The following is a 114,834-nucleotide window of genomic DNA, read 5'->3' as shown; positions in this document are numbered from 1 at the left end:
ATCGCCGTCGACGCGAACTTCGCCACCCCGGTCGAACACATCTACGCCGTCGGCGACCTCATCGGATTCCCGGCACTGGCGGCGACGTCGATGGAGCAGGGCCGGCTGGCCGCCTATCACGCGTTCGGCGAACCGACCAAGGGCATGATGGACCTCCAGCCGATCGGCATCTACTCGATCCCCGAGATCTCGTACGTCGGAGCGACGGAGAGCGAACTGACCCGCGACGCAGTGCCCTACGAGGTCGGCGTATCCCGCTACCGGGAGCTGGCCCGCGGCCAGATCGCCGGGGATTCCTACGGCATGCTCAAGCTACTGGTGTCGACCGACGACCTGCGTCTGCTCGGTGTGCACATCTTCGGTACCAACGCCACCGAGATGGTCCACATAGGGCAGGCCGTGATGGGGTGCGGCGGCACCGTCGAGTACCTGGTCGATGCGGTGTTCAACTATCCGACGTTCTCCGAGGCGTACAAAGTGGCCGCGCTGGACGTGATGAACAAGCTGCGCGCGCTGCACAATTTCGAGGTCGGAGGAATCTAACCCCGCGCCATGTTCTCGGCGACCTCCTGCCGCCAGAGTTCGTTGGCGTGCGAGGTGTCCACCTCCTGCTCGAACCGTTCGGTCATGTCCGGGCTCACGTCGGCGGCATCGACATAGAACTGCTGGTACCACCGCCGGTGTTGGTAGACCGGGCCGTCCTCCTCGGTCAGCAGCGGATTGTCGATGCGGGTCTTGTTCCGCCAGATCTCGACGTCCTCGAGGAATCCCTCGCCGAACGTCCGGTTCATTGCCGCGGCAAGCTTTTCCGCCTTGTCGGCCGGCAGTCCTGGCATCGACCGGACCGCCACACCCCACTGCAGCATGAACGAGTTGTGCGTCACCGGATAGTGGCAGTTGATCAGCGCCACCTCGACGGTGAAGCCCGGGCCGAGGTCGTTGTGCAACCAGTTGATCATGTAGGCGGGCCCGAAATATGTTGCCTCCGAACGCAAGTAAGTACCATCCCAGAGCTTGTCGGGATCGGCGGTGTAGTCGGGCCGGGGTTTGGACTCCATGAACTGGCTGGCGGTGTGGCCCTCGATGACGTTCTTGAAGTACGTCGGGTAGGCGTGGTGGATGTAGAAGAAATGTGCCATGTCGACGTTGTTGTCCACGATCTCACGGCAGTTGGAGCCCTCGATGAGGATCGAGCTCCACTGCCACGGCGACCAGACACCGTCGTCGAAGCCGTCGACGGTGGGCGGGGTGAGTTCCGGTGCCGGCGTGGAGCCTTCGGGGTCGTGCCACACCAGCAGCTGACCGTTGACCTGGGTGGTGTGCCAGGCACGGGTGCGGGCCAGCCGGGGGGTGCGTTTGGCGTAGGGCACCAGCTTGCACCTGCCGTCGCCGCCCCAGCGCCAGTCGTGGAACGGACAGGCGATCTCGTCGCCCTTGATGGTGCCCCGGGACAGATCGCCACCCATGTGCCGGCAGTAGCCGTCCAGCACCCGCAGTGCGCCGGACGAGTCGGTGAACACCACCAGCTTCGTGCCGAACGCCTCGATGCCGTGCGGCTGACCGTCGCGGAACTGCTCGGCCAGACCCAGGCAGTGCCAGCCGCGGGCGAACCGGGTGGTGGGGGTGCCGGTGTCGATCTCGCGGATGGTGCCGTCAGGACTCATCACTCAACGCTAACGCTCGAGCATGTTCTTGACAGCCAAGTGGGAGAACACCATCGATGTGCCGATCGGGTTCCCGCCGCCCGGGTAGGCGTAGCCGCTGGGCGCGGCCATGGTGTTGCCGGCCGCGTACAGGCCCGGAATCGCGTTGCCGGCCTTGTCCAGCACGCGGGCGGCCGAGTCGGTGCGCAGTCCGCCCTTGGTGCCCAGGTCGGACACCCCGAACGCGGCGGCGTGGAACGGGGCCGTCACGATGGGGTACAGCGGCGATGCTCCGCCGGAGAACGCGCGGTCGTACGCCTCGTCGCCACGGCCGAAGTCCTCGTCCACCCCGCGCTCGGCGAAATCGTTGAACCTGGCGACGGTGTCCACCAGGTTCTGCGGCGGCACCCCGATCAGCGTGGCCAATTCCTCGAGCGTGTCCGCGGTGCGCCACAGCCCGGCCTCGACGTACTTCTCCGGTTCGACCATCGACACGTTGGTCGCCTTGACGGGTGGCACTCTGGGGTCGGCGCCGTCGCCGCCGGAGTCGTAGACCATCCAGTACGGCAGCGTGACCGAACCGTCGGCCATCGCGTCGAGCACGGCGCGGCCCAGGCGGTCGTAGGCGGCCGACTCGTTGGTGAACCGCCGACCCTCGGCGTTGACGAAGATGCCGCCGGTGAACCACAGCGCGAACGCCGAACGCCCGTCGGGATGGGTCAGCCCCGGCGACCACCAGGCCTGGTCCATCAGATCGGTGTCGGCGCCCGCGGCGATGCCCGCCATATGTGCGCGGCCCTGATTTCCCCACGGCCCCATCGTGTCCCGCGATGATCCCGGCACGCCGAACCGGGCCCGCAGCTCGTCGTTCTGCTCGAATCCACCCGCAGCCAGCAGGACTCCGCGACGGGTCCCGACCGTGCGGGTGGTGCCGTTTGTCTCGAGCACGGCGCCCACGACGCGGCCGTCCTCGACCACCAGGTCCACCAGCGCGGTGTTCAGCCGGGTGGTGAAGTTCGGATACTGCCGGGCGGCCAGCAGGAAGCGGGCGATCAGTGCCCGGCCGCCGACGTAGTAGTCGCCGGGCCGGGGGGCGCCCAGCCGGTCGGAATCCAGCGGCCCCCGGATCAATTCGGTGAGATCGGGTGCGGCGGCGACCTTCAGGGGTTTGGCCGCCATGTGCCGCATCCCGTCGGTGCGTGCCTTCGGGGCGCTGCCGAAGTAGTCCGGCCATGGCATCGGCATGAACTTGATGTTCTCGTCCGCCTCGAGGTATTCGACCAGGGGTGCGCCGCCGCGCACATAGGTCTCCTGCAGTTCGCGCGGGGTCCGGTCACCGACGACGGCGGTGTAGTACTCGAGTGCGTCCGCCACGGTGTCGTCGGTTCCGGCACGCAGCAGAAAAGGATTGGCGGGGAACCACATTCCACCGCCGCCGGAATAGGCGGTGGTTCCGCCGAACATCTCGCTGGCCTCGACCAGCAGGACGTCCAGACCTTCTCTGGCGGCGGTGTAGGCGCCGGTCACGCCACCGGCGCCGGAGCCCGCTACCAGGACATCGCATTCTTCATCCCAGTCAGCCAAGGCGCTGCCTTCCGTATCGGGTGAACTCGGCGTCGAGTGCACGTTTGTCGTCATCGGTCATGCAGCGGTAGTCGGGGCGCCCCCGGCCCATCCACCGATACACCGGCTCGGCGGTGTGCCAGCGCTGCGCCTGCAGATCCCGCTTGAGCACCTTGTTGGATCCGGTGACCGGCAGTCCGTCGGATACCCGCAACAGTCGCGGTATTCCCTTGGCGCCCAGATCTTCCTGGCCCGTGAGGTAGCCGGCGAACTGTACGGTGTCGAAGCGCTGCGGATCGGCGACCTCGATCGCGGCCATCACCTGATCCCCCGAGCGTGGGTCGGGCACGCCATACACGCCGGCGGCAATCACCTCGGGGTGCCGGCGCAGCACCCGTTCGATGCCGAGTGCGGACACGTTCTCGCCGTCCACCCGGATCCAGTCACCGCGGCGGCCGGCGAAGTAGAGGAACCCGGCCTCGTCGAGGTAACCCAGATCCCCGGTCCAGTACCAGCCGTTCCGCACGCGATCGGCGTCGGCGCTGTCGTTGCGGTAGTAGCCCTCGAAATCGCGGACGCCGCGCTGATCGACGATCTCGCCCACCGCGGCATCTGCGTTGAGGACCCGGCCGTGGGGGTCCAGAACCGCTGCGGCACAGGGTTGCATCGTCTCCGGATCGACGATCACGACGCCGTCGTGTGCCGGCCGCCCCAGCGCGCCCGCGGGGGCGGCCGGGTCGGGGAGGGCGACGGCGCCGCCCTCGCTGGAGCCGTACCCCTCATGAAGCACCGCGCCGAAGCGGCGCCGGAACTCGGACTGATCCTCCGGGGAGGCCTCGGTGCCGAATCCGCGTTGCAGGGTGTTGTCGGCGTCGTCGGCGGCGGCAGGAGTGGCCAGCAGGTAGCCCAGGGCCTTGCCGACATAGGTGAAGAACGTGGCACCGAAGTAGCGCACGTCGGGCAGGAAACCCGACGCCGAGAACGATGGTGTCAGGCACACTGTGGCGCCCACCGACAGGGCCGGGGCCCACAACGCCATGATCGCGTTGCCGTGAAACAGTGGCATACAACAGTATTCGACGTCGTCGCGGACGTGGCCGAACTTCCCCGCCGCGGTGTGGGCGATCCGCGCCAGCCGGCCCTGGGTGCACCGGACTGCTTTGGAGGTCCCCGTGGTGCCCGAGGTGAACAGCAGCAACAACAGCTCCCGGGGCCCGACCCCGGGAGCCGCTGCGGGCTGCTCCCGGTGCCGATCGAGCGCGGCCGCGTACGCCGGATCGTCGATGCACAGGATGGCCGCGGGGTCCAATCCGTGGTCGAGGGCGAGCGCGAGGTCCAGCCGCGCGGCGTCGGTGACGATCAACTGGCAGTCGGCGTGCCGGATGTCGGCGGCCATATCGGCCGGTCCCCGGGTCGGGTTGATCCCGACGATCACGGCCCCGGCCAGCGCCGCACCACCGAGCCAGAAGACGAAATCCTCGACGTTGTCCAGCAGTACCCCGATGTGCGGTGGCTTGTCCGGAAAGTGTTTGCGGCGCAAGTCAATTGCCAAGGCACCCCGGGCGGCCGATTCACGGACCACCTGGTCCCAGGTCCAGTCCCGGGTCCGCGTGCGCAGACCGGGATGCTGATCGCCCAGGCGATCCAGCAGCAGCGTGGCGATGTCGTCAGGCATGGGTGCGCGGACGGCCTTCCGTCATGGCGAGGTACTTGTCGGGCAGATCGGCGTGCGAGAGCGCTGTCACGCTCACCGGTCCGCTGTGGTAGGCGTCCTCGCCCTGGATCAGACCATCGGCGTCGACCGGCCAGAGGATCAGCTGACGGAACACCACCAGGTAATCGCCGGCCGGATCGGGCACCGGGATGCCGATACCGGCCGCGGCGGCGCCCGGATAGAGCACCTTCAGCCAGCCCTCGGTCACCAGACAATCATCGTCGAGGACCAGCCGATCTATCTCGAACTCGAGCACATTCGCCCCGCTCTCGACGAACGCCGTGTAGTAGGCGCGCACCCCGTCGGTGCCGTTCGGTCCGGCGTTCTGACCGTCGATCCAGAAGTGGTAATCCGGTGCCGGGCCCAGGGTGGCCATCAGCCGGTCCATATCGGGTTCGGCCTCGGCCTTCATATGTTCGATCACCACGCTCAGGACGGCCCGGCGCCGCGCGTCAGTGGTGTCGGCCAGCAGGCGTTCCAGCGGTTGCCAGGTGCGTTCGGGGTCGATGACGGCCATGGGGTGTGCTCCTCGGGGCTGGGGGATGACGGACGACGCCATCGTCGCGCGCGGCGGTGCGCGCCGTCAGCCGCCGGGAGTCGCCCGTTCGCCGGTGTCGGCCCGACGAATGTCGGGCCGGTCACGGAGAATCGGCTTCCGCCAGCGCGGCCGCCGAGAGTGAGATGCGACGCACCATCAGCACCAGGGTGGCCATGAACCGGTCCATCGGATCGTCGAAGTCCCAGCCCATCTGCTCGGCCACGTGCGCCAGCCGGGCCGCCACCGTGCTGTGGTGGACATGAAGTTCCTCTGCGGTTCGGCGCAGCGACCCGAAGACGCAGAACGCCTCGACGGTGCCGACCTCGACGGCACCCGATGGGGTGGCGGCGATCTCGTTGATCCGTGCGATGTCGCGATTGGCCAGCACCTGCTCGGGCGCCAGGTCGGCCAGCAGCTCGAGCACGCTGAGCCGTTCGTAGGCGATGGCCCGGCGGCCGTATCCGGTGGACGATGCGAAGCGCAGCGCACGCAGCGCCTGCCGCCACGATTCCGACGCCGCGAACACCCCGACGGAACACCCGATGCCGATCCACGGCCCGCGGTCGGCGCCGGTCGCCATCGGGGCGGGATGAGCCGCCGCGATCGTCTGCTCCAGTACCTCGGTCAGGGCCCGGGTCTCGGCGACGCCCTGACACAGCACCGCGATGGTGTGGCCGATGGTCGCACTCGAGTAACGGCCCGGCAGAACCGATTCCACCAATCGCAGGGTCTCCCGTGGCATGTGAGTGGACACCGCGAGCACCACCAGATCGCGGGCCTCGTCCAAACCCAGCAGCCGGATCGCGCGGCCGCGGTCGGCGGGTTGTTCCTTGGCCGATATCACCACCTCGACCAGCGCCGGGTCGGCCAGATGCAGCGGGTCGACGGGGCGCAGTGCCCGGCGCAGCCGGTCGACGACAACCGCATCCAGCGGGTGGGCGGGACCGTCGCGGTTGATCGATACCGCGGGCTGGCCGTCGGTCCACTGCACATCCACCGGGCAGCCCGTCAGGTGCGTCGCGGCAGCGATGAGGCGCTCGGGGGCGCTGCCTTCGAGCCGATCGAAATGGTTCACGATCACCAGTACGGACGCCGGATCGTCGCCCAGCGCATCGAGTGTCGGCGGAGTGGACGTCATTTCCGGCTGATCGGGTACACCGGATCGGCGCAGTCGGTGGCCTCGGCGGACAGTTGACGCTTGAGGATCTTGAAGGTCTCGGTCCGCGGCAACGCCGAGCCGACCCGCACGAAGGCGGGCCACTGCTTGGGCCCGAGATCGTCCTGCTCGCAGAGGAATCGGTGGAAGTCGGCGGGATCGAACACGGCGTCCTCGGGGAGCACCAGCGCGGCCATCACCTGATCGCCGACGGCCGGATCGGGGATGGGGTACACCGCGGCCTCGGTCACCAGCGGATGCCGCATCAGGATGCGCTCGATGGGCGCGGTGCCCAGGTTCTCCCCGTCGACGCGCATCCAGTCGCCATGGCGCCCGGCGAAGTAGGCGAAGCCGTTCTCGTCGCGGTAGGCCAGATCGCCGGTGTGGTAGATGCCGTCCCGCATCCGGTCCGCTTCGGCCGCCGTGTCCTTGTAGTACCCGCGGAACTGTCCGCGCCCGGTCGAGTTGACCAGCTCGCCCACCACGCCCGGCGGGCATTCCGCACCGGTGTCGACGTCGAGGATCGTGACGCCGTCGACCAGTGGACCCAGGGCTCCCTCGGGGGTGTCCGGGGTGCGCGCGATGGCGACGCCGCCCTCGCTCGAGCCGAAGCCGTCGACGACCCGGACCCCGAACCGGGCGGCGAAGCGGCCCAGATCCCTTGGCGCACCCTCGTTCCCGTAGGCGACCCGGAGCGGGTTGTCGGCATCGTCGGGCGCCGGCGGGGTGGCCAGGATGTAGGTCAGCGGCTTGCCGACGTAGTTGGCGTAGGTGGCGCCGAACCGGCGGACGTCGGGGAAGAAGCCCGACGCGGAGAACTTGCGGCGCAGGGCGATCGACGATCCGCCCGCGACGGCCGGAGCCCAGCCGGCCATGATCGCGTTCGAATGGAACAGCGGCATCGACAGGTAACAGGTGTCCGCCGGGCCGAGGCCGAACCGCTGGGCCAGCATCAGACCCGGAAACGCGACCTTCTCGTGCGTGCAGCGGACGGCTTTCGGATCGCCACTGGTGCCGGAAGTGAAGATCAGCATGAAGAGGTCATCCGGGTCGGCCTCCGGGAAGTCGACCGGCGCATCGTGGTGGGCGGCGAGTTCACTTGCGAAATCGGCTGATTCGACATCGACGGCGCTGATCCCGTCCTGCGCTGTGTCGTGCGGGGCGGACCGGTCGGCAAGCACCAGCTGGCAGTCGGCGTGGTCGATGTCGCGCTGTAGTGCGGCACCCCGGCGAGTCGGATTCAGTCCCACCGGCACGATGCCCGACAGCGCGGCCGCCACCAGGACCGTGCAGAAGAACGGTGTGTTGCCGAGCAGCACGCCGACGTGCCGCGGCCGGCCGGGATCCAGACGTTCGTCCAGCAGCGCGGCCAGGGCCGCACCGTCCCGAATGTGGTTGCGCCAGCTGACGAATGACACCGTGTCACCGTCGGCCGAATACACGCCCCGATCGTCGACGTCGGTCAGGCCGGCCAGCAGCCCGGACACCGTCGAGTGATTTCGGTGCATTTCCCGTCGGTCGGCGACGGTTCCTGCACCGAAATCACTCATCGTCACACTCAGGCGGGGGTGTCGGCCAGTTCGCGGCCGATCACCAGGAGCTGCCCGGTGGCACTGCCGATGGCGAACTCGGTCTGCTTGGCGGCCAGGAAGTACCGGTGCACAGGGTGATCGGTGTCGATGCCGACCCCGCCGTGGACATGCACCGCGGTATGTGCGACCCGGTGTCCCGCCTCGGCGGCCCAGAACGCGGCGGTACGCACGTCGACGTCGGCCGGCAGATCCTCGGCGAGCCGCCAGGCGGCCTGTGTGAGGGTCAGGCGCAGGCCCTTGACGTCGATGTAGCCGTCGGCGAGCCGTTGCGCGACCGCCTGGAAGCTGCCGATCGGCCGGTCGAACTGTTCCCGCTCCCGGGCGTACTCGGCGGTCATCTGGAGCGCCCGGGCCACGACCCCGAGCTGGAATGCGCTCAGCCCCAGCGTCTGCCGGATGGTCAGCCATTCGACCACCTCGTCGCCGCCGACCAGTCGATCGGCGCCCAGCGCCACACCGGCGAGCTCGAGGTGCGCCACGCTACCGAAACCGGTGGTGCTCAGCGGGGTGACGGTGACGCCGGCGTCGGCGGCGGACACCAGGAAGACCGAGGTGCCCGAACCGGTGTCGGCCGGCACCAGGAACGCATCGGCCACCGGGCCGTAGGCGACCTGGGCGCGGGTGCCGGTGAGCCGGTACCCGGAGCCGCCGGCTTCGGAAGCCTGAGCCTGCACCGGACCGTCACCCATGTCGCCGGCGAGCGCGACCGTGAGGACCTTGCTGCCGGCGACTGCGGGCGCGGCCCAATCCTGTTGCAGCTCGGCCGATCCGAACTTCGCCAGGGCGCCGGCGGCCAGCACCGCCGACTCCAGATAGGGGACGGCTGCCAGCTGACGGCCCAGTGCCTCGAGCACGGCGACCTGCTCGAGCACCCCGTAGTCCCCGCCGCCCAGTGCCTCGGGTGCCGCGGCGGACAGGACGTCGGCGTCGATCAGCTTGGCCCACAGGTCGCGGTCGAAACGGGTATCCGCAGAGTCGAGTTCACGCTGGTGTTCGTTGGTGCACACCGATTCGGTGATGGTCCGCACCAGGCCGCCGAGGTCGTCGGAAGCTTCGGTTGTGGTGAAATCCATTGGGAATCCTCCTGATCAACGATTCGCGTGGGGCAGCCCGAGCGCCACCATGCCGATGATGTCGCGCTGGATCTCGTTCGTTCCGCCGCCGAACGTCAGGATCAGGCAGGACCGGTGCATCCGCTCGACGCGGCCGCGCAGCAGCGCGCCGGGCGAGCCGGGACGCAGCGTGGCCGCCGTGCCCAGCACCTCCATCAGCAGCCGGTAGGCCTCGGTGGACAGTTCGGTGCCGTAGACCTTGGCCGCCGAGGCGTCGGCCGGCGACGGCGCCGATTCGGTCGAGGCGAGTTCCCAGTTGATGAGCTTGAGCACCTCGGCCTTGGCGTGCACCCGGGCCAGGTTGAGCTGGACCCACTCGGAATCGATCAGGCGCTTACCGTGCACATCCTTGGTGTTCTGTGCCCATTCGCGAACACCCTTGAGCGCCAAGAAGATCGGTTGGGCAGAAGACAGTGCGACGCGCTCGTGATTGAGCTGATTGGTCACCAGCTTCCAGCCCGCGTTCTCCTCGCCGACCAGGTTGGTCACGGGAATGCGGACATCCTGGTAGTAGGTGGCGCTGGTGTCGACACCGGACATGGTGTGCACCGGTGTCCAGGAGAAGCCCTCGGCCGTGGTCGGCATGATCAGCATCGAGATGCCACGGTGCTTCTTGGCCTCGGGGTTGGTGCGCACCGCCAGCCACACGTAGTCGGCGTAGGCGATCAGCGACGTCCACATCTTCTGGCCGTTGACGACGTAGTCGTCGCCGTCGCGCACCGCGGTGGTGCGCAGCGACGCCAGGTCCGTGCCGGCGCCCGGTTCGGAGTAGCCGATCGAGAAGTGCAGATCACCCGCGGCGATCTTGGGCAGGAAGAACTTCTTCTGTTCCTCGGACCCGAAATGCATGATGGTCGGCGCGACGCTGTTGATGGTCAGGAACGGCACCGGCACATTGGCGATGGCGGCCTCGTCGTTGAAGATCAGGCCGTCCATCGGGGGCCGCTCCTGGCCGCCGAACTCCTTGGGCCACGACAGGGTCAACCAGCCGTCCTTGCCCATCTGCGCGACGGTTTCGCGGTAGACGTTCCCGCGGCCCATCTCGCCATCATTGGACGCCAGCGCCTCGGCGCGCTCCGGTGTCATGAGCTTGGTGAAGTACGCGCGCAGTTCGCGGCGCAACTCCTCCTGCTCGGGGGTGTAGCCGATCCGCATCGCGCTTCCTCACTCCTGGGGCGGCCTCGGGAATTCCGCCCGATTGCATTCCTGGTTGTAACACGTTCTAGTCTTGGGGTCCAGAACGGTGCAAGACTGATCCGGTGGAACCCACGGGTTGTGGACTCCACCGGGCCGGCGGGAGCCAGTGAGGAGATCATCATGCGGGTGGAGGTCGATCGCGATCGGTGCGAAGGCAACGCGATCTGTGTGGGAATTGCTCCGGACCTGTTCGAGCTCGACGACGACGATTACGCCGTCATGAAGGTCGACGTGATTCCCGCCGATCAGGAAGAACTGGCCAAGCAGGCGGTGGCCGAGTGCCCGCGCGCCGCACTGACCGAAAAAGACTAGAGGTATTCGTAAGTTGAGTGATATCGATCTGTCCGGGAAGGTCGCTGTCGTCACCGGTGCTGCCGCCGGGCTGGGCCGCGCCGAAGCGGTCGGGCTCGCGGCCGCCGGCGCCACGGTCGTCGTCAATGACATGGCCGCGGCGCTGGACAAGTCCGACGTCCTGGCCGAGATCTCGGCGCTGGGGGCCAAGGCCGTCGCCGTGTCCGGTGACGTCTGTGCCCGGTCCACCGCCGACGAGCTGGTCGCCACCGCTGACGGCCTCGGCGGTCTGCACATCGTGGTGAACAACGCGGGCATCACCCGGGACCGGATGCTGTTCAACATGACCGACGAGGACTTCGACGCGGTCATCGCGGTCCATCTGCGCGGGCACTTCCTGCTGACCCGCAATGCGGCCACCTACTGGCGGGACAAGGCCAAGGCCGGCGGGGACGACGGGCAGGGCACCGTGTACGGCCGGCTCGTGAACACCTCGTCGGAGGCCGGTCTGGGCGGCCCGCCGGGACAGGCCAATTACGGTGCGGCCAAGGCGGGCATCACGGCGCTGACGGTGTCGGCCGCCCGCGGGCTGGGCCGGTACGGCGTGCGCGCCAACGTGATCTGTCCGCGGGCCCGCACCCCGATGACGGCCGAGACGTTCGGCGACGCGCCCGAGCTGAGCACGGGCCAGGTCGATCCGTTGTCACCGGAGCACGTGGTGACCCTGGTCCGCTTCCTGGCCTCCCCGGCCGCATCCGAGGTGAACGGTCAGGTGTTCGTCGTCTACGGACCGTCGATCGGACTGGTCGCCGCGCCGGTCCTCGAGCAGCGATTCGACGCCGCGGGCGAGGCGTGGACGCCGGACGGTCTCGGCGATGCGATCGGCGGCTACTTTGCCGACCGCGATCCCCACCGCATGTTCTCGTCGATCGGGTTGCTCGACGCCTGACCGCGAGTGCACATAACGGGCGGCACCGCCGGTCGCCGACAGCGCCGCGTGGCGGCTAGAACGTGTTCTAGAATGATCTGCATCACAGTGGCTCTGACCTGCAAAAATAAGGACAATTGATGATTTTGTCCGTTCTTTGACACTGCGAACTTGTTCTAGTTTGGATTGCCGTCGCGCATAGGTCCATCGGTTTGTCCGGACGTTGCTCCGGACCGCGGAACGGAATCTATGCAGAATTCGCCACAGGGCAGCGGATCCGGTTCCCGGACCGTTCCCCGGGAGAAGGGAACCGAAGGTTGCTCGCACAGCTCGCGGTTCCAGCCCGGGCTGTGGGCGGCTTCATGGAGATGTCGATCGACACCTTCAGGGAGATGTTCCGGCGGCCGTTCCAGTTCCGTGAATTCCTCGATCAGACCTGGATGATCGCGCGGGTGTCGATGATCCCCACGCTGCTGGTCTCCATCCCGTTCACCGTTCTGGTCGCCTTCACCCTGAACATCCTGCTGCGCGAGATCGGCGCCGCCGACCTGTCCGGCGCGGGCACCGCATTCGGCACCATCACTCAGCTGGGCCCGGTCGTCACCGTGCTGGTGGTCGCCGGTGCCGGCGCGACGGCCATCTGCGCGGACCTCGGCGCCCGCACCATCCGCGAGGAGATCGACGCGATGCGGGTGCTGGGCATCGATCCCGTCCACCGACTGGTGGTGCCGCGCGTGCTGGCGTCGACGTTCGTCGCGCTGCTGCTCAACGGATTGGTCTGCGCCATCGGCATCGCCGGCGGCTATGTGTTCTCGGTGTTCCTGCAGGGCGTGAACCCGGGTGCGTTCATCAACGGCCTCACCGTGCTGACCGGGCTGCCCGAACTCGTCCTCGCCGAGATCAAGGCACTGCTGTTCGGCGTGGTCGCCGGGCTGGTCGGCTGCTATCGGGGGCTGACCGTGCAGGGCGGTCCCAAGGGCGTCGGCATCGCCGTGAACGAGACCGTCGTCTACGCATTCATCTGCCTGTTCGTCATCAACGTGATCATGACGGCCATCGGCGTGCGGGTGCTGGCCCGATGAGCGAGCGGCGCGTAGCGCGGGGAGCGAGTGGGCCGATGGATGTGGCCCGATGAGCTACGACGCCACCTACCGGTTCCGGCGGCTGTTCCGCGGCGTCCCCCAGGCGGTCGACGGCTTCGGCGAGCAGGCGCTGTTCTACGGCGAGTCGATGCGCTACATCCCCAATGCGCTGACCCGCTACCGCAAGGAGACGGTCCGGTTGATCGCCGAGATGACCATGGGCGTCGGCGCGCTCGCGATCATCGGCGGAACGGTCGGGGTCGCGACCTTCCTGACCCTGGCCTCCGGCGGCGTCATCGCCGTCCAGGGGTACTCGTCGCTCGGCAACATCGGCATTGAAGCGCTCACCGGGTTCCTGTCGGCCTTCCTCAACGTCCGCATCGTCGCGCCGGTGGTGGCCGGGATCGCGCTGGCGGCGACCATCGGTGCCGGCACCACCGCCCAGCTCGGGGCCATGCGGGTGGCCGAGGAGATCGACGCCGTCGAGTCGATGGCCGTGCACTCGGTGTCGTATCTGGTGTCCACCCGGATCGTCGCGGGCCTCATCGCGATCATCCCGCTGTACTCGCTGTCGGTGCTCGCGGCCTTCTTCGCGGCGCGGTTCACCACGGTGTTCATCAACGACCAGTCCTCGGGCCTGTACGACCACTACTTCAACACCTTCCTGATCCCGACCGATCTGCTGTGGTCGTTCCTGCAGGCCATCGTCATGTCCATCGCCGTGATGCTGGTGCACACCTATTACGGCTACAACGCGTCCGGCGGCCCCGTGGGTGTCGGTATCGCGGTGGGCAAGGCGGTTCGCACCTCGCTCGTCGTCGTCGTCGTGATCACCCTGCTCATCTCCCTGGCCGTCTACGGCGGCTCCGGCAACTTCAACCTGTCGGGTTAGCGGGGCACGATGTCGGACGTGACGGGCGGGGGGACCCGCGTGCGGGTGGCGGCGGCGATCCTCGCCGGCCTGATCCTGGCGGCCGTCGTTTTCACCGTGCTGGCGTACACGTCCGCGTTCACCGCGACCGACAAGGTGACGGTCATGGCGCCGCGGGCCGGTCTGGTCACCGAACGGGACGCGAAGGTCAAGTACCGCGGCATCCAGGTCGGAAAGGTCACCGACATCTCGTATGCCGGTGATCAGGCCCGGCTCACGCTGTCCATCGACCGCCGGCACATGCCGTACATCCCGTCGAACGCCGAGGTGCGTATCGCCGGCAACACGGTGTTCGGCGCGAAGTCGGTGGAGTTCCAGCCGCCCGCCACGCCGTCGGGCTCACCGTTGCGCGACGGCGCCACGGTGGCGGCGTCGTCGGTGCAGCTCGAGGTGAACACGTTGTTCCAGACGCTGACCGACGTACTGCACAAGATCGACCCCGTCGAGCTGAATGCGACACTGACCGCCCTGGGCGAAGGCCTGCGCAACAACGGCGACAACATCGGGGCCACCCTCGCGGGCCTGAATACCCTGCTGGCCCAGGTCAATCCGAAGCTGCCCACCCTGCGTAGCGACCTGGCGCAGACCGCGGCCGTGGCCGACATCTACGGCGACATCGGGCCGGATCTGGTGACCGTGCTCAACAACGCGCCGAAGATCTCCGACACCATCGTCGACCAGCAGGACAACCTCAACGCGACGCTGCTGGCCACCACCGGGCTGGCCAACAACGCCTACGAGGCGTTCGCGCCGGCGGCCGACGACTACGTCGCGGCGATCAACCGGGTCCGCGCTCCGCTGAAGGTGGTGGCTGACTACTCCCCGGAGTTCGGCTGCATCCTGCAGGGCACGGCCACCGCCGTCGACAAGTTCGCACCGGTCATCGGCGGTGTGCGGCCCGGGCTGTTCGTGTCCTCCAGCTTCATTCCCGGGGCGCCGGCCTACACGTATCCGGAAAGCCTGCCGATCGTCAACGCCTCCGGCGGACCGAATTGCCGTGGCCTGCCCAATGTTCCGGGCAAGCAACTCGGCGGCTCCTCGTACCACACCCCGTTCCTGGTGACCGACAACGCCTACGTGCCCTACGAGCCGAACACCGAATTGCAGTTCGACGCGCCGTCCACCCTGCAGTTCCTGTTCAACGGGGCCTTCGCGGAACGGGACCGGTACTGATGCAATCGAATTCCACGGCGATCAAGGTCGGCATCTTCACGCTGGCCATGCTGCTGGTGGCCGCCGGGCTGATCGTGGTGTTCGGCGAGTTCCGCTTCTCGTCGACCAACACCTACCACGCCAAGTTCAGCACCGCGTCACGACTCAAGACCGGTCAGGACGTCCGGATCGCGGGCGTGCCGGTCGGCACCGTGACCGACATCGCGCTGGCCCCGGACAACACCGTCGACGTCACGTTCGACGTGAACAAGCGCTACCAGCTCTACACGTCCACCCGTGCGCTGATCCGCTACGAGAACCTGGTGGGTGACCGCTTCCTCGAAATCACCTCGGGCCCGGGCGATCTGCGCAAGCTGGCGCCGGGTGCGACCATCGCCGAGACCAACACCCAGCCGGCGCTGGATCTCGACGCGCTGCTGGGCGGTCTGCGGCCGGTGCTCGAGGGCCTCGACGGGAACAAGGTCAACGAGGTCAGCAACGCGGTGATCGAACTGCTCCAGGGGCAGGGCGGGGCGCTGTCGCAGATGCTGTCCAGCACCAGCTCGTTCACCACCGACCTGGCGGCGCGTGATCAGCTGATCGGCGACGTGATCAACAACCTCAACACCGTGCTGAAGACCGTGGACGACAAGGGTGCCCAGTTCGACACCTCGGTGGACAAGCTGCAGCAACTGATCACCGGTCTGGCGCAGGGGTCCGACCCGATCGCCGGCGCGATCCCGCCGCTGGCGTCGGCGTCGGCGGATCTCACCGACATGCTGACCAAGGGCCGCCGCCCGGTGCAGGCCGTGATCGAGAACATGCGCCCGCTGTCCCAGGCGCTCAACGACCGGCAGGCCGACGTGAACGCGGTGATCGAGCCGCTGGCCGAGAACTACCTGCGGCTCAACGCCCTCGGCGCGTACGGCTCGTTCTTCAACATCTACTACTGCTCGATCCGGATGAAGATCAACGGACCCGCGGGCAGCGATGTGCTGATCCCGTTCGGTGGACCGCCGGACCCGTCCAAGGGGAGGTGCGCTCCTGCCAAGGACAGCTGACGACGGGCACAATCCCGTCCGAACCGGAATTCTGGGCATCTTCGTGGTGGCCAGCCTCGTGTTGATCTCGTTCGGCTACACCGGGCTGCCGTTCTGGCCGCAGGGCAAGACCTACGAGGCGTACTTCACCGACGCCGCCGGCATCTCGCCCGGCAGCGATGTCAACGTCTCGGGCATCAAGGTCGGTCACGTCGAGTCCGTCGGCCTGGCCGGCACCGCGGCCAAGGTGCGATTCACCGTCGACCGCAAGGTACGGGTGGGCGAGCAGTCGCTGGCGGCCATCAAGACCGAGACCGTGCTCGGTGAGAAGCTGCTGGAGATCACCCCGGCCGGCGGCGGGTCGGCCACTACGATCCCGCTGGGCCGCACCACAACTCCCTACACGCTGAGCACCGCGTTGCAGGATCTGGGCGAGAACACCGCGGCGCTGGACAAGCCGAAGTTCGAGCAGGCCCTGTCCGTGCTCACCGACACCCTGGCCGATGCCACACCGCAGCTGCGCGGTGCGCTCGACGGTGTGGCCGGCCTGTCGCGCACCCTGAACAAGCGGGACGAAGCGCTGGGCGACCTGCTGGGCCACGCCCGGTCGGTCACCAAGATGCTGGCGGACCGGGCCGGACAGGTCAACCAACTGGTGGTCGACGGCAATCAGCTGTTCGCCGCCCTGGACGAGCGGCGCCAGGCATTGTCGAACCTGATTGCCGGGATCGACGATGTCTCCCAACAGATTTCCGGTTTCACCGCCGATAATCAGAAGGAGTTCGGTCCCGCGCTGGTTCAGCTGAACAAGGTGATGGAGAACCTGAACTCCCGGCGCGACCACATCAGCGAGGCCCTCAAGCGGCTGCCCCCGTATGCCACCGCACTGGGCGAGGTCGTGGGTTCGGCCCCCGGATTCCAGATCAACCTCTACGGCCTGCCGCCGGCCACCATCTCGGAAGTGTTGCTGGACAGCTACTTCCAGCCGGGCAAGCTGCCCGACAGCCTGTCGGACTACCTGAAGGGCCTGATCGCCGAACGCCTGATCCTGAGGCCGAAGACGCCATGACCGAATCTCGTACCCGAAACTCCGGTGCCCGCAGCTGGCTCGTCGGGCTGACCGCCGTGCTGTTGGCCGTCGCGCTGGTCGGAATGCTGCTGTTGTGGCCGCACCGCAAGTCCCACACCGTGGTCGCGTTGTTCTCCTCCGCGGTGGGCCTCTATCCCGGTGACGACGTCCGCGTCGTCGGTGTGCCGGTGGGCAAGATCGAGTCGGTCGAGCCGCGTGCCGAGGACGTCAAGGTGACGATGTCGGTTCGCGACGAGGTCCAGGTGCCCGCGGATGCCCGGGCGATCATCATCTCGCCGAACCTGGTGGCGGCCAGGTTCGTTCAGCTGACACCCGCCTACGACGCCGCGAGCCACGCCCCAACGCTGGCCGACGGCGGGACCATCGGACTGGACCGCACCGGTGTGCCCGTCGAATGGGACGAGGTCAAGAAGGAACTGACCGACCTGTCGGCCCAACTCGGCCCCAAGGACGGTGGGCTGCAGGGCCCGTTGAGCACGTTCGTCGATCAGGCGGCCACCACGTTCGACGGCAACGGAGACTCGTTCCGCAACGCGCTGCACGAGCTGTCGCAGACCGCCGGGCGCCTCGGGGATTCCAGCGGAGACCTGTTCGGCACGGTCAAGAACCTGCAGATCCTGGTCAACGCCCTGTCGGCGAGCAACGAGCAGATCGTGCAGTTCTCCAACCACGTCGCCTCGGTGTCGCAGGTGCTCGCCGAGAGCACGACGGGCCTCGATGCCACCCTGGGCACCCTCGACAAGGCGCTGGGTGATGTCCGGAACCTGTTGAAGGACAACAACACCGCTTTGATCAATTCGGTCGATCAGCTGGCGTCGTTCACCAAGATCCTCTCGGACCAGCACGACGACATCGAGCAGGTCCTGCATGTCACGCCGAACGGCCTGGCCAACTTCTACAACATCTACAACCCGTCCGTCGGCACGGTGGCGGGCGTGCTGTCGCTGCCGAACTTCGCCAACCCGGTGCAGTTCATCTGCGGCGGCAACTTCGAGACCGGCGCCAATCCCGACAACTACAAGCGGGCCGAGATCTGCCGCGAGCGGATGGCCCCGGTGCTGCGCCGGCTGACCATGAACTTCCCGCCGGTGCTGTTCCACCCGATCAACAGCATCACCGCGTACAAGGGTCAGGTCATCTACGACACACCGGAGACGCAGGCCAAGGCCCAGACGCCGGTGCCGTACCTGCAGTGGCAGGCGGCGCCCGGGGTGGCCCCGCCGGTGATCCCGCCCGGTGCGACGCTGGGCGACCTGGTGCTCCCGCCGCCGGCGGTGCAGGGCCAGATCTCGCCCGGACCCGCGACCGTGCTGGGGTCCGGACCGCCCCCCGGACCGGCGCCCGGCGCACCGGCAACCGGAGGTGGCCGATGACCGGCACGTGCAAGGTAGTGCGCGCCAAGGCTTTCCGTATCGGGTACCGCGCGACGGCGGTCGGCTGCGGGGCGGTCCTGCTGGCCGGCTGCTCGTTCGGTGGCCTGAACTCCGTCGACATGCCGGGGACCAGTGGGCACGGCCGAGGCTCCTACACCGTCAACGTGGAACTCCCGGACGTGGCGACGCTGCCGCAGAACTCCCCGGTGATGGTCAACGACGTGACGGTCGGCAGTGTGTCCGGCATCGACGCGGTGCAGCGGCCCGACGGCACGTTCTATGCGTCGGTGAAGGTGTCGCTGGATCGCGACGTCAACCTGCCCGCGAACGCGATGGCCAAGGTGGCGCAGACGTCCCTGCTGGGCTCGCAACACATCGAATTGTCCGCGCCGACAACCGAAGCCGGAACCGGCAGGCTGGCCGAGGGTGCCACCATCCCGCTCTCCCGGACGGGCCGCTACCCAACCACCGAAGAGGTGCTGTCCTCGCTGGGCATGGTGGTGAACAAGGGCAATCTGGCGGCGTTGCAGGACATCACCGACGAGGCGTATGCCGCGGTGGCCGGCCGCGCCGGCAGCTTCACCGACCTGATCCCCAAGCTGGCGCAGCTGACCGACTCGCTGGCGCAGCAGACCAACGACATCATCGCCGCCGCCGACGGGCTCAACCGGTTCGCCGGGATCCTGGCGTCCAACAAGGACAGCCTGGGCCGCGCACTGGACACGCTGCCGGGTGCGCTGCAGGTCCTCAACGCCAACCGGGCCAACATCGTCGACGCCTTCGCGGCCCTGCGCCGGGTGGGCATCGTCGCGGCCGACGTGCTGGCCAAGACCAAGGACGACTTCGCCGCCGATTTCAAGGACCTCTTTCCGGCGGTCAAGGCGCTCAACGACTACTCGTACTACTTCATCAAGGACCTGTCATTCCTGCCGACGTTCCCGTTCCACTACAAGTACCTGCGGCAGGCGGTGCGGGGTGACTACCTCAACGTGTTCGTCACCTTCGACCTCACGCTGCGCCGCCTCGGCGAGACGGTGTTCACCACCAACCCGGCGCTCGACCCGAACATGAAGCGCCTCTCCGAGGTGGTCAACCCGCCCGACATGCTGCTGGGCGCCATGGCCAATCTGTCCGGTCAGGCGGCCGATCCGTTCAAGATTCCGCCGGGCACGGCCACCCAGACGTCGGAGCCGCACTGATGCTGACCCGTCTGACCCGAATCCAGCTGGCGATCTTCGCCCTCGTCACGGTGCTCGCGGTGGGCGCCATCTCGGTGTTCTTCCTGCACCTGCCCGCGAAGTTGGGACTGGGCACCTACAAGGTGAATGCCGAGTTCGCCACCGGTGGCGGCATCTACCCCAACGCGAACGTCACCTATCGCGGTGTCACGATCGGCCGTGTCGAGCAGCTGGGACTCAACCACGACGGCGTGGTGGCCAACATGCGGCTCAACAGCGGCACGCCGGTCCCCGAGAACGTCACCGCCACGGTCAAGAGCGTGTCCGCGGTCGGCGAGCAGTACATCGACCTGGTGCCCCCGAAGCAGGCGCAGGGGCAGGCCCCGGCGGCAATCCTGCGCGACGGCGACACCATCGGGCAGGACCGGACGTTCGTCGGACAGGACGTCGCCGACCTGCTCGCGCAGGCCGACCAACTCGTCAGCAGCATCGACAACGCCCGGCTCAAGGACCTGCTGTCGGAGACCTTCAAGGCGTTCAACGGATCCGGGCCCGAACTCGCCCGGCTGATCCAGTCGTCCCGCGTCATCATCGACACGGCCAACGCGCACGTGGACGAGACCACCAAACTCATCGACCAGGCGGGTCCGTTCCTGGACGCGCAACTGCGCAGCGGCGACGACATCCGCAGCCTGGCCGACGGGCTGGCCCGGCTGACCAACAACCTCAACGGCGCGGATCCGCAGTTCCGGTCGCTGCTGCAGACCGCACCGGGCGCCGCCCAAGAGGTCGACACCGCGTTCAGCGGCATCCGCCCCACGTTCCCGATGCTGGCGGCCAACCTGGCCAACCTGGGCCGGATCGGCGTGATCTACCACAAGTCGCTCGAGCAGGCGTTGGTGATCTTCCCGGCGCTGATGAGCGCCCTGCTCACGGTGGGCGAGGGCCTGCCACCCGACGAGGGCGGCAAGCTGGACTTCAAGATCGACCTCGGCGACCCGCCCACCTGCAACGTCGGTTTCCTGCCCGCCACCCAGATCCGTTCGCCGGCCGACGAGACCCTGCGCGATCTGCCCACCGACATGTACTGCAAAGCGGCCCAGAACGATCCGACGGTGGTGCGCGGTGCGCGCAACTACCCGTGCATGGAGTACCCGGGTAAGCGGGCGCCGACCGTGCAGCTGTGCCGTGACCCGGTCGGGTTCGTGCCGCTGGCCGCCAATCCGTGGCGCGGTGCCCCGATCCCCTACGGCACGCCGGTCCAGGACGGCCGGAATATCCTGCCGCCCAACAAGTTCCCGTTCATCCCGCCCGGTGCGGACTACGATCCGGGTCCGCCGTCGGTCCAGTTGCCGCCCGGTGCGGTGCCCGGGCCCGGGCCGGCGCCGAATGCGCCGTTCCCGCTCCCGGTGCCGCCGGTCGACGGTCCGCCGCCACCGCCGTGGCCGTTCTTCGCCCCCCAGGATCAGATCGTGCCGCCGTACGCGCGGCCGCCGCTGGAGGCGCCCGGGCCGCCGCCGGGACCGGTGCCGGATCCAGCGGCCCCGCCGCTGCCGGCCGAAGCCCCGCAGCCGCAGGCCAGCGGGCCCGGTTTCGGCACGTACGATCGGGACGGTAAGTTCATCGACCCGTCGGGCAACATCGGCGTCTTCACCGGAGGCGCCGCGAAGACATCGCCCGCGGAAAGCTGGGTGGATCTCATGAGCGACCCGAGGCAGGCCTGATGGCCGATACTCCGGACATCGCAACGGATTCCGGGGGCTCGGGGCATCTCGTCGAGCCCGGACGGCCGGTCCGCCGCCGCGCGTCGCGGGCCGCCGGCCCGGCATCGGCCGACGCCGCGGCCGCAACGCTGACCACCGCGCTGGATGCGCCGACGGCGAATCCGCGGGCCCCGAAGGTGTCGATGACCGTCGCGCCGCCGCCGCGCCGCCGCCCCAATCTGGCGGCCGCCGTGCTGGTGGGTTCGCTGTGCGCCCTGGTGTTGGCGGCCGGACTCGGTTGGGGCGTATGGGAATTGAACAATCAGCGGCACGCTGCTGCGGCGGCCGAGGCCCGGCAGCAGCGGTTCGTCGACACCGCGCAGCAGACCGTCGTCAACATGTTCAGCTATACCCAGGACGACATCGACAAGAGCGTCAACACCTTCGTCGACGGGACCAGCGGACCGCTGCGGGACATGCTGAGCCAGAACCAGAACGTCGACAATCTCAAGGCGATGTTCCGCGATACGCGCGCCAGCTCCGAGGCCGTCGTCAACGGTGCCGCGCTGGAGCGCATCGACGAGACGAGCGACAACGCATCCGTTCTGGTGGCTGTGCGGGTCACCGTCACCGACATCGACGGGGTCAACAAGCCGTCGCAGGCCTACCGGCTGCGGGTGATCGTGCACGAGGACGACAACGGCCGGATGACCGGCTACGACCTCAAGTATCCGGACGGTGGTAACTGATGGGCCGGTTGCGCAGCACGCTGTCGTTGCTGTTGGTGGTGGTCGCGACGGCCGGGATCGTGGCCCTGGGCGCCATCGGTGGCGCGCTGTACTGGGGTCGTGTGCTGGTGCGTGCGCAGCAGGCCACCCGGGACGCACTGATCCCGATGGCGGCCGATCAGATCCCGAAGGTGTTCGGCTACGACTACCAGACCGTCGAACGCAGTCTCGGCGACGCGGCCAACTACCTGACGCCGGAGTACCGCAGGGAATTCGAGGATCGGGTCAACAAGGACATCATCCCGCAGGCCCGCGACCGTCAGGTGGTCGCCCAGGCCAACGTCGTCGGCGTGGGTCTGCTTGATGCCCAACGGGATTCGGGTTCGGTGCTGGTGTACATGAATCGCACCATCACCGACAAGTCCCGGCAGCCGGCCTACGACGGCAGTCGGCTCCAGGTCGACTATCAGAAGGTCGACGGCCACTGGTTGATCAACTACATCCGGCCGATCTGACGCTGCTGCCGCATCGAGTAAGCGTTGCCTGCGACGCCTTCTCGAACAATGTCGCAGCGGGCGCTGGGTCGGTGCGGGCGGCGACTCAGTCGAGCCTGGACGCCCGGCCGGCCAGCGCGTCGAGGAACGAACGCGCCCAGCGGTCGACGTCATGGGCCAGCACCTGCCGGCGCATGGCGCGCATCCGCCGCCGGCCGTCCTCGGGTTGCTGGTTCAGGGCGGCCTCGATGCCGTCCTTCACCCCGTCCAGGTCGTGCGGGTTGACCAGGTAGGCCTGCCTGAGTTCGGCTGCGGCACCGGTGAATTCGCTGAGCACCAGCGCTCCGCCGAGGTCGCTGCGGCACGCCACGTACTCCTTGGCCACCAGATTCATACCGTCCCGCAGGGGTGTCACCAGCATCACGTCGGCCGCCGCGTAGAACGCGATGAGGTCGTTGCGCGGCACCGGCCGGTGCAGGTACTGCACCACCGGCCGGCCGACGTCGCCGTACTCGCCGTTGATCCGGCCGACCTGCCGTTCGATGTCGTCGCGCAGCAACCGGTAGCTCTCCACCCGCTCGCGGCTCGGGGTGGCCAGCTGGACCAGGACGGTGTCGGTGCGGTCGATCCGCTGGTCCTCGAGGAGTTCGTCGAAGGCCTGCAGACGGACGTCGATGCCCTTGGTGTAGTCGAGGCGGTCGACGCCCAGCAGGATCTTGCGCGGATTGCCCAGCTCGGTGCGGAGCTCGCGGGCCCGGCGCCGGATGTCGCGGTTGCGGGCCTTCTGGTCCAGGTCGGCCGAGTCGATCGAGATCGGGAAGGCACCCACCTTCACGGTTCGGAAGCCGACCTGGATGCTGCCGAACCGTGACCGCACACCGATGGTGGCGCGGGAGGTGTTGGCGCCGATCAGGCGGCGCGCCAGGACGAGGAAGTTCTGCGCGCCGCCGGCGAGGTGGAAGCCGACGAGGTCCGCGCCCAGGAGGCCCTCGATGATCTCGGTGCGCCACGGCATCTGCATGAACAGCTCGACCGGCGGGAACGGGATGTGCAGGAAGAAGCCGATGGTCAGATCCGGGCGCAGCATCCGCAGCATCTTGGGCACCAGCTGCAGCTGGTAGTCCTGCACCCACACGGTGGCGCCGGGCGCGGCCGTGCGTGCGGTGGTCTCGGCGAAGCGCCGGTTGACCTCGACGTAGCTGTCCCACCAGTGCCGGTGGTACTCGGGCCGGACGATGACATCGTGGTAGAGCGGCCACAGCGTCGCGTTGGAGAAGCCCTCGTAGTAGTCGGCGACCTCCTGCGTGCTCAGCCCGACCGGAACGAGCGTGAGGCCGTCCTGTTCGATCGGCTCGGGTTCGCCGTCGCCAGGGATCTCGTCGGCGATGCCGGGCCAGCCGATCCAGGCCCCGCGATGGCGGCGCAGGATCGGTTCGAGCGCGGTGACCAGCCCACCGGGGCTGCGCTTCCAGGTGGTGGAGCCGTCGGGTCGGCGCTCCATGTCCACCGGGAGCCGGTTGGCGACGACGACGAAGTCGGATTCTCCGGAGAGCCCTCCGGCCGCCACTAGACCTCGAGTTTCGACGGACCGATTCCGAGCATGGCGAGGAACACCCGACATTCGTCGGCGTCGGTGGCATAGGCGGCGACAACGCGGCGCGCCTGGCTCGCGGTGGTGTCGGCCAACGGCTCGACGTCGTCGATCTCGGCGGGGTCATTCTTTGCAGCCATTGTTCGATTTTACGGGACGTCGGCCAGGTCGCCCCCACCGCGTGACATTCCGGGGGTCAGTTGTAATGTGCAGGCATGGCCAGGCCTGACGAGTCCGTCGATACCGACGCTGCCGAGTTCATCGAGTACGAGACCCTCGACGAGGGTCGTATCGCCCGCATCTGGCTGAATCGGCCGGCCGAGGCCAACGCCCAGAACCGCAGCCTGCTGGTAGAGCTCGACAACGCCTTCCGGCGCGCCGAGGCCGATGACCAGGTGCGGGTCATCATCCTGGCCGGCCGCGGAAAGAACTTCTCGGCCGGACACGATCTCGGCTCGGACGCCCAGTTGCGGGACTACACGCCCGGGCCGAACCAGCACCCGAGCTTCCGCATCGACGGCGCCACCCGGGAGGGCCGCGTCGAATCGCTCTATCTGCAGGAGTGGCACTACTACTTCGAGAACACCGTCCGGTGGCGCGATTTGCGCAAGATCACCATCGCGCAGGTGCAGGGCAACGCGATCTCGGCCGGGCTGATGCTGATCTGGGCCTGCGACCTCATCGTGGCCGCCGACAACGCCAAGTTCAGCGACGTGGTGGCGTCCCGGCTCGGGATGCCCGGGGTCGAGTACTTCGCGCATCCGTGGGAGTTCGGCCCCCGCAAGGCCAAGGAACTGCTGCTGACCGGTGATTCGCTGGACGCCGACGAGGCCTACCGCCTCGGCATGGTGTCCAAGGTGTTCCCGGTCGCCGAACTCGAGGACAAGACCCTGGAGTTCGCCCGGCGGATCGCCGAGCGCCCGACGATGGCCACCCTGCTGATCAAGGATTCGGTGAACGCCGCCTCCGACGCGATGGGCTTCAGTGAGGCCCTGCGGCATGCGTTCCATATCCACGAGCTCGGGCACGCGCACTGGGCCGCCAAGAATGAGAACCGTTTCCCGGTGGCGCAGCCGCCCGATGTGCAGGATTGGCGGACCGCGCCGAAGACCCAGCCGTCGCGCAAGGACGTTCCCTGACGTACCGCAGTCCGGCTGTGGTTCCATACTGGAACGTGTTCCAGTTCTCTCTCTGAAGGGGTCGCTGTGCAGCTGTCCTTCGACAATCGGACGTATCTGATCACCGGTGGGGGCAGCGGGATCGGCAAGGGTGTCGCCGCGGCGCTGGTGGCCTCTGGCGCCAACGTCATGCTGATGGGCCGGACCGCGGATCGGCTGGCCGCCGCGGCCGACGAGATCCGGGCGGGCGGCAGCGGCCAGGTGAATTGCGAGGCCGCCGACATCACCAACGAGGACGACGTCGCGCGCGTCGTGGACGCCGTGGTGGCCTGGAAGGGCAAGCTCGACGGCGTGGTCAACAGCGCCGGCGGCAGCAACACCGTCGGTCCGATCACCCAGATCGATTCCGAATTGTGGCGCGGCGTCATCGATCTCAATGTCAACGGCATGATGTACGTCCTCAAGCACTCGGCGCGGGCGATGGTGCGCGGCGGCGGCGGATCCTTCATCGGGATCTCGTCGATCGCGGCCAGCAACACCCACCGCTGGTTCGGCGCCTACGGCCCCGCGAAGTCCGCCGTCGACCACATGGTCAAACTCGCCGCCGACGAACTCGGGACGTCCGGGGTCCGCGTGAACGGCATCCGGCCGGGCCTCATCCGGACCGAGCTGACCGAGGCCGTACTGATGTCGCCGGAGGTCAGCGCCGACTATCGGGATTGCACGCCGCTCGAGCGCATCGGCGAGGTCGAGGACATCGCCAACGTCTCGTTGTTCCTGCTGTCGGACGCGGCCAGCTACGTCACCGGGCAGATCATCAACGTCGACGGCGGCATGCAGGTGCGCCGCGGGCCGGACTACTCGGCGATGTTCGAGCCACTGTTCGGGGCCGACGCGCTACGCGGGGTCGTCTGACCGCGGATCGTCACAGCGAGGCCCGGATGGCCTCGACCACCCGCAGTGTGGCCAGCGTGCGGGCGTGATCCCGGGCGACCCCACCGTCGCCGTCGATCAGTTCGGCGAATCGCCGGATCTCGTGGACCATGTTGTTGCGCGGACCGTCGAAGGCATGCTCGGTCACCGTTCCGTCCAGCATCGTCACCCGGGCCGACCGGGGCTCCGCAACGCTGTCGAATGTCAGAGTGCCTCGCTCGGACTGGATTTCGCCGCCGCGCGCGGAGGCGGTGATCTTCGAGTACGACAGGTCCACGATGTACTCGCCGTTGTACGCCAGCGCCGCACCGCAGCCGTCGGCGCCACCGGGGATCGGTACGGCCCAACCGGACACCCGCTCGGGCTCGCCGAACATCGACACCATTGCGCTCACGCAGTACACGCCGAGGTCGTAGAGCGCACCGCCACCGAGTGCCGGATCGAAGATGTTCACCCGCTCCCCGGCGAGCACCTTGTCGTAGCGGGCCGAGCGCTGGCAGTACGCGAACGACGCTCGACGAACCGGGCCCAGCTGCGCGCTGAGATCCGCGATGGCCGCCAGGGCGGGGTCATACGCATTGCGCATCGCCTCCAGGACGATCACACCCGTCCGGGCGGCGGCGTCCGTCAGCGTCGCGAAATCCGCCGGGGTGAGCACCGCGGGCTTCTCCACCAGCACATGCTTGCCGGCTTCGACCGTGCGCAGCGCCTGCGCGAAGTGGATGGCGTTGGGCGAGGCGATGTACACCGCGTCGATATCGGCCGATGCCAGCAGCGCGTCCAGATCGGATGCGCTACCGGGGATGCCGGTCTCCGCGGCGAACCGGCGGGCGTGGTCGCCGTCGCGCGAATAGGCCGTGGTGACGGTGACCTCGGGCACCGCGGCGGCCGCGTCGAGGAAGGTCCGGGTGATGGTGCTGGTCCCGATGGTCGCTATCCGGATCATCGGTTCATCGTGCCAGTCAGTTGACGCAGGGAATACTGCCGCCCGCCCCGGCCGTCACCGCGTGCCCGACCTCCGGCGTCGGCATCGTGCTGGTCTCGTAGGCCAGCTGATCGACCGCCGCGGTGGTGGTCGGCAACGAGGTTGAACCGTAGTAGCTCGACGTGCTCTGGATGTCCGACGCGTCGAAGCTCTCGCCGAGGATGACGCGAATGTGGTTGGGCGCCAAGCTGTCGTCGCGGTAGGCGCCCGCCTCGATGCCGAGCATGGCGGCGACGCTGTGGGCGTCGGTGTCGGCGCCGGCCCCGTAGGCGACCGAGGTGTAGTGCGGTTCAGTGGACGTCGGGTCCCGCACCTCGCCGGTGGTGAAGCCGCGGCCGGTGAGGTCGGCCGACACCGTGGCCGCCAGGCCGACGGTGCGGCTGGCGTTGACGACGTCGACGACGGTGTCCGACCCGGGTGTGGCGAGTGTGCTGGTCGCCGGCGCACTCATCCCGAACGCGGTGGCCACCTCGGTCCGGATCTGTTCCGGGTCAACGATGTTCACGTCCTGACCGTTGACGTTCTCGTAGCGCACCACCGGCAGCGTGCGGAACTCGACATCGCTGCCGGCCAGCGCGGAGAGCCGACTGAACTGCTGCTCGCCCCAGCCCGAGGACAGCACCACGTCCTCATGCGCCATGTCGACCAGGCTGCGCAGTTTGCCGATGTCGCCGAATGTTCCGGCTTCCTGCAGTTGGTGCATCACCGAGATGAGGAACGCCTGCTGACGATGCGTGCGGTCCAGGTCGCCGTTCTGCAGGCCATGGCGCTGGCGGACGAAGGCCAATGCCTGCGACGCGTTCAGGGTCTGCATCCCGGCGGGGAAGTCGGCACCCGAATAGTCGTCGTGCACAGCCTGATTCAGGCACACCGTCACGCCACCGAGATTGTCGGTGAGGTGGTAGAACCCGGCCAGATTGACCTCGGCGAAGTAGTCGATCGGCGCTCCGGTCAGATTGCGGACCGCCTTGAGAGTGGCCGTGCGGCCCGCTTCGCGGCCCTTGGTCTCCAGCTCCTCGCGGTCGGTCACGCCCTCGTCGGCCAGCTGCTGTTCCGTGTGGGCCTTCGTCAGGCCGTAGGCCTCTTTGATCTTGATGTTCTGGTAGCCCGGGATGCCGTTGAACGGGACGTAGTCGTCGCGTGGGATCGAGAATGCGACCACCTTGTCGTCGGCGCCGACGTGAACGAGGATCAGGGTGTTGGTGTTGTAGCCGCCGGCCTCGGAGTCCCCGGCGTGCAACTGGTCGAGGATCTCCTGCGGCAGGTCGTCGCCGTGTTGATCCTTCCGGGAATCCAGACCGATCAGCAGCAGGTTCATCTCGCCGCCGGCGGAGCGCGGCGCGTCGGCGCCGAGGGCCTGCGAAACGTTGATCCCGCCGAGAAGTCCGTGCACCGAATACCAGCCCAGCGCGGTCGCCAGCAGGGCCACGGTGGAGGCCACCGCGGTGAAGCCGCGTACCGCACGCCGCCGCCATCCGGCGTGTGCCGGAGGCATGCGGTGGCGGCTGCTGGACATCGCGTCAGTATGCGGGTATTGGCTGAAGAACGCCTGAGCGAGGGTTCGACAGTGATCTGGGCCACACCCCTGGGTCGGATCACCTCCGGAGACGGCCATGCGCCGCCAACCGGACGAAATGGCGAAATCCGCCTCGATCTTTTCCGCCCTTCCGTACGTTTGGGGCAAGACAGGGCCCGGGGAGGGGCGCGCAACGTGAGTGATCGGATCTCGGTCGTCCTGGCGGAGGATTCTCTGCTGGTCCGCGACAGTGTGGTGCGCGCGCTGTCGACGGATCCCGACGTCACCGTCGTGGGCGTCGCCGAGGACTACGATGCCGCGGTCGCCCTGGTCGCCGAACACTCGCCGACGATCGTCCTGACCGACATCCGCATGCCGCCCACGTCGACCGATGAGGGCATCCGGTTGGCGCGCTGGATGCGCACCGCGCATCCGCACATCGGGGTGATCGTCCTGTCGAACTACGCCGATCCCGGCTACGCCGCAGGTCTGCTGGAGCGCGGTACGGCCGGCCGCGGCTACCTGCTGAAGGAACGGGTGGCCCGGTTCGAGGAACTGCACGACGCGGTTCGCCAGGTGGCAGACGGCGGTACGGTGCTCGACCCGTTGGTCGTCGAGGCATTGCTGGCCCAACCGCGGTCCGTCCAGATGCTGAGCCGGTTGACCGCGCGGGAGCGCGAAGTGCTCAGCGAACTGGCGACCGGGTTCAGCAACCGGACGGTCGCGCAGCGTCTGGTGCTGTCCCAGCGGGCCGTGGAGAAGCACATCAACTCGATCTTCGCCAAGCTCGAATTGACCGTTGACGACTCCGTTGACCGCCGCGTCAAGGCGGTGCTGATGTTCCTCGGCGACGACGGATCGCCATGACCGATCGACCCCCGATGGTGGTGTGTACACCCTCGCGCGGGGCAAACATGTCGGCCACGATGACACGGTGTCAGGAGAGTGTGTGCGGGTCTGGGTCATCGACGATCAGGCCACCTTCCGGCGGGCGACCGCCGCGACCCTGGCTGCGATGGACGGCTTTGTGATGGCCGGCGAATGCGAAACCGGTGAATCGGCCGTCGCCGCGCTCCGGGACGGCGCCGCCGACATCGTGCTCATGGACATCCACATGCCGGGCATGGGCGGCATCGAGGCCACCCGGCAGATCCGCGCCGCGAACCCCGACGTCGTCGTCGTTCTGATGTCGACCTACGACCTCGAAGATCTGCCGGCCGCGGCGTCGAGCTGCGGAGCGACCGCGTACCTGCACAAGGAACGGCTCGCACCGGACGTGTTGGGCCGGATATGGGCAACCGCGACCTGAAGGCCCCGCTGCCCGGTGAGCTGATGCCGCACTGGCGGGTGCCCAAGGTGCTGCTGACATTGGCGGTCCGGTCGTCCTCGGTCCTGGGCCACCAGCTGGTCAACCAGTTCACCGCCGCCCGATTCCAGCTGTTCATCCTGGCGCACATGGCCATGTGGGCCGGCGCCGGCGTCGCGCTCCCGGTCTGGGAGTACTTCTGGATCCTGCGCTCGATCTGGTATCTGGTGCTCGCCGCGATCTGCGCCGCGCACTGCGTCGTGCTCGCCGTGGCCCTGCGGCTGGCCCGCCGTGGCGACTATCAGCGTTCGATCACATTGGTCTGTATCGGAACCTGGATCGCCACCTCGATCGTCACCTTCGTCTTTCCGGGCCTCCTGCCGGTGATGGTGCTGGTCGCACTGGTGCCCGTTGTCTTCGCCGAGCCCTACATGCGCTGGCAGCAGGGCCTGGTCTTCACCGTCATCACCGGATTGTGCGTGCTCGCGATGGCCGTGATGTCCATCAGCGCGCGCTTCATGCCCGCCGCGGCCGCGGATGCGGCGGCACCGCGGTGGGTCGGCGTCGCGTTCATCGTCGGCGCCGTTCCGGTGCATGCGTTCCACCTGCTGGTGATCGTGTGGAACAACGCCGCGGCGCTGCGGACCTCCGAGGGACGGCTTGCCGAGCGCGCCGCCGAACTCACCGCGTCCCGGACGCGGTTGGCGACTGCCGCCGACGAAGAGCGGCGCCGGATCGAGCGGGATCTGCACGACGGTGCCCAGCAGCATCTCGTCGCGCTGTCGGTGCTGCTCGGACTCGCGCGCAACGCCGAACCGGACCAATCACGCGCGCTGCTGGCCGAGGCCTCCGAGCTCGTCGAGACCTCGATCGTCGAGATCCGCCGCCTGGCCCACGGCATCTATCCGGCACTGCTCATCAGCGGCGGTCTGCCCGAAGCGCTGCCCACCCTGGCCGCGCGGTCCGCGGTCCCGGCGCAGCTGGACCTGCATGGCGTCGGACGGTATCCGGCGCCGACCGAGGCGGCGCTGTACTACTGCTGCAGCGAGGCGCTGCAGAACGCCACCAAACACGGCGGCCCGGGTACCACGGTGACCATCACCGCGCGGGACGTCGACGGGACGTTGACCCTCGTGATCGCCGACACCGGGCGCGGATTCGATCCTGCGCTGCGTGGCCACGGTCTGGTCAACATGACCGACCGGTTGTCATCGATCGGCGGCACCCTGGCAGTCGACAGCGCCGCCGGGCGCGGGACCCGCATCGTCGCCGTCGTCACCGCCGCAGTCTGATCGCCGAGGGGTGCACACACCACCCCCGACTGTGTTGTGGGCATGATCGCGACAGCGGCTGTGACACAGCAGGATTGAGCTCGTAATCGAAACCAATCACCTCGCTGAGTTCTCGTGATCGGGGGATCGCATGTCACTCGTCGTCCGCTCGCTGGCCGGATCCTCGCCGTCGGAGCGCGTGATCTACTCGCCGCGAAAGACGCAGGTGTCCAACAACTCTGACGCAGTACTACCCACCGGAACCGTGACGCTGCTGCTGGCCGATGTGGTGGGCTCCACCCGGCTGTGGGAATCCCGGCCCGTGGTGATGGCGGCGGCGCTGGTTGCCATGGATCGTCTGCTCGGCCACCTGGTGCCGGCTCATCACGGCGTGTGCCCGGTCGAACAGGGCGAGGGTGACAGCTTCGTCATCGCCTTCGCGCACGCCGCGGACGCGGTGGCGTGTGCGCTCGCCCTACAGCAGGCACCGCTCACGCCATTGCGGCTGCGGGTCGGGGTGCACACCGGCACGGTGCAGCTGCGCGATGAGCACAAATACATGGGGCCCACGGTCAACCGGGCTGCGCGGGTGCGCGATCTGGGCCACGGAGGTCAGGTGCTGCTGTCCGGCGCCACCTGCGATCTGGTCGAGCAGGCCTTGCCCGATCGGGCTCGACTGCACGAGCTCGGGCACTTCCCGTTGCGTGGGATGACGCGTCCGGAGCGGGTGGTGCAGCTGAACCACCCGGACCTGTGCGACAGCTTCCCGCCGTTGCGCGCCGTCTCTGAGGGGTGACGGCGCACAACGGGGGCAGGCCGGGTTGTTCGTGGTCCCGTGGACAGAACGCCGGTGCGGTCCAGCACCATGCCGCTGTGATCAGCGTGACCGCGGGCGGTTGGTCGGAGTGGATAACGGGGACAAGGGGCATCGCTGATAATCTGCTGCAGACGTTGGTGAACGCCCCCGTAGCTCAGTGGTAGAGCGCCGCTCTTGTAAAGCGAAGGCCGTCGGTTCAATCCCGACCGGGGGCTCCATCTTGTCGGAGCTGATGGCTAACGTCTTCGCATGTCGATCACGTGTCTGGGGTGTGGACTCAATCTCCAAGGTCGGCGACGAAAGGTGTTCTGCACCAATGCATGCCAACAGTCACACCGCCGGCGGTTGCTCTTGGCTGCCTGGCTGGAAACCGGAGTCTGTGGTCGCACGTCGTATCAAGGTCACTACGTCCGGGACTACCTCTTCGAGCAACAGGACGGTCGATGCTCGATCTGCGGCATGGACAACAGCTGGAACGGTGCGTCCCTGGTCCTGATCGTCGATCACATCAACGGAGACCCAAACGATGATCATCGCGAGAACTTGCGGCTGATCTGTCCCAACTGCGACAGCCAGCTGCCGACGTACAAGGCGAGGAACCGCGGCAGCGGTCGCTACTACCGGCGACAACGGTACGCCGACGGCCAGTCCTACTGACGATGCAGCTGCCCAGCGTCTGACAGCCTGTCGGCCTATTCGTGGTGGTCGATCACGCGCGGCGAGGTGGTCGGCCGGGTGCTGTACCGGCGGCTGCGGCCGGGCCGGGGAATCAGGTCGGCAAAATTGCTCAGCGGATTCATCGCCGAGCCGAGGGTGATCACGGCGTCGCGCAACGCCTCGACCGTCGGCTCCATCGCCTGCAATCCCTGACCCATCCGGTTGATGGTGTCGGTCAGGTCGGCGAGCTGCTGCAACGGCCCGTTGGCGGCGGTCAGCTTGTCGATCACGCCCTCTTCGGCGAGCAGGCGGTCGGTCAGGCCGTCGTCGGCCAGCAGCCGCTCCAACAGGCCGTCCTCCGCCAGCAGGCGTTCCAGCACGCCACCCGGCTTCAGGGCCCGTTCGAGGGTGCCGCCCTCGGCGGTCAGCCGATCCGCCAGGCCGCCGGGTTCGCTCATGCGGTCGAGCAGGCCGCCGGGCCGCAACAGCCGGTCCAGCGAGCCGCCCGGGGCGATCGCCCGGCCCAGGGGCGCGTCGTCGTCGAGTAGTTCGTTGGCGACCCGGGCCACCTTGTTGACGCCGTCGACCGTGTCGCCGAGCCCCAGCGTCTGCAGCACCACGGGTGCGGCCTGCTTGCTGGCCTCGTCGGCGGTCCGGCGCGCCCGGCCGATGACGTTCTCGGCGATGCCCAGGCCGGCCTCCGCAACGGCCGCACCGGCACGTACCGGGGCGAATGCCAAGTTCACCAGGTTCTTGCCCAGGTCCATGGCAATCAGTCTAGGGAGTGGCCGGCGGGCCATTCACAGGAAACTGGCAGGAACCTGGAAGACGATGGGGAAGGAACTGGGAGGACATTGAAGGAATGGCTGCGCCCGTGAGCACTCAGACAACGCCCGAAGCCCGTGTGCTCGTCGTCGACGACGAGACCAACATCGTGGAATTGCTGTCGGTCAGCCTGAAATTCCAGGGTTTCGAGGTATACACGGCCGACAACGGCCCAGCGGCGCTCGACCGTGCGCGCGAGATCAAGCCCGACGCGGTGATCCTCGACGTGATGATGCCGGGGATGGACGGTTTCGGGGTCCTGCGCCGGCTGCGCGCCGACGGCATCGATGCGCCCGCGCTGTTCCTCACGGCCCGCGACACCCTGCAGGACAAGATCACCGGCCTGACCCTGGGCGGCGACGACTACGTGACCAAGCCGTTCAGCCTGGAGGAAGTGGTGGCGCGGCTGCGGGTCATCCTGCGCCGGACCAATCGGGGCGCCGAGGAGGTCCGGACGTCGCGGTTGTCCTTCGCCGACATCGAGCTGGACGAGGACACCCATGAGGTCTGGAAGGCCGGTGAGCCGGTGTCGCTGTCGCCGACGGAGTTCACGCTGCTGCGGTATTTCGTGATCAACGCCGGAACCGTGCTGAGCAAACCGAAGATCCTCGACCACGTGTGGCGCTACGACTTCGGCGGTGACGTCAACGTCGTCGAGTCCTACGTCTCCTACCTGCGGCGCAAGATCGACACGGGGGAGAGGCGGCTGCTGCACACATTGCGTGGTGTCGGCTATGTCCTGCGGGAGCCCCGCTAGCGGACAATGGGCGCCATGTCCCGATCCGTGCGGCCCGGCATTCCGCTGCGGGTGGCGCTGGTGGCGGCCACCCTGGTGCTGGTGGCGATGGGCCTGCTGGCGTCCGGCATCGCCGTCACCACCATCCTGCGCGCCGATCTGATCAACCGTGTCGACCAGACGCTCATCGACGCGTCCAACAGTTGGGCGCAGGCGCCGCGGCGGACGTCTCCGGTCGCCACCGAGGTGCCCAATCCGGGACGGCCGCCGTCGAACTTCTACGTGCGGGGCATCGGCCAGGACGGCCAGGTCTGGATCGCCGTCAACGACCGGGACGCAGAGCCCGATCTGCCCGACGATAACGATGTCGGCCCGGACCCGACGACGGTCGGCTCGATGGACGGTTCGCACGTGCGGTGGCGGGCGGTGTCGGTCCGCGGCCCGGAGGGTGAGCTGACCACGGTCGCCATGGACCTCTCCGACGTGGAGTCGACGCTGCGGTCGCTGGTGTATGCGCAGTTCGGCATCGGGACCGCGGTGCTGCTGGTGCTCGGCATCGTCGGCTATGCCGTGGTGCACCGCAGCCTGCGGCCCCTGGTGGAGGTGGAGCGCACGGCTGCCGCGATCGCCGCCGGTGAGCTGGATCGCCGTGTGCCGCAACGTGATCCACGCACCGAGGTCGGTCGGCTCTCGCTCGCGCTCAACGGCATGCTGGCGCAGATCCAGCGGGCGGTCGCGTCGTCGGACCAGTCCGCGGAGCAGGCGCGCAGTTCCGAGCTGCGGATGCGCCGGTTCATCACCGATGCCAGTCACGAACTACGCACGCCGCTGACCACCATTCGCGGGTTCGCCGAGTTGTACCGCCAGGGCGCAGCGCGCGACGTCGAGATGCTGATGTCACGCATCGAGAGCGAATCCCGGCGGATGGGCCTGCTGGTCGAGGATCTGTTGCTGCTGGCCCGCCTGGACGCCCAGCGTCCCTTGGATCAGCACCGCGTGGACCTGCTGACCCTGGCCACCGACGCGGTCCACGACGCGCAATCCATTGCGCCACAGCGCAACATCACCCTCGAGGTGTTCGACGGGCCGGGCACGCCCGAGGTCGTCGGCGACGAGGCCCGGCTGCGACAGGTGCTGGGCAATCTGGTGGCCAACGCACTGCAACACACGCCCGTACGGGCGGGGATCACCGTGCGGGTGGGCACCGTCGGTGACGAGGCGGTGCTCGAGGTGGTCGATCAGGGGCCGGGCATGGATCAGCATGATGCGCAGCGGGTGTTCGAGCGGTTCTATCGCACCGACTCGTCGCGCACCCGCAGCAGCGGCGGCACGGGGCTTGGCCTGTCCATCGTCGATTCGCTGGTGCACGCCCACAACGGCACCGTCACGGTGACGACGGCGCCGGGGCGGGGCTGCCGGTTCCGGGTGGCGCTGCCGCGGGTGGCGGATGCGGCGGAGCACGCCGAGGACACCGACGACTTCGGGGATGTGGCCGACGACGCCGAATTGGTCAATCCAGTTCTGCCAGAGCGGCTTTGATCTTGGCCTGAGCTTCGTCCAGGGATTCGGGCGACGGATTGCGGTCCACTCCCGCGAAGCCGAAGTCGGTGAGGTTGTAGGCCGGGAACACGTGCACGTGCAGGTGCGGCACTTCGAGTCCGGCGATCAGCAGCCCCGCCCGCTGCGCGCCGAAGGCCTTGGTCACCGCGCGGCCGAGGCGCTGCGCGACGGCCATGCAGCGGGCGAACACGGCCGGGTCGACGTCCTGCCACTGATCGATCTCCGCGCGCGGGACCACCAGGGTATGGCCCTGTGTCATCGGCTCGATGGTCAGGAAGGCGACGAATTCGTCGTCCTCGTAGACGAACCGACCCGGGATCTCGCCGTTGATAATCTTCGTGAAGATGGAGGCCATGGCACCACCCTAAGCTGCCGAGCAGACGCAAAGGACCCCCTCTCGTCGCCGAAAAGGGGTCCTTTGCGTCTGCTCGCGGGAGGAAGCCGGTTACCGGTCGGCGTCGGTGTAGCGGATGACGCCGCGGATGTTGCGGCCCTCGAGCATGTCGGCGTAGCCGTCGTTGATCTGCTCGAGCTTGTACTGCCGGGTGACCATGTCGTCCAGGTTCAGCCGCCCCGCCTTGTACATGCTCAGCAGCTGCGGGATGTCGTGGTGCGGGTTGCCGCCGCCGAAGATGGTGCCCTGCAGGCGCTTCTGCAGCAGGGTCAGCATCGACAGGTTCAGCTTGACGTCGCTGCTGGCCATGTTCGCGACCGCGGTGGCCACGACGGTGCCGCCCTTGGCGGTGATGTTCATGTAGTGGTCGATGTCCTCGCCCTTGAGTTCACCGACGGTGACGATGGTCTTGTGCGCCATCCGCCCGTTGGTGACCTCGGCGACGCCGGCCATCGCACTGAAGATGTCCGGGTAGGCGTGGGTGGCGCCGAACTTCAGCGCGTTGTCCCGCTTGAACTCGACCGGGTCGACCGCGAACACGTTGCGTGCGCCCGCGTTCAGCGCGCCCTGCAGCGCGCCGGTGCCCACACCGCCGACGCCGACGATCACGACGTCGTCACCGGGGCGCACGTCGCCGCTGCGCACCGCCGAGCCGTAGCCCGTGGTCACGCCGCAGCCGACCAGGCAGGCCACCTCGAACGGGATGGTCGGGTCGATCTTCACCACCGAGCTCTTGTGCACCACCATGTACGGGCTGAAGGTGCCCAGCAGGGTCATCGGGATGACCGGGGTGCCGTCGGCGGCGTGGATGCGGTGGGTGCCGTCGGACACCGCGGTGCCGGCCAGCAGACCCGCGCCGAGGTCGCACAGGTTGCGCAGGCCCTCCTGGCAGGCCGGACACTCACCGCACGACGGGATGAACGACAGCACCACGTGATCACCGGGGGCGATGTGCTCGACACCCGGTCCGACCTCGGTCACGATGCCGGCGCCCTCGTGGCCGCCGAGCACGGGGAATCCGGCCATCGGGATGTCACCGGTCACCAGGTGGTGATCCGAATGGCACATCCCCGACGCTTCCATCTGGATCTTGACCTCGTCCTTGACGGGGTCGCCGATCTCGATCTCCTCGATCGACCATGGCTGGTTGAACTCCCAGATCAGAGCGCCTTTGGTCTTCATCTGTACCTCTTTCGACTAGAGCAACTAGAGCCTCTGGTCAACAGACTAGAGGCTCTAGTTAAGTGCGTCACAACCACCCCGAAGCAACCGCTTGGTGGAGTGGTCTCGGGACCGATCTGCGCTACCAGATCTTGACCGGTGCCTGGCCCAGCGGGTAATAGCCGGGCAGCTTCTCGCCGGCCATGCTGCGCTCGATGCGCTTCTGCATGGTGGGCGTCAGGTCGCCGGAGGAGATCAGGTTGACGAACGCCTTCTGCACGTGGCCGAAGTCGAAGAAGTCGCGCTGCCACTCGATGAGCAGCTGATCGTTCAACCGGAACCAGCTGCCGCCGATCCCGTAGATCTCGTCGGTGGTGCCGTCGGACTTGTTGGCGATCTGCTTCCAGAAGCCGACGATCTCGTTCTGCTTCTCATCGATGAGCACCTTCTGGTACTCGTACACCCAGTTCTCCAGGCCCTCCATCTCGAGACCCAGGGCGACGTCGCGGATCTCGTCGCGTCCGACGCACATGACGTCTTCCTTGGGGCCGATGTTCCAGCCGTAGGTTGCATCCTCGGTGTAGAAATCGGCCAGCGGCTTCCAGTCGCCGGCGGCTTCGGCGTCCCGGTTGGCCTTCAGCCAGCGGTCGGCCCAGTTCTCCAGTTCTTCTCGTGACGCCATTGTCGGAGGCTCCTCATTTCTCGGTTATGGACAGTGCTCGGGTGGGACACATCTCGACGGCGCGTTCCACGTCGTCGCGCAGTTCGTCGGGCGGTTCGGGGTCGAGGATCTCGACGACGCCGCGTTTGGGCACCTTGAAGACGTCCGGCGCCTCCAATTCGCACATGGCGTGACCCTGGCACAGGTCATCGTCGAGTTCGACTCGGTAGCAACCCATTTCAGTCTCGCACTCGCCGGCGGTAGCGCACCCGGGCCGGCCGGGCCAGCTGGACCACCATCTTGGAGTGGTCGTTCTGGTAGCTCTCGGGCGGCTGGGCCATCTCGAACTCATACTCGCGCAACAGAACCGAGAAGATCGCCTTGATCTGCATCTGTGCGAACGCCGCCCCCACACACCGGTGCTTTCCGGCACCGAACGGGATCCAGGTCCAGCGGTTGATCAGGTCCTCCTGGCGCGGCTTCTCGTACCGGTCGGGGTCGAAGGCGTCCGGATCGGGGAAGTCCTCGGGGATCCGGTTCGAGATCGCCGGTGAGGCGGCCACCATCTGGCCCTTGTGGATCGGATGGCCGGCGACCTCGAACTCGTCCTGGGCCACCCGCATCAGGATGATCAGCGGCGGATGCAGGCGCAGGGTCTCCTTGAGCGCGTTGTCCAGGTTCGGAATCTGGCGCAGCGCATGGAAACTCACCTCCTGGCCGTCGGCGTACAGGTCGTCGAGCTCTTGCTGGACCTTGGCGTAGAAGTCGGGATTGCGCAGCAGCTCGATGAGCGTCCACGACGAGGTGCCCGAGCTGGTGTGGTGACCGGCGAACATCAGCGAGATGAACATGCCGGTGATCTCGTTGGCGCTGAACCGCGGATTACCCTCCTCGTCCTTGATCGAGACCAGCACGTCGAGCATGTCGCGGTTGCTCTTGTCCTTGGGCGGGTTGGCGATCCGGCCGCTCATGACCTCCTGCACCAACTCGACCAGCCCGGCGCGGGCCTCGTCGCGGATGCGGAAGCTCTCGATGGGCAGGTAGGGGTCGACGTAGCAGAGCGGGTCGGTGCCGCGCTCGAGCAGGTGGTAGTAGTTGGCGAACCGCGAGTCGAGCTGATTGCGGAACTTCAGTCCGATCAGGCACGCCGTCGAGGTGTAGATGGTCAGCTCGGCGAAGAACTCGAGTAGGTCGATCTCTCCGCTCTCGCCCCAGTTCTCGATCATCCGCCGCACTTCGTTCTCGATGGTGGCGGCGTGGCCCTTCATCTGCTCACCGCGCAGCGCGGTGTTGTGCAGCATCTCGGCCCGGCGTTCGGGGTCGGCGTCGAACACCACACCCTCGCCGAAGATCGGCGTCATGAACGGGTAGGCCTCGGCCTGGTTGAGTTCGCTGTCGCTGGACCGGAAGAAGAACTCATTCGCTTCCGCGCCCGAGAGCATGATGACCTGTTTGTCGGCCAGCTGGAACCAGCCGGCGTCGCCGCACTCGTCGCGGATGCGCTGCATCAGGCCGATCGGGTCGGTGCGGAATTCCTCGAGGTGGCCGTGCTCCTCCTGGCCACCCGAAACCCGCTGTACCTCTTTGAGTTCCTGGCTAGTCATGATTCTCCTAAGGCTCCACTCGCAGCTTCTGACGGTCGGTGACATCGGCGAGCGGAGCCTCGGGCTGGATCTCCAACTCGGCGATGAAACCGCCACGCGGGGTTTCCGCGACGAAGGTGATGGCGCGGGCCAGGTCGGCCGCGCGCAGGAAATAGTCGTGGCGGGCCTGGCCCCATTTGGCCCAGTCCTCGAGCATAGCGCCGACCTTGTCCATGTCGGCGCTCCAGCCCATCGCGGTCTTGGTGGGACCGGGATGCACGACCGAGGCCCGCACGCCGGTGCCCTCGAGTTCCATCTGCAGGGTCCGGGCCATCGCCAGCAGGCCGGCCTTGGCCGCGCCGTACCCGCCCATGTGCGGCCGCGGGCGCAGCGATACGTCGGAGCCGACGAAGATGACATCCCCGCGCCGGCGTTCCACCATGTCCGGAACCACCGCCGTGACAAGGCGATTGGCGCCGATCAGGTGGATCTGGACCTGCTGCTCGAAGTCGTCGGTGCTGATCTCATGGAGCTGACCGAAGAAGGTGTCACCGGCTCCGGCCACCAGCAGTTCGATGTCGCCGAGTGCTTCGGTGGCGCCGTGCACGAAGCCCTTGACCGAGTCCGGGTCGGTCACATCGAGCGGCAGCGCGATGGCCTCACCACCGTCGGCGACGATCTTGTCGACCAGTTCCTGGCACTTCTCCACCCGGCGCGCCCCGAGTGCGACCGGAAAGCCGTGCGCGGCAAGCTCGGTCGCGGTGGCGGCACCGATTCCCGACGATGCTCCGGCCACGATGGCGGGGCGGCGGGCGGGATGCGGTTCGAAGCGAGCCATGTAGGTTCCTCTCGGCGGACCTGGATGCGGACGGGTTTCAGCGGACGTCGAGCCGCATCGGAAGATGCGCGAAGCCGCGGACATTGCTGGAGTGCACACGCACGGAGTTGGTCTCGTCGACCTCGAAGCCGCGGATCCGTGCGAACAGCTCGGTGAGCGCCACCCGGGCCTCCATCCGGGCCAGGTGCGCGCCCAGGCAGAAGTGGGCGCCACTGCCGAAACTCAGTAGACGGGGCCCGATCTCACGGCCGATGACGAAGTCGTCGGGGTTCTCGAAGGCGCGTTCGTCGCGGTGCGCCGAGCCGGGCAGCAGCAGCACGATGTCGCCGTCGGGGATCGTGGTGTCGTAGAGCGTGAACTCGCCCTCGACGGTGCGGGCCAGGATCTGGCTGGACGTGTCGTAGCGCAGGGTCTCCTCGACCCACAGCGGAACGCGCTCGGGATCGGTGTACACGGGCGTCAGCTGGTCGGGGTTCTGGTGTCCCCAGAACGCCGCGTTGGCAAGGAGTTTGGTGGTGGTTTCGTTGCCGGCGATCACCATCAGGAACATGAAGCCGAGGATCTCGTCATCGGTGAGTTTGTCGCCGTCGATCTCCGCCTCGAGCAGTGCCGAGGTGAGGTCGTCGGTCGGCTTCTTGCGGCGCTGGGCCACCATGTCCTGGTAGTAGACGATCAGGTTGATGGATGCCTCGATGGCCTCCGGTGGGACGTCGGTGACGCCGTCCTCACGGTGCATGACGCCGTCGGCCCAGGCCCGCAACGTCTGACGGTCGGGCTCGGGCACGCCCATGAGTTCGGAGATGACGTCCATCGGGAGCTTGCCGGCGAATTCGGATACGTAGTCAACCGTGCCGCCGGGGTTCGAGCGCGCCAGTTCCAGCATGGTGTCCAGGTGCCGGTGGGCGATCTCGGTGACGCGCGGCTCGAGTTCGCGAATCCGCCTGGGGGTGAAGCCCTTCGACACCAGCGTGCGCAGCCGGAGGTGTCCCGGGTCGTCCATGGCGAGGAAGGACATGGTCTTCGACGCATGCGGTCCGCGGGAGGCCGGGTCGAGCGAGACACCGAACTTGTTCGACAGCGTGGTGCTGTTGCGGAACCCGGCCAGAACGTCGGCGTGCCGCGACAGCGCCCAGAACCCGAGTTCGTCGTTGCGGTACAGCGGCGCCTCGTCACGCAGCCGCTTGTAGTAGGGGTACGGATCCTCGTGGAAGTCGTAGTCGTAGGGGTCGAGCACCGGGGGCTGGTCGGTCTGGACGGTCATGAGGGTGTCGGTTCTCCCAGGATCAGGCCGACCACGAAGGTCAGCTGGTCTGCGATCTGGCGGTAGGTGAAGGCGCCGCTGCCGGCCTGGACGAGCGCACCGAAGAACGTCATTTCCAGTGCCCCGACCGTGCGGGCGTCGGCATCCGGTCCGATCGCCGAGGTGATCCGGCGATGGATCTCGGCGCCGATGCGGTTGCGGACGGCCACGACGGCGTCGTCGTTGCCGGACATCAGTGCGGTGGTGCACGCGGCGGCCACCTCGGGTTCGTCGGCGACGACCAGGGTCAGGTGTCGCAGCACGCTGTCGACCCGGGTTCTGAGGGTGTCGTTGACATCGGTGAAGTACGGCGCGTGGTTGACGAGGTCGAGGTAGACCTCGGCGACGAGATGGTTCTTGGAGGAGAAGTAGGTGTACGCGGTGGCGGGGGCCACGTTGGCGCGCTTGGCCACCGCGCGGACGGTGAGGTCGGCGTACGAACTCTCCCGCAGCATCTCCCGGGCCGCGACGAGCACGCGGCGGAAGGTTTCCTCCTGGCGCCGGTTGCGCGACGGTGTGGGGCTGATCCCCACCGCGGAGTTGCTGGACACATGTCCAACCTATCCGAACGACCGTCCGCTGGGCAAGACGGTGCAACATAATTGCATTTCAGGTCGGTATTAGAGGCCGTGCTCGCGGTGACCCCTTGTCATCGAAGGTAAAGAAAGGCTATGTTCGGGCGACAGCCATCAGACACTTGTCCAGACTTCACCGGATCCAGCAGGACGGAATCTCAACCATGGCGCTGCTCGCCGACAGGGAAAGCAAGCTGCTCATCGACGGCAAATTGGTCGGCGGCTCGGGCGGTGTTTTCACCACCATCAACCCGGCCACCGAAGAGGTGCTCGGCACCGCGGCGGACGCCGATGCCACGGATATGTCGAACGCCATCGAGGCTGCCCGTCGCGCTTTCGACGACACCGACTGGTCGCGCAACACCGAGCTCCGGGTCCGGTGTATCCGGCAGTTGCGTCAGGCGCTGAAGGACCACATCGAAGAGTTACGCGAACTGACGATCTCGGAGGTCGGCGCACCGCGCATGCTGACCTCCGGCGGGCAGCTCGACGGCCCGGTCAACGATCTGTCGTTCTGTGCGGATACCGCCGAGAACTACTCCTGGACAACCGATCTCGGCTTCGCGACGCCGCAGGGCATGCCGACCAACCGAACCATCGCCCGCGAGGCCGTCGGCGTGGTCGGCGCCATCACCCCGTGGAACTTCCCGCACCAGATCAACCTGGCCAAGATCGGCCCGGCGCTGGCGGCCGGTAACACCCTGGTGCTCAAGCCGGCGCCGGACACCCCGTGGATGGCGGCCGTGCTCGGCGAGGTGATCGCCGAGCACACCGACTTCCCCGCCGGTGTGGTCAACATCGTCACCTCCAGCGACCACGGCGTCGGTGCGATCCTGTCGAAAGACCCACGGGTGGACATGATCTCGTTCACCGGCTCCACCGCCACCGGCCGGGCGATCATGGTGGACGGGGCGGCCACCATCAAGAAGGTGTTCCTGGAACTCGGCGGCAAGTCGGCCTTCCTGGTGCTCGACGACGCCGATGTGGCCGCGGCGTGCTCGATGGCCGGCTTCACCGCCTCGATGCATGCGGGGCAGGGCTGTGCGCTGACCACGCGCCTGGTGGTGCCGCGCGCCAAGTACGACCAGGCGGTAGAAGCAGCAGCGGCCACCATGGCCGGGCTGAAAGCCGGCGACCCGAACAGCAAGCGCACCGTGTGCGGCCCGGTGATCTCCGAGCGGCAGCGCGACCGGGTGCAGTCCTATCTGGACCTCGCGATCGAGGAGGGTGGCAGGTTCGCCTGCGGCGGTGGGCGTTCCGCCGATCACGACAAGGGCTTCTTCATCGACCCCACGGTGATCGCCGGACTGGACAACACCGCCCGGGTCGCCCGGGAGGAGATCTTCGGGCCGGTGCTGACGGTCATCGCCCACGACGGCGACGACGATGCCGTCCGGATCGCCAACGACTCGCCGTACGGCCTGTCCGGCACGGTGTTCTCACCCGACGCCGAGCGCGCCGCCGGGGTGGCCGCCCGCCTGCGGGTCGGCACCGTCAACGTCAACGGCGGCGTCTGGTACGCCGCCGACGCGCCGTTCGGCGGCTACAAACAGTCCGGCGTCGGCCGCGAGATGGGGCTGGCCGGCTTCGAGGAGTACCTGGAGATCAAGACCATCGCCACCCTGGCGCAGTAGAGGAGAGACATGACGAACAGATTCGAGGACAAGGTCAGCATCGTCACCGGTGCCGGCGGCGGCATCGGGCAGGCCTACGCCGAGGCACTGGCCCGTGAGGGTGCCGCCGTGGTGATCGCCGACATCAACCTGGACGGCGCGCAGAAGGTCGCCGACGGGATCAAGGGTGAGGGCGGCAGGGCGCTCGCGGTCGCGGTCGACGTGTCCGATCCCGACTCGGCCAAGGCGATGGCCGACCAGACGCTGGCGGAGTTCGGCCGCATCGACCACCTGGTGAACAACGCCGCGATCTTCGGCGGGATGAAGCTGGACTTCCTGGTCACCGTCGACCCCGAGTACTACCGAAAGTTCATGAGCGTCAACCTCGACGGCGCACTGTGGTGCACCCGTGCGGTGTACAAGAAGATGGCCAAGGGTGGCGGCGGTGCGATCGTCAACCAGTCCTCGACCGCGGCCTGGTTGTACTCCAACTTCTACGGCCTGGCCAAGACCGGGATCAACGGCCTGACCCAGCAGCTGTCCCGCGAACTCGGGGGTCAGAACATCCGGATCAACGCGATCGCGCCGGGCCCGATCGACACCGAGGCCAACCGCACCACCACCCCGCAGGAGATCGTGGCCGACATCGTCAAGGGACTTCCGTTGTCCCGCATGGGAACCCCCGAGGATCTGGTCGGCATGTGCCTGTTCCTGCTGTCGGACGAGGCGTCGTGGATCACCGGCCAGATCTTCAACGTCGACGGCGGACAGATCATCCGGTCATGAAGCTGGGATACATCGGCCTGGGCAATCAGGGCGCGCCCATGGCGAAGCGACTGGTGGACTGGCCCGGCGGGCTGATCGTGTTCGATGTGCGCGCCGACGCCATGACGCCGTTCGTCGAAGCCGGTGCCACCGCCGCCGCGAGTGTGGCCGAGGTGGCCGCCGCAGACGTCATCAGCGTGACCGTGCTCAACGACGAGCAGGTCCGCGAGGTGGTGGCCGAACTGGCCGCGAACGCCCGGCCCGGCACCGTCATCGCCATCCACTCGACCATCGGCGCCCAGACCGCGGCCGAGCTGGCAGAACAACTGCGGCCCCAGGGGATTCACGTCGTCGATGCCCCGGTCAGCGGCGGCGCGGGTGCGGCCGACAAGGGCGAGCTCGCCGTCATGGTCGGTGCGGATGACGACGCCTACGAGAGCATCAAGCCGGTGTTCAAGAAGTGGGCGTCGATGGTGGTGCGCGCCGGTGAACCCGGGGCGGGAACCCGAATGAAGCTGGCGCGCAACATGTTGACGTTCGTCGGCTTCGCCGCGGCCAACGAGGCGATGCGCCTCGCCGAGGCCGTCGGGCTGGATCTGCAGAAGCTGGGCCGGGTGGTGCGGCACTCCGATGCGCAATCGGGCGGCCCGGGCGCCATCATGGTCCGCGAGGACATGAACGTCCTCGCGGGGGACAACTTCCTGTACAACATGTTCATGCACACCCGTGGCCTGGGCGAGAAGGATCTGGGCCTGGCACTGGAACTCGGCGAGTCCGTCGGCGTCGATCTTCCCCTGGCCGAGGTCGCCATCCGGGATCTGGCGGCCGGTCTGGGTGTCCCGCATACCGAGTCGACGAGTCCGAAGGAGTGACGATCGTGTCGAACGAAGAGCTGCGCAAGAAGGGCCTCGCGAAGATGAACGAGGTCTACGGCTGGGAGATGCCCGATATCAAGGGCGATCCGTATTTCGACCTGACGGTTGATCACCTCTTCGGCACGGTCTGGAGCGATTCGAGCCTGTCGATGCGGGAGAAACGCATCATGACACTGGCGTGTGTGACGGCGGTCGGCCGGCAGGACCTGGCGGAGATCCAGATCAACGCGGCCCTGCTCAACGGTGAACTCACCGATACCGAACTCAAGGACATGGCCGTCTTCCTCACCCAGTACCTGGGTTTCCCCCTCGGGTCCGCGCTCAACGGGGCCGTCGACACCGTGGTGAACCGCCGGAAGAAGGCGGCGGCCAAGGGACAGGGCGAGGATCGCAGGGCGAACGTCAACGCGGCGCTGAAGATGCACTCCGGAACCTCGCTCGACGAGATCGACTAGCCGATGGTCCTGGTGCGCGACGCGGTAGCCCTCGACGGCCGCGTGGCGGTGGTGACCGGCGGCGGTGCGGGCATCGGTCGCGGCATCGCGGCGGGCTTCGCGGAATTCGGTGCCCGCGTGGCGATCTGGGAGAAGGATCCGCAGTCCGCGGCATCGGCGGCCCGGGATATCGGCGCACTCGAATGCGTGCTCGACGTCCGGGACGCCGAGCAGGTCGACGCCGCACTCGCCCGAACGATCGAGGAACTCGGCACGCCGTCGATCCTGGTGAACAACGCCGGCGGAACGTTCCATTCGGACCTGCTCGACACCTCGGCCAACGGCTGGGACGCGCTGATCCGGTCCAACCTGACCCAGGTTCTGCTGTGCACCCAGCGGGTGGCCCGCGCGATGGTGGCCGCCGGGACCGGCGGCAGCATCATCAACGTCAGTTCCATCGAGGGCACCCGCGCCGCGCCCGGGTACGCGGCCTATGCGGCGGCCAAGGCCGGTGTCCTGAACTACACCAAGACATCCGCCCTCGAACTCGCACCGCACGGGATCCGGGTCAACGCACTGGCCCCTGACTTCACCCTCACCGAGGCGCTGGCCCGACTGTCGCCCAGTGGCGGGCAGAGCGCCAGCAACATGGTTCCCCTGGGCCGACCCGGCAATGTCGACGAAATGGCCGGTGCCGCCGTGTTCCTCGCCAGTGACCTGAGTTCCTACGTCACCGGGCAGACGCTGCACGTCGACGGCGGCACTGCCGCGGCGGGCGGTTGGTACCACCACCCCGACGACGGTCACTACGTCCTGGGTACTTCCCGTTGATCACCGGTCCGTTGCAGGTCCGATAGGGTTTCCCCGTGCGCGTCCTCGTGATCGGCTCCGGTGCCCGTGAACATGCCCTGTTGCTCGCGTTGCGGCGCGATGACGCCGTCGAGGCGCTGGCCGTCGCCCCGGGCAACGCCGGCACGGCATCGATTGCCGAACAACACGACGTCGACGTCACCTCCGGTCCGGCCGTCGTCGCGCTGGCCCGGCAGTTCGCCGCCGATCTGGTGGTGATCGGCCCGGAGGTGCCCCTGGTGCTCGGCGTGGCCGACGCCCTGCGGGCCGCGGGCATCGCCTGCTTCGGGCCGTCGAAGGACGCCGCCCGCATCGAGGGCTCGAAAGCCTTCGCCAAGGACGTGATGGCCGCCGCGGGGGTCCGCACCGCCACCAGCGAGACCGTCGACAATCCCGCGCATCTCGACGCCGCACTGGACCGCTTCGGCCCGCCCGCCGGCCAGCGCGCCTGGGTGGTCAAGGACGACGGCCTGGCCGCCGGCAAGGGGGTGGTGGTCACCACCGACCGCGACGCAGCCCGGGCGCACGCCGCCGAACTGCTCGAGACCGGTCATCCGGTGCTGCTGGAATCGTTCCTGGACGGCCCCGAGGTGTCACTGTTCTGCGTCGTCGACGGTGAGACGGTGGTGCCGCTGCTGCCCGCGCAGGACTTCAAGCGCGTCGGGGACGGGGACACCGGGCCCAACACCGGGGGCATGGGCGCCTATGCGCCACTGCCCTGGCTGTCCGACGAGATCACCACCGCCATCGTCGACGAGATCGTCAAACCTGTTGCCGCCGAGATGGTTCGGCGCGGCAGCTCGTTCTCCGGGTTGCTCTACGCGGGCCTGGCGATCACCTCAGCGGGGCCGTCGGTGGTGGAGTTCAACTGCCGGTTCGGTGATCCGGAGACCCAGGCGGTGCTCGCCCTGCTGGACACCCCGCTCGGCGGATTGCTCAACGCCGCGGCCACCGGCACCCTGGCGCAGGCCGATCCGTTGCGCTGGCAACCGGGCGCCGCCGTCACCGTCGTCATCGCCGCGGAGAACTACCCGGGCAAGCCGCGGACCGGCGACGTCATCACCGGGTCGGAGGCGCCCGGGGTGCTGCACGCCGGCACCGCCCGTCGCGACGACGGATCCGTGGTGTCCACCGGCGGCCGGGTGCTCTCGGTGGTCGGCACCGGTCCGGACCTGGCGGCTGCGCGGGCCGCCGCCTATGGCACCGCGGCATCGATTCGCTTGCCGGGCAGCCATTTTCGCTCCGATATCGCGCTGGCCGCTGAGCGCGGCGAGATCAGCCTCTGACCGGTTCGGGCATTCCCGACAGGCAGGCTGCCGAATCGCTTACAGTTGGCCCATCGATTACTGATGGGAGTCAGCGGTGTCCGAACGTGTTGCGGTGGTGGTCGGGGGAGCGTCGGGGATCGGCCGGGCGGTCGTCGTGGGCCTGGCCGAGCAGGGCTACCGCGTCGTTGTTGCCGACCGGAACGCTGACGGAGCAGCCGCCGTGGCCGCGGAGCTGGGGGACATGGCCACGGCGGCGACCGTTGACGTCACCGACGAGGACACCGTCGCGGCGCTGTTCGACCGGGCCGGTCCGGTGGACATCGTCGTCAACACCGCCGGGTTCGGCGACTTCGGGCGCATCGTCGACCTCGAGGTGGAGCGGTTCCGCGCCCTGATCGACTGCTGCCTGACAGGTGCGTTCCTGGTGATGAAGCATGCCGGCCGCCACCTGCGCGACGGTGGTTCGCTGGTGTCGATCACGTCGCTGAATGCGCGGCTGGCCGCACCCGGGATGAGCGCCTACTGCGCGGCCAAGGCGGGCCTGGCGATGCTCACCCAGGTGGCCGCTCTGGAATTCGCGCCCCGCAACATCCGGGTCAACGCGGTGTCGCCGGGGTTCGTGCAGACGCCGTTGACCGAGTTGGTGACGCTGGCGCCCGGTGTGCTGGAGGACTACGTCGAGAACACCCCACTCGGACGGGTGGGCACCGCGCAGGACGTTGCCGACGCGGTCCTGTTCGTGTGCTCGGACAAGGCCACCTGGATGACCGGCGAGGTCGTCGATCTCAACGGCGGCGCCCACCTCAAGCGCTACCCGGACGTGCTCGGTCACGTGGAACGGATGGCGCAGCAGTGAAAAGCGGCCTGGCCGGAAAGCACGCCGTGGTCACCGGCGCGGGTTCGGGCATCGGCGCTGCCCTGTGCCGTGCGCTGGCCGCCCGGGGTGCGCACGTGCTGTGCACCGACGTCGACGGCGATGCGGCCGAGCGGACCGCCTCGACACTGGGCGCCACTGCGCGGGCCGCGTGCGTCGACGTGACGGACGCCGCCTCCGTTCAGGCCGCCGTCGACGGCGTCGTCGAACGGACCGGCCGGCTCGACCTGATGTTCAACAACGCGGGGATCACCTGGGCCGCCGACACCGAGAATCTGACTCTCGCGCACTGGAATTCGATCATCGACGTCAACATCCGCGGTGTGGTGCACGGCATCGTCGCCGCCTACCCGCAGATGATCCGGCAGGGTGGTGGATTCATCGTCAACACCGCATCGATGGCCGGCCTGGCGGCCGCCGGCCAGATCACCAGCTACGTGATGTCCAAGCACGCGGTCGTCGGTCTGTCCCTCGCGCTGCGTTCGGAGGCCGCCGCACACCAGGTCGGTGTGCTCGCCGTCTGCCCGGCCGCGGTGGAGACGCCCATCCTGGACAAGGGGCTCATCACCGGGATCAACGGGCGCGATTTCTACCGAATGGGACAGCGCAGCAAGGACTTCTACGATGCCGACCGACTGGCCGCCGACACCATGCGGGCCATCGGACGCAACAAGGCCATTCTGGTGGCGCCGCGTCGGGCCCGGGCCGGCTGGCTGCTGGCGCGCTACGCGCCCGGAGTGATGAACCGGATGGCGATCCAGTTCGTCGGACGGCAGCGCGCTGCCCAGGCACTCGAGCGTCAGGAGGCCCGATGACCCTCGCACGCCCACGCACCGCGATCATCGGTGCCGGCATCAGCGGCCTGACCGCCGGGAAGATGTTGCGCGACTACGGCGTTCCGTACACCACCTTCGAACTGTCCGACCGGATCGGCGGCAACTGGGCGTTCGGCAACCCCAACGGACTCAGCAGCGCCTACCGGTCGCTGCACATCGACACGTCCAAACATCGGTTGTCCTTCAAGGACTTTCCCATCCCGGCCGACTTCCCGGCGTTCCCGCACCACTCCGACATCAAGCGCTACCTCGACGACTACGCCGACGCCTTCGATCTGCTGGAGAACATCGAGTTCAACAACGGTGTGGTGCGCGCCCGCCGCATGGGCGCGGGTTGGGAGATCGAGGATCAGGCCGGCGCCGTGCGGGAGTTCGACCTGCTGGTGGTGGGCAACGGACATCACTGGGACGCCCGGATGGCGGACTTCCCGGGCACTTTCACCGGTGAGGTGATGCACTCGCACCATTACGTCGACCCGCACACCCCGCTGGAACTCACCGGGAAACGGATCCTGGTGGTCGGCATCGGCAATAGCGCGGCCGATATCACCGTCGAACTGTCGTCGAAGACGCTGCAGAACAGCGTCACCCTCTCGACGCGGTCCAGCGCGTGGATCGTCCCGAAGTTCATCGCGGGGCAGCCCGGCGACAAGTTGTTCAAGACCTCGCCCCACATTCCGTTGTCGTGGCAGCGCAAGGCCGTCCAGTTCATCGCCCCCTATCTGGGCACCGATCCCACCAGCTATGGTCTGCCGCCGGCCAATCACAAACTGTTCGAGGCGCATCCGACCCAGTCGGTGGAGCTGCCGTTGCGGCTGGCATCCGGCGACATCGCCCCCAAGCCCAATGTGGCCAGGCTCGACGGTGACACCGTGCATTTCGAGGACGGCACCAGCGGCGTCTTCGACGCCATCGTCTACGCGACCGGATACAACATCACCTTCCCGTTCTTCGACCCGGACTTCATCAGCGCCCCGGACAACCAGATCCGGCTCTACAAGCGGATGTTCTACCCGGGTATCGACAACCTGGTGTTCATCGGTTTCGCCCAGGCGATTCCGACGCTGTTCCCGTTCGTCGAATGTCAGGCCCGGCTGCTCGCGGCCTACGCCGTGGGGCGCTACGCGCTGCCGCCGGTGGCCGAGATGGAACGGATCATCGACGCCGACCAGCAGTTGCACGCCGGCCATTGTGTCGACCGGCCCCGCCACACCCAGCAGGTGGACTACTTCTACTACGAACACGACCTCCGGGCCAAGGAGATCCCCGCCGGCGTCAGGCGCGCCGGATGAGCCGCCGCGACGTCACGTTCGAATCCGACGGAGTGCGCTGCAGCGCCTGGCATTTCGCCGCGACGGCTCCCGGGCCACGGCCTGTCGTGGTGATGGCGCACGGCTTCGCCGGCACCAAGGACTCCGGGCTGGAACCGTTCGCCCAGCGGTTCGCCGCAGCCGGATTCGACGTGCTGGCCTTTGACTACCGTGGCTTCGGGAGTTCGGAAGGTGTTCCACGGCAAAGCATTTCGATCGAACGGCAGCTGCAGGACTATGAGTCCGCCATCGCGGCGGCCAAACGATTGCCCGGTGTCGACCCGAACGCGATCGTGCTGTGGGGTGTATCGCTGTCCGGCGGCCACGTCATCCGGGTCGCTGCCGATCGTGACGACGTCAGGGCGGTGATCGCGATGACGCCGCTGACGGACGCGGTCGCCACCGCGCGCGGAATACTCGGGCAGTACCGGCTGTCCGCGGCGGGCCGGGCCACCGTCGACGGCGTCGTCAGCCGCGTGGCGGTGGCGCGTGGCCGCACGCCCGTGCTGATGCCCGTGGTGGCGCGGCCGGGGGAACCGGGCGGGCTGACCCTGGCGGGTGCCTATGAGAACTACCACGCGATCGCGGGTCCGACCTGGCGCAACGAGGTGGACGCCGCGGTGGGCCAGGAACTGATGAAGATCAGGACCAAGGCGTACGCCAAGCGCCTGCGCGCCAGGCTACTGGTGCAGATCGCCGACTTCGACAACTATGTGCCCCCCGACGCGGTCGCGCGGACCGCTGAGTACGGCCGCGGGTGGGTCCACCACTATCCGTGTGATCACTTCGACGCCTGGCCCGGTCTGGACTGGTTCGACCGGGCCTCCGGCGATCAGGTGGCGTTCCTGCGCAAGGTGTTCGGGTAGAGCGCGCGCACCGCGTCGAGGCGGACCTTCATCGCCGCATTGCGGGGTAGTTCGTCGAGCACGGCGATCGCTACGGGGACCGATTGCGCGGGAAGTTCGGCGCGCACTGCGTCTTTCAGCTCATCCTCGGTGGTGGTGCGGCCGGGCAACAGTTCCACGGCGGCGAACGGTACCTGCCCCAGCCGGTCGTCGGGAACGGCGACCACACTCGCATCGTGCACCGCCGGGTGCTTCAGGAGCGCAGCCCGGACCCGCTCGGGCAGGATCTTGAACCCGCCGCGGTTGATCGCGCCGTCGGCGCGGCCGTGGATGGAGATGATGCCGTCGCCGTCGACCGAGGCCAGGTCGGTGGTGGTGAGCCATTGTGGGCCAAGGACTTCGACCCGGGCGGACAACAGGCCGTGTTCGCCGGTGCCGACCTCGGCGCCACTGTCCGGGTCGACGATCCGGACCCGGACCCCGGGCAGGGGCCGGCCCACGGTCCCGGGCCGGGGGCCGAACCGGTCCCGTAACGCGGGGGTCCAGCTGCACACGGTACCGGCGAATTCGGTTGCCCCGTAACCCCACAGGAGCGGAATCCCGTAGCGGTCCTCGAACCGCGCCTGGAGTTCGGGCTCCAGCGGCCCGCCGCCGCCGGTGAGGTACTCCAGCGACGCCAGCTGGTCCCGGGGGACTTCGGCGGCCAGCAGCATCCGCAGGATCGTGGGTTGTGTTCCGGCAGTGCGGATCCGGTGCTCACGCACGGCGCCAACCCAGTGCTCGACGGTGAACTTCTCCAGCAGCACGATCCGCTGGCCGGAATACGCGCCGGCCAGCAACTGGCACACCCCGACACTGCCGAACGGCCAGGAAACCAGCGCGGGCGGATCGTCCGGCGACGGGGGATTGCCCAGTGTCATGCTGAGCACGGTGTGCGCCAGCACCGCGGTCGGGATGTGCACCCGCTTGGGTGCGCCGGTGGTGCCGCTGCTCAGGATGTCCAGCCCGGCGCCCGCGTCGACCGGCCCGGCGGTACGTTGGGTGGCCACCGAGGGCCCGTCGGCGCCGAGCGTGATGCCCGCTGCGCCCACGCTGCGCACGCTGGCGTCGAGTTCGGGCGACCAGTCCTGAGGATCGGCGATAACCGCTGCGGGAGCGATGGATTCGATATCGCGGGCGATGGCCTGCGGTGACTGGTAGGAGTAGACCATCGAGACCGGACGCCCGGCGGCGATGGACCCGAGGATGGCCGCGGCATGCGGCACGCGGTTGCGGACCACCAGGGCCACCGGCTCGGCCGGGCCGAGACCGCGCAGTGCGTGATTGATCGCGTCGATGTAACCGGTGACCTGCTCGCCGGTGTGCCAAGCGCCCTCGAACTCGATGCACTGCCGGGGCCCGTAGCCGGCCAGTGCGGCCGACAGGGTCTCGGCGAACGCCGGATCGGCGCGCATGTTCATGCGATCAGTACTGCGAGGACCCGTTGTCGACCGAGATCGCCGACGCCGTGATGCATTTCGACTCGTCGGTGGCCAGCCAGCAGACCGTGTCGGCGATGTCCTCGGGCATCGACACGTACGGCGGCATCATCGGCGTGCCCATGTGCGCCAGTTGGGTGTTCGTCTCGCCCGCCCGCTGCAACGCGCCCAGCATGTCGCCGGTGCCCATGTCGGTGGCCACCGGTCCGGGGTGCACGCTGTTGACCCGGATCGAGTGCGGGCCCAGCTCTGCGGCGAACGCCCGCGCCATGCCGGTGACCGCATGCTTGCTGGCGGTGTAGTGGATCATGAACGGCTGCATGCTGATTCCGGCGGCCGAACTGATCAGGATGATCGAGCCGCCGCGTCCGCCGTCGATGATGTGCTGGGCGCCCGCGACCGCGGCGTTCCAGGTTCCGGTCACGTTGATGTCGAGCACGTCGCGGAAGTCCTGCGTCGAGATCTGGTTCCACGGCTGTGGCGCGGTGACGCCGGCGTTGGCGACGATGATGTCCAGCCGGCCGAATTCGGCGACGCCGTCGTCGACGGCCTTTTGCACCGCGGCCAGGTCGCGGGTGTCGGCGACGCTGGCCCGGATGCGCTGACCGGTCTTCTCGACCAGGCGGACGGTCTCGTCGAGGTCCTCGCGGGTGGCGGAGTTGTAGGGCACGCACGATGGCAGCGGTCCGCAGATGTCGATGGCGATGATGTCGGCGCCCTCGTCGGCCATCTTGACGGCGTGCGCGCGCCCCTGTCCGCGGGCAGCGCCCGTGATGAACGCGACCCTGCCGGCCAGTCGGTCGGTCATGGGGCTCCTATCGTCGACGTCACAGTAACGCCGTCGATAGTAGCCCGCGGGGTCACTGGCCGCGCTGGGCCGCCTTCACCAGGCCGCCGCCGATGATCAGCCGCTGGATCTCGCTGGTGCCCTCGTACAGGCGCAGCAGTCGGACCTCGCGGTAGATCCGTTCCACGGGGACCTCGCGCATGTAGCCGGTGCCGCCGTGGATCTGGACCGCCAGGTCGGCGACCTGACCGGCCATCTCGGTGCAGAACAGCTTGGCCGCCGACGGGGCGATGCGACGGTCCTCGCCGGCCACCCACTTGCGGGCGGTGTCACGGACCAGGGCGCGGCCGGCCAGCACACCGGTCTGCTGGTCGGCGATCATCGCCTGGACCAACTGGAAATCGCCGATCGGCGTGCCGCCCTGGGTGGCGGTGGCAGCGTAGGCGACCGATTCGTCGAGGGCGCGTTGCGCGGCGCCGACGGCCAGTGCGGCGATGTGCACCCGGCCGCGGGCCAGCGACGTCATCGCGGCCCGGTAACCGTGATCCTCGCTGCCGCCGACGAGCGCGCTGTCGGGAACGCGAACGTCGGTGAAGCTGACGTCGGCGGTCCAGGCACCCTCCTGGCCCATCTTCTTGTCCTTGACGCCCACCTCCACGCCGGGTGCGTCGGCCGGCACCAGGAAGACCGCGATCCCGGCGCCCTTGTCGTCGGCCGGGCGGGTACGGGCGAACACCACGAACAGGTTTGCGGTCGGTGCGTTGGTGATGAATCGCTTCTGGCCGTTGATCACCCAGTCGCCGCCATCACGCACGGCTCGGGCCTTCAGCCCCGACGGATTGGACCCGGCCCCCGGTTCGGTCAGTGCGAACGACGCCACCACCTCGCCCGACGCGATGCCCTCCAGCCAGCGGGACTTCTGCTCGTCGGTGCCGAAGCCGACCAGCACCTGCCCGGCGATGCCGTTGTTGGTGCCGAACATCGAGCGCAGCGCCAACGACGTGTAGCCCAGCTCCATCGCCAGCTCGACATCCTGGGCCAGGTTCAATCCCAGGCCGCCCCACTCCTGCGGGATGGCGTAGCCGAACAGGCCCATCTTCATCGCCTGGTCGCGGATGTCGTCGGGGACCCGGTCCTCGGCCAGGATCTCGTTCTCCCGTGGGACGACCACGCTGCGGACGAATTGCCTTGTCTGATTGAGGATCTCGGCAAAGTCGTCGTCGCTGACTTCGGGCGTTGCGGTGGTGGTCAAGATCGGCACTCCTCGGCGTCGGGGACCCGGTATTGGCTGTAGATCATATATGAAATATGATATGTGAAACCTAGCGGACTGTTCTCGAAGGTAGGGGATTGACGGTGACGTTGTTGGCGGGCCGCACGGCGGTCGTGACGGGTGGGGCCCAGGGCCTCGGATTGGCGATCGCCCAGCGGTTCGTCGCCGAAGGTGCCCGCGTGGTGCTGGGCGATCTGAATCTGGAGGCCACCGACGCGGCGGCCGCTTCGTTGGGGGGCTCGGAGGTGGCCCTGGCGCATCAGTGCGACGTCACCTCGGCGGAATCGGTCGACGGTCTGGTGGCCGCGGCGATCCAGAAATTCGGCGGCCTGGACATCATGGTGAACAACGCCGGCATCACCCGCGACGCCACCATGCGCAAGATGACCGAGGACCAGTTCGACCAGGTGATCGCCGTGCACCTGAAGGGCACCTGGAACGGGCTGCGCGCGGCCGCGGCGATCATGCGCGAACAGCAGAGCGGCGCGATCGTGAACATGTCGTCGATCTCGGGCAAGGTCGGCATGATCGGGCAGACGAACTACTCGGCGGCCAAGGCCGGCATCGTCGGCATGACCAAGGCCGCCTCCAAGGAACTCGCCCATCTCGGGGTGCGGGTCAATGCCATTCAGCCCGGTCTCATCCGGTCCGCGATGACCGAGGCGATGCCGCAACGGATCTGGGATTCCAAGGTCGCCGAGGTGCCCATGGGCCGCGCCGGCGAGCCCGACGAGGTGGCCAACGTGGCGCTGTTCCTGGCGTCGGATCTGTCCTCGTACATGACGGGCACGGTCCTCGAGGTCACCGGGGGCCGCCACCTGTGACCGCCCCCCAACCACGCCGAAACGCACGTTTTGGCGGAGAAGTACGGGTGAAACCCGCCAGAACGTCGATCTCGGCACTGCGAGGGGGAGCCCCATGCGAGAAGTAGTCATCTGCGAACCCGTGCGGACACCCATCGGCCGCTACGGCGGGATGTTCGCCTCGCTGACGGCGGTCGACCTCGCGGTCACGGCGTTGAAGGGCCTGCTGGAGCGCACCGGAGTGGCACCCGATGCCGTCGAGGACGTCATTCTCGGGCACTGCTACCCCTCGATGGAGGCGCCCGCGATCGGCCGCGTCGTCGCGCTGGATGCCGGTCTGCCGGTGACGGTTCCGGGGATGCAGCTCGACCGTCGCTGCGGCTCGGGTCTGCAGGCGGTGATCCAGGCCGCCCTGCAGGTCGGCTCCGGCCAACACGATCTCGTCGTCGCCGGCGGCGCGGACTCCATGAGCAATGTGGTCTTCCACTCCACCGATATGCGCTGGGGTGGGTCGCGTGGTGGCGTCAGGGTGCACGACGCGCTGGCCCGCGGCCGTACCACCGCCGGCGGCAGGTTCTATCCCGTGCCCGGCGGCATGCTCGAGACCGCGGAGAACCTGCGCCGGCAGTACGGCATCCCGCGCGCCGAGCAGGACGAGCTTGCGGTCGCCTCCCACCAGCGGGCGGTTGCCGCGCAGCGCAGCGGCGTGTTCGCCGAAGAGATCGTCCCGGTGACCGTCCCGGCCCGCAAGGGTGAGCCGACCACCATCGACACCGACGAGCATCCGCGCGCCGACACCACCGTCGAGGCGCTGTCAAGGCTGAAACCCGTTCTGGGCAAGAATGATCCGGACGCCACCGTCACCGCGGGGAACTCCAGCGGCCAGAACGACGCGGCCTCGATGTGCCTGGTCACCACTGCGGAGAAGGCCGCCGAACTCGGCCTGACGCCGCTGGTGCGGCTGGTGTCCTGGGGTGTGGCCGGTGTCGAGCCCAAGATCATGGGCATCGGTCCGGTGCCCGCCACCGCGATCGCGCTGGCCAAGGCCGGCCTGTCATTGGCCGACATGGATCTGATCGAACTCAACGAGGCGTTCGCCGCGCAGGCGCTGGCGGTGATGCGGGAATGGGAGTTCACGCCGGCCGATCTCGAGCGCACCAATGTGCACGGATCCGGCATCTCGCTGGGGCACCCGGTGGGGGCGACCGGTGGGCGCATGCTCGCCAGCCTGGCCCGCGAGCTCCGGCGGCGCGGGGCCCGCTACGGCCTGGAGACCATGTGCATCGGCGGCGGCCAGGGTCTGGCGGCGGTGTTCGAGAGGGTGGAGAACTAGATGACCAGGCTGGCGCAGACGCTGGGGCTGACCGAGTTCCAGACCGAAATAGTCTCGACGGTACGACAATTCGTCGACAAGGAAATCATCCCCGTCGCTCAGGAACTCGAGCACGCCGACACCTACCCGCAGGCCATCATCGATCAGATGAAGGAGATGGGCCTGTTCGGGTTGATGATCCCCGAGGAGTACGGCGGCCTCGGCGAGTCGCTGCTGACCTACGCGCTGTGCGTCGAGGAGTTGGCGCGTGGCTGGATGAGCGTGTCCGGGGTCATCAACACCCACTTCATCGTCGCGTACATGATCCGGCAGCACGGTACCGCGGAGCAGAAGCGCTACCACCTGACCAAGATGGCCACGGGTGAGTCCCGCGGGGCGTTCTCGATGTCGGAGCCCGAACTCGGCTCCGATGTGGCCGCCATCCGGACCAAGGCGGTGCGTGGCGACGACGGCGATTACAGCATCAGCGGCCAGAAGATGTGGCTGACCAACGGCGGCAGCTCGACGTTGGTGGCGGTGCTGGTACGCACCGACGAGGGCGCGGACAAGCCGCACCGCAACCTGACTGCATTCCTGATCGAGAAGCCCTCCGGATTCGGTGAAGTCCTTCCGGGACTGACGATTCCGGGAAAGCTCGACAAGATGGGTTACAAGGGCATCGACACCACCGAGATGGTGTTCGACGGCTACCGTGCGTCGGCGGACCAGGTACTCGGCGGCAAGCCCGGGCAGGGCTTCTTCCAGATGATGGACGGCATCGAGGTCGGCCGGGTGAACGTCTCGGCACGGGCCTGCGGCGTCGGGATCCGGGCGTTCGAGCTCGCGGCACGGTACGCCCAGCAGCGTTCCACGTTCGGCAAGCCGATCGCCGAGCACCAGGCCATCGCGTTCCAGCTGGCCGAGATGGCAACGAAAGTCGAAGCGGCACATCTGATGATGGTCAACGCGGCACGTCTGAAGGACTCCGGTGAGCGCAACGACGTGGCCGCGGGTATGGCGAAGTACATGTGCAGCGAGTTCTGCGCCGACGTCACCCAGCAGAGCTTCCGCATCCACGGCGGCTACGGGTACTCCAAGGAGTACGAGATCGAGCGACTGATGCGCGACGCGCCGTTCCTCTTGATCGGCGAGGGCACCAGTGAGATCCAGAAGCAGATCATTAGCAAGCGACTGCTCGACGAGTACCGGATCTGACGTGTCCACAACGGAATTCGCGCCGCGCCCCCAGCTCGCCGAGGACGTGGCACGGCTGATCCGGCGGCGGATCTTCGACGGAACATATCCGGCCGGAAAATACATTCGGCTCGAGCAACTGGCCGACGAACTGGGCATCAGCGTCACCCCGGTTCGGGAAGCGTTGTTCGGCCTGCGGACCGAAGGGCTGCTCGTCCAGCAGCCGCGGCGCGGTTTTCTCGTCCTGCCCGTCACGCGACGTGACATCGACGACGTGTCCGCGGTGCAGGGGCACATCGGGGGTGAGTTGGCGAAGCGGGCAGCCGGCCGGATCACCGCCGAGCAGCTGGCGGAGCTGGAGCGGATCCAGCGTGAGCTCGAAAAAGCTTATGCTGCAGATGATTACGAAGGTGCGGTGCGGCTGAACCACGAGTTTCATCGCGGCATCAACGTGGCCGCCGACTCCCCGAAATTGGCGCAGTTGATGTCGCAGATCACCCGCTACGCACTGGAATCGGTGTATCCGGCCGTTGACGGATGGGCGGAGCAGTGCGCACGCGATCACCGGCGAGTGCTGGCCGCACTGCGCAAGGGCGACGGCGACGCGGCACGTACGGCCATGGACCGTCATCTGTGTGCCGGTTCGAAACCGTTGATCGACCACTTGGCCGGTCTCGGCGTCATCGACTAGGAAGGATACGTTCTGCGAGCAGACGCAAACTCGCACCGAATCGCCGATAAATGTGCGAGTTTGTGTCTGCTCGCCGAGGGGAAGGGGCCGAACATGGGTGTCCTGGAGGGAATCCGCGTTCTCGACTACGGCCGGTTCATCGCCGCGCCCTGGTGCAGCGCGATCCTCGCCGACATGGGCGCCGACGTGTTGCGGGTGGAGAAGCGCGAGGGCGGCGAGGACCGCTGGGTCCAGTCGGTCACCGACTCCGGCGAGGGCGGCACCTTCCTGCAATGCAATCGCAACAAGCGTTCGCTGACACTGGATTCCACCACAGCCGAGGGCGCCGAGATCACCCGCCGGCTGGTCGCCCGCTCCGACATCGTCGTCGCGAACATGCCCGCCGCGGGAATGCGGGCCAGCGGGCTGGACTACGAGACCCTGCGCGCGGTCAAGCCGGACATCATCCTGGCGTCGGCCACCGCATACGGCGAGGGTGGGCCGTACAGCGACCGGATCGGCTTCGACGGCGCCGGCCAGGTGATGTCGGGCGCGACCTACCGCCAGGGCCTGCCCGATCAGCCGATCCGAACGGTCGTGCCCTACGCGGATTTCGGGACCGCGCTGACGTTGACCATCGGTGTCATGATGGCGCTCTACCATCGGGACCGAACTGGTGCGGGCCAGCATGTCGAGGGCGCACTGCTGCCCACTGCGCTCATGCTCTCCAACGCGTTCCTCATCGAACGGGACCTGCTGGGCGTCGACAAACCGCGAATGGGCAACCGCGGTACCTCCGTTGCGCCGTGCGATCTGTACCGAACGTCCGACGGCGGCTGGGTGCTGCTGCAGATCGCGGGACAACCCATGTTCAAGCGGTGGTGCCGATTGGTCGGCCGGGAGGATCTGTTCGACGACCCCCGGTTCGCCGACGACGATCTGCGCTGGGCCAATGGTGATGTGCTCAACGACCTGATGGCCTCCTGGTGTGCGGACAAGACCAAGGCCGAGGTGCTGGCGCTTCTGGAGGCTGCGAAACTTCCTGCCGCACCGATGCATTCGACCGCTGATGTGCTCACCGATCCGCAGGTGCAGACGATGGGGTACCTGCAGCGGGTGCCGTTCCCCGGTGCACCGCACGATGTGCCGATCATCGAGACCCCGTTCCGAATGTCCGCCACGCCGGGTGAGATCCGGCATCGCGCGCCGCTGCTCGGCGAGCACACCGACGAGGTGTTGGACGAGATCGGCTATACCGCGGAGGATGTCCGCGGTCTGCGTGACCGCGCCATCGTGTGATCTCCACGGCGTCCGGGATGACCGGATCGGACAGGGCAACACGCGCGTTCCTGGCGTAGTTCTGGCACCGGCGGCGGTCTCGAGCCGGACTGCCCAGCACGTAGCCGCCGCCAGGAATTTGCGGTATCGCCGGTGTCCTACGCAGTGCCGGGCTCCCGCAGGAGCGGGCGCGGGTACGCGCCGAGGACCACGGCCACTACCGCGAACGCCGGCTACGGAATCGATTGGGTGCCCGGCGCCTCCGTCGGGGTTGGGGGTGGGAGGCGCCGGGCGGTCCGCTGCACGGTGGGCGACACGTGCGGCGGACGACTCGGGAAATCTGGACAAACGCACCGACGCCGATCGTCGGGGCGGCCTGGAATTTCGCACATGACGCGGCGTCCGTCAAGGTGTCGACGCCAGAGGGGATGGTGTCTGTCGCAAAAGACCGGTGAAGTTACGAAAACTGGAACGAACGGGTGCGGGGCGGGCCGAGCGATGTTCGCTCCCGGACCACTCGAATCAGCCCCGAGTCAGTGAAAGAGGGGCCGGCAATCATCCGGAGTCGCCGACCCGGTGGCTCAGACGTCGAATAGCTCTGCCAGAGCAGCAAGATTGACCTTACCGCTGGACCGCAACGGCAGTTCCGCGGTGGAGATCACTGCGAACCGCCGCGGAACCTTGTATGCCGACAACAGCTCCCGAAGCCGCGCGCGGGTGGCCGGTTCGTCGAAGGACGACGGATCGTCGAGCGCAAGGACGGCGGCGACGATCTGACCGCGCTCGGTGTCGGGCAGCCCGATGACGAACGCGGCGGCGCCCGGTACGACGGCGCCGAGCACCTGCTCCACCTCGGCGGGCGTGACGTTGGCGCCCGCGGTCTTGATCATCGCGCCCGCGCGGCCGAGGAAGTAGTAGAAGCCATCGGCATCGACGCGAAACAGATCGCCGGTGTGGAACCAGCCGTCCGCGTCGAAGCACTCCTCGCGACGGCGGCCGTAGTAGTGCTGCATGAGAGGGGCGCCGCGGATGCACAATTCGCCCGATTCGAGCAGCTTGGTGTCGAACCCCGGTGCGGGCTTCCCGTAGGAGCCGCGGCGGGATTCGGGTTGATCAGTGTCGTCCCCGGACAACAGGACGACACTCCCGGCCTCGGTCATGCCGAGCATGTTGTGCCGCAGTTCGGGATCGGCCGGCCGGATGTCCGCCGCCATGATCGGGTACAGATTTCCGCGCCGCATCGACGACAGATCCCGGCGGCCGAAGTCGGGGTGCCGGGTCAGGCCCGCGATCCCGGCGACGAAACCGTTGGTGATGGTGGGCCGTTCGGTCTCGAGCAGCTCGAGCGTCAGGCCGGGATCGGTGGCGTTGGAACAGATCAGGGTCGATCCCGCCACCAACGTTGCCAGCAGCGCGAACGCGAATCCGCCGATCCAGAAGAACGGCGAGTTGCAGAACAGCCGGTCGGTGGCGGTCAACCCGCGAATCTCGTTGAGATTGCGCTGGTGCGCCAACAGCGACGCGTGGGTGTGCACCGCGCCCTTGGGTGGGCCCGTCGATCCCGACGTGTACACGATGGCCAGCACGTCATGACCGTCGACCGCGTCCTCGCAGGCGGCCAGCTCGGCGACGTCGACCGCTTCGCCGAGCCGGACCAATTCCACGGTGTCGAAGCAGATGCGTCGCAGACGCGGAACGTTCGCGGCGGAGATGTCGGCCAATCTGGATCGGTAGTCGTTACCGCGATACACATTGGTGGACAACAGGATTTCGATGTCCGCGGATGCCAGCTGAGCCGGCAGCTCGGTGGCAGTGCTGAACGTCGACAGTGGTACCACCACCGCGCCGATGCGTGCAGCGGCCAGCATCGCGACGACGAAAGCGCCGCCATTGGGGTATAGCAGGCCGACGTGCATGCCCTTGCCGGCCCCTGCCGCGAGCAGACCGCGGGCCAGGGCCGCCGACCTGCGGTCGGCCTCGGCGTAGGTCAGGCGTTCCGAGTCGCAGATCAGCAGGGGACGCTCGGAGTGCGCGTGCCGGCGCAACTCCGACAAGATGGTGGGGTCAGTGGGCATGCTCGGTGAAATGCTCCCGCACGGCCCGCAGATCGGGCTTGCCCGACGGGGTCCGCGGGATCTGGTCGACGAAGACGACCTGCGCGGGAATTTCGTAGCGCGACAACCGGATGCGCAGGTGGGCCGCCAGCTCCTCGGCGGTGACGGCCCGTCCGGGCCGGCGTTCGACCAGTGCGACGGGTACCTCGCCGAGCCGCTCGTCCGGCCGGCCCACCACCGAGGCGCCCTGCACATCCGGATGGGACTCGAGGGCGGCCCGCACGTCCTCGGGCATCACCTTGAATCCGCCCCGGATGATGGCCTGATCGGCGCGGCCGAGGATCCACAGGAAGCCGTCGGCGTCGATGCGGGCCAGATCGGTGGTGCGCATCCAGTCGGTGCCGCCACCCAGCTGCGCCGGCTTGACCTCGAGCAGCCCCGGTTCGTCCGGCCCGAGCGGCCGGCCGTCATCGGACACCACCCGCAGGGCGGCACCGGGATTCGCGCGCCCGACGCTGCCACGCTTGGCCACCCAGAACTCGCGGTGGTCGGCGAGCGTCCAGGCCGCGACCCCGCCACCGAATTCCGTTGCCGCATAAGAAGTCAAGACCGGGATGCCGAACTTGGCGGTGAAGGCGTCCGCGTCGTCGGCGGATAACGGCGCCGTGCCCGACGTCACCGCCCGAACACCCGCGAGGTCGTCACGCGTGAGATCCGAATGCAGCACCATCCGCAGGGCGGCCGGCACCAGCGACACCGCGCGGGGCCGGTGTTCGCGCACCGCCGCCGACCAGGTGTCCAGGTCGAACTTCTCCAGCAGCACGAACGGCCGGGCCTCGCTGACGCACAACAGGATCCGGAAGACACCGCCGACGTGCACCAGTGGCGAGTTCACGATGGCCACCCCGGAGCGCAGTGTGGTGGGCGCGGCCGTGGGTTCGGGGCCCATGACGCTGTGCGCCAGCATGTCGTAGGTCAGGTCGACCCGCTTCGGCGGGCCGGTGGTACCGCTGGTCAGCATCCACACCGCCACACCCGGACGGCCCGGATCGGTTGCGCGGTCGACGGATTCCCGCAGCACACCGATGTCGTGACCCAACGTCACCACCGTGGTGTTCAGCGCCGGATCGACCAGGCCGGCCACGTCGTCGGGTGCACCGATGATCATCGGGAGGTCCAGTGCGGTGATGTCGTCCCGGGTGCGGGCGTCGCCGCGGGACGGGTTGATGACGACGACGGTGCCGCCGGCCAGCAGCACGCCCAGGAAGGCGGCGACGTGCGCCGGGCGGTTGCGCAGCATGATGCCGACCCGGGCGCCGGGATGGACGAGTCCGGCCACCCGCTGCGCGATGGTGCCCAGTTCGCCCCACGTCAGCCACGATCCGTCGTACTGCAGCGCGCGTGCGGCTGGGTCCAGCGCCAGGACGTCGGCAATGCGGCGGCCGAGGCGGTGCGGCATCACCGGATCCGCGGGCTGGTCCGCGGCGCGTCCCCGGCCGCCTTCAGCTCGGCCTTGCCCAGCGGGTTACCCAGCCGCGTGTAGATCAGGCCGTGGTCGAGCGCCGCGCGGTAGGGCTTGTCCAGGGACTCCCAGATGGCCTTCACGGTGCCCTGGGTGGCCGACGGTGGTTTGGCGGCAATGGTCTTCGCGATCTCGTGGGCACGAGCCCACAACTCGTCGGCCGCCACCACCTCGGTCACCAGTCCGATCCGCAGCGCGGTGTCGGCGCTGACGCGTTCGTCGTTGCCCATCAACGCCATTCGCAGGGTGTCCCCGAGGCCGATCTTGCGCATCAGGCCGATCGGTTCGAGTGCCGACACCAGTCCGGCGGTCACGTGCGAATCGAAGAAGGTGGCCTCCTGCGAACAGATCACGACGTCGGCCTCGTTGACGAAGTAGAGCGCTCCCGCGGTACACATGCCCTGAACGGCGCACACCACCGGCTTCCACATCTTCTGCCATTTGGGGCTGAGCAGTTCACCCGGATCCTCGTGGTTCCACACATTGTCGGGCTGCCCGTAGTCGGACTTGACGTCCAGGCCGGCGCTGAACGCGCGGGAGCCGGCGGCGCGCAGCACCACGGCGTTGGTGGCCTCGTCGAGCTTGACGATGCGCCAGACCGCCTGCATCTCCTCGCACATGGTCCGGTTGAACGAGTTCAGCCGGTCGGGCCGGTTCAGGGTGATGGTCGCGACGCGATCGGCGCGATCGAATTCCAGCAGGATCGTCTCGAACGGTTGTGCGGCAGAGGCGTTTTCCGGCATGTCAGCGACACTTCCAGTTCGGGACGCGCTTCTCGACGAAGGCCAGCGGGCCCTCGATCGCGTCGTCGGTACGGACCACGCGCTCGCGGAACGTCTCCGCGAGGATCTCGCCCTCGAGCAGCGGCAGGTCCAGCGTCTTGTGGATCGCCAGCCGGGTACCGCGAACCGCCAGCGGCGCATTGGAGTTGACGATGTCGGCGATCTCGTGGGCCCGTTCGAGCAGCCGGTCGTGCGGGACCACCTCGGTGATCATCCCGAGCTCGTAGGCGCGCTCGGCGTTCATGCGTTCGTGTTTGCCCATCAGTGCCATCCGCAGGGCAACCGACCGCGGCAGCGCCCGGGCGAGCCGGACCATCTCGCGCGCGGCCACCAGGCCGATGCTGACGTGCGGGTCGAAGAATGTGGCCCGGTCGGAGGCGATGACGATGTCGCCGGTGGTGACCCAGTCCAGACCTGCGCCGCAGCAGATTCCGTTGATGGCCGCCAGCACGGGCTTGGCCATTCGGCGGAACGGTGGGGTGCCCTCCTGCGGTGCCTCCCACTGGTCGTACGTGGACAGGTAGGGCCGCTCGTAGATGACCTTCCCGTCCTCGGGAATCTCCTTGACGTCGGCGCCGGTGCAGAACGCCCGGCCGTTCCCGGTGACGATCATCAACCAGATGTCGTCGTTGGTCTCGACCTCTTCGTAGGCCGCGCGCAGTTCGGTGATCATGTGCGGCGAGAGGGCGTTGAGCGCCTCGGGCCGGTTCAGCGTGATGGTGGCCGTGTGGCCGGTGACGTCGTATCCGATCGTGTCATAGGTCGGGGCCATGGCGGTCCTTTCTAACGGCCCTGGAAGTCGGGCGTGCGACGGTCCCGGAAGGCCGACAGGCCCTCCTTGAAATCGGCGCTGCGGGCCGACAATTCGAGGTCGGAGAGTTCGTGTGCCATCGACTGGCCCAGTGTGGCGTGCTGGCTGTTGGCCAGCGCCCGCTTGGCCAGCCCGAGCGCCACGGTGGGACCGGAGGCCAACTGTCCCAACAGTTTCTCGGCGGCCTCGGCGAGTCCGCCGGGCGGCACGGACTGATGGATCAGGCCCCATTCCGCCGCAGTGGCGCCGTCCACCTTCTCGCCGAGCAGCAGCATCCGGCGCGCCCGAGCCACGCCGATCAGCCGGGGCAGCAGCCAGGTGGCGCCGGAATCCGGGCTGAAGCCGCGATCGACGAACGGCTCCCAGAATGTCGCGTCGTCCATGGCCACCGTGAAGTCGGCGGCCAGCGCCAGATTGCAGCCGAGGCCGACGGCCCACCCGCGCACGACGCACACCACGGGCAACTGGATGGTGGTCAGGAGCTCGATGACACGGTTGGCGGTGTGCGGGATGCGGCGGCCCAGCTCGCCGGGCCGGGGCCGGCGCCCGGCGTCGTTGGTGGCCACCCAGTCGGCGCCGCTGCAGAAGTCCGATCCGGCGCCCTCGATGCACACCGCACGCAGCGAGTCGTCGTACGCGGCGGCGGTCAGCTGGGCAACCAGGTGATCGATCATGCTGTGGCTCAGCGAATTTCGCCGCTCCGGGCGGTTCAGGGTGAGGCGCAGCACGGCACCGTCGCGAACGCACTCCACTGTGCCGTCACTCACCGCCGAACCGCCTCTCCCGCGCGTACCGATGGACCTACAGTAGACGATACGGGCGCTATCCTGTACAACTTAGCAAGGAAAGGCCCGGTGCAACAGACGGAAGGGGTGCCGGTGCAGCGGATTCGTCCCCCCAGGGTGGCCGAGCTGGTCGCCTCCCGCCTGCGTGACGACATCCTGTCCGGCCGGCTCAAGGAGGGCGACGTACTGCCGAGTCAGGAGAGCCTGTTCGGCGAGTTCGGCGTCAGCCCACCAGCGCTGCGCGAGGCCATCCACCTGCTCGAGACGGACGGCCTGATCTCCGTGCGCCGCGGCAACGTCGGCGGCGCGGTGGTCCACCAACCGTCGGCGCAACGCACCGCCCACATGATCAGCATGGTGCTGCAGACCCGGTCGGCCACACCTGCCGATGTCAGCGGTGCCCTGATGCACCTCGAGCCGATCTGCGCGGCGATGTGCGCCGAACGCACCGATCGCGATACCGAGGTCGTCCCGTATCTGCAGGCCGAATTGGACGCCCAGACAGCGGCTCTCGACGACGTCGCCCAATTCGTGCCGAACGCCCGCCGATTCCACGAGGCACTCGTGTCGCGCTGCGGCAACGAACCGATGATCCTGGTGATCGGCGCGCTCGAGTTGATCTGGTCGGCACACGAGTCCGCGGTCTGGAGCGACCGGCCCGACGCGACGGACCGCCAGGCCACCCGCCGCGCCGCGTTGCGCGATCATCAGCGCCTGCTCGATGCCATCCGCGACGGCAATGCCGAACGGGCCGAACGGATCGCGCGGACCCATCTCACCGCCGACCGCCGGCAGACGCTGGCCCTGGAGTCGGTGAAGACCATCGAGGCGAACAAGATTTCCATGCAGAGGAGCACACCGTGACCGAATCCGGCGATGAGCGGGTCCTGTTCGACGTCGACTACGACGCCCGGATTGCGACCATCACGCTGAACAACCCCAAGCAGCGCAACTCCTACGACGCGGCGATGCGCGACGGCGTCGGTCGGTGCCTGGATCTCGTGGCCGACGACGACGACCTGACGGTGGTGCTGTTGCGGGGCGCCGAGGGGGTGTTCAGCACGGGCGCCGACATGAACAACGCCTACGGCTGGTACGGCGGTGAGCGTGTGGACGGCGGCACGCGGGACCAGCGACCCGCCAAGAGCCGGCCCAGCCAGCGGCGCCGACTCGCGGTGGACCGCAAGTCATTCGGCTTCTACCACAATCTGATGGGCTTCCCGAAGGTCACCGTCGGCGAGATCAGTGGGTTCGCGCTGGGCGGCGGCTTCGAGATGGCGCTCATGATGGACATCTCCGTCATCGCGCGGGATACCCGCATCGGCATGCCGGCCACCCGGTTCCTCGGCCCGGCCCTGGGCAGCCTGCACATGTTCTTCCATCGGCTCGGCCCGGTGCTGGCCCGGCGGATGTTGCTGACCGGCGACATCGTCGAGGCCGCAGCGGTCGAGAATCTCGGCGTGTTCACCGAAACCTGTGTGCCCGAGGCGGTTTCGGCCCGGGCGAGGTACTGGGCGCTGAAGGCCGCCAAGATGCCGGCCGACGGTGTCGTCATCGCCAAGGAGGCCTTCCGGCTGGTCGAGCAGAGCCAGGCCTATCAGGGTGAAGAGGTGTGCAGCTACCTGTTCCACGCCTACGGCACGAATCTGCAGTTCGCGCCGGGCGAGTTCAACTTCGTCAAGACCCGCGCACAGGTGGGCACCAAAGAGGCGTTCCGGTTGCGCGACGAGCACTTCCACGTGCCGGAGCCCGAGTAGTCAGCCCTTGCGGGATCGGGCGCCCTTCTTGCCGTCGGCGATCTGGCGGTCGATGTTGTCCAGGATGCAGTTCAGGCCGTATTCGAAGTTCGTGTCGTCGGCGGCGCCGATGCGGTGCCCCTCCCGCGTGACCTTCGAGAGCAGCGGGGCGGCTTCGGCGTCGTAGACCATGGTCTCCTCGAAGTCCCCCGGCCCGCCGCCCCCGGCCCGGTTCTTCTCGTAGAGACGTTGCAGCACAACCGAACCCCGCACATGAAGTGATACCGCGGAGTATGCGTCGAATGCCTGCTCGGCGGTCAGGCCGGCCGCCACCAGATTCTCGACGGCCAGTTCGACCTCCTGCACCCCGAGCTGGGCCGCCCGCGGCGAGAGCGCGGAACGGATGAGGACGAGGTCGGACAGGATCGGATTGCTCAGGAACGCCTTGCGCATTCCCCGCGCATGCTCGCCCAGGGTTGCGCGCCAGTCGTTGGCCTCGACATAGGGCGTGGCGACAGCGAATTGGCGCAGCGCGCGGTCAGTCATCGCGTTGAGCAGATCGTCCTTCTTGCGGAAGTACCAGTAGATGCTGGTGACCCCGACGCCGAGGTGCTTGCCCAGCAGCGGCATGCTCAGGTTGTCGATCCCGATCTGCTCGGCCAGCTGGAACGCGCCCTCGATGATGTCGTTGGGATTGATCGAGCCACGCTCGCGGCGCTGCCGCTTGACGGCGGTCGCCTGCTTCGCCACTTGCTGTACCTCCTCTAACCGACCATGCCCGACCGACCCGACAACCCTACCGGCAGCCTTGCGATTGGCGGCTCCGCGAAACGGCCGCTGAGACGAGAGCCACAGCGTCGCTGCCTGCGCGGAGTCACCCCGAAGGGCGTTACCGAAATACCAATGGTAATAGTTTCGGGTAGGGTGTGGGGGGATTTGACCGTCAGGGGATGCCATGGCAACCGCGAAGGACGCACGCGCCTGGGCGCGCGCTGGACTGCGTGGCATCGGGAACTCGCTGTACACACCGTTCAGCGGAACCGACGGCGACGAGATCGACTGGGACGCCTATCGGACGCTGGTGCGGTATTGCGTCGGCGAACTCGGTCACGAAATGCTCTGGTGCACAAGCGGTATCGCTGAGTTCTGGGCGCTGACCCTGGACGAGTGCAAGCGACTGCTCGAGGTGGCGGTCGAAGAGGGCCGCAGGGCCAATCCGGACGTGGTGGTGCAGGCCTGCACCGCGTCGATGTCGGCGAAGGACTGTGTCGAACTCACCCGGCACGCGCAGCAGGTCGGCGCCGATATCGCCTATATCCAGACCCCGATGATGGAGACCCATGCGGGGGACGGCGTGCTGCGGTTCTTCCGGTACGTGGCCGACCGGACCGACATCGCGCTGGGCATGTTCAACTCACCGTCGTCCGGGTACGTCCTGACCGCCGCTGAGAGCGCCCGGATCTACGACGAGATCCCGGCCGTCTGTGCCACCAAGGAAGGCGCGTTCCGGCCGCACAACAGCCGCCTGCTGCATGAGCTCGCGCCCGGTCTGGCCATCTGGGAATGCGATCTGACGGTCTACCGGGCCGGCTGGCTACGGGCCGGAATCGTGTGTGCGGCGCAGCTCGGCACCACCGGCTATCTGCACGAGACCCCGCAGCGCAAGATCCTGACGCCCTACTGGGACCTGATCCACAACGACAAGCTCACCGAGGCCATGGACTACGCGCGTGATGTCGGGATGGACCGGTTCGACCTCGACATGGCCGGCGTGTACACGTGTTACCCGGGGCGGCCGGACTATTTCACGCACTGGGGCGGGGCGTTCAAACACGCCGCGTCGGTGCTCGGATTACCGGTCGGCGACTACCCACATTCCCGGGCTCCGCAGGCGATCCTGCCGGACGCCGCGAAAGCCCGGATAGAAACCGCCTATCGGCGGCTCGGACTGGTGGAAACCGCCTAGCTCAGGAGTGGTTTTTCCCGGTCTCGGCGCGGCTTGCAGAATGCGCTACCGATAGGTATACAGTATGAGTGATCAAACCCAGGAGGACCAGCCGTCGATGAGCGTTGCCGAAGACGTGCGGCCCGCGCCGCTGCTCTACGAGGTCCGGAACTCCGGTGTCGCGATCCTGACCTTCAACCGGCCCGATCGGATGAATTCCTGGGGCGGGAACATGGTCGCCGAGTTCTACCGGCACATCGACCTCGCCGAGGCCGATCCGCAGGTCCGCGTCATCGTCATCACCGGAGCCGGCCGGGCGTTCTGCGCCGGCGCGGACATGGGTGGTCTGGATGCCATCTCGGAGGTCACCGTCGACTCCGCCAACCAGACCGACGTCAGTGCGATGGTGGCGGCCCGGCACCCGTACTTCCTCACGCAGCTGACCAAACCCGTCATCGCCGCGATCAACGGAGCGGTCGCCGGCATGGGACTGTCCCAGGCGCTGATGGCCGACATCCGGTTCGCCGCCGCCGGCGCGAAGTTCACCACGTCGTTCGCCCGGCGCGGCCTGGTCGCCGAGTACGGCATCTCCTGGATCCTGCCCCGCCTGGTGGGTTGGGCCACCGCCACCGAGCTGCTGCTGTCCGGACGGGTCTTCCTGGCCGAGGAGGCCGCCGAACTCGGGCTGGTCAAGGAAGTCGTGCCACGCGACGAGCTGATGGACCGGGTGCTGGCCTACGCCGACGACATGGCGATCAACTGCGCCCCGAGTTCGATGGCGATGATGAAGAAACAGCTGTACGCCGACGCCGGGATGGGCATCGTCGAAACCAGCCACAAGGCCGAGAAGCTGATGCACGATTCGATGCAACGGACCGATTTCATCGAGGGCGTCACGGCATTCTTCGAGAAGCGCGCACCGAACTTCCCGCCCATGCCGGGCGCCCTGCCCGATTGAACCGAAAGGACCCGCGATGACCACGCTGGAGAGGCCCACGCCGGCCAAGCTGGACTACGAAGCGATCGACGTCGACAACCACTACTACGAACCCATCGACGCGTTCACCCGGCATCTGCCCAAGGAATTCCGCAGTCGCGGTGTGCAGATGGTGCAGGACGGCAAGCGCACCCTGGCCGTGTTCGGTGGTGTGGTCAACCACTTCATCCCGAACCCGACATTCGACCCGATCATCGAACCGGGCTGCCTGGATCTGTTGTTCCGCGGGGAGATCCCCGAAGGTGTGAATCCCGCGTCGCTGATGAAGGTCGACAGCCTGGCCGATCATCCCGAGTACCAGAACCGCGACGCCCGGCTGAAGATCCTGGACAAGCAGAACCTGCAGTCGGTGTTCATGCTGCCCACCTTCGCCTGCGGCGTCGAAGAGGGGCTCAAGCACGACGTCGAGGCAACCATGGTCTCGATGCACGCCTTCAACATGTGGCTGGACGAGGACTGGGGGTTCGACCGGCCCGACCACCGGTTCTACAGTGCGCCCATCATCTCGCTGGCCGACCCGGTCAAGGCCGTCGAAGAGGTCGAATTCGTCATCGGTCGCGGCGCCAAGCTGGTGTGCGTCCGGCCCGCGCCGGTGCCCGGTGCGGTGCGGCCGCGGTCGCTCGGCGACCCGATCCACGACCCGGTGTGGGCGCGACTGGCCGAGGCCGGCGTCCCGGTGGTGTTCCACCTGTCCGACTCCGGCTATATGGCGATCCCCGCATTGTGGGGCGGCAGCGGAGTGTTCAAGGGCTTCGGCAAGCGCGATCCGCTGGACATGGTGATCATGGACGACCGTGCCATCCACGACACCATCGCCTCGATGATCGTGCACCAGGTGTTCACCCGCCATCCCAAGCTCAGGGTGGTCAGCATCGAGAACGGGTCGTACTTCGTCTACCGGTTGATCAAGCGGCTCAAGAAGTCTGCGAACAACGCGCCCTACCACTACAAGGAAGATCCGGTGGAGCAGCTGCGCAACAACGTGTGGATCGCGCCGTATTACGAGGATGACGTGAAGCTCCTGGCCGAAACCATCGGCGTGGACAAGATCCTGTTCGGTTCGGACTGGCCACACGGCGAAGGGCTGGCGGATCCGACGTCGTTCACCGCCGACATCCCGCAGTTCCCCGAGTTCAGCTACGAGGACACCCGAATGGTGATGCGCGACAACGCACTCACGCTGCTGGGGCTTGATGCCTGAGTGGACCCTGGGCGCCGTTCTGGACGCCATCGCGAAGGCGGTGCCCGACCGCGTCATGACGGTCTCCGGCGATCGCCGGAGCACTTATCGGGAAGCGGCAGACCGCACCCGGCGGCTGGCCAACTTCCTGGCGCACAACGGATTCGGCGCGCACACCGAGCGCGCTGAACTGCAGAACTGGGAGTGCGGCCAGGACGTCGTCGCACTCATCATGCACAACGACCTCTACCCGGACATGGTGCTGGCCTGCCTGAAGGCGCGGGTGGTACCGGTGAATATCAACCATCACTACACCCCGCGCGAAGTCGGCGAGCTGTTGGAGTACTTGTCGCCGCGCGGCGTCATCTATCACCGTGCCCTCGGCGCGAAGTTCGGCGACGTGTTGCCCGGGGGCGCACAGTTGCTGATCTCGGTGGACGACGGCAGCGATCTGCCCGAGTTGCCGGGTGCGGTCACGTTGGACCAGGCGCTGGCCGGCGGAACCGAGGATGCGGACATCGCTGCATCGCCCGACGACCTGTTGATGGTCTGCACGGGCGGTACCACGGGCCGGCCCAAGGGCGTGATGTGGCGGCAGGGCGACATCTACGTGTCGTCGATGAACGGCGCCGACCACGGCCAGGTCGGCGAGATCCACGACAAGGTGACCAACCACGGCCCGCCGTGGTTCGCGGTGTCCCCGCTGATGCACGCCGCGGGCATGTGGACGGCGTTCTCGGCGGTACTCAACGGGCAAACCATTGTGCTGCACGACACTTCACGAAAGTTCGACCCCGCTCATGTCCTGGGGACCGCGGAGCGCGAGCGGGTCGGCCTGATGACCATGGTGGGTGATGCGTACGCCGGACCCATCGTCGAGGAACTGGGTCGGCGACGCTATGACCTGTCGTCGCTGTTCGCCATCGGCACCGGTGGGGCGGGTACCAGCCTGAAGAATCAGCAGGGCCTGCTGGACCATCTGCCGAACATCACTGTGATCAACGGGTACGGCTCGTCGGAGACCGGCAACATGGGCTTCGGACACAACCAGCGTGGCAAGCACACCGACACCTTCGTCTTCCGGGACGGGGGCCTGGTGCTGGCCGAGGACTACTCCCGGTTCCTCGAACCCGGCGAGGACCAGATCGGCTGGTCGGCCCGAACGGGCCGGATTCCATTGGGCTACTTCAACGATCGTGACGCGACGGTCAAGACGTTCCCAGAGGTCGACGGCACCCGGGTGGTGATCTCCGGTGACCGGGCCACCCTCGCCGCCGACGGCACGTTGCGTCTGCTCGGCCGGGACTCCCTGGTGGTCAACACCGGCGGGGAAAAGGTGTTCGTCGAGGAGGTCGAAGAGGTTTTGCGCAGCCACCCCGATGTCGTCGACGCGCTGGTGGTCGGCCGGGAGAGCGCGCGCTGGGGTCAGGAAGTGGTGGCCGTCGTCGCCCTGCGCGACGGCGCGCATGTCGGGACCGACGCGCTGCACGGCGTGTGCACCGACGCGCTGGCCCGGTTCAAGGCGCCCAAGGACTACCTGATCGTCGATCGGGTGCAGCGGCTGGGCAACGGCAAGGCCGACTACCGCTGGGCCAAAGAGGTTGTGGCACAGACTCGAGGAGTGAAATGACACAGCGCGTGATCGATTGCCTGGTGAACGTGCACTTCGGCGAGACCGAGGTACAGCCGCAGTTCATGACGAAGGTGCGCGACGACTACTTCAAGGGCCCCAAGTCGATGTTCGATCCGGTGGACCTGGGTGAGCTGCTCGACGAGATGGACAGCCAGGGCGTCGAGAAGGCCGTCCTGATGGACAACCTCGGCAAACCCTCGGTGACGGCCCGCAAGTTCGTCGATGCCCGGCCCGATCGGTTCGCGCTCGCGATGGGTGGGGTCAATCTGCTGAAGCCGATCCCATCGCTGCGCGAACTGACCGCCATCGCCGCTGATCTGCCCGTCGTCTATACCGTTGTAGGGCCGAGCTTCTGGGGCGATGGCCAGTATCCGCCCAGCGACGCGGTCTACTACCCGCTGTACGCCAAGTGCGCCGAGATCGGGCTACCGCTGTGCGTCAATACCGGCATCCCCGGTCCGCCGATCCCCGGCGAGGTGCAGAACCCGATCCACCTCGATCGCGTGTGTGTACGGTTCCCGGAACTGAAGCTGTGCATGATCCACGGCGCAGATCCGTGGTGGGACATCGCGATCCGGATGTTGATCAAATACTCCAACCTGCGATTGATGACCTCGGCCTGGTCGCCCAAGCGGCTGCCCGAATCGCTGATCCACTACCTGCGTACCCGCGGCAAGGACAAGGTGATCTTCGCCTCCGACTGGCCGGTGCTGCGCCAGAGCCGGGTGGTGCCCGAGGCGCTGGCACTCGACCTGCCGGCCGACGTGCTCGACAACTACCTGTACAACAATGCCCAGCAGTTCTTCTTCGACCGGGAGCAGTGACGCACATGGACCGCTACGAGTTGCGACGGCTGGACTACAGCCTCACCGAGGACCACAAGGACTTGCAGGCGGCGTACCGCCAGCTGTTCGACACTCACTGCTCGATCGAAACCGTCTGGGCTGCTGAGGAATCCGGCTACGACAAGAGCCTGTGGGAGCGGCTGTGCGCCATGGGCGCCAGCTCGATGGCCATCGGTGAGGAAGCCGGTGGCGACGGTGCCACCCTGGTGGACCTGACCCTGGTCGCCGAGGAGGCCGGTCGTGCGCTGGCGCCGGTGCCGTGGATCGACCACGTCGTCGCGACCCGGCTGTGGGAGCGACTCGGCGGGGTGGACCCCGAAGCGGTGGCGGGCACCCGGATCGTGGCGCTGGACCCGAGGCTGGAGGTCAGCACGGGCCGGCGGCTGATCGGTTCGGGTGCGGTGGCCGACCGGATCATCGTTCGCGACGGTGACGACGTGATCCTGCTGGGCCACGACGCTCGCCCGGCCAAGGTCGACAATCTGGCCCGGCTGCCGATGGCGTGGGTCGATCCCGCTGCGGCCGATCAGCGGGTGGTGCTGGGTTCGGGGCCGCAGGCGGTCACCGAATATGTTCGTGCCCTTGATGAATGGCGCGTGCTGACCGCCGCGGCGCTGGCCGGTCTGGTGGAGCACACCATGACGATCGCGGCGGAGTTCGCCAAGAGCCGCTACACCCTGGGCGTGCCGATCTCGACGCTGCAGGCGATCTCGCATCCGCTGGCCAACATGGCGATCGTGGTGCAGGGCGGCCGCGGTCTGTCCCGGCGGGCCGCCTGGTTCCTGGACAACGAACCCGACGAGCGGCCGGAACTGGCCGGCTGTGCGTTCGTTTTCATGTCCGAAGAGGCCGCCAAGGCCGCGACCATGGCGGTGCACATCCAGGGCGGCCTCGGTGTTTCGGCCGAGGCGGCCGCCACCGCGTACCTGATCCGCGCGCGGGGCTGGCCGCTGGCCGGGGGTGACCCGGGCATCACCGCCAAGCACGTCGCCGAGCTCGTCGCCGCCCGTGAAGCTGCCGAATAGGACACCAGGACAATGGATTTCAGCACAGTAGAACTCTCCGAGGACGACCGGGCGTTTCAGGACGAGGCCCGCCGCTTCCTGTCCGAACAGGTCACCGACGAGGTGATCCGCCACGACCGCGAGACCGGCGACAACTTCCACGAGGGCGTGCACCTGGCGCTCGGCGCCGCCGGCTATCTGCACGGTGAGTGGACCCCCGAGCCCGACGGCGGCTTCACCCGGGTCCGTCGCCGGATCTGGGAGCTGGAGAAGCGCCGCCACCACGTCCCGTGGGTCACCTGGGGCACAACGGCTCTGGTGGCCCGGGCGGTGCAGGCGTTCGGCAAGCCGGAGTTGGTGGCCGAGGTCATGCCCAAGGTGTTCAGCGGGGAGGCCCGGATGTGCCTGGGCTACACCGAGCCCGAGGGTGGTTCGGATATCGCCACCTGCAAGACCCGCGCGGTCCGCGACGGCGACCAGTGGGTGATCAACGGCTCGAAGATGTTCACCACCGGCGCGCACAACTGTCAGTACGTCTTCCTGATCACCAACACCGATCCGGATGCGCGGAAACACAAGAGCCTCACCATGTTCCTCGTCCCGCTGGACCTGCCGGGCATCGAGATCCAGGGCATCCGGACCATCGACGGCGACCGCACCAACATCGTGTACTACAGCGATGTCCGCGTCGACGACAAGTACCTGCTGGGTGAACCCAATGGGGGCTGGACCGTGCTGCGCGGGCCCCTGGACGCCGAGCACGGCAACGTCGCGGCGAACAACGACGGTCTGCAGGACCCGGCGATCATGGCGCATCAGGCCGGCTTCATGGTCGATGCCGTCGATACCGCCGCCGGCGTCGTCGGTACCCCCGGCGCGGACGGCACGCGCCCGGTCGACGACGGCGCGGTGGCCTATCGGCTGGGCCGCAGTATCGCGAAAATGGAGGCCTGCCTGAGTACTCCGAGCATTTTCGGCCGCGTGGCGCAGGCCCAGATCATGCGTGACATCGCTCCCGACGTGATGGACATCCTCGGCACTGCGGCGTTACTGCCCGTCGAGACCGACGGTGCCGTCGATGCCGGGAAGTCGGAGTACGTCTACCGGTTCGCGCCGCTGGCCGGCATCTACGGCGGGTCGCTGGAGGTGTTCCGCAACATGATCGCCCAGCATGTGCTGGGCCTGGGGAAGCCGAACTACTCCCCACCCAAGGCCTCCTAGCCCCAGCCGGCGAGCGTGCACCCCTGTGCATTTCGGCGGCCTCGAAATGCTCAGGGCTGCACGCTCATCGAATAGTGGAGCGGGGCAACGTGGCGACCGGCGTGCGCTGAACAGCGCTGCTATCCATGGTCTTTCACGATGTTGTGTTGCGTGCCCAGGACGATCGCCCGGTCGTCGGTCGCCACGGAGGCCTCGACCGCATCGCCGTGGGCGAGATACTTCGGGTTGGCTGCCTGACGCTTGAAAAAGGCCTTCCATTTCAGGGCCGGCGGCAGCAGCGATCCGATGATCTCGATCGGCTTGGGTGGGGCGCTGAGCGCGGTGCCGGCCGGGGTCCCGGTGAGGATCAGGTCCCCGGCCGCGAGATCCTGGAACCGGGTCAGCGACTGCAGGGCCTGCAGCGGCGGATAGATCATGTCGCCGCCAACGTGCATGTCCTGGCGCAACTCCCCGTTGACCCGGAGCTGTAGATGCAGTTCCCCGAACCGGTTCCACTCATCTGCGGTCAGCAGCACCAGCGCCGGCCCGACCGGGGTGAAGCTCGGATAGGACTTGGCCTCGTAGAACTGCGTCTGCGGCAGCTGGATGTCGCGGGCCGAGATGTCGTTGGTGACCACCAGACCCGCGAGCACCCCGGGAAGCTCCGTGATGGTGGAACCCGCCGGCACATCGCGTCCGACGACCAGGCCGATCTCCACCTCGTAGTCCAGGAATCGCACATGTCCGGGGCGGACGATGTCGTCCCCCGGGCCAGTGATCGACGCCGAGGACTTGCGGAAGAAGGTCAGGGGAATGGTTTTCGGATCCATCCCGGAGTCGGTGACGTGAGAGGCGTAGTTGGTCATCTGGGCGATCACCCGGCATGGTCTGGTGACGGGGGAGTGCAGTTGGAGACTGGCCACCGGGACCGTGTCACCGCCGGCCTCGGCCGCAGCGACGGCGTCGCGATCCGCCAGCAGTTCTGCGGTGGTGGTGGCAGCCGTCGCGATCGGTGTTGCGCCGCTGGGCTTCTGGAGCCACCAGGTGTCGACGGTACGCAGGATGGTGGTTGTCATGAGCGGGCTACTTTCAACAGGCCGGTGAGGCGGTTCAGGTCGAATTCGTTGTCAGTGCGCAGGGCGGTCAGTAGTGCGGCCGCTTCGCCGCGTGCGTGTCGGGGGCTGGTGCCCAGGAAGTCGCCGGTGGCCGGCGGACCCCACTGCGCCAGACCGGAGGCGGTGAAGGGCGCCCAGCCTGGTTCGACGGTGTTGTCGAACAGGTCGCCGTCGGTGAAGTGTTCCACCAGTAGCCCGTCCGGGTCGCGCCAGTAGTCGAAGATCTGGCTGCCCTGGATGTGTCGGCCGATGCCCCAGGAGCGTTGGTAGCCGGCGTCTTTCAGGTATTCGCCACCGGCGGCCAACGCGTCGAGATCGCAGACCTGGAACGCGGAGTGCACGTACCGGTTCGCCGGGCCCAGCGCCATCGCGAGAGTGTGGTGGTCGGCGGGAGTGCTACCGCGGTCGCAACGGATGAAACTCATGGTCGGTCCGCGGTCGCGCTGACCGGGGAAGTACAGGAAGTCCGAGACGATCAGCCCGAGATGATCCAGGTACCAGTCCAGCGCCGCACGATATTTCGTGCTCTGGAGAACGACGTGCCCCAGTCGCTGGATGGTGGCCGGTGTCCGAGGTGGCCGTTGGGTGGCGTTGGTGCGTTCGGTGCCGTGGCCGACGTTGAGGGTGTGCGGGGTCTGACCGGATAGGGATTCCAGCCGATGGGTGTCGGTGACGACACGTACCGGCAGCCCGCTGGGGTCGATGAGGTCGGCGGCGATGCCGCCGAGGGTCTCCGGTAGCGGACGGACGCGCGCGCCCACGGCATCGGCCAGCCGTAGCACGTCGGCCCGCTCGGCGGCGGTGAATGCCACTGCGCGGAGCCGACTGGTTCCGCCCCGGTGGACGATCACGCATGGGGAACCCGGGTCCGCCCCGCGCAACATCAATTCGGTATCGGTGCGCAGCGCGGTCGCGAAGCCGAACGCGTGCGCGAACGCCTCGGTCCGGGCCAGATCGGGTTTCTCGAACTCCAGCCAGGCGAGGTCGGCCACCTTGATGACCGGGTTCATCGATCGGCCGGGATGTTCGGCGCGGGTTGCCTTGCGCATACGCCAATTGAACAATAGTGTTCAAAATAGATCAAGTATGTGTAATGATTGGTTGCATGACACCGGCCGAGCAGCGCATCCTCGCCGCAGCGCTGCGCCTCTATACGGCGAAGGGCACGACGGAGCTGACCATCAGTGAGCTTGCCGCCGAGGCCAACGTCGCCCGGGGCACCCTGTATCGCTACGTCGACTCCATGGATGAGTTGTTCGACAAGGTGGTCGCCAATTTCAGTGCGGATCTGCATCAGCGCGTGGCCGATAGCTTCGAATCCCTCGACGATCCGGCCACGCGGCTGGCCACCGGCGTGCGGATGTGGATCCGGTACGCCCACGAGCATCCCGATATGGGCCGCTTCGCGGTCCGGTTCGGGCAGACCGCGGAATCGCTGCGCGCCGTCCTGACGGGACCGACCATGCACGATCTCGAGAACGGTTTCAGTACCGGCCGGTTCCCGGTGGACCAAGCGCTGGCGGCCAATGTCGCGGCGCTGATCATCGGCACCACCGTCAGTGCCATGTGGTTGGTGCTCGACGGCCGTCAGACCTGGCGCGAGGCGGGTTCGGCCACCGCCGAACTGCTCTTGCGGGCGCTGGGCATCGACCCCGCCGAAGCCCGTGACATCAGTCGAATCCCACTGCCCGACCTGCATCCCAAATGATCCCCAGAAGGAGGATCCGATGTTGCTACTCCCGCTCGAGCCAGAACCCTTTACGGCACCCACCGACCGCGACATGCTGCCGTCCGAACGTCGCGAATTCGTGCGCACGCACCGCACGTGTGTGTTCGGCTACCGGCGCCGACATGACGGCCCGGCGATGTCGATCGTCTACTACATCCCGACCGACACGGACGAGCTGCTGGTCTCCACCATGGCCGGGCGGGGTAAGGAACGGGTCATCGCACGCGACGGAAAGATGAGCCTGTGCGTGCTGGATGAACGGTGGCCGTTCGCCTACCTACAGGTCTATGCCGATGCCGTCATCGATCGCGACCGCGAGCTGACCGTGGACGTCATGATGGCCGTCGCCGGCCGGATGTCCGGGCAGCCGCTGCCCGACGAGGCCCGGCCGGCCGTCGAGGCGATGGCCGAGTCCGAGAACCGAGTGGTGGTGCGCTGTCGGCCGTATGAGACGTTCGCGCAGCCGCCACGTCATCTGCACCGAAATGACCAGGAGGAGAAGGTCACCCACTGGATATCGGGCACTGTGCCGTGGGATACCCCCGATCCCGAACGATGATCCGAGCGTGCACCCATGTGCATTCCCGCGGCCTCGGGATACACAGGGATGCACACTCGGCGCATGGCTGTCAGGCGATCGCGCCGGCTTCCTTGAGCGCTTCGATGCGGTCCCAGTCCAGTCCGAGCTCCATGAGCACCAGCTCGGTGTGTTCGGAAGCCTGTGGGGCGCGGGTGGTTTCGAGCGGCTCGTGGTTGAACTGCACCGGACCGCGGACCACCTTGAACGGCTTGCCACCGACGGCGGACTCGACCTCGACCACCATGTCGTTGGCCAGCGCCTGCTCGTCGGTGCCCAGATCGACCAGACTCTGGAACGGCGCCCACTGGCCCCGCATGGTCTTGAGGTGCTGACGCCAGTACTCGAACGGCTTACTGCGGATGGCCTCGGCGATGAGCTGCACACCCTCGGAGGCGTTCTGGATGAGCGGCATGACATCGCTGAATCGTGGGTCGTCGGCCAGCTCGGGCAGGCCCAGGTGTTCGAAGGCATCCCGGATATAGCCCGTCGGGCTGACGATGCACAGGTTGATGATGCCGCCGTCGGAGGTGACGTAGTTGGCCATGAACGGATTCACCGATGTGACGTCGCCGGGCATGATCGAGCGCATGGTCTCGCCGGTCTCCATGCCCTGCGTGACGCTGGCGCCGGCGGCCCACCACGCGGTGGACAGCAGCGACACGTCGAGCTCACAGGTCTCACCCGTGCGCTCCCGGTGGAACAGCGCCGCCGAGATGCCGCCGGCGATGTTCATTCCGCCGATGGAATCGCCGAACGCCGGAATCCCTTGGGACAGTGCGCCGTCGATGGCTTCCGGGGTCAGGGCGTGCCCGATGCCGCTACGGGTCCAGAACGCGGTGCCGTCGAACCCGCCGGTGTCGCGCTCGGGTCCCTTGTCGCCGTAAGCGCTGCCGCGCGCGTAGATGATGTCCGGGTTGGCCGCACGAATGTGCTCGAGGTCGAACTTGTTCTTCTGCCGTTGGGCGGGCATGTAATTGGTGAGGAAGACATCGGACGTCCTGGCGAGCTCGTAGAGCACCTCCTGCCCGCCGGGTGTGGACACGTCAACGCCGACGCTGCGCTTGCCGCGGTTGGGATGCTCCATCAACGGATGGCGGTCGGGGTCGAGCTGGAACCCGCCCATGTTGATGAATCCGCGCTGGGTGTCGCCGCGTACCGGATGTTCGATCTTGATGACATCGGCGCCCCAATCGGCCAGGATCGCCCCGGCCGCCGGGACGAAGGTGAACTGGGCGACCTCCAGGACGCGGACGCCCTGCATCGGCTTGAACATGCGGTCCTCTCCGGGTCGGGCCGCCGAATCTATGCCGGATGCCCGATCGTCTTGATCTCGAGGTACTCCGTGAAGCCCTCGTCGCCATTGCGCCGGCCGAGACCACTCTGCTTCGTCCCGCCGAACGGGCTGGTGATGCCGAAGTGGCTCCGGCCGTTGACGGTCACGTTACCCGTTCGGAGTCGTCGCGCGATACAAAATGCCCTCTCGGTGTCAACCCCGGTGACTTCACCGGACAGCCCGTAGATGCTGTTGTTGGCGATCGCGACGGCCTCGTCATCGGTGTCGTAGGGGATGACGGTCAGCACCGGTCCGAAGATCTCCTCCTGGGCGACCTGGCTGTCCGGATCGACGTCGGCCAGCAGCGTCGGCTGGGTGAAGTATCCGGGCGGCGGACCGGCGGGAACGCCGCCGCCGGTGACCAGCCGGGCGCCCGAGTCGATGCCGCTACGGATGAGCCCGAGGACCTTCTGGCGCTGGGCCTCGCTGATCTGCGGGCCCTGCAGCACCCCCGGATCCCAGGGATCGCCGACGGGAGTGGCCTCCATGGCGGTCTTCAGGATGTCGATGCCTTCGTCATAACGGCTGTGCGGCAACAGGATCCGGCTGGCCATGATGCACGCCTGGCCGGACATCACGCACGCCACCATGGCGGCCATCGGCAGGCACTTCTCGAACTTGGCGTCGTCGAGCACGATGTGGGCGGACTTGCCGCCGAGTTCCATCATGGCCTTCTTCACCGTCGGCGCCGCGGCGGCCAGGATTGCCCGGCCGGTGGCGGTCGACCCGGTGAAGGTGATCATGTCCACCCGCGGGTCGGCGCTCAGGGCCGCGCCCACCTCGTTGGCATTGGACACCACGACATTGAAGACACCCCGCGGGATGTCGGTCTCCTCGGCGACGATCCGGCCGAGTTCGGCACCCGACCACGGCGTCAGCTGTGCCGGCTTGAGGACGACGGTGTTGCCGGCCATCAGCGCCGGCGTGCTCTCGGCGACGTTGAGATAGAACGGCACGTTCCACGGGGTGATCGCGCCGACCACGCCGACGGGGTCGAACGCCAGGGTGCGCCGTGCGGTGCCCATCGGGGCCTTGTGGATCCCGGTGTCGCGCAGGTATTCGAAGGATCGGCCGTACTCGGCCCAGTGCTTCACCTCGGCGATGGGATCCTCGATCTGACTGCCGGTCACGCTGATCGGGCAGCCGACCTCGGTCACGACGATGCGCCGTAGTCGTTCCTTGTTGCGTTCCAGCGCGTCGTGCAACTGCATCAGGCAGTGGTAGCGGAATTCGACGTCGCGGGACCAGTCCGTCCGGTCGAACGCGTCGCGGGCGGCGCGGATCGCGCGGTCCATGTCGGCGACGGTGCCGTCGGTGGCCGAACCCACCACCTCACCGGTGCCGGGGTGTTCGATGTCGAACAGTGCGCCCGAGGCGGTGTGCTGCAGTTCGCCGTCGATCAGCATCCGCTGTTCGCCGGCCAGAATCCCGGTGTCGCTGGCGGTTTGGGTCACGCCGCACCTCCGCCGGGTGCCACGAGCGCGGGCGGGTTCACGGCGTCGGGGTCGGGGTTGGCGATCGGCAGGCCCATGAAGCGCCGCGCGTTGTCGCCCATGAAATCGTAGGTCCGCCGCACGTCCATGCCCTCGGCGTACTTCCAGAACCCCTTCGGCTCGGCCAGGCCCTCCGGATGCGGATAGTCCGACCCGAACATCACCTTGTCCCAGCCGACGGTGTTCACCACGTCGGAGACACAGCCCTCCCAGAACGGCGAGACCCAGACGTTGCGGCGGAACACCTCGTGCGGATGCTCGGGGAAATTCTGCGGCATCTTCTTCTGCAGATCCTCGAAGTCGTTGAACAACGGGAAGATCCAGCCGCTGCCGTTCTCGACGCTGGCGATGCGCAGCTTCGGGAACCGGGTCAAGGTGCCGTGGCAGATCAGGCTGGTGAGCATGTCGGCGATCTCGCGGTGGCCCAGCACCATCCACCGGAATGCGCTCATCGCCATGAAGTTCTGGGTGTGCGGCGGTTCCCACGTGTTGACGTAGGAGTCCAGCGGCGGGTAGCTGGCGTGCAACACGATCGGGAATCCGGCGGCTTCGACATCCCGCCAGAACGGGTCGAACTCCGGCAGGGCCGGGGAGCGCCAGCCCCGAAGCCCGTTGACCGGCCCCGGTTTGATCAGCGCCACCTTGGCGCCGTTGGCGAGCACGTATTCCAGTTCACGCTGGGCGGTGTCGACCTCGGAGAGGTTGATGATCGGCGTGGAGAACACCCGGTTCTGGTAGTTGAAGCTCCAGTGCTCGGCCATCCACTGGTTCAGGGCATGAATGACTGCGATGGTCAATTCCGGGTCGTCGGCGGTGGCGTGCTCGATCAGGCTGGCCAGGGTCGGATAGTTGATGGCCTCGACCACGCCCTGACGGTCGAGTTCCTTGACGCGGTCCTCCGGGGTGCGGGTGGCCGCCGGCGCCTCGATGGCCCTGCCCTGCATCTCCCGCAGCGTCTGGCCCTCGGTGTTGTCCCCGGCGAAGAACTTCTCGTGCGCCCCGGGCGCGGCGACGCGCTCGAAGGTCGGGTTGGGGATGAAGTCGGACACCCGGCCGTTGATGACGATCCGGGTCTGACGGCCGAACTGGCCGTATTGCACCGCCGGCGCGTAGCGCTCCGGCAGGTACTTCGTCAGTGCCTCGGCCGTCTCGTACATGTGCTGGTCGGCGTCGAAGATCGGCGCGTCCCGAAACTGCTCGGTCATCGGTGACTCCTCAGGTGGTGAGCACGGTCGCGGCGGCGGTGCCGGGCGCGCCGTAGAGCTGGGTGAAGCCGACCTTCGGATTGCCGGGCACCTGCCGCTCGCCGGCCTGGCCCCGCAGCTGCCGGACGATTTCGTGGATCTGGCGCAGTCCCGACGCCCCGATGGGTTCACCGTTGGCGATCAGGCCGCCGTCGGTGTTGACCGGCATGGCCCCGCCGATCTCCGTCACACCGTCGGCCAAGAGCTTCTCCTGATCGCCGTCGGCGCAGAAGCCGCATTCGGCCATATGGATGATCTCTGCGCCGGCATCGGTGTCCTGGAGCTGGATCACATCGACGTCTTCCGGTGCCACACCGGCCTTTTCGAACGCGGCCCGCGCGGCGTAGACGGTGGGCGCGACGTCCTCCTCGACGGGCGCGAACGTCGTGTTCACCTCGTAGGCGCCGTAGGTGCGGGTGCGAATCTCGACGGCCTTCAGGTGCACCGGCTTGTCGGTGTAGCGGTGCGCGATGTCGGCCCGGCACATCACCACCGCCGCGGCACCCTCGTCGGGCGCGCAGAACATGTACTGCGTCAGTGGATAGTTCAGCATCGTCGAGTTCAGGATCTCGTCGATGCTGATCTCCTTGCGGCGGAACGCATTCGGGTTGAGAACGCCGTTGCGGAAGTTCTTGTTGGCCACCCGGGCCAGCGTCTCGTGCGAGATGCCGTGGTCGTGCAGGTACCGGTTGGCCTTCATGCCGAAGAACTGGGTGGTCAGGTACTGGCCGTTCTCGGCATACCACCGGGGCATCCCGACCAGTGCCGGATCCTCGGTGAAGGCGCCCTTGGGATGCTTGTCCAGACCGACGGCGATGCCGATGTCGTAGTCGCCGAGCCGGATGCCGTCGGCGCAAGCCTTGGCCGCACTGGCCGCCGTGGCGCAGGCGTTGAAGACGTTGGTGAACGGAATGCCGGTCAGCCCGGTCATCGCCACGATCGCGTCGGGGTTGGCGACGGTCCAGCTGCCGCCGGTGGCGGCCTGGATGTCGCGGTACTCGATGCCGGCGTCCCGGACGGCCGCGAAGATCGCGTCGACACCCATCTGCATGGCGGACTTGCCCTCGAACCGCCCGAACGGGTGCAGGCCCACCCCGATTATGGCGACCTCGTTGACTGCGCTCACGCTTTCCCCTTCCGATTCGGCCGCCTAACCGTAACACTTACAGTAGCGTATCTAGTGGCGGGTGACGAGCGACGAGAAAGCGGGACCCGATGGCACCTACCGACACGGCGAACGTCGAGCACAAGGTCACGTTCTGCCGGATCTGCGAGCCGCTGTGCGGCATGATCGCCACCGTCGAGGACGGTCGGCTCACCGCGCTGCGGCCGGACAAGGAGCACCCGCTGTCGGCCGGGTTCGCCTGCCCCAAGGGGATCGCCTTCACCGAAGTGGTCAACGACCCCGACCGGGTGACCCTGCCGCTGCGCCGGACGCCGGACGGATTCGAACCGGTCAGCTGGGACACCGCCCTCGACGACATTGCCGCCCGGCTGTCCGGGATCCTGCGCCGGAACGGCTCCGGGGCGATCGCTTGGTACTTCGGCAATCCCGCCGCGTTCAGCTACTCGCACCTGATGTCGGTGATGCCGTTCATCAAGGGCATCGGACGGCACTCACATCTGTTCACCTCGTCGTCGCAGGACACCAGCAACCGGCTGCTGGCCAGCCAATTCCTCTACGGCGGACCGATGGCTGTGCCGATCCCGGATGTGATGCGCACCGACTTCCTGGTCATGATCGGCTCCAATCCCGTTGTGTCCCATGGAAGTTTTCTGACCACCCCGCGGATCAAGGACCGCATGCACGACATCGTCAAGCGTGGTGGTCGGGTGGTGATCATCGATCCGCGCCGCACCGAAACCGCCGCGCAGTTCGAATGGCAGCCGATCACTCCCGACGGCGACGCCTATCTGCTGCTGTCGCTGCTGCAGGTGATGTTCGCCGAGGACCTGGTGGACGAACGTGCCGTCGCCGCACTCGCCGACGGGCTGGACTGGCTGCGCGCGCAGGCCGCGTCCTTCGACCCGGAGGTCACCGCGACCCGCACCGGTATCGACCCGGCGACGGTACGGCAGTTGGCCCGGGATCTCGCCGCGTCCCCGCGGGCCGCGGTCTACGGCCGGTTCGGTACCAGCGTGGGCCGCAACCCGACGCTGACCGCCTACTTGATCGACGTCGTCAATCTCGTTGCGGGACAGCTGGACAAGCCCGGCGGGAGTGTGTTCTCCACCTCCGGCGCGCCAGGGGAGCGGTTCGTCATGATGGCGATGGGCGCCAGTATGCGGCGGGCGTTCCGCCGCAAGCGGTCCCGCATCGGCGGATTTCCATCGGTGATCGGCGCCGAACCGGCGGCCATGCTGGCCAAGGAGATCTCGACCCCCGGCGCCAACCGGATCCGGGCCCTGTTCGTCAGTGCCGGCAATCCGGCCCTATCGGTGCCCAACGGCTCGGAACTGGAAGAGGCACTCGAGGAGCTCGATCTCATGGTGGGCCTGGACCTCTACGTCAACGAGACCACGGCCCACTGCGATTACGTCCTGCCGGTCACGACGATGTACGAGCGGGACGACTTCCCGGTAACATTCCAGAACTTCCAGAGCACACCGTTCCGCCAGGCCACCGAGGCGGTCGTGGCGCCGCGCGGCCAGGCCCGCACCGAATGGGACATCGTGGCCGACCTGACGGTACGGATGTCCCGGCGGCCACCGATCCTGGCCGTGCTCGCCGGCCTGCGACGACTGGTCGAGCGAACGGGCCGCACGTGGGCACCGCGGCCGATCATCGACGCGATGATCCGGACCTCCGACGGCGGAGACCTGTTCGGGTTGCGTCGCGGCGGGCTGAACCTCCGGCGGCTGGTCGGGGAACACCCGCACGGCGTGGTCGTCGACGAGTACATCCGCACCGGCGTCCTGCGTAAGGTCGTGGTGTATCGCGGTGGACGGATCAAGCTGGCGCACAGCGAGATCGAAGACGAGATCGAGGCGGTCTCGAACCGGGACCGCCCCAGTGAGTTCCCCCTGCGACTGATCGGGATGCGTCAGCCGCGATCGGAGAACTCCTGGATGCACAACTCGCCGATGCTGATGCGCCCGGTGCTCGAGCGCGGCGATCGCGCGCACGGTGCGGTGATGAACGTCGACGACGCCGGCGCGCTCGGCATCGCCGACGGCGACACGGTGCGGATCCGGTCGGCCAACGGGGCGATCGACATCCCCGTCACGGTCACCGGCGACATCGTGCCGGGCGCCATCGCCGTGCCGCACGGCTGGGGGCACAGCGGATCCGGGGGCTGGAAGTTGGCCAACCGGGGTGGCGGGGTGAACGTGAACACCCTGATGTCCAGCGCACCCGCCGACGTCGAGTCACTGGCCGGGATGTCCTGGCTGACCGGTATTCCGGTGGCCGTGCAGTCTGCCTGACGCGCTGGCGGGATGGCGGTCGACTGTACTACTGTAACCGTTACAGTATTGACCGACGAAAGGTGTGTCCGAATGGGGCGGGGGCGGTGACGACGTCCGAAGTGGAGGTCGAGCAGGATCAGCGCAGTGAAATGCTGATGCTGCTGGACCGTCAGCGCGAGGCGTTCCGTCGCGAAGGTCCGCCGGCGTTGTCGGTCCGGCAGAACCGGATCGACCGTCTGCTGGCGCTGCTGCTCGACAACACCGACGCGTTCACCGCGGCGATGAACTCCGACTTCGGCACCCGGTCCCGGTCGGCATCACTGTTCACCGAGGTGATTGGCGTCATCCCGGTGATCGAGCACACCAGAAGCCATGTGGCGCAATGGATGAGGGCCACCAAACTGCTGCGGGCGGCCCGGGTGGTCGGACTGACGGCCGCCGTGGAACCGACGCCACTGGGCGTCGTGGGCATCGTCGGCCCGTGGAATTTCCCCGTCAACCTGGTGGTGCTGCCGGCCGCAGCGGCGTTCGCGGCCGGCAACCGGGTGATGATCAAGATGTCCGAGATCACTCCGCGCACCGCGGCACTGATGAAAGAGCTTGCGCCACAATACTTCGAACCCACCGAGCTGGCGGTGATCACGGGCGGCCGGGACACCGCGGCCACCTTCACCGGCCTGCCGTTCGACCATCTCTTCTTCACCGGTTCGCCGGAGGTCGGCAAGCTGGTGCAACGGGCCGCGGCGGCCAACCTGGTGCCGGTGACGCTGGAACTGGGTGGCAAGAATCCGGTGGTGGTCGCCCGGGACGCGGACATTCCCACGGCGGCGGCACGGATCGCCACCGCGCGGATGGTCAACGGCGGGCAGGTGTGCGTCTGCCCGGACTACGTGTTCGTCCCGCAGGGCCGCGTCGAGGAGTTCGTGGCCGCGGCCCGCCGCGAGTTGACCGCCCGTTTCGGTTCGATCGTGGCCAACCCGGACTACTGCTCCTGTGTCGACGAGGCCAATTTCGACCGCGTGCTGGACCTGCTCGACGACGCGGCCGCCAACGGCGCATCCGTGGAATCCGTTGGTCCGGCCGGTGAATTGCTACCCGACCGGGCCAGCCGCAAGATCGCGCCCACCATCGTGCGGGGCGCCGATGACCGGATGCGGATCGCGCGCGAGGAGATCTTCGGCCCCGTTCTCATGGTGATGACGTACACCGATCCGCAGGAGGTTGTCGACTACGTCAACGATCGGCCGGCGCCCTTGGTGGCCTACTGGTACGGGCCCGGCGGACCCGATTTCCGGGACTTCGTCCGCCGCACGCGCAGCGGCGGGGTGGCCCGCAATGACTTTGCTGCGCAGATGATTCCGTCGGCTGCACCATTCGGTGGCGTGGGTCGCAGCGGGATGGGCGCCTACCACGGCAGGGCGGGGTTCGACGCGTTCAGTCACTACCGCACGGTGGTCGGTTCGGACCTGCCGTTCAGCATCACCGGGGCGGCCGCGCCCCCGTTCCGCAAACCCATGAAGATGTACGCCGAGGTTCAGCTTCGGTTGGCACGCAGACGAACTCACCGACGTCTCGAGGGTAAGTCAGGAGTGAACTCATGACCACGTTTCCAGCGGCGACAGTGGTGTTCGATCCCTTCTCGGAGGATTTCTTCAACAGCCCGTACGAGACCTACCGGCGGATGCGGGACGAGGCGCCGGTGTACTACAGCGCGGAGTACCAGTTCTACGCCCTGACCCGGCACGAGGACGTCGCGGCGGCGTTCAAGGACTACGAGACCTACTCGTCGGCATACGGAGTGGATCTGGGTCAGGTACGCAAGGGCCAGGTGACCGAACACGGTTCGATCATCGCGATGGACCCGCCGGCGCACCGGCGCATGCGCAGCCTGCTCAACAAGGTGTTCACCCCCCGCGCGATCGAGGCGCACCGCGGCCTGGTCGAACGGCTCGTCGACAAGCACCTGGCGGCGGTCGACCCGGCCGGATTCGACTTCGTCCAGGACTTCTCGGCCCTGTTCCCGGTCGACGTGATGACCACGATGCAGGGTGTGCCCGACGAGGACCACCAGCAGATCCGGTTGTGGATCGACCACTTCCTGAGCCGCGCTCCCGGTGAGGTCGACATGAGCGAGGCCGGCCTGAAGTCGGCCATCGACATGGCGATCTACTACTACAAGCTGATCAAGGAACGCCGGAAGAACCCGGGCGACGATCTGCTGAGCAAGCTCATCGACGCCGAGATCGAACGCGACAACGGCGAGATGGCGCCGTTGGACAATGTCGAGATCACCGAATTCGCCCAACTTCTCGGCGGTGCCGGGGCCGAGACCGTGACCAAGCTGCTGGGCAGCGCGGCCGTGGTGTTCGCGCGCTTCCCGGACCAGTGGCAGAAGCTGCTCGACGACCGCAGCAAGATCCCGGCCGCCGTCGAGGAGCTGTTGCGCTACGAAGCGCCGGCCCAGTACAACGTGCGCCGGTCGATGCGGGACATCACGCTGCACGGCGTCACCATCCCGGAGGGCAATCCCGTTTTCCTGGTGGGCGGTTCGGCCAACCGGGACCCCGCCGCCTGGGCCGATCCGGACGCTTTCGACGTCGACCGGGACCGCACCCAGGCCCAGAATCTGGGGCTGGGCTATGGGATCCACAGCTGCCTGGGAGCCGCGCTGGCGCGGATGGAGAGTGCGATCGCGCTGGACCGGATGCTGGACTTCATGCCGAGCTACGAGGTCGACTGGGACGGCTGCAAGCGCGTCAACATGCAGAACGTCGCCGGTTGGAGCAGCGTCCCCGTCCGCGTCCTCCGTTAGCCGGAATACGCCGAAACGGACGAGCGGGCGAGGAAGTCCGAGTAGCCAGCACCATTTCGTCGCGTTCGGCGCGGCTTGCGGGCTACCTCGCGTCGATGAAGTCGCGGAACTCCGTCAGCACGCCTGCGGGCCCGAGCATTGGCAAATGTCGGGTATCGGACGTGATCGAGATGCGCTCCTCGATCTGCCGGCACATCTTGATCCGGTCGATGGGGGTGCTCACGTCAACCATGATGCGACCGAAACGCGGGAGTGTGGGCGGAATCGACTCAGGTGAGTTCTTCGGCGGCAGACCAGCTGTCCATGATCCGCAGGGTCTGCGCCGACGGGGAGTGCGGCTCGGCGGTGTAACCGACCAGTGACAGGCCGGGTGCGGCGGTGATGTCGAAGACGTTGTAGTTCAGCGTGAGTTCACCGAACTGGTCGAGGTGAAAGCGCTTGGTGCCGTTGCGGTGTGCCTTCACGTTGTGAGCGGCCCACCGGGTGCGGAACGGTTCGCTACGGGTGGCCAGCTCTCCGACCACATCGGTGAGTGCGAGTGCGTGGGGTGAGCGGGCGGCCTCGGCCTGCAGCAGGCCGACGGCGTCGTCGGCCATGGCGTCCCAGTCCGGAAAGAGTTGCGCGGCAGCGGAATCGAAGAATATGAAACGAGCCAGGTTGGGGATTCCCGCGGCACGCTCGAACACCGGCCCGTACAGCCCCCGCCCGAGGGTGTTCCCGGCGACGATGTCGAGGCTGCCGGTGATGACGATCGCGGGTGCGGCCGTCATGCTGTCCATCAGTGCCTGCACGCCGGAGGGGACCCGCTGTGCGGCCGGGCGTCGTGTCCGGCCGGGTGCCTTCCCGCCGGCGGCGGCCCGGCAGAGGTCGAAGAAGTGCGCGGTCTCGTCGTCGCTCAACCGCAGCGCCCGCGTGATGGCCTGCAGCACCTCGTCGGAAACCCCGCCGACGTTCCCGCGCTCGATCTGCGTGTAGTACTCGGTGCTGACCCCGGCCAGTTGCGCGGCCTCCTCCCGGCGCAGCCCGGGGACGCGTCGTCGCTGCCCAGGGGCAAGCCCCACCTGCCCGGGGGTGATCCGCGCGCGCCGGCTCATCAGGAAGTCCCGGATGTCCTTGGCGATGTCCACGGTCGTCAGCATAGGAAGGTGCCCGAGATTTAGGGGAGGGTCTGCGGGTACCCCCGATAACCGGCGTCTGGCTACCCCCTCTGCGGGGTCGTAGCGTCAAAGGCATACCGATTCCGACCAGGGAGGATATGACAATGGCAGACAACAGCGCGGCGCAGGAAGCGTTCGACGGATTCGTGCAGATGTGGGTCACCGGGACCACCGCGGGCCGTCGGGCGCCCCTGCTGCGTCGGCCCGACGAGGTGGGCCTGGCCTACGAGGACGTGACGTTCCCGTCGATGGACGGGGTGCCGCTGGAGGGCTGGTTCATCCCGGCCGACTCGGACAAACTGATCATCCACAACCACTTCCTGCCCGGAAACCGCTACGGCTATCCGGGACACCTGCCGGAGTTCGGCGGCCTCGGCGGGTTCGAGGTCAGCTTCCTGCCCGAGTACAAGGCGTTGCACGACGCGGGCTACAACATCCTGGCCTACGACATCCGCAACCACGGGATGAGCGGGCAGGGCAACGGTGGCATCGTCGGCATCGGCCTGCTGGAGTACCGCGACGTCATCGGATCGCTCCGTTATGCCAAGACTCGGCCGGACACCAAGGGCATGAAGAAGGCCCTGCTGTCGGTGTGCCTGGGCGCGGACTCGACCGCCGTGGCGTGGTCGAAGCACCCCGCGGAATTCGACGAGATCCAGGCGATGGTGATGCTGCAGCCGGTGTCGGCCAATTACATCGTCGAGGAATTCGTGAAAGCCGTTGGTATGGAGGACGGTTACGCGAAGTTCGACAAGGCCGTGCACGAGCGCACCGGGTTCCATCTCGCCGAGCAGTCACCGCTGGAGCACGTGAAGGCCGTCAGCGTACCGACGCTGGTGGCCCAGGTGCACGACGACACCATGACCCGCCCGCAGGACGTCCAGGACATCTACGACGCCATCCCGGTCGACGAGAAGAGCCTGCACTGGATCACCGGTACCGACCGGCGGTTCGACGGCTACAACTACTTCGGGGTGCATCCCGAGGTCGCTGTCGAGTGGTTCGACAAGTACGTGGGCTGAGCCCTTCCGCCGAGAGTTATCTGGTTTGCGCCCCTTCTCGGGGACACGTACACCAAGGTGACTCTCGGCGGATCACGACCACGCTTCGATCAAGGCGTCGGCGGTGGTCACGGTGGCCAGCAGTGAGAGCGTGTTGTCGATGATGGCCTGTCCATAGTCCGCGGGGATACCGGCCACCGCGTCGCGCGGGAGCACCACCCGGTAGGCCGCGTTGACGGCGTCCATCACCAGGTTCGGGATCGCCACATTCAGCGACACCCCGACCGCGACGATGGTTCGCACACCCATGTTGCGCAGGACGGCGTCGAGGTCGGTGCCACCCATCGGGCCCAGCCCGTGCCACCGATGTAGTACGAGATCGGTTGGCTCCGGCCCGAATTCGGGTAGCAGCGCGGCACCCGGGCTGCCCGGCTCGATGGCCACTCCGCTGACCCCGATGGCGAACAGCTTCGCGTTGTGGTTGGAGCCCAGCCCGTCGGCGCGGCGCTGCACCAGGCAGTGCACCACCGGAACACCGGCGGCCCGGGCGGCCGGCAGCAGTCGGGCGATGTTGGGCAGGGCCTCGCGGCGCGCCTCGTCGGCCAGGGCCCGCAGCCCGGCGTCGGGACCGACCACCGCGCCCTGCAGCTCCTGGGTGACGATCGCGGTGTGTGCGGGATCGACGAGCTGCGGCAGCTTCACCGAACCAGCCCCGCCGACTTCTGCAGCGGGGTCGTCCCGTGCACCGTAACGCGACCCTGACGCAGAACTCGGCGCAGTAGAAACATGGTCATGCCCCGGCGCCGCACTCGCAGGATGCAACGGGCGGCACTTCGTAGAACTGGGTGGCCCACTTACGCAGGGCCATATAGTGTTTCGCGTCCACCTTCGCCAACGGGGGACGCTCGACGTAGATCTGGTGCTCCCAGATATCGACGTCCTCCCATACGGTCTTGAGGAACTTGCGTTCCACCGTCTCACGAACGTGTTGCGGTGGTACATCGGAGGTTTCGCCCCGCTCCTTGGGCCACCAGATGGAATAGAACATGTCCGACACCTCGTCGTCGACGGGCGTGCACGCGAAGATCAGCCGATGGTTGGACGAACCCTCGAACGCGCTCATGGCGAAGCCAAGGCCGGAATAGTGGCTGTGAATGCGGAGAGCCATCTTGTCCGGATCGTCGCTGCGCACGTCCGGCCACCCCGTCACGAACCGCCACTCTTCGTCGACGCCCGCCCACTCCAGGCACACCGGGGTGACGGTGGCGCCGTGCACGTACCGGAAATGTGAACTGTCCGGGGCATTCTCAGCCACGATCTGTGGGTGGACGTGGATACCGTCGGTCCGGCTGGAGAACTCCGGATAGGGCCGGTAGTACTTGTCCGGGTCGGTCTCGAACTGCGGGAACTTACCGATGATGTCCGGCAGGGGCCACTGCGGTTCCTTGCCGTGCGGGTGGTACCACATGAAGATGCAGCCGTACTGCTCCTGCACGGGGTAGGAGCGCAGCTTCAGGCCGCGATTGGGTTTGTCGGGCTGATAGGGGATGTAGGTGTTGTCGCCGTGCGGGCCCCAGCGCCAGCCGTGGAACGGGCACTCGATGCAGTCACCGACCACCGTGCCGCCGTGGCCGATGTGGGCACCGAGATGCTTGCAGTGCGCCTCGAGCAGGTGCAGCACACCGTCCTCGTCGCGGTAGGCGGCGAGGTGCTCCCCGAAGTACTTCAGCGCCTTGACGTCGCCGACCGCGTACTCGGCCGACCAGCCGATCATGAACCAGCCGGTGATCTTCCAGGTGAACGGCACTTTCATGGGCTTGCCCCTCTCGCTTCCACCGCGATACGGAATACATTACAGTAGCGGTTTCAGGCAAGTCCACGAACGGTTTGGGAGCCCATGGACGACATCGAGGCAATCCGCCTGCTCAAGGCGCGGTACTGCCGATTCCTCGACACCCGCGACATCGACTCCTGGCGGCAACTGTTCGCGTCCGACGTCGTGGTGTTGCTCGACGTCGCGGTCTCGACCGGCGGTGCCGACCCGCAGACGATGCCACCGCTGGTGGGCCTGGAGGCGTTCGAGCCGGTGGTGCTCGGTGGCATCGCCGGCGCCGCCACCATGCACCACTGCCACACGCCGGAGATCGAACTGACCTCCCCGGTGACGGCCACCGGCATCTGGGCGATGGAGGATCTGCTGGTGTTTCCCGACGGCAGCCGACTGCACGGGGCGGGGCACTACCACGAGGAGTACGAGAAGCGTGAAGGTCGTTGGCAGATCACGCGATTGCACCTGACCCGCACACTGATGGATTTCACGGCCGCGCGAAATGACCGCGGATGAACTACGACGTCGTCGTCATCGGTGCCGGATTCTCCGGCCTGTACATGCTGCACAAGCTGCGCGAGATGGGTCTGTCGGTGGTCGCGTTGGAGGCCGCCGAGGACATCGGCGGCACGTGGCTCTTCAACCGGTATCCGGGGGCCCGCTGCGATATCGAGAGCATCGAATACTCCTACAGCTTCTCCGACGAGATCCAGCAGGAATGGGTATGGACCGAGACGATGCCGGCCCAGCCGGAGATCGAGGCGTACCTGCACTTCGTCGCCGACAAGCTCGACCTGCGCCGGGACATCCGCCTCAACACCAGGGTGGACGCGATGGCGTTCTCCGACAATGCAGAGGACTCCGCCGAATGGACGATCGACACCGACACCGGCGAGGTTTTCACCGCGCGGTTCGTCGTGGCCGCGTCCGGAATTCTGTCGGTGCCGCTGGAGCCGGACATCCCCGGCGTGGACGACTTCGAGGGTGCGGTGCTCTTCACGAGCAGTTGGCCCAAGGACGGCTATGACCTGACGGGGAAGCGCGTCGGCGTCATCGGCACCGGATCGACGGGCGTGCAGTTGATCCCGGTCGCCGCCCGGCTGGCCGAACATCTGACGGTCTTGCAGCGCACTCCGGCCTACACGCTGCCGTGGTCGGTGCGGCCGTTCGAACCCGGCGAGCTCGACGAGTTCAAGGCCGACTACGCCGAGATCCGGGCGGCCCAGCGGGCACACCCCGTCGGCTCGGCACGGCTCAGCGCCTTCTCGGTGTTGCTCGACATGCTGATGCAACCACCGCTGAAGTCCGCCACCCGGGAGGAGCGGTTGCGCGCCATCGACGAACACGGCGTGATGGGCGCGCTGAACTGGGGCGACATCTTCTTCGATATCGAGGCCAGCCGGGAGGCGGCCGCCCTGTACGGCGAGGCGGTCGCCCGGATCGTGGACGACCCCGACACTGCGGCGGCGCTGGTGCCCACTCATCCATTCGGCTGCAAGCGGCCGATCATCGACCAGGGCTACTACCAGACGTTCAACCGCGACAACGTCACGCTGGTGGACCTGCGCAAGGGCGCGATCACCGCCATCACACCGCGGGGCATCCGGACCGAGCAGGGCGACGTCGACGTCGACGTGATCGTGTTCGCCACCGGGTTCGACGCCATGACCGGCGCACTGCGCCGCATCGATATCAAGGGACGCGACGGCGTGACGCTGCGCGACGTCTGGGACACCGAGGGGCCGACGTCCTACCTGGGGCTGATGGTGGCCGGATTCCCCAACCTGTTCATCGTCCAGGCGCCCGGAAGTCCTTCGGCGGCCACAAATTTCATTGCCGCGCTGGAACAGCACGTGGAATGGATCGCCGAGTGTATCGGGCACCTGCGGGCCCACGGTCACCGCAGCATCGAGGCGCAGGCGCAGGCCCAGCGCGACTGGATCGAGCACACCACCGCACTGGTCGAACCAACGGTGCTGGCACACCCCAGCTGCAAATCCTGGTACAACGGCGCCAATGTGCCGGGCAAGAAGCGCAGGTACATGGGCTACACCGCGGGCATCCCGGAGTACCGCCGGCGTTGCGACGAGATCGCGGCTGCGGGATACATCGGGTTCGACCTACTCTGATGGTCATGCGTCCGCAAGACCGCGCCAGACAGATCGCCCGGGAGATCGGCGGTGTCATTCCGCGGTCGGTGGGCGCGCTGACCGAAGCGGGCAACTGGACGGGGCGGACGGCGCGGGGCCTGCGGCAGCTCGGCGAGGTGGCGCTCGACGAGCTGGTGGTCACCGGGATGACGTTGACGGCGCCGCCGCCCAGCGTGCACACCGCGATCGAGACCTATCGCCCGGTGGCCGACGAGCTGACCCGACTGGGCATGGCGGGCTGCTACGCCGAGCCGGAACCGTTGCAGATCAAGAACATTCGCTGGCGAATGCTGGGCAAGTTCGCCTTCGAAGAGGTGAGCTACGAGCACGACCCGCGACTGCCGGGCTGTTTCGGGGAACTGGCCGCACCCACCACGGCGGTCTGCAACGTCGTGCGATCCGACACTCGGCGTCCCCGGCCCTGGCTCATCTGGGTGCACGGCGCCGGGCAGGGCGGATTGTCCGACCTGGCCGTCGCCCGCGTCGGGCGGATCCGTCGTGAACTCGGTTTCAATGTCGCGCTGCCCGTCCAGCCGGGACACGGTGTCCGACGGCGGTCGTGGCCCACCTACCCGGACACCGATCCGCTGGCCAATGTTGCGGGCATGATGCGGGCGGTGTCCGAGGTTCGCGCGGTGATCCACTGGATCGACCCGCAGGCCACGGTGGTGGTGTTGTCGGGATTGTCGTTGGGCAGCGGTGTGGCCGCGCTGGCCTCGGCGTTCGAACCGGTGGACGGCGTGGCGCTCTACACCCCGATCCTGGGCCTGAACGCCATGATCGCCAACCATCTGCACCGCTGGGGTGACGAAGCGGCCGATGTGTTGTCGGTGCTCGGCTCCGATGTGGTGACCGAGCTGACGTCGGTGATCGATCCGCTCGCGGTGCAGCCGCTGGCCCCGGAGAACCGCCGGCTGATCGTGGGCGCGTGGAACGACCAGATGGCCATGCGTGCGCCCGCGGAGTTGCTGCACGAGAAGTGGGGCGGCGAGTTGTACTGGCACGACGGCAGCCATGTGGGGCATGTCTTCTCGGGCCGGGTGCAGGCCGTGACGGAGCGATTCCTGCGTGAGGTGGCGGGTCAGGCTCCGTAGTCGCGGGTGATCCGCTGGCGCGTGTCGTGCAGTTCCTGCTCGAGGTCGTGGCCGGGTACCACGACCCATTGGAACGCCATGCCGAAAACGGCGGCCGTGATGTCATTGACGGCGGGCGCGATGTCGACGTCCGCGCGGATCGACCCGTCGTCGATCCCGTTGCGCAGCCCGACCTTGACCTTCACCGCGCCGCCCTCCAGTTGGGTCCTGACATTTTCGCGCAGGGGTGATGTGCTCTTGGCCGCTTCGAATGTCGCGACGAACATCGCCCGCAGCAGGGCAGGGTCCTGGGTGTGCAGATCTTCGATCCGGTCGAAGTGTGCAAGCACCTGGGCCAGGCCCGTGGTGCGCGGGTCGGGGTCGGGATTCAGGCGTTTGACGTATTCGTCGAGCAGCGCGTAGAGGATGGCGTCCTTGGTGCCGAACCGCGCGTGCACCATGGCGCGGCTGTAGCCCGCCCGCCGGCCGATCTCGGCGGCCGTGGTTGCCTCCCAGCCCTTTTCGACAATCAGCTCGGCCGCTGCCGACACCAGCCTGCGGGTGGACAGCTCGACCCGTTCGGGTTGGGTCAGGCCCCGGCTCGGCGACGGCACCCTTGCATATTAGACGCTCGACAACTAACTTAGTTGCTCTGCGTCAAATATTTCTCTTGGAGGCCGATGGTGACTCGCCGCTCCGTTGCGATCCCGTCATGCATCGACGACGTGACGCCGGAATGGCTGAGCGACGCGCTCGGGCGCACCGTGTCGGGCCTGGCTGCCCAGCGGATCGCCGAGGACAGCGGCTTTTCCTCCCTGCTCTACCGGGTCCGGTTGTCCGGCGACCCGGGTCTGCCGCAGACGGTGATCGTCAAGCTGCCCGGCACCCCGGAGGCCCGCGGCGCGATGGAGATGCTGGGTGGCTACCGGCGCGAGTTGGAGTTCTATCGTCGCGTGGCCGGCCGGGCGCCGATGGGCACCCCCGAGGTTCACGTGGCCGAAATGGGCGCCACGGCAGGCGACTTCGTCCTGGTCATGGAAGACCTCAGCGGATGGGAGAACGCCGACCACCTGGCCGGGCTGACAATGGCACAGGCCCGGACGGCGATCTCGGGACTGGCCGCCCTGCACTCCTGGCCCGGCGCCACCGGGATCCCGTTGGGCGTGTTCCCCAGCCTGGACACCCCTCTGGTGCGCGATCTGTTCTTCCCGGTGTTCGGGCTGGCGTGGCCGGTATACCTCGAGCACGCCAGCGAACCGGTACCCCCGGCCGTTGCGCGATTCGCCGAGCGATTCCCCGACTACGCGGCACAGGCCCTGGATGTGCTCGGCCGGCCGAACACGTTGCTGCACGGCGATATTCGCGCCGACAACCTGTTCTTCGCGGGCGACGAGATGAAGGTGGTGGATTTCCAGTTCGCCTGTACGGGCGCCGGCGCTTCCGATGTCGCCTATCTGGTGAGCCAGGGCCTGCCGACCCCGGTGCGGCGGGGTCACGACGAGGCGCTGCTGCGCGAGTATCTGGATGAGGCAGCGCTGGAAGGCTATTCGTTCGACGAGGCCTGGCGAGACTACCGGATGGCCACCGCGTACCTGATTGTGTTGCCGGTGATCACCCTGATGGGCTGGGATGCCATGCGGGAGCGGTCGCGCAAGCTGGTGATGAAGCTGACCGAGCGGGCGGTGGCCACCATCGACGAGACGGATGCACTGGAGGTATTTAAATGAGATCAGCGCGTGAGGTGGTCGAGCAGTACAACCTGGTGGTCTGGAACCAGCGCGACTTCGCCCTGGCCGAAGAACTGATGGGCGACAGCGTCATTCGGCATGAGGTGGGCGAGGCCACGGTGTTGACGCACGATGAGGCCGTCAAGCGGATCGTCGATCACTGGGAGATGTTCGAGGTATTGCGATTCGACCTGAACCTGGTGGTCGCCGGGGACGACGGTGAGCATGTCGCGATCGTCTACCAGTCGCCGATGACGCTGAAGGACGGCTCCCAGGTGGACGTCGGCAGTATGGAGATCTTCCGGGTGGTCGGCGGGCGCATCGTCGAAGTGTGGAACTGCGGATACAAACTAGGAGTGTGGGCGTGACTGATCAGGTGCTCGACGAGCTCGGCTACTACTTGCTGGCCGGTGCCGGCGGGGAAGGGCCCGCGACGCTGATGGACGAGGCCCGTCGCGGTGAGGAACTGGGATTCGGCACCGGGTTCATCTCCGAGCGGTGGAACGTCAAGGAGGCATCGTCGCTGACCGGCGCGGCCCTTGCGGTCACCTCCCGCATGCAGATCGCGACGGCCGCAACCAATCACAACACCCGGCATCCGCTGATCACCGGATCGTGGGCAACCACCATGCACCGGTTGTCGGGCGGCCGCTTCACGCTGGGTATCGGTCGCGGGATCGGCGCCATCTACAACTCGTTCGGGATCCCGGCCGTCACCACCGCCCAGATGGAGGATTTCGCGCAGGTGATGCGCCGGTTGTGGCACGGCGAGCTGATCTTCAACCATGACGGTCCGCTCGGAAAGTATCCGATCCTGTTCCTGGATCCCGATTTTCGTGAGGACATTCGGCTGGCGATCGTCGCGTTCGGGCCGCAGACGCTGGCCCTGGGTGGCCGGGAATTCGACGATGTCATCCTGCACACCTACTTCACCCCGGAGACGCTGCAGCGCGCGGTCAAGACGGTCAAGGATGCCGCCGAGCAGGCCGGCCGGGATCCGGCCACGGTCAAGGTGTGGTCCTGCTTCGCGACGGTGGGTGACCATCTGCCCGAGGAGTTGCGGCTGAAGAAGACGGTGGCGCGGCTGGCCACCTACCTGCAGGGCTACGGCGACTTGCTGGTGAACACCAATGGCTGGGATCCGGCTGTGCTGCAGCGATTCCGGGATGACAAAGTGGTGCAGTCCATCCCGGGCGGCATCGACCACAAGGCCAGCGCCGAGCAGATCGAACACATCGCGGGGTTGATCCCGGATGAATGGCTGGAGCCGTCGGCGACGGGCACCGCGCAGCAGTGTGTGGACCGGGTGCGCAAGGAGTTCGACTACGGCGCAGACGCGGTGATCATGCACGGGGCGACGCCGGACGAACTGGCGCCGATCGTGGAGGCGTACCGCGCGAGCGCGTAGGCGCGGAGTGATCACCGTGGCTTCGAGACCAGCGAATTGTTCGTGACGGCAGCGCATCACGAGACGCTGGTGCGAGTGTCGGCAGGCTAGCATTCCCCCGGCCCGTCAGAGGGCATCGGCACAACGGATTGGACGGATTGGCATGACCACCGCACGCGAGGTTGTCGACGGCGTCGACCTGATGGGAAAGACCTGCGTCATCACCGGCGCCTCGGCGGGCCTGGGCCGCGAGTCCGCCCGCGCGCTGGCGGCCGCCGGTGCGCACGTGATCCTGGCGGCGCGCAACATGGTTGCGCTGGACGAGGCGCAGCAGTGGATCGAGGCCGAGAGCCCCGGCGCCCGTACGTCGCTGGTGGCCCTGGACCTGACCTCGCTGGCCGGTGTCCGTACCGCGGCCGCCGCCATCGCCGAGCTCGCGCCGAGCATCGACGTGCTGATGAACAACGCCGGCGTCATGTTCACCCCGTTCGCCCGGACCGCCGATGGATTCGAGAACCAGTTCGGCACGAACCACCTGGGCCACTTCGAACTCACCCGGCTGCTACGCCCGCAGCTGACCGGCGCCCGCATCGTCATCCTGTCCTCCGACGGGCATCACATGAGCGATGTCGACCTGGACGACCCGAACTGGGAACGCCGCGAGTACGACAAGTTCGCCGCATACGGCGCGTCGAAGACCGCGAACATCCTGCACATGGTCGAACTCAACCGGCGCTACGCCGACGCCGGGGTGCACGCCGTCGCCGTCCACCCCGGCGTCGTGGGTACGTCGCTGGCGCGGCACATGACCCGGGACGACTTCGGCGCGCTGCGGTCGATGGCCGCCGACAATCGGGACAAGGGTGCGGTGCTGGACTCGCTGCTGACCCCGGAGCAGGGTGCGGCCACACAGGTGTGGGCCGCGACGGCGCCCGAACTGGACGGCGCGGGATCGGTGTATCTGGCCGACCGGGCGATCCGCGACGACGTCGAGGCCTACGCGCTGGATCCCGAACGAGCCGTGCGACTTTGGGAGATCTCCGAAACGCTCTGCGGCTGATCCGCATCCCGACCCATCTGTTCTGCGTTCACGGACACGAAGTGCGAGTGGATGTCGCACTGGGTGCTGAACAGATTTGGGTGGTCTCAGAGATTCGGCGAGAACTGGTAGCTGCCGACGGTGATGGCCTTGTCGCCCGCTCCCTCATCGAACAGGGTGGTCTGCACAACGACCATGCCGTCCGAACCACCGAGGGCGGTTGCCTCCGCCCGGAACGGGCCCGTCTTGCCGCGGGCCATGAACATCACGTGCGACGACACGCCCTGCAGCAGGCCGGTTCCGGCGGTCTCGGCGGCGGCGTCCAGCGCCGCGGTCTCGAGTGCGACGAACTGCGGGCCGATGTGCAGCGCGGCATCGGGCGAGGCGACCTCGTCGGACAGCTCGGGCAGGACCCAACTTCCGTCGGTCCTTCTGGCACAACCGAATACCTGGCGCAGCGGCGGCATGTCAGGAGAGTCGACCACGTCGAGCCGCTCGACCGGCATCTTCTGCAGACCCTCCGGCGGTGTGCCGATCGCCACGCCCTGGCCCGCGGTCAGCGCCAGCACCCGAGAAGGGTTGTCGGCGTCGACGATCCGGGAACGGCTGTAACCCATCTGGCGGCCCCGTTTGAGCGTCTCCGAGATCACCTCGATCCGGGCGACGTCGCGACCCGGATCGATCACCTGACAGGAGTGCACGACGGGATTGGGCACCGCCTCGAGATCCGACATGCCACCGCCCTCCGGGGAGGAGATGCCGAGCACGGCCAGTAACAGTCCGCCGGTCGCGTTGCGCATGTCGTGGCGCAGGGTCACGGTGTTGTCCTCCGGGCCGATGTCCATCGACGCGTAGGTCCGGCCCAGGTAGCGATAGCTGAGTAGGCCGCCCCACCGCCTGCGCAGTTCGGCCGCGTAGGCGTCGCGGTTGTCCGTCAGATCTCGGATATCTTGCGGCACAATGCTTCCTATTGGGTAGCCCGACGCCAGGTCAGGGTGCTGCGAGTGGTGATTCCCGCCGCATCGGTCGTCGTCGCAGACAGGGCCAGCAGGTCCCCGTCGATGCGGACCTCCCGCAACTGCGGTGCCGCGAGCAGGTCGGGCATGGTGGCCATCCGCACCTGGTGGTGCACGATTGCCGCGTCCTCATCGACATGGAACGGTCCGGTGTAGGCGATGTATTCGGCGATCTCGGAGCCGGCGGCATCGGGTGCCAATTGAGCCGACATGAATCCGTCCGCGGTGTAGAGGATCAGGCCCCGGGGCTGCGGGCCCAGCGGCTGGCGGACGGAACCGGTTGTAGTGTCCTGGGATTCGAACCGGACCAGTTCCCAGCTGCCGATCAGCTGCGAGCGTAGCGTCATCACGGCCACATCCGATCAGGGCAGGATCGCGGTTCGGGTGACCGGCTGCGCCGGAGCCTGGCGGGCGGATAGCGCGCGCCGCAGCGCGGTCAACAGTGCGTCGCGGGTCTCGCGGGGGTCGATGAGTTCGTCGAAGCCGAGGTTCTGCGCGGAGTGGTACGACGCCTGCAGTTCGGCCTCGCGAAGATCGGCGGACACGTCCGCGTCGGCGTGCGACGCCCGGCTGAGCGCTGCGGCGCTCATCGCCCCCATGGTTGCGCCCGGATAACCGAACGTCGCGACCTGATCGTCGAATCCCAACAACGACATGACCATTGACCCGAACCCGTACGCCTTGCGCAGGGTCAGATGCAGCTTGATGGTGCCGGCCATGGTCTGGGCGGCGAACATCCGCGCCCCGCTGCGCAGGATGCCGGCACGTTCGGACCGGCTGCCGGGCAGCATGCCCGGGTTGTCGGCCAGGAACACGATGGGCAGGTGGAACGAGTCGGCCACCATGATGAAATGCGCGGCCTTGTCGGCGGCGTGGCTGTCGATCGACCCGGCCATCACCTGTGGCTGATTGGCGACGACCGCGACCGGGTGGCCGCCCAGATGGGCCAGGGCACAGACGATTCCACGGCCGAACTTCGGCTGCACCTCCAACCAGTCCGGCCGGTCGAATACCACGTCCATGACGCGCCGGATGTCGTACACCCGCCGGTTGTCACGCGGGATGATGTCCACCAACTCGGGCGTGGACCGCGGACCGTCATCGGCCGGCCGTGCGGGTGGATACGACCACGCGCTGGACGGGAAATAGGACAGATAGCGCCGAATCTCGTCGAGCGCGGAGGCGTCGTCGTCGGCCAGATTGTGGATCACCCCGCTGGCCAGCGCGACACCCGGTCCGCCCAGCTCCTCCTTCGAGATGTCCTCCCCGGTCGATTCCCGGACCACCGGTGGTCCGGCCGTGAAGATCGCGCCGAGGCGGCTCATGATCCGGAAGTCGCACACCGGGGCGACCAGGGCGCCATGCCCGGCCGAGGGGCCCAGCACGGCGGCCACCGTGGGCACCAATCCCGAGCAGCGGGCCTGCCCGATGAGGTCGATGGGTGAGCGTCCACCGTGGGATCCCGGCCGAAAGCCCGCTCCCTCCAACAGCATTACCATCGGGATCTTGTTGCGGACCGCCAGTTCGGCGATCCGGTAACGCTTGGCGTTGCTGCCGGTGCCGATGGTCCCGGCCACGGTGGTGAAGTCCTCGGCACCCACCATTACCGGTGCTCCGTCGATCGTCCCGGAGCCCGCCACGATGCCGTCGGCGGGCACGTCCCCGCCCACCAGGGTGCCGATCTCGCGGAAACTTCCGTCGTCGAGCAGGTGCGCCACCCGGGCCCGGGCGTCGAGCTTGCCCCGGGCGCGATGTGCGGCCAGCCGCTCGGCCCCGCCCATTGCCGTCGACCGGTCGCGCCGGCGTTGCAGATCGGCCAGCGTGGCATCCCAGTCAGACATGCGTTGACCCTACCGAATTGCTTACTGTAGCGTCCTCAACATGGTCGGGAAGCTCAAGGTCGACCGCGGAATACCCAGCGATCTCGGACGTGTCGCGGAGGTGGCGCGGGCCCACGAGGCCGCTGGATACGACGGCTGCTGGACGGGCGAGATCAACAACGATCCGTTCTTCCCGCTGCTGCTGGCCGCCGAGCACACCTCGACACTAGAGGTGGGCACCAGCATCGCCGTCGCTTTCGCGCGCAACCCCATGACCGTCGCGCAGACGGCCTGGGATCTGCAGGCGTACTCACGGGGCCGATTCCTGCTCGGCCTGGGCACCCAGATCCAGCCGCACATCGAGAAGCGCTTCGGCATGCCGTGGAGCCACCCGGTGCGCCGGATGGCCGAATTCGTTGCGGCACTGCGGGAGATCTGGCGTTGCTGGCGGACGGGTGACCGGCTGCGATTCGCAGGTGAGTTCTACACCCACACGCTGATGACGCCGATGTTCACCCCCGCGCCGTCCGGGCAGCCCGACCCGGCCATTTTCATCGCCGCGGTCGGCGAGGCCATGACGCAGGTGTGCGGCGAGGTCGCCGACGGTCTGCTCGCCCACGCGTTCACGACGCGGCGCTACCTCGACGAGGTCACCATCCCGGCGCTGCAGCGCGGCCTCGACCGCGCCGGACGTCAACGCGCGCAGTTCCAGGTGTCCGGCCCGGTGTTCGTCGTGACCGGCCGGGACGAGGGCGAGATGGCGGCCGCGGCGGCGGCCTACCGCAAGCAGATCGCGTTCTATGCCTCCACCCCCGCCTATCGCAGGGTGCTGGAACTGCACGGCTGGGGCGAGCTGCAGCCCGAGTTGCGCCGGCTGTCCCTCGCGGGTGCCTGGGACGCGATGGCGGACCTGGTCGACGACGAGATGCTGGGCGCCTTCGCCGTCGTCGCCCCGATCGACAAGGTCGCCGCGGCGCTGGCGCACCGCTGCGACGGCGTGCTCGACCGGGTCCTGCCGGGCTTCGCCGGGGGCACACCGGAACCCGTCATCGCGGCAGTGCTCGAGGACGTCCGCGCGAAAGTGAATGACTGACAAGGAAATCCCGTGAGCATTGAGGGCAAGACCGTCGCGATCACCGGAGCCGCCCGCGGCATCGGCCACGCAACCGCCGCGGCGCTGTTGGCGCGCGGTGCGCGGGTGGTGATCGGCGACCGCGACGTCGCGGCGCTCGAGGATGCGGTCCGGCGGTTGCCCGGGCGGGTCACCGGACACCCCCTGGACGTCAGCGATCCCGAGTCGTTCGCGAACTTCCTGGACCGTGCCCGCGCCGACGGCGACGGCCGGATCGACGTGCTGATCAACAATGCCGGGGTGATGCCGGTGGGTCACTACCTCGACCAGTCCGAGCAGGCCATCCGCACCGCCGTCGAGGTCAACCTGTGCGGGGTGCTGACCGGATGCCGGCTGGTGCTGCCCGAGATGGTCGACCGCCGCAGCGGGCACATCGTCAACATCGCGTCACTGGCCGGCGCGGTGCCGGTACCGGGGCAGGTGGTGTACGCCGGAACGAAGTTCGCCGTGGTGGGAATGTCGACGGCGATGGCCGACGAGTTCGCCCCACACGGCGTGCATGTCAGCGTGGTCATGCCACCGCTCACCGCCACCGACCTGATCGCGGGCACCCGGACGCCGTTGGGCAGCAAACCGGTGGCGCCCGCGGATATCGCCGCCGCCGTGGTCAAGGTGCTCGAGAAGCCGAAAACCCATGTCGTGGTGCCGTATCCGATGCGGTTCATGGCCCCGTTGATGTCGATGCTGGGCCCGCGGGGGCGCCGCTGGCTCAACGCGAGGGTGGGTTCCGATCGGGTCTTCCTGGACTTCGACGCCGACGCCCGGCGGGCGTACCAGCAACGGGCCGAGACGGCTACCGGAATGCTGGCCCCAGCCGATACTGAATAACTTACCGGAACTGCTACTGTGGTTGCGCCGGTCAGCGGCGTCACAGGATGAGGAGCGTGGGGATGGCCAGTCCGACCGTCGAATCAGCCGGGGCGATGCTCGCCGATCCGAAGGCCTACACCGACGAGGCGCGCCTGCACGCGGGGCTCGCGCAGCTGCGGGCCGACGCCCCGGTGTCGTGGGTCGAGGTGCCCGGCTACGCGCCGTTCTGGGCCATCACCAAGCATGCCGACATCATGGAGATCGAGCGCGCCAACGACATCTTCACCAACTCGCCGCGCCCGGTGCTGACCACCCGGGAGGGCGACGAGCAACAGGCCGCCCTGGGAATCCGGACGTTGATCCACGCCGACGACCCGTTGCACCGTGACCTGCGGGCCATCGGGGCCAACTGGTTCCGGCCGAAAGCCATGCGCGCGTTGAAGGATCGGGCCGACGAACTGGCCGAGCGGTTCGTCGACAAGATGGCCGCCGAAGGTCCGGAGTGCGACTTCGTCCAGCAGGTGGCGGTCAACTACCCGCTGTACATGATCATGACGCTGCTCGGCGTGCCCGAGTCCGACTTCGCGTTCATGCTCAGGCTCACCCAGGAGTTGTTCGGCAGCGATGACGACGAGTTCAAGCGCGGAGCCACCGTCGAGGAGCAGGGCATGGCGCTGCTCGAAATGTTTCAGTACTTCACCGAACTCACCGCGTCACGCCGCGCGAACCCGACCGACGATCTGGCGTCCACGATCTCCAATGCCACCCTGGACGGCGAGCCGCTGTCCGACATCGACACGGTGTCCTACTACACGATCGTCGCCGCCGCCGGGCACGACACCAGCAGCGCGGCCATCTCCGGCGGCATGCTGGCACTGCTGGAGAACCCGGACCAGCTGGCCCGCCTGCAGAACGACATGAGCCTGCTGCCGTTGGCGGTCGAGGAGATGGTCCGGTGGACCACGCCCGTCAAGGAGTTCATGCGCACCGCGCAGCAGGACTACGAGATCCGCGGGGTCCGGATCGCCGCCGGCGAATCGGTACTGCTGTCCTACGTCTCCGGCAACCGCGACGAGGACATCTTCGACGAGCCGTTCCGGTTCGACGTCGGCCGAGATCCCAACAAGCACATCGCATTCGGGTACGGCGTGCACTTCTGCCTCGGTGCGGCGCTGGCCCGGATGGAGATCAACAGCTTCTTCGCCGAACTGCTGCCGCGATTGGCGTCGGCCGAACTCGCGGGTGCGCCGGAACACATGGCCACCACGTTCGTCGGCGGCCTCAAGCACCTGCCGATGCGCTACTCGGTGAGCTGAAACCGGGACCACGGGCCGCTGACCAGAACGGCTCAGGCCGTCAGCAGCGGTGCCATCCAGGTGAGTTCACCGGGCAGCTGCGAACTCCAGAACCCGGCGTCGTGCCCGCCCGGTGACGACCCGCCGGCCGGATGGTTCGGCAGCTGCGCGATGAAGTCCTGGGTGGCGTCGTAGAACGGGTCCGATGTGCCGATGTCGATGCGGATCGGGATCTGGGCCAGGGCCGGCAGACCCCACACCGTATTCGCGGCGTAGTCGGCGGCGCCGTCGAAAGCACCGGGCGCCGTCGCACCCGAGGACAGCCACAGCGCGGGACTGACCGCCGTGATGGCCGCGGTGCGGGCGGGCCCGAGCCGCGCGCCCAGCAGCAGCGCGCCGTAACCGCCCATCGACCAGCCGAGGAACGCCACCCGCGACGTGTCGAGGCCCTGCGCGCCGAGCATCGGGATCAGCTCGTCGAGCACCATGGCCCCGGAGTCCTCCCCGGACGCCCGCTTGTGCCAGTAGCTGCCGCCGCCGTCGACCGCCACCACCGCGAACGGCGGCAGGCCGGCGGCCACCGCCTGCGCCAGACCCTGCTCCACACCGCCGGCCATCACCGTCGCGGCATCGCTGCCCTTGCCGTGCAGGGCGATCACCGGGCGCAGCGGTTGCGTCTGACCCGGCGGGCGAGCGATGGCCCAGTTGGTGTTCACGCCGCCGCGCGCGGCCGACACGAACGATCCGGTGACCATCGTCGGTTGGGTGGGTTGGACCGCTGGTTCGAGCGGGACAGGCGTGGCTGGTGGGGCGGCGGATCCGATGAGCGGATCGGCCAGTCCGCCGAGGACGACGGCGCCCGCCGCCCCGGCGACCGCGCCCACACCCAGACGTAATGCACTGCGGCGACTCATGTTCGGCATGCGGGCCATCTTGCCATCGCCCGACCGCCTGTCGGAAACCTGTGACCAGGCTTGGAAAAGTGTGGCCGTTTACCGCAAAACGCCCAGCGTGGCCGGGGTTTGCTGGCACCATGACCAACCATGACGGCAGCGGTGACCCCGAAAGGGGAACGGCGACGGGGCGCGCTCGTGAGCGCCGCCGCCGAGCTGCTGTCCGAGGGCGGATTCGAAGCCGTTCGCCATCGCGCCGTCGCGCGGCGGGCCGGTCTGCCGCTGGCGTCGACCACCTACTACTTCTCGTCCCTGGACGAGTTGATCGCGGCCGCCGTCGAATACATCGGCCTGGCCGAGGCGGCCCAGATGCGCAGCCGTGTCTCGTTGCTGTCGCGCCGGCGCCGCGGTGCCGAGTCGACCGCCGACGTCCTCGTCGAACTCCTCCTCGACGACACCGGTGCCGGCACCGAACAACTCATCTCCCGCTACGAGCGCTACATCGCGTGCGCACGTCAGCCGGCGCTGCGCGACATCCAGCGACGCGTCCTGCGCCAGCGCACCGACGCCGTCGGCGAGGCCGTCGAACGCTCGGGCCGGTGCGTGCGCAGCGACCTGCTGTCCGCGTTGGTGTGCGCGGTCGACGGCGCGGTGGTCTCGGCACTGGTCGACGACGGCGGTACGCCCCGCGACAGCGCGCGGGCCACGCTGATCGACGTCATCGACGTGTTCGCGCCCATCGACCAGCGCGCCCTGCACGTCTGAGACCGCCGCCCGGCCGAAAGCTCAGCCGCCGATCTTCCTGAACCTGTTCTCCAGCAAGGCAATTCGGTGCTGGTTGTCCTGCAGCCCCACGTATCGTGGGCCGAACACCGCCAGTAACACGTCGTCGAGGCGGCGGACCGCGCCCGCCGGATAGCGATAACCCATCGCGGCGTTGACGGCGTCGGTGTCGATGCCGGCGAGCACACCGTCGAGCGCGTCGAGTGAGTCGATGCCCAGATCCAGCAGCAGCCCGGAGATCCAGGCGTAGTGCTCGGTGCGCGACCAGCCGGCGTCGGGGAATCGGTTGCCCAGATAGGTCGCCAGCACCGGGGTGGGGATCCTCGGGTCCGCGGTGTCGGCGTCCTGGGATGTGCGCTCGACCGGCGCGGTGGACCGCAGCCGGTCCCGGATCGCCGAGAACTCGTTGTCGGCCAGCTCGAGCAGGCCGGCCGCCAGGGCGAATCGGCGATCCAGATCCGGGACATCCTCCTCGGGCACCGACCCCTTGTAGCGGATGTCGTGCTCGAACTCCGCCCAGGCATGTTGCAGGATCGTGCGCACCTGGATGGAGGCGGGTTGCTGCTCGCCCTCGGCCGCCACCAGCAGGTGCCGGCTGGAATAACCCCACCGGCCCGCGCTCGCGGTCTCGCGGCCCATGTCGCGGTCCTCGAGCAGGCGCATCTCGTCGGCGAGCAGATTGGCCACCGTCGCGACGTCGTCGCGCAGGAAGGTGATGACCCGCAGCCCGATCTGGTCGGTGATCTCCGAGAGGGGATCGGTGTAGAGCCGCCGGCCGTCCACGGTCCGGTCCGCCTTGGCGGCGAACGACGCCACCGTCTTGGTGCGGCCGCGCACGCTCAGGTAGTTGATGCCGGCGTCGTCGAGCAGGTTGGTCACCTGGGCCAGGTAGCGCTCGGTCGATTCGGCCAGGCTCGGGAGCCGCTGGGTGTAGGTGGCGATCGCGTCGTGGATGGCGCCCGGCGTCGGTTCCGGGGCGGCCGGGACCAGATCGTGCGGCAGCGTCGGGGTGACGATGTAGCCCGTCCCGGCGTCACCGTAGGTGGTGACATCGGCCGGTCGGCGGAACGCGAACATCGCCACGTAGGCACACAGCACCGCGTCCACCGGATCCTCGGCGGTGCGCAATTCGCTCTTGCGCGAAGCACTTTCGACGACGTCGCGCAGGTGCACCCAGTCGTCGCTGTCGGCGACCCGCAGGGCCGGGGTGGCCTGGGCCAGCTCCTCGATGTGCTCCATGAGCCGCAGCAGTTCGGCCCGCAGCCCGGCGACGGTGCGGCCCGGCTTGGCCTTGTACTTCAGCGTGCGGCCGAGCCGGAACAACGCGACCGCGGCGGCATGCGGATACACCTCGAACGCGCGACGTGTGGCGCCATCAACCGCGGTGGCGTCCGGGGCGATGTCCAGCCCCAGCGCCCCGGCGAGCCGGGCGCCGCGCGGTGTGCCGGCGAACTCGGGCTTGCCCGTGTTGGTGGGATGCGCACCGGCCTGGTAGCGCGCGAAGTCGGCGTTGAGTTGGCGTTCGGCGGGCCGCTGACCGGTCGGGTTCGTCACGACCAGCGGCGCGTCGATGCCGACCACACAGTCGCCCTGCACGTACGGCGCCAGGGCGGCGCGGATGCTGTCGTCATCGGTGGCCGCACCCGCGTACACCAGCCGCCCGGTGTCGCCGGTGCATTCGATGATGGCGACTCCGGTGGGCTTGCGTTCACCCCAGGCGAGGTCCAGGCCGACGAAATACACCGTCCTACTGTGCCTGATCGGGGACCGTAAGCTGTGTCTTCGTGAGCATTCCCGGGAGCATTCCCAACGTACTGGCCGGTCGCTACGCCAGCGCCGAGATGTTGTCCATCTGGTCGCCGGAGGCCAAGATCGTCGCCGAACGGCGGTTGTGGCTGGCGGTCCTGCGGGCGCAGGCCGAACTCGGCGTACCGGTGCCCGACGGTGTGGTCGACGACTACGAGCGGGTGCTCGAGGACGTCTCGCTGTCGTCGATCGCCGACCGTGAACGCGTCACGCGCCACGACGTCAAGGCCCGCATCGAGGAGTTCAACGCGCTGGCCGGGCACGAGCACGTGCACAAGGGCATGACCAGCCGCGACCTGACCGAGAACGTCGAACAGCTGCAGGTCCGCCGGTCACTGGAACTGGTGTTCGCCCACGGGGTGGCCGTCGTCGCGCGGCTGACCGACCGCGCCGTGCAGTACCGGGACCTGGTGATGGCGGGGCGTTCGCACAACGTCGCCGCCCAGGCGACCACGCTGGGCAAGCGGTTCGCCTCGGCCGCGCAGGAGACGCTGGTGGCCCTGCAGCGGCTGCGGGAGCTGCTCGACCGGTACCCGCTGCGCGGCATCAAAGGCCCGATGGGAACCGCGCAGGACATGCTCGACCTGTTCGACGGGGACGCCGCACGGCTTTCCGAGTTGGAGTCGCGGGTGGCATCGTTTCTCGGGTTCGGCGCCGTGCTGTCCAGTGTCGGGCAGGTCTACCCCCGGTCGCTGGACCACGACGTGCTGTCGGCGCTGGTGCAGTTCGGTGCCGGTCCGTCATCGTTCGCCCACACCGTCCGTCTGATGGCCGGCCACGAGCTCGTGACCGAGGGCTTCGCGCCGGGTCAGGTCGGATCCTCGGCCATGCCGCACAAGATGAACACCCGGTCCTGCGAGCGGGTCAACGGCCTGCAGGTGGTGCTGCGCGGCTACGCCTCGATGGCCGCCGAACTCGCCGGTGCGCAATGGAACGAGGGCGACGTGTTCTGCTCGGTGGTGCGCCGGGTGGCACTGCCCGACGCGTTCTTCGCCGTCGACGGGCAGACCGAGACGTTCCTGACGGTGCTCGACGAGTTCGGTGCCTACCCCGCGGTGATCCAGCGTGAGCTGGACCGCTATCTACCGTTCCTGGCGACCACCCGCATCCTGATCGCCGCGGTGCGCGCCGGTGTGGGCCGCGAGACCGCGCACGAGGTCATCAAGGAACACGCCGTGGCCGTCGCCCTGGCGATGCGCGAAAAGGGTTTGGAGCCTGACCTTCTGGACCGGCTGGCCGCCGACCCGCGGCTGCCGCTGGACCGGCCCGCACTCGACGCCGCCCTGGCCGACAGGTCCGCGTTCACCGGCGCGGCCGCCGATCAGGTGGATGCCGTCGCCGCCGCGGTGTCGGAACTGGTGGCGCGCTACCCGGAGGCCGCCAAGTACACCCCGGGAGCGATCCTCTGATCGGGGCCGATCTCACCGATCTGGACAATTTCGCCGCAGGCTTCCCGCACGAGTTGTTCGACCGGCACCGGCGCGAGGCTCCGGTGTACTGGCACGAGCCCACCGAGAACACCCCCGACGACGAAGGCTTCTGGTCGGTGGCCGGCTACGCGGAAACCCTTGCTGTACTGCGTGATCCGGTGCTCTACTCGTCGGTCACCGGTGGCGGCCGACCGTTCGGCGGCACCCTGCTGCAGGACATCTCGATCGCCGGCCAGGTGCTCAACATGATGGACGATCCCCGGCACTCGGCGATCCGCCGCCTGGTCAGCTCGGGCCTGACCCCGCGGATGATCGCGCGGGTCGAGGACGATCTGCGGGCCCGGGCCACGCGGCTGCTCGACGGTGTCCAACGCGGCACCGGTTTCGATTTCCTGGTGGACGTGGCCGCCGAGCTGCCGATGCAGATGATCTGCATCCTGCTGGGAATTCCCGAATCCGAGCGGCACTGGCTGTTCGAGGCCATCGAACCGCACTTCGACTTCGGCGGTGCGCGGCGCGCCTCGATGCGGATGTCCGTCGAGGAGGCGGGTTCGCGGATCTACCAGTTCGGGACCGAATTGATTGCGGCCAAACGCATTTCGCCCACCGACGACATGCTATCCGTGGTCGCCAACGCCGACTTCGGCGACGGTCCGGGGTCGGCCCTGAGTGGTATCGAACTCTACCTGTTCTTCAATCTGCTGTTCTCGGCCGGCGCGGAGACCACCCGCAATGCCATCGCGGGCGGACTGCTGGCCCTGGCCCAGCACCCCGATCAGTACGCGCTGTTGCGCGACGATCCCGCGGCGTTGCCGTCGGCCATCGAGGAGATGCTGCGGTGGACGACACCGTCGCCGTCCAAGCGGCGCACCGCAACCGCCGATACCGAACTGGGCGGCTGCGCGATCGAGGCGGGGCAGAAGGTACTGGTGTGGGAGGCGTCGGCCAACCGCGACGCGCAGGTGTTCGATGCCCCGGACGTGTTCGACATCCGGCGTAAACCCAACCCGCACCTGGGCTTCGGACAGGGCGTCCACTACTGCCTGGGCGCCAATCTGGCGCGGCTGGAACTGCGGGTGCTCTTCGAGGAGATCCTGGCCCGGTATGCCGCGGTCGAGGTGACCGCACCGGTCGAGTGGACCCGCAGCAATCGGCACACCGGCATCCGGCACCTGTGGGTCGCCCTGATGTGATTTCGGTGATCACGTCGGATTGGACGATCGCCGTGTCCGAAGGGCTCCCGCCGTGTTGGGATCGATGGCATGAGTTCGCGCTATGTGCCCTACGCCTCCCGGCCACACCGGTTGTTCATGCAGCTCGTCAGCGATGTGACTGTGATCGGCTGGGTCGTCGTCTGGGTGATGGTCGGGATGGCGGTGCACTCGGCGGTGTCCACCATCGCCGAGGTGGGCACCCAGGTCGAAGGGGGTGCCAACGGCATCGCCGAGAACCTCAACTCCGCCGGGGACAGCGTCGACGGCGT

110 protein-coding genes, 1 tRNA gene and 2 pseudogenes (1 of these 113 only partly in view) are annotated in these 114,834 nt (G+C 67.7%); 67 read left to right on the top strand and 46 right to left on the bottom strand.

Annotated elements, in window-relative coordinates; all coding sequences use genetic code 11:
- A protein-coding gene (gene sthA / locus U0R18_RS15120) for a Si-specific NAD(P)(+) transhydrogenase (RefSeq protein WP_526370401.1) crosses the window boundary here: on the top strand, positions 1-543 show its final stretch. The gene continues 873 nt to the left of window position 1, outside the view; 543 of the gene's 1,416 nt are visible here — the last part of the coding sequence; its start codon lies off the left edge, out of view; the stop codon is at positions 541-543.
- On the opposite strand, the gene U0R18_RS15115 is transcribed toward sthA, so the two are convergent.
- The 8 genes from U0R18_RS15115 to U0R18_RS15080 form a co-directional block, all read right to left on the bottom strand.
- On the bottom strand, positions 540-1,664 hold the full coding sequence (locus tag U0R18_RS15115) for a 3-ketosteroid-9-alpha-hydroxylase subunit A (RefSeq protein WP_526369775.1): 1,125 nt from the start codon (positions 1,662-1,664) through the stop codon (positions 540-542). The genes sthA and U0R18_RS15115 overlap by 4 nt on opposite strands.
- Positions 1,665-1,673: 9 nt before the next feature.
- Complete coding sequence (locus U0R18_RS15110; RefSeq protein WP_526369773.1) at positions 1,674-3,281, bottom strand: FAD-binding protein; 1,608 nt, start codon at positions 3,279-3,281, stop codon at positions 1,674-1,676.
- Entirely contained in the window at positions 3,220-4,881 is a 1,662-nt protein-coding gene (gene casI / locus U0R18_RS15105; RefSeq protein ID WP_526369771.1) for a steroid-22-oyl-CoA synthetase, read from the bottom strand. The genes U0R18_RS15110 and casI overlap by 62 nt, the downstream gene beginning before the upstream one ends.
- Entirely contained in the window at positions 4,874-5,437 is a 564-nt protein-coding gene (locus tag U0R18_RS15100) for a nuclear transport factor 2 family protein (RefSeq protein ID WP_526369769.1), read from the bottom strand. The genes casI and U0R18_RS15100 overlap by 8 nt, the downstream gene beginning before the upstream one ends.
- 121 nt (positions 5,438-5,558) lie before the next feature.
- The gene (locus U0R18_RS15095) at positions 5,559-6,596 is read right to left on the bottom strand and encodes a PucR family transcriptional regulator (RefSeq protein WP_526369767.1); all 1,038 of its coding nucleotides are present in this window, start codon (positions 6,594-6,596) and stop codon (positions 5,559-5,561) included.
- On the bottom strand, positions 6,593-8,122 hold the full coding sequence (gene fadD17, locus U0R18_RS15090; RefSeq protein ID WP_526370399.1) for a long-chain-fatty-acid--CoA ligase FadD17: 1,530 nt from the start codon (positions 8,120-8,122) through the stop codon (positions 6,593-6,595). Before fadD17 ends, U0R18_RS15095 begins: the two co-directional genes overlap by 4 nt.
- A gap of 50 nt (positions 8,123-8,172) precedes the next feature.
- Positions 8,173-9,279, bottom strand: coding sequence for an acyl-CoA dehydrogenase family protein (locus tag U0R18_RS15085; RefSeq protein ID WP_526369765.1), 1,107 nt, complete (start codon positions 9,277-9,279; stop codon positions 8,173-8,175).
- Positions 9,280-9,294: 15 nt separating this feature from the next.
- Positions 9,295-10,473 carry an acyl-CoA dehydrogenase family protein gene (locus U0R18_RS15080; RefSeq protein WP_526369763.1) on the bottom strand — a complete coding sequence of 393 codons (1,179 nt, stop codon included), beginning with the start codon at positions 10,471-10,473 and terminating at the stop codon, positions 9,295-9,297.
- A 162-nt stretch (positions 10,474-10,635) separates the two neighbouring features.
- Here U0R18_RS15080 and U0R18_RS15075 point away from each other — a divergent pair, with 162 nt between their 5' ends.
- The 12 genes from U0R18_RS15075 to U0R18_RS15020 all read left to right on the top strand — a co-directional run bounded on the left by U0R18_RS15075 (position 10,636) and on the right by U0R18_RS15020 (position 22,526).
- Positions 10,636-10,827 carry a ferredoxin gene (locus tag U0R18_RS15075; protein ID WP_526369761.1) on the top strand — a complete coding sequence of 64 codons (192 nt, stop codon included), beginning with the start codon at positions 10,636-10,638 and terminating at the stop codon, positions 10,825-10,827.
- 13 nt (positions 10,828-10,840) lie between these two features.
- A complete protein-coding gene (locus U0R18_RS15070; RefSeq protein ID WP_526369759.1) occupies positions 10,841-11,755 on the top strand; it encodes a 3-oxoacyl-ACP reductase in 915 nt (304 codons plus the stop codon).
- A gap of 296 nt (positions 11,756-12,051) precedes the next feature.
- Positions 12,052-12,816, top strand: coding sequence for an MlaE family ABC transporter permease (locus U0R18_RS15065; protein ID WP_526369757.1), 765 nt, complete (start codon positions 12,052-12,054; stop codon positions 12,814-12,816).
- Positions 12,817-12,865: 49 nt separating this feature from the next.
- On the top strand, positions 12,866-13,708 hold the full coding sequence (locus U0R18_RS15060) for an MlaE family ABC transporter permease (RefSeq protein ID WP_526369755.1): 843 nt from the start codon (positions 12,866-12,868) through the stop codon (positions 13,706-13,708).
- A 9-nt stretch (positions 13,709-13,717) separates the two neighbouring features.
- Positions 13,718-14,920 (top strand): MCE family protein, encoded by a 1,203-nt coding sequence (locus U0R18_RS15055; RefSeq protein WP_526369753.1) that lies wholly within the window; start codon positions 13,718-13,720, stop codon positions 14,918-14,920.
- Positions 14,920-15,960: an MCE family protein gene (locus tag U0R18_RS15050; protein WP_526369751.1), complete on the top strand. Its 1,041-nt coding sequence runs from the start codon at positions 14,920-14,922 to the stop codon at positions 15,958-15,960. Before U0R18_RS15055 ends, U0R18_RS15050 begins: the two co-directional genes overlap by 1 nt.
- Positions 15,944-17,008, top strand: a complete 1,065-nt coding sequence (locus U0R18_RS15045; protein ID WP_526370397.1) for an MCE family protein — start codon at positions 15,944-15,946, stop codon at positions 17,006-17,008. Before U0R18_RS15050 ends, U0R18_RS15045 begins: the two co-directional genes overlap by 17 nt.
- The gene (locus U0R18_RS15040) at positions 17,005-18,402 is read left to right on the top strand and encodes an MCE family protein (RefSeq protein WP_526369749.1); all 1,398 of its coding nucleotides are present in this window, start codon (positions 17,005-17,007) and stop codon (positions 18,400-18,402) included. The genes U0R18_RS15045 and U0R18_RS15040 overlap by 4 nt, the downstream gene beginning before the upstream one ends.
- The gene (locus tag U0R18_RS15035) at positions 18,399-19,601 is read left to right on the top strand and encodes an MCE family protein (RefSeq protein WP_526369747.1); all 1,203 of its coding nucleotides are present in this window, start codon (positions 18,399-18,401) and stop codon (positions 19,599-19,601) included. The genes U0R18_RS15040 and U0R18_RS15035 overlap by 4 nt, the downstream gene beginning before the upstream one ends.
- The gene (locus U0R18_RS15030) at positions 19,601-21,304 is read left to right on the top strand and encodes an MCE family protein (RefSeq protein ID WP_526369745.1); all 1,704 of its coding nucleotides are present in this window, start codon (positions 19,601-19,603) and stop codon (positions 21,302-21,304) included. Before U0R18_RS15035 ends, U0R18_RS15030 begins: the two co-directional genes overlap by 1 nt.
- A 17-nt stretch (positions 21,305-21,321) precedes the next feature.
- Entirely contained in the window at positions 21,322-22,032 is a 711-nt protein-coding gene (locus tag U0R18_RS15025) for an Rv1363c family protein (protein ID WP_526370395.1), read from the top strand.
- Positions 22,032-22,526, top strand: a complete 495-nt coding sequence (locus U0R18_RS15020; RefSeq protein ID WP_526369743.1) for a mammalian cell entry protein — start codon at positions 22,032-22,034, stop codon at positions 22,524-22,526. The genes U0R18_RS15025 and U0R18_RS15020 overlap by 1 nt, the downstream gene beginning before the upstream one ends.
- 85 nt (positions 22,527-22,611) lie before the next feature.
- Here U0R18_RS15020 and U0R18_RS15015 read toward each other — a convergent pair whose 3' ends face one another.
- On the bottom strand, positions 22,612-24,072 hold the full coding sequence (locus U0R18_RS15015; protein ID WP_526369741.1) for an alpha,alpha-trehalose-phosphate synthase (UDP-forming): 1,461 nt from the start codon (positions 24,070-24,072) through the stop codon (positions 22,612-22,614).
- Positions 24,072-24,236: a hypothetical protein gene (locus U0R18_RS15010; protein ID WP_526369739.1), complete on the bottom strand. Its 165-nt coding sequence runs from the start codon at positions 24,234-24,236 to the stop codon at positions 24,072-24,074. The genes U0R18_RS15015 and U0R18_RS15010 overlap by 1 nt, the downstream gene beginning before the upstream one ends.
- Before the next feature lie 75 nt (positions 24,237-24,311).
- Here U0R18_RS15010 and U0R18_RS15005 point away from each other — a divergent pair, with 75 nt between their 5' ends.
- Positions 24,312-25,235: an enoyl-CoA hydratase/isomerase family protein gene (locus U0R18_RS15005; RefSeq protein ID WP_526369737.1), complete on the top strand. Its 924-nt coding sequence runs from the start codon at positions 24,312-24,314 to the stop codon at positions 25,233-25,235.
- Between the two features lie 66 nt (positions 25,236-25,301).
- Positions 25,302-26,129 (top strand): SDR family oxidoreductase, encoded by an 828-nt coding sequence (locus tag U0R18_RS15000; protein WP_526369735.1) that lies wholly within the window; start codon positions 25,302-25,304, stop codon positions 26,127-26,129.
- 10 nt (positions 26,130-26,139) lie between these two features.
- On the opposite strand, the gene U0R18_RS14995 is transcribed toward U0R18_RS15000, so the two are convergent.
- Both U0R18_RS14995 and U0R18_RS14990 read right to left on the bottom strand, forming a co-directional pair.
- Complete coding sequence (locus U0R18_RS14995; RefSeq protein WP_526369733.1) at positions 26,140-27,093, bottom strand: Gfo/Idh/MocA family protein; 954 nt, start codon at positions 27,091-27,093, stop codon at positions 26,140-26,142.
- Between the two features lie 16 nt (positions 27,094-27,109).
- Positions 27,110-28,648: an LCP family protein gene (locus U0R18_RS14990; RefSeq protein WP_526369731.1), complete on the bottom strand. Its 1,539-nt coding sequence runs from the start codon at positions 28,646-28,648 to the stop codon at positions 27,110-27,112.
- Between the two features lie 195 nt (positions 28,649-28,843).
- Here U0R18_RS14990 and U0R18_RS14985 point away from each other — a divergent pair, with 195 nt between their 5' ends.
- The 6 genes and pseudogenes from U0R18_RS14985 to U0R18_RS14960 all read left to right on the top strand — a co-directional run bounded on the left by U0R18_RS14985 (position 28,844) and on the right by U0R18_RS14960 (position 32,699).
- The gene (locus U0R18_RS14985) at positions 28,844-29,515 is read left to right on the top strand and encodes a response regulator (protein WP_526369729.1); all 672 of its coding nucleotides are present in this window, start codon (positions 28,844-28,846) and stop codon (positions 29,513-29,515) included.
- Positions 29,516-29,597: 82 nt separating this feature from the next.
- Complete coding sequence (locus U0R18_RS14980) at positions 29,598-29,957, top strand: response regulator (RefSeq protein ID WP_526369727.1); 360 nt, start codon at positions 29,598-29,600, stop codon at positions 29,955-29,957.
- Positions 29,939-31,246 (top strand): sensor histidine kinase, encoded by a 1,308-nt coding sequence (locus U0R18_RS14975; protein WP_526369725.1) that lies wholly within the window; start codon positions 29,939-29,941, stop codon positions 31,244-31,246. Before U0R18_RS14980 ends, U0R18_RS14975 begins: the two co-directional genes overlap by 19 nt.
- 130 nt (positions 31,247-31,376) lie before the next feature.
- Positions 31,377-32,003: pseudogene (locus U0R18_RS14970) on the top strand (adenylate/guanylate cyclase domain-containing protein); the annotation flags it as partial.
- Positions 32,004-32,185: 182 nt separating this feature from the next.
- Positions 32,186-32,260: transfer RNA gene (locus U0R18_RS14965), tRNA-Thr, on the top strand.
- Positions 32,261-32,291: 31 nt separating this feature from the next.
- Positions 32,292-32,699: an HNH endonuclease signature motif containing protein gene (locus U0R18_RS14960; protein WP_526369723.1), complete on the top strand. Its 408-nt coding sequence runs from the start codon at positions 32,292-32,294 to the stop codon at positions 32,697-32,699.
- 35 nt (positions 32,700-32,734) lie between these two features.
- Here U0R18_RS14960 and U0R18_RS14955 read toward each other — a convergent pair whose 3' ends face one another.
- The gene (locus U0R18_RS14955) at positions 32,735-33,466 is read right to left on the bottom strand and encodes a hypothetical protein (protein WP_526369720.1); all 732 of its coding nucleotides are present in this window, start codon (positions 33,464-33,466) and stop codon (positions 32,735-32,737) included.
- A gap of 107 nt (positions 33,467-33,573) precedes the next feature.
- On the opposite strand from U0R18_RS14955, the gene U0R18_RS14950 reads away from it, so the two are divergent.
- Positions 33,574-34,281: a response regulator transcription factor gene (locus U0R18_RS14950; RefSeq protein ID WP_526369718.1), complete on the top strand. Its 708-nt coding sequence runs from the start codon at positions 33,574-33,576 to the stop codon at positions 34,279-34,281.
- 15 nt (positions 34,282-34,296) lie between these two features.
- The gene (locus U0R18_RS14945) at positions 34,297-35,799 is read left to right on the top strand and encodes a sensor histidine kinase (protein WP_526369716.1); all 1,503 of its coding nucleotides are present in this window, start codon (positions 34,297-34,299) and stop codon (positions 35,797-35,799) included.
- Here the strand turns inward: U0R18_RS14945 and U0R18_RS14940 are convergent.
- From U0R18_RS14940 to U0R18_RS14905, 8 genes are all read right to left on the bottom strand, one after another.
- Positions 35,771-36,175, bottom strand: a complete 405-nt coding sequence (locus U0R18_RS14940) for an HIT family protein (RefSeq protein WP_526369714.1) — start codon at positions 36,173-36,175, stop codon at positions 35,771-35,773. The two genes, U0R18_RS14945 and U0R18_RS14940, sit on opposite strands and share 29 nt — an antisense overlap.
- Before the next feature lie 90 nt (positions 36,176-36,265).
- Positions 36,266-37,396, bottom strand: coding sequence for an NDMA-dependent alcohol dehydrogenase (locus U0R18_RS14935; RefSeq protein ID WP_526369712.1), 1,131 nt, complete (start codon positions 37,394-37,396; stop codon positions 36,266-36,268).
- Positions 37,397-37,517: 121 nt separating this feature from the next.
- Positions 37,518-38,057 carry a nuclear transport factor 2 family protein gene (locus U0R18_RS14930; RefSeq protein WP_526369710.1) on the bottom strand — a complete coding sequence of 180 codons (540 nt, stop codon included), beginning with the start codon at positions 38,055-38,057 and terminating at the stop codon, positions 37,518-37,520.
- Between the two features lie 13 nt (positions 38,058-38,070).
- Positions 38,071-38,274, bottom strand: a complete 204-nt coding sequence (fdx, locus tag U0R18_RS14925) for a ferredoxin Fdx (protein WP_526369707.1) — start codon at positions 38,272-38,274, stop codon at positions 38,071-38,073.
- Between the two features lies 1 nt (position 38,275).
- Complete coding sequence (gene cyp51 / locus U0R18_RS14920) at positions 38,276-39,640, bottom strand: lanosterol 14-alpha demethylase (RefSeq protein WP_526369705.1); 1,365 nt, start codon at positions 39,638-39,640, stop codon at positions 38,276-38,278.
- Positions 39,641-39,647: 7 nt separating this feature from the next.
- Positions 39,648-40,457 (bottom strand): SDR family oxidoreductase, encoded by an 810-nt coding sequence (locus tag U0R18_RS14915; protein ID WP_526369703.1) that lies wholly within the window; start codon positions 40,455-40,457, stop codon positions 39,648-39,650.
- Positions 40,458-40,494: 37 nt separating this feature from the next.
- Positions 40,495-41,718, bottom strand: coding sequence for a cytochrome P450 (locus U0R18_RS14910; RefSeq protein WP_526369701.1), 1,224 nt, complete (start codon positions 41,716-41,718; stop codon positions 40,495-40,497).
- Positions 41,715-42,308: a TetR/AcrR family transcriptional regulator gene (locus U0R18_RS14905; RefSeq protein WP_526369699.1), complete on the bottom strand. Its 594-nt coding sequence runs from the start codon at positions 42,306-42,308 to the stop codon at positions 41,715-41,717. Before U0R18_RS14905 ends, U0R18_RS14910 begins: the two co-directional genes overlap by 4 nt.
- Positions 42,309-42,496: 188 nt before the next feature.
- Between U0R18_RS14905 and U0R18_RS14900 the strand changes: the two genes are divergently transcribed.
- The 10 genes from U0R18_RS14900 (at position 42,497) to U0R18_RS14855 (ending at position 52,022) form a co-directional block, all read left to right on the top strand.
- A complete protein-coding gene (locus tag U0R18_RS14900; protein ID WP_526369697.1) occupies positions 42,497-43,966 on the top strand; it encodes an aldehyde dehydrogenase in 1,470 nt (489 codons plus the stop codon).
- A 9-nt stretch (positions 43,967-43,975) separates the two neighbouring features.
- The gene (locus U0R18_RS14895; protein WP_526369695.1) at positions 43,976-44,731 is read left to right on the top strand and encodes an SDR family oxidoreductase; all 756 of its coding nucleotides are present in this window, start codon (positions 43,976-43,978) and stop codon (positions 44,729-44,731) included.
- A complete protein-coding gene (locus U0R18_RS14890) occupies positions 44,728-45,582 on the top strand; it encodes an NAD(P)-dependent oxidoreductase (RefSeq protein WP_526369693.1) in 855 nt (284 codons plus the stop codon). Before U0R18_RS14895 ends, U0R18_RS14890 begins: the two co-directional genes overlap by 4 nt.
- A 44-nt stretch (positions 45,583-45,626) precedes the next feature.
- A complete protein-coding gene (locus U0R18_RS14885) occupies positions 45,627-46,040 on the top strand; it encodes a carboxymuconolactone decarboxylase family protein (RefSeq protein ID WP_526370393.1) in 414 nt (137 codons plus the stop codon).
- 3 nt (positions 46,041-46,043) lie between these two features.
- On the top strand, positions 46,044-46,850 hold the full coding sequence (locus U0R18_RS14880; protein ID WP_526369691.1) for an SDR family NAD(P)-dependent oxidoreductase: 807 nt from the start codon (positions 46,044-46,046) through the stop codon (positions 46,848-46,850).
- 35 nt (positions 46,851-46,885) lie between these two features.
- On the top strand, positions 46,886-48,154 hold the full coding sequence (gene purD / locus U0R18_RS14875; protein WP_526369689.1) for a phosphoribosylamine--glycine ligase: 1,269 nt from the start codon (positions 46,886-46,888) through the stop codon (positions 48,152-48,154).
- A gap of 76 nt (positions 48,155-48,230) precedes the next feature.
- The gene (locus U0R18_RS14870) at positions 48,231-48,992 is read left to right on the top strand and encodes an SDR family NAD(P)-dependent oxidoreductase (protein WP_526369687.1); all 762 of its coding nucleotides are present in this window, start codon (positions 48,231-48,233) and stop codon (positions 48,990-48,992) included.
- Positions 48,989-49,825, top strand: coding sequence for an SDR family NAD(P)-dependent oxidoreductase (locus U0R18_RS14865; protein ID WP_526369685.1), 837 nt, complete (start codon positions 48,989-48,991; stop codon positions 49,823-49,825). Before U0R18_RS14870 ends, U0R18_RS14865 begins: the two co-directional genes overlap by 4 nt.
- Positions 49,822-51,138 carry a flavin-containing monooxygenase gene (locus U0R18_RS14860; RefSeq protein WP_526369683.1) on the top strand — a complete coding sequence of 439 codons (1,317 nt, stop codon included), beginning with the start codon at positions 49,822-49,824 and terminating at the stop codon, positions 51,136-51,138. Before U0R18_RS14865 ends, U0R18_RS14860 begins: the two co-directional genes overlap by 4 nt.
- Entirely contained in the window at positions 51,135-52,022 is an 888-nt protein-coding gene (locus tag U0R18_RS14855; protein ID WP_526369681.1) for an alpha/beta hydrolase, read from the top strand. Before U0R18_RS14860 ends, U0R18_RS14855 begins: the two co-directional genes overlap by 4 nt.
- Here U0R18_RS14855 and U0R18_RS14850 read toward each other — a convergent pair.
- From U0R18_RS14850 to U0R18_RS14840, 3 genes are read right to left on the bottom strand one after another with little or no spacing between them, the layout of a single operon-like run.
- A complete protein-coding gene (locus U0R18_RS14850; RefSeq protein WP_526369679.1) occupies positions 51,989-53,461 on the bottom strand; it encodes a class I adenylate-forming enzyme family protein in 1,473 nt (490 codons plus the stop codon). The genes U0R18_RS14855 and U0R18_RS14850 overlap by 34 nt on opposite strands.
- Before the next feature lie 4 nt (positions 53,462-53,465).
- Positions 53,466-54,287, bottom strand: coding sequence for a mycofactocin-coupled SDR family oxidoreductase (locus tag U0R18_RS14845; protein WP_526369677.1), 822 nt, complete (start codon positions 54,285-54,287; stop codon positions 53,466-53,468).
- A gap of 52 nt (positions 54,288-54,339) precedes the next feature.
- Entirely contained in the window at positions 54,340-55,518 is a 1,179-nt protein-coding gene (locus U0R18_RS14840; RefSeq protein WP_526369675.1) for an acyl-CoA dehydrogenase family protein, read from the bottom strand.
- A gap of 104 nt (positions 55,519-55,622) precedes the next feature.
- Between U0R18_RS14840 and fabG the strand changes: the two genes are divergently transcribed.
- From fabG to U0R18_RS14815, 5 genes are all read left to right on the top strand, one after another.
- On the top strand, positions 55,623-56,363 hold the full coding sequence (fabG, locus tag U0R18_RS14835; protein ID WP_526369673.1) for a 3-oxoacyl-ACP reductase FabG: 741 nt from the start codon (positions 55,623-55,625) through the stop codon (positions 56,361-56,363).
- Positions 56,364-56,457: 94 nt separating this feature from the next.
- On the top strand, positions 56,458-57,675 hold the full coding sequence (locus U0R18_RS14830; RefSeq protein WP_526369671.1) for a thiolase family protein: 1,218 nt from the start codon (positions 56,458-56,460) through the stop codon (positions 57,673-57,675).
- Entirely contained in the window at positions 57,676-58,869 is a 1,194-nt protein-coding gene (locus U0R18_RS14825; protein WP_526369669.1) for an acyl-CoA dehydrogenase family protein, read from the top strand.
- A gap of 1 nt (position 58,870) precedes the next feature.
- Complete coding sequence (locus U0R18_RS14820; RefSeq protein ID WP_526369667.1) at positions 58,871-59,539, top strand: GntR family transcriptional regulator; 669 nt, start codon at positions 58,871-58,873, stop codon at positions 59,537-59,539.
- Positions 59,540-59,632: 93 nt separating this feature from the next.
- On the top strand, positions 59,633-60,817 hold the full coding sequence (locus U0R18_RS14815) for a CaiB/BaiF CoA transferase family protein (RefSeq protein ID WP_526369665.1): 1,185 nt from the start codon (positions 59,633-59,635) through the stop codon (positions 60,815-60,817).
- 560 nt (positions 60,818-61,377) lie between these two features.
- Here U0R18_RS14815 and U0R18_RS14810 read toward each other — a convergent pair.
- The 5 genes from U0R18_RS14810 to U0R18_RS14790 are packed head-to-tail and all read right to left on the bottom strand — an operon-like array spanning position 61,378 to position 66,732.
- The gene (locus U0R18_RS14810) at positions 61,378-62,871 is read right to left on the bottom strand and encodes a class I adenylate-forming enzyme family protein (RefSeq protein WP_526369664.1); all 1,494 of its coding nucleotides are present in this window, start codon (positions 62,869-62,871) and stop codon (positions 61,378-61,380) included.
- Positions 62,861-64,309, bottom strand: a complete 1,449-nt coding sequence (locus tag U0R18_RS14805; protein ID WP_526369662.1) for a class I adenylate-forming enzyme family protein — start codon at positions 64,307-64,309, stop codon at positions 62,861-62,863. Before U0R18_RS14805 ends, U0R18_RS14810 begins: the two co-directional genes overlap by 11 nt.
- Entirely contained in the window at positions 64,309-65,115 is an 807-nt protein-coding gene (locus tag U0R18_RS14800) for an enoyl-CoA hydratase/isomerase family protein (protein WP_526369660.1), read from the bottom strand. The genes U0R18_RS14805 and U0R18_RS14800 overlap by 1 nt, the downstream gene beginning before the upstream one ends.
- A 1-nt stretch (position 65,116) precedes the next feature.
- Positions 65,117-65,926, bottom strand: a complete 810-nt coding sequence (locus tag U0R18_RS14795; RefSeq protein ID WP_526369658.1) for an enoyl-CoA hydratase/isomerase family protein — start codon at positions 65,924-65,926, stop codon at positions 65,117-65,119.
- Between the two features lie 11 nt (positions 65,927-65,937).
- The gene (locus tag U0R18_RS14790) at positions 65,938-66,732 is read right to left on the bottom strand and encodes an enoyl-CoA hydratase/isomerase family protein (RefSeq protein WP_526369656.1); all 795 of its coding nucleotides are present in this window, start codon (positions 66,730-66,732) and stop codon (positions 65,938-65,940) included.
- A gap of 105 nt (positions 66,733-66,837) precedes the next feature.
- Between U0R18_RS14790 and U0R18_RS14785 the strand changes: the two genes are divergently transcribed.
- Together U0R18_RS14785 and U0R18_RS14780 are read left to right on the top strand one after the other, a co-directional pair.
- Positions 66,838-67,614, top strand: coding sequence for a FadR/GntR family transcriptional regulator (locus U0R18_RS14785; protein ID WP_526370390.1), 777 nt, complete (start codon positions 66,838-66,840; stop codon positions 67,612-67,614).
- Positions 67,611-68,507 (top strand): enoyl-CoA hydratase/isomerase family protein, encoded by an 897-nt coding sequence (locus U0R18_RS14780; RefSeq protein WP_526369654.1) that lies wholly within the window; start codon positions 67,611-67,613, stop codon positions 68,505-68,507. Before U0R18_RS14785 ends, U0R18_RS14780 begins: the two co-directional genes overlap by 4 nt.
- On the opposite strand, the gene U0R18_RS14775 is transcribed toward U0R18_RS14780, so the two are convergent.
- Entirely contained in the window at positions 68,508-69,236 is a 729-nt protein-coding gene (locus U0R18_RS14775; RefSeq protein ID WP_526369652.1) for a TetR/AcrR family transcriptional regulator, read from the bottom strand.
- 205 nt (positions 69,237-69,441) lie between these two features.
- Between U0R18_RS14775 and U0R18_RS14770 the strand changes: the two genes are divergently transcribed.
- The 7 genes from U0R18_RS14770 to U0R18_RS14740 all read left to right on the top strand — a co-directional run bounded on the left by U0R18_RS14770 (position 69,442) and on the right by U0R18_RS14740 (position 77,311).
- Positions 69,442-70,452: a dihydrodipicolinate synthase family protein gene (locus U0R18_RS14770; protein ID WP_526369650.1), complete on the top strand. Its 1,011-nt coding sequence runs from the start codon at positions 69,442-69,444 to the stop codon at positions 70,450-70,452.
- A 97-nt stretch (positions 70,453-70,549) separates the two neighbouring features.
- Positions 70,550-71,389: an enoyl-CoA hydratase gene (locus tag U0R18_RS14765; protein ID WP_526370388.1), complete on the top strand. Its 840-nt coding sequence runs from the start codon at positions 70,550-70,552 to the stop codon at positions 71,387-71,389.
- 16 nt (positions 71,390-71,405) lie between these two features.
- Positions 71,406-72,629: an amidohydrolase family protein gene (locus U0R18_RS14760; protein ID WP_526369648.1), complete on the top strand. Its 1,224-nt coding sequence runs from the start codon at positions 71,406-71,408 to the stop codon at positions 72,627-72,629.
- Positions 72,622-74,238, top strand: a complete 1,617-nt coding sequence (locus U0R18_RS14755; RefSeq protein ID WP_526369646.1) for an AMP-binding protein — start codon at positions 72,622-72,624, stop codon at positions 74,236-74,238. The genes U0R18_RS14760 and U0R18_RS14755 overlap by 8 nt, the downstream gene beginning before the upstream one ends.
- Positions 74,235-75,065, top strand: coding sequence for an amidohydrolase family protein (locus U0R18_RS14750; RefSeq protein ID WP_526369644.1), 831 nt, complete (start codon positions 74,235-74,237; stop codon positions 75,063-75,065). Before U0R18_RS14755 ends, U0R18_RS14750 begins: the two co-directional genes overlap by 4 nt.
- Before the next feature lie 5 nt (positions 75,066-75,070).
- Positions 75,071-76,111 (top strand): acyl-CoA dehydrogenase family protein, encoded by a 1,041-nt coding sequence (locus tag U0R18_RS14745; RefSeq protein ID WP_526369642.1) that lies wholly within the window; start codon positions 75,071-75,073, stop codon positions 76,109-76,111.
- 12 nt (positions 76,112-76,123) lie between these two features.
- Positions 76,124-77,311, top strand: a complete 1,188-nt coding sequence (locus U0R18_RS14740; protein ID WP_526369640.1) for an acyl-CoA dehydrogenase family protein — start codon at positions 76,124-76,126, stop codon at positions 77,309-77,311.
- 119 nt (positions 77,312-77,430) lie between these two features.
- On the opposite strand, the gene U0R18_RS14735 is transcribed toward U0R18_RS14740, so the two are convergent.
- Together U0R18_RS14735 and U0R18_RS14730 are read right to left on the bottom strand one after the other, a co-directional pair.
- The gene (locus U0R18_RS14735; protein ID WP_526369638.1) at positions 77,431-78,366 is read right to left on the bottom strand and encodes a fumarylacetoacetate hydrolase family protein; all 936 of its coding nucleotides are present in this window, start codon (positions 78,364-78,366) and stop codon (positions 77,431-77,433) included.
- A complete protein-coding gene (locus U0R18_RS14730; RefSeq protein ID WP_526369636.1) occupies positions 78,363-79,454 on the bottom strand; it encodes a VOC family protein in 1,092 nt (363 codons plus the stop codon). The genes U0R18_RS14735 and U0R18_RS14730 overlap by 4 nt, the downstream gene beginning before the upstream one ends.
- Positions 79,455-79,510: 56 nt before the next feature.
- Here U0R18_RS14730 and U0R18_RS14725 point away from each other — a divergent pair, with 56 nt between their 5' ends.
- Entirely contained in the window at positions 79,511-80,113 is a 603-nt protein-coding gene (locus U0R18_RS14725; protein ID WP_526369634.1) for a TetR/AcrR family transcriptional regulator, read from the top strand.
- 22 nt (positions 80,114-80,135) lie between these two features.
- On the top strand, positions 80,136-80,693 hold the full coding sequence (locus tag U0R18_RS14720; protein ID WP_526370386.1) for a pyridoxamine 5'-phosphate oxidase family protein: 558 nt from the start codon (positions 80,136-80,138) through the stop codon (positions 80,691-80,693).
- Between the two features lie 70 nt (positions 80,694-80,763).
- Here U0R18_RS14720 and U0R18_RS14715 read toward each other — a convergent pair whose 3' ends face one another.
- The 4 genes from U0R18_RS14715 to U0R18_RS14700 are packed head-to-tail and all read right to left on the bottom strand — an operon-like array spanning position 80,764 to position 85,910.
- Positions 80,764-81,987, bottom strand: coding sequence for a CaiB/BaiF CoA transferase family protein (locus U0R18_RS14715; protein ID WP_526369632.1), 1,224 nt, complete (start codon positions 81,985-81,987; stop codon positions 80,764-80,766).
- 29 nt (positions 81,988-82,016) lie between these two features.
- Entirely contained in the window at positions 82,017-83,453 is a 1,437-nt protein-coding gene (locus U0R18_RS14710; RefSeq protein WP_526370384.1) for an aldehyde dehydrogenase family protein, read from the bottom strand.
- A gap of 44 nt (positions 83,454-83,497) precedes the next feature.
- Positions 83,498-84,745: an amidohydrolase family protein gene (locus U0R18_RS14705; RefSeq protein ID WP_526369630.1), complete on the bottom strand. Its 1,248-nt coding sequence runs from the start codon at positions 84,743-84,745 to the stop codon at positions 83,498-83,500.
- 10 nt (positions 84,746-84,755) lie between these two features.
- Complete coding sequence (locus tag U0R18_RS14700; RefSeq protein WP_526369628.1) at positions 84,756-85,910, bottom strand: thiolase family protein; 1,155 nt, start codon at positions 85,908-85,910, stop codon at positions 84,756-84,758.
- A gap of 89 nt (positions 85,911-85,999) precedes the next feature.
- Here U0R18_RS14700 and U0R18_RS14695 point away from each other — a divergent pair, with 89 nt between their 5' ends.
- From U0R18_RS14695 to U0R18_RS14685, 3 genes are all read left to right on the top strand, one after another.
- Positions 86,000-88,210 (top strand): molybdopterin-dependent oxidoreductase, encoded by a 2,211-nt coding sequence (locus U0R18_RS14695; RefSeq protein ID WP_526369625.1) that lies wholly within the window; start codon positions 86,000-86,002, stop codon positions 88,208-88,210.
- Positions 88,211-88,296: 86 nt separating this feature from the next.
- Positions 88,297-89,793 carry an aldehyde dehydrogenase family protein gene (locus U0R18_RS14690; protein ID WP_526369623.1) on the top strand — a complete coding sequence of 499 codons (1,497 nt, stop codon included), beginning with the start codon at positions 88,297-88,299 and terminating at the stop codon, positions 89,791-89,793.
- A complete protein-coding gene (locus U0R18_RS14685) occupies positions 89,790-91,004 on the top strand; it encodes a cytochrome P450 (RefSeq protein WP_526369621.1) in 1,215 nt (404 codons plus the stop codon). Before U0R18_RS14690 ends, U0R18_RS14685 begins: the two co-directional genes overlap by 4 nt.
- An 82-nt stretch (positions 91,005-91,086) precedes the next feature.
- On the opposite strand, the gene U0R18_RS14680 is transcribed toward U0R18_RS14685, so the two are convergent.
- Both U0R18_RS14680 and U0R18_RS14675 read right to left on the bottom strand, forming a co-directional pair.
- On the bottom strand, positions 91,087-91,227 hold the full coding sequence (locus U0R18_RS14680) for a hypothetical protein (protein WP_526369619.1): 141 nt from the start codon (positions 91,225-91,227) through the stop codon (positions 91,087-91,089).
- 46 nt (positions 91,228-91,273) lie between these two features.
- Positions 91,274-92,131, bottom strand: a complete 858-nt coding sequence (locus tag U0R18_RS14675) for a helix-turn-helix domain-containing protein (RefSeq protein ID WP_526369617.1) — start codon at positions 92,129-92,131, stop codon at positions 91,274-91,276.
- A gap of 134 nt (positions 92,132-92,265) precedes the next feature.
- On the opposite strand from U0R18_RS14675, the gene U0R18_RS14670 reads away from it, so the two are divergent.
- The gene (locus U0R18_RS14670) at positions 92,266-93,183 is read left to right on the top strand and encodes an alpha/beta hydrolase family protein (protein ID WP_526369615.1); all 918 of its coding nucleotides are present in this window, start codon (positions 92,266-92,268) and stop codon (positions 93,181-93,183) included.
- Positions 93,184-93,255: 72 nt separating this feature from the next.
- Here U0R18_RS14670 and U0R18_RS14665 read toward each other — a convergent pair whose 3' ends face one another.
- Together U0R18_RS14665 and U0R18_RS14660 are read right to left on the bottom strand one after the other, a co-directional pair.
- Positions 93,256-93,864 (bottom strand): cysteine hydrolase family protein, encoded by a 609-nt coding sequence (locus tag U0R18_RS14665; RefSeq protein ID WP_526369613.1) that lies wholly within the window; start codon positions 93,862-93,864, stop codon positions 93,256-93,258.
- An 88-nt stretch (positions 93,865-93,952) separates the two neighbouring features.
- Positions 93,953-94,975, bottom strand: coding sequence for an aromatic ring-hydroxylating oxygenase subunit alpha (locus U0R18_RS14660; RefSeq protein ID WP_526369611.1), 1,023 nt, complete (start codon positions 94,973-94,975; stop codon positions 93,953-93,955).
- Positions 94,976-95,059: 84 nt separating this feature from the next.
- Between U0R18_RS14660 and U0R18_RS14655 the strand changes: the two genes are divergently transcribed.
- Genes U0R18_RS14655 through U0R18_RS14645 form a run of 3 tightly spaced genes read left to right on the top strand, consistent with a single transcriptional unit; the run spans position 95,060 to position 98,234 of the window.
- Positions 95,060-95,506: a nuclear transport factor 2 family protein gene (locus tag U0R18_RS14655; protein ID WP_526369609.1), complete on the top strand. Its 447-nt coding sequence runs from the start codon at positions 95,060-95,062 to the stop codon at positions 95,504-95,506.
- On the top strand, positions 95,503-97,119 hold the full coding sequence (locus tag U0R18_RS14650) for a flavin-containing monooxygenase (protein ID WP_526369607.1): 1,617 nt from the start codon (positions 95,503-95,505) through the stop codon (positions 97,117-97,119). Before U0R18_RS14655 ends, U0R18_RS14650 begins: the two co-directional genes overlap by 4 nt.
- Before the next feature lie 5 nt (positions 97,120-97,124).
- Positions 97,125-98,234, top strand: a complete 1,110-nt coding sequence (locus U0R18_RS14645; protein WP_526369605.1) for an alpha/beta hydrolase family protein — start codon at positions 97,125-97,127, stop codon at positions 98,232-98,234.
- On the opposite strand, the gene U0R18_RS14640 is transcribed toward U0R18_RS14645, so the two are convergent.
- Positions 98,222-98,827, bottom strand: a complete 606-nt coding sequence (locus U0R18_RS14640) for a TetR/AcrR family transcriptional regulator (protein ID WP_526369603.1) — start codon at positions 98,825-98,827, stop codon at positions 98,222-98,224. The genes U0R18_RS14645 and U0R18_RS14640 overlap by 13 nt on opposite strands.
- 66 nt (positions 98,828-98,893) lie before the next feature.
- On the opposite strand from U0R18_RS14640, the gene U0R18_RS14635 reads away from it, so the two are divergent.
- The 4 genes from U0R18_RS14635 to U0R18_RS14620 all read left to right on the top strand — a co-directional run bounded on the left by U0R18_RS14635 (position 98,894) and on the right by U0R18_RS14620 (position 102,387).
- Positions 98,894-99,940, top strand: coding sequence for a phosphotransferase (locus tag U0R18_RS14635; RefSeq protein ID WP_526369601.1), 1,047 nt, complete (start codon positions 98,894-98,896; stop codon positions 99,938-99,940).
- Positions 99,937-100,308, top strand: a complete 372-nt coding sequence (locus U0R18_RS14630; protein ID WP_526369599.1) for a nuclear transport factor 2 family protein — start codon at positions 99,937-99,939, stop codon at positions 100,306-100,308. The genes U0R18_RS14635 and U0R18_RS14630 overlap by 4 nt, the downstream gene beginning before the upstream one ends.
- Positions 100,305-101,348 carry a TIGR03857 family LLM class F420-dependent oxidoreductase gene (locus U0R18_RS14625; protein ID WP_526369597.1) on the top strand — a complete coding sequence of 348 codons (1,044 nt, stop codon included), beginning with the start codon at positions 100,305-100,307 and terminating at the stop codon, positions 101,346-101,348. The genes U0R18_RS14630 and U0R18_RS14625 overlap by 4 nt, the downstream gene beginning before the upstream one ends.
- Before the next feature lie 142 nt (positions 101,349-101,490).
- Complete coding sequence (locus tag U0R18_RS14620; RefSeq protein ID WP_526369595.1) at positions 101,491-102,387, top strand: SDR family NAD(P)-dependent oxidoreductase; 897 nt, start codon at positions 101,491-101,493, stop codon at positions 102,385-102,387.
- 86 nt (positions 102,388-102,473) lie between these two features.
- On the opposite strand, the gene U0R18_RS14615 is transcribed toward U0R18_RS14620, so the two are convergent.
- From U0R18_RS14615 to U0R18_RS14605, 3 genes are read right to left on the bottom strand one after another with little or no spacing between them, the layout of a single operon-like run.
- The gene (locus U0R18_RS14615) at positions 102,474-103,325 is read right to left on the bottom strand and encodes a hypothetical protein (protein ID WP_526369593.1); all 852 of its coding nucleotides are present in this window, start codon (positions 103,323-103,325) and stop codon (positions 102,474-102,476) included.
- 8 nt (positions 103,326-103,333) lie between these two features.
- Positions 103,334-103,729 (bottom strand): lipocalin-like domain-containing protein, encoded by a 396-nt coding sequence (locus tag U0R18_RS14610; protein ID WP_526369591.1) that lies wholly within the window; start codon positions 103,727-103,729, stop codon positions 103,334-103,336.
- Between the two features lie 15 nt (positions 103,730-103,744).
- Positions 103,745-105,223, bottom strand: coding sequence for an acyl-CoA carboxylase subunit beta (locus U0R18_RS14605; protein ID WP_526369589.1), 1,479 nt, complete (start codon positions 105,221-105,223; stop codon positions 103,745-103,747).
- A 40-nt stretch (positions 105,224-105,263) separates the two neighbouring features.
- Here U0R18_RS14605 and U0R18_RS14600 point away from each other — a divergent pair, with 40 nt between their 5' ends.
- The 3 genes from U0R18_RS14600 to U0R18_RS14590 all read left to right on the top strand — a co-directional run bounded on the left by U0R18_RS14600 (position 105,264) and on the right by U0R18_RS14590 (position 108,460).
- Positions 105,264-106,295 (top strand): LLM class F420-dependent oxidoreductase, encoded by a 1,032-nt coding sequence (locus tag U0R18_RS14600; protein WP_526369587.1) that lies wholly within the window; start codon positions 105,264-105,266, stop codon positions 106,293-106,295.
- 12 nt (positions 106,296-106,307) lie between these two features.
- Positions 106,308-107,162: an SDR family NAD(P)-dependent oxidoreductase gene (locus U0R18_RS14595; RefSeq protein WP_526369585.1), complete on the top strand. Its 855-nt coding sequence runs from the start codon at positions 106,308-106,310 to the stop codon at positions 107,160-107,162.
- A gap of 62 nt (positions 107,163-107,224) precedes the next feature.
- Positions 107,225-108,460, top strand: a complete 1,236-nt coding sequence (locus U0R18_RS14590; protein ID WP_526369583.1) for a cytochrome P450 — start codon at positions 107,225-107,227, stop codon at positions 108,458-108,460.
- Between the two features lie 32 nt (positions 108,461-108,492).
- On the opposite strand, the gene U0R18_RS14585 is transcribed toward U0R18_RS14590, so the two are convergent.
- Complete coding sequence (locus U0R18_RS14585) at positions 108,493-109,371, bottom strand: alpha/beta hydrolase (protein ID WP_526369581.1); 879 nt, start codon at positions 109,369-109,371, stop codon at positions 108,493-108,495.
- Positions 109,372-109,482: 111 nt separating this feature from the next.
- Between U0R18_RS14585 and U0R18_RS14580 the strand changes: the two genes are divergently transcribed.
- Positions 109,483-110,097: a TetR/AcrR family transcriptional regulator gene (locus U0R18_RS14580; protein WP_526369579.1), complete on the top strand. Its 615-nt coding sequence runs from the start codon at positions 109,483-109,485 to the stop codon at positions 110,095-110,097.
- Positions 110,098-110,118: 21 nt separating this feature from the next.
- On the opposite strand, the gene relZ is transcribed toward U0R18_RS14580, so the two are convergent.
- Positions 110,119-111,858 (bottom strand): bifunctional ribonuclease/(p)ppGpp synthase, encoded by a 1,740-nt coding sequence (gene relZ / locus U0R18_RS14575; protein WP_526369577.1) that lies wholly within the window; start codon positions 111,856-111,858, stop codon positions 110,119-110,121.
- A gap of 47 nt (positions 111,859-111,905) precedes the next feature.
- On the opposite strand from relZ, the gene purB reads away from it, so the two are divergent.
- The 3 genes and pseudogenes from purB to U0R18_RS14560 form a co-directional block, all read left to right on the top strand.
- On the top strand, positions 111,906-113,330 hold the full coding sequence (purB, locus tag U0R18_RS14570; RefSeq protein WP_526370382.1) for an adenylosuccinate lyase: 1,425 nt from the start codon (positions 111,906-111,908) through the stop codon (positions 113,328-113,330).
- Entirely contained in the window at positions 113,327-114,544 is a 1,218-nt protein-coding gene (locus U0R18_RS14565) for a cytochrome P450 (protein WP_526370380.1), read from the top strand. Before purB ends, U0R18_RS14565 begins: the two co-directional genes overlap by 4 nt.
- Before the next feature lie 69 nt (positions 114,545-114,613).
- Positions 114,614-114,834 (top strand): annotated as a pseudogene (locus U0R18_RS14560) (hypothetical protein); the annotation flags it as partial.

Source organism: Mycobacterium sp. (assembly GCF_046330795.1).
GTDB lineage: Bacteria > Actinomycetota > Actinomycetes > Mycobacteriales > Mycobacteriaceae > Mycobacterium.
This window is presented reverse-complemented; position numbering and strand designations above follow the sequence as displayed.

Coding starts and splice junctions, on each gene's coding strand:
- U0R18_RS15020 (WP_526369743.1), top strand. CDS start 22,032: ATGGGCCGGTTGCGCAGCACGCTGTCGTTGCTGTTGGTGGTGGTCGCG.
- U0R18_RS15075 (WP_526369761.1), top strand. CDS start 10,636: ATGCGGGTGGAGGTCGATCGCGATCGGTGCGAAGGCAACGCGATCTGT.
- U0R18_RS14670 (WP_526369615.1), top strand. CDS start 92,266: ATGGCAGACAACAGCGCGGCGCAGGAAGCGTTCGACGGATTCGTGCAG.
- U0R18_RS14885 (WP_526370393.1), top strand. CDS start 45,627: ATGAACGAGGTCTACGGCTGGGAGATGCCCGATATCAAGGGCGATCCG.
- U0R18_RS14725 (WP_526369634.1), top strand. CDS start 79,511: ATGACACCGGCCGAGCAGCGCATCCTCGCCGCAGCGCTGCGCCTCTAT.
- U0R18_RS14955 (WP_526369720.1), bottom strand. CDS start 33,466: ATGGACCTGGGCAAGAACCTGGTGAACTTGGCATTCGCCCCGGTACGT.
- cyp51 (WP_526369705.1), bottom strand. CDS start 39,640: ATGACTAGCCAGGAACTCAAAGAGGTACAGCGGGTTTCGGGTGGCCAG.
- U0R18_RS14745 (WP_526369642.1), top strand. CDS start 75,071: ATGGACCGCTACGAGTTGCGACGGCTGGACTACAGCCTCACCGAGGAC.
- U0R18_RS14930 (WP_526369710.1), bottom strand. CDS start 38,057: ATGGCGTCACGAGAAGAACTGGAGAACTGGGCCGACCGCTGGCTGAAG.
- U0R18_RS14755 (WP_526369646.1), top strand. CDS start 72,622: ATGCCTGAGTGGACCCTGGGCGCCGTTCTGGACGCCATCGCGAAGGCG.
- U0R18_RS14810 (WP_526369664.1), bottom strand. CDS start 62,871: ATGCCCACTGACCCCACCATCTTGTCGGAGTTGCGCCGGCACGCGCAC.
- U0R18_RS14600 (WP_526369587.1), top strand. CDS start 105,264: ATGGTCGGGAAGCTCAAGGTCGACCGCGGAATACCCAGCGATCTCGGA.
- U0R18_RS14910 (WP_526369701.1), bottom strand. CDS start 41,718: ATGACCGTCCAGACCGACCAGCCCCCGGTGCTCGACCCCTACGACTAC.
- U0R18_RS14890 (WP_526369693.1), top strand. CDS start 44,728: ATGAAGCTGGGATACATCGGCCTGGGCAATCAGGGCGCGCCCATGGCG.
- U0R18_RS15030 (WP_526369745.1), top strand. CDS start 19,601: ATGCTGACCCGTCTGACCCGAATCCAGCTGGCGATCTTCGCCCTCGTC.
- U0R18_RS15060 (WP_526369755.1), top strand. CDS start 12,866: ATGAGCTACGACGCCACCTACCGGTTCCGGCGGCTGTTCCGCGGCGTC.
- U0R18_RS14635 (WP_526369601.1), top strand. CDS start 98,894: ATGGTGACTCGCCGCTCCGTTGCGATCCCGTCATGCATCGACGACGTG.
- U0R18_RS14860 (WP_526369683.1), top strand. CDS start 49,822: ATGACCCTCGCACGCCCACGCACCGCGATCATCGGTGCCGGCATCAGC.
- U0R18_RS14850 (WP_526369679.1), bottom strand. CDS start 53,461: ATGAACATGCGCGCCGATCCGGCGTTCGCCGAGACCCTGTCGGCCGCA.
- U0R18_RS14975 (WP_526369725.1), top strand. CDS start 29,939: ATGGGCAACCGCGACCTGAAGGCCCCGCTGCCCGGTGAGCTGATGCCG.
- U0R18_RS14805 (WP_526369662.1), bottom strand. CDS start 64,309: ATGCCGCACCGCCTCGGCCGCCGCATTGCCGACGTCCTGGCGCTGGAC.
- U0R18_RS14880 (WP_526369691.1), top strand. CDS start 46,044: ATGGTCCTGGTGCGCGACGCGGTAGCCCTCGACGGCCGCGTGGCGGTG.
- casI (WP_526369771.1), bottom strand. CDS start 4,881: ATGCCTGACGACATCGCCACGCTGCTGCTGGATCGCCTGGGCGATCAG.
- U0R18_RS15100 (WP_526369769.1), bottom strand. CDS start 5,437: ATGGCCGTCATCGACCCCGAACGCACCTGGCAACCGCTGGAACGCCTG.
- U0R18_RS14815 (WP_526369665.1), top strand. CDS start 59,633: ATGGGTGTCCTGGAGGGAATCCGCGTTCTCGACTACGGCCGGTTCATC.
- U0R18_RS14795 (WP_526369658.1), bottom strand. CDS start 65,926: ATGGCCCCGACCTATGACACGATCGGATACGACGTCACCGGCCACACG.
- U0R18_RS15050 (WP_526369751.1), top strand. CDS start 14,920: ATGCAATCGAATTCCACGGCGATCAAGGTCGGCATCTTCACGCTGGCC.
- U0R18_RS14960 (WP_526369723.1), top strand. CDS start 32,292: ATGTCGATCACGTGTCTGGGGTGTGGACTCAATCTCCAAGGTCGGCGA.
- U0R18_RS15055 (WP_526369753.1), top strand. CDS start 13,718: ATGTCGGACGTGACGGGCGGGGGGACCCGCGTGCGGGTGGCGGCGGCG.
- U0R18_RS14995 (WP_526369733.1), bottom strand. CDS start 27,093: ATGATCCGGATAGCGACCATCGGGACCAGCACCATCACCCGGACCTTC.
- U0R18_RS14935 (WP_526369712.1), bottom strand. CDS start 37,396: ATGAAGACCAAAGGCGCTCTGATCTGGGAGTTCAACCAGCCATGGTCG.
- U0R18_RS14990 (WP_526369731.1), bottom strand. CDS start 28,648: ATGTCCAGCAGCCGCCACCGCATGCCTCCGGCACACGCCGGATGGCGG.
- U0R18_RS14685 (WP_526369621.1), top strand. CDS start 89,790: ATGACCACGTTTCCAGCGGCGACAGTGGTGTTCGATCCCTTCTCGGAG.
- U0R18_RS14610 (WP_526369591.1), bottom strand. CDS start 103,729: ATGACGCTACGCTCGCAGCTGATCGGCAGCTGGGAACTGGTCCGGTTC.
- U0R18_RS14585 (WP_526369581.1), bottom strand. CDS start 109,371: ATGGCCCGCATGCCGAACATGAGTCGCCGCAGTGCATTACGTCTGGGT.
- U0R18_RS14705 (WP_526369630.1), bottom strand. CDS start 84,745: ATGACCGAGCAGTTTCGGGACGCGCCGATCTTCGACGCCGACCAGCAC.
- U0R18_RS14770 (WP_526369650.1), top strand. CDS start 69,442: ATGGCAACCGCGAAGGACGCACGCGCCTGGGCGCGCGCTGGACTGCGT.
- U0R18_RS14765 (WP_526370388.1), top strand. CDS start 70,550: ATGAGCGTTGCCGAAGACGTGCGGCCCGCGCCGCTGCTCTACGAGGTC.
- U0R18_RS14645 (WP_526369605.1), top strand. CDS start 97,125: ATGCGTCCGCAAGACCGCGCCAGACAGATCGCCCGGGAGATCGGCGGT.
- U0R18_RS14630 (WP_526369599.1), top strand. CDS start 99,937: ATGAGATCAGCGCGTGAGGTGGTCGAGCAGTACAACCTGGTGGTCTGG.
- U0R18_RS14800 (WP_526369660.1), bottom strand. CDS start 65,115: ATGCCGGAAAACGCCTCTGCCGCACAACCGTTCGAGACGATCCTGCTG.
- U0R18_RS15115 (WP_526369775.1), bottom strand. CDS start 1,664: ATGAGTCCTGACGGCACCATCCGCGAGATCGACACCGGCACCCCCACC.
- U0R18_RS15095 (WP_526369767.1), bottom strand. CDS start 6,596: ATGACGTCCACTCCGCCGACACTCGATGCGCTGGGCGACGATCCGGCG.
- U0R18_RS15110 (WP_526369773.1), bottom strand. CDS start 3,281: ATGACGACAAACGTGCACTCGACGCCGAGTTCACCCGATACGGAAGGC.
- U0R18_RS14660 (WP_526369611.1), bottom strand. CDS start 94,975: ATGAAAGTGCCGTTCACCTGGAAGATCACCGGCTGGTTCATGATCGGC.
- U0R18_RS14710 (WP_526370384.1), bottom strand. CDS start 83,453: ATGCTGATCGACGGCGAACTGCAGCACACCGCCTCGGGCGCACTGTTC.
- U0R18_RS14830 (WP_526369671.1), top strand. CDS start 56,458: ATGCGAGAAGTAGTCATCTGCGAACCCGTGCGGACACCCATCGGCCGC.
- U0R18_RS14900 (WP_526369697.1), top strand. CDS start 42,497: ATGGCGCTGCTCGCCGACAGGGAAAGCAAGCTGCTCATCGACGGCAAA.
- U0R18_RS14915 (WP_526369703.1), bottom strand. CDS start 40,457: ATGGCTCGCTTCGAACCGCATCCCGCCCGCCGCCCCGCCATCGTGGCC.
- U0R18_RS14695 (WP_526369625.1), top strand. CDS start 86,000: ATGGCACCTACCGACACGGCGAACGTCGAGCACAAGGTCACGTTCTGC.
- U0R18_RS14740 (WP_526369640.1), top strand. CDS start 76,124: ATGGATTTCAGCACAGTAGAACTCTCCGAGGACGACCGGGCGTTTCAG.
- U0R18_RS14605 (WP_526369589.1), bottom strand. CDS start 105,223: ATGTCTGACTGGGATGCCACGCTGGCCGATCTGCAACGCCGGCGCGAC.
- U0R18_RS14620 (WP_526369595.1), top strand. CDS start 101,491: ATGACCACCGCACGCGAGGTTGTCGACGGCGTCGACCTGATGGGAAAG.
- U0R18_RS14845 (WP_526369677.1), bottom strand. CDS start 54,287: ATGACCGACCGACTGGCCGGCAGGGTCGCGTTCATCACGGGCGCTGCC.
- U0R18_RS15005 (WP_526369737.1), top strand. CDS start 24,312: ATGGCCAGGCCTGACGAGTCCGTCGATACCGACGCTGCCGAGTTCATC.
- fadD17 (WP_526370399.1), bottom strand. CDS start 8,122: ATGCACCGAAATCACTCGACGGTGTCCGGGCTGCTGGCCGGCCTGACC.
- U0R18_RS15085 (WP_526369765.1), bottom strand. CDS start 9,279: ATGGATTTCACCACAACCGAAGCTTCCGACGACCTCGGCGGCCTGGTG.
- U0R18_RS14760 (WP_526369648.1), top strand. CDS start 71,406: ATGACCACGCTGGAGAGGCCCACGCCGGCCAAGCTGGACTACGAAGCG.
- U0R18_RS14855 (WP_526369681.1), top strand. CDS start 51,135: ATGAGCCGCCGCGACGTCACGTTCGAATCCGACGGAGTGCGCTGCAGC.
- U0R18_RS14895 (WP_526369695.1), top strand. CDS start 43,976: ATGACGAACAGATTCGAGGACAAGGTCAGCATCGTCACCGGTGCCGGC.
- fdx (WP_526369707.1), bottom strand. CDS start 38,274: ATGGGTTGCTACCGAGTCGAACTCGACGATGACCTGTGCCAGGGTCAC.
- U0R18_RS15080 (WP_526369763.1), bottom strand. CDS start 10,473: ATGCGGATCGGCTACACCCCCGAGCAGGAGGAGTTGCGCCGCGAACTG.
- U0R18_RS14655 (WP_526369609.1), top strand. CDS start 95,060: ATGGACGACATCGAGGCAATCCGCCTGCTCAAGGCGCGGTACTGCCGA.
- U0R18_RS14825 (WP_526369669.1), top strand. CDS start 57,676: ATGACCAGGCTGGCGCAGACGCTGGGGCTGACCGAGTTCCAGACCGAA.
- U0R18_RS14735 (WP_526369638.1), bottom strand. CDS start 78,366: ATGACAACCACCATCCTGCGTACCGTCGACACCTGGTGGCTCCAGAAG.
- U0R18_RS14750 (WP_526369644.1), top strand. CDS start 74,235: ATGACACAGCGCGTGATCGATTGCCTGGTGAACGTGCACTTCGGCGAG.
- U0R18_RS14590 (WP_526369583.1), top strand. CDS start 107,225: ATGGCCAGTCCGACCGTCGAATCAGCCGGGGCGATGCTCGCCGATCCG.
- U0R18_RS15040 (WP_526369749.1), top strand. CDS start 17,005: ATGACCGAATCTCGTACCCGAAACTCCGGTGCCCGCAGCTGGCTCGTC.
- U0R18_RS14940 (WP_526369714.1), bottom strand. CDS start 36,175: ATGGCCTCCATCTTCACGAAGATTATCAACGGCGAGATCCCGGGTCGG.
- U0R18_RS14945 (WP_526369716.1), top strand. CDS start 34,297: ATGTCCCGATCCGTGCGGCCCGGCATTCCGCTGCGGGTGGCGCTGGTG.
- U0R18_RS14730 (WP_526369636.1), bottom strand. CDS start 79,454: ATGCGCAAGGCAACCCGCGCCGAACATCCCGGCCGATCGATGAACCCG.
- U0R18_RS14715 (WP_526369632.1), bottom strand. CDS start 81,987: ATGTTCAAGCCGATGCAGGGCGTCCGCGTCCTGGAGGTCGCCCAGTTC.
- U0R18_RS14580 (WP_526369579.1), top strand. CDS start 109,483: ATGACGGCAGCGGTGACCCCGAAAGGGGAACGGCGACGGGGCGCGCTC.
- U0R18_RS14650 (WP_526369607.1), top strand. CDS start 95,503: ATGAACTACGACGTCGTCGTCATCGGTGCCGGATTCTCCGGCCTGTAC.
- U0R18_RS15035 (WP_526369747.1), top strand. CDS start 18,399: ATGACCGGCACGTGCAAGGTAGTGCGCGCCAAGGCTTTCCGTATCGGG.
- U0R18_RS15010 (WP_526369739.1), bottom strand. CDS start 24,236: ATGGCTGCAAAGAATGACCCCGCCGAGATCGACGACGTCGAGCCGTTG.